The sequence below is a fragment of the Leeuwenhoekiella sp. NPDC079379 genome, assembly GCF_044542075.1.
Classification (GTDB): Bacteria; Bacteroidota; Bacteroidia; order Flavobacteriales; family Flavobacteriaceae; genus Leeuwenhoekiella.
Map to the genome: position 1 here is coordinate 230,156 of NZ_JBITTU010000004.1, position 115,343 is coordinate 345,498.

Genomic DNA, 115,343 nt, shown 5'->3' on the forward strand with positions numbered 1-115,343 from the left:
TTGTTCCAATTTTCACCTATTCGTTCAGTTCCCTCTTCTAGGAATTTACCTATCGTAAGTCTTTTATAAAACGATTGCTGCTTTCTGTCTACTAAACAAGAATATAAAAACCGTTCCTTCATACTCTCAAGGTTTGAAAGACTTTTATTGATGCGTTCTAACTGCTCAAATAAACCATCTAATTTGGCTACAATACGATCTTGTTCAGCGCGGGGAGGAATTTTAAATTTTATTGTATCTAGATTTCTACGAGAAATTCTCTTTCTAGTAGAGCCTGATGAAAGTGCATTAATTCTTCTTCTTATTTCTGGATTATTAATTTGAAAACACAGAAACTTTTCGTTTATAGAGTTTTTTGGTCGAATTATGGCAACATCAACTACTGTTGCGTATTTACCTTCCAGAGGAAATACGCAAGCTCTTCCTATAGGATCTGGCATTCGAGCAATAAGAATATCACCGCGATTCAAAAAGGAACAATTTAATTTTTTTGCGCTTTCTTCAGTTAAAAACCTTGAAGATTTATTTCTAAATTCTAATTCTCCAATATCTGCCAATTGAATTAATCTGACATTCCCATTAGGATCTTGATCCTTAGTTTCAACCCAATCTCCATCTTTGAATAAACCATTTTTTGGTATGATTTGAGATATTCTAGCTTCGGTCCAATTTTCAGGTAATTTATTTTTCATTAAGCCAGTTCTTTAAGCATTGCATTTAACTGGGCAGTAATGCTGTTTAATTCAGCTAGCGATTCTTTAGCGATGTCTATAGGATCACCCAAATCATCTGCATTGCTAATACTATCATCTGCAATAAGCCCCAGATCTAAACTGTCGTTCTTTTTTGCAATTGTTTCTCGTGTAATATAGTTCCAACGCTCGTCTTTAACGCTTTTACGTTTAGCGTCATCTAGCTTTCCATCAAACGCTTTTTCTAAGGTGTCTACTTTGATACCGCCGGTGTAGGCCTCTACAAAACCTTCAAAAGCTTTTTCGGTAAACGGCGTACGTTTTCCATAATTGGGAACATTGGTACGCATATCGTAAAACCACACGCCTTTGGTGTTTTCGGTTTCTGTAGTACCCCGGGTAAAGAACAACACGTTGGTTTTTACACCTGCAGCATAAAAAATTCCGGTAGGTAAGCGTAAAATAGTATGCAGGTTACACTTATCCATCAAATCCCGGCGTATACGCTGCCCGTCGCCATCTTCAAAGAGTACGTTATCGGGCAACACCACTGCCGCACGGGCTTTGCCGTCTTTTTTAAGACTTCGGTAAATGTGTTGTAAAAAGTTAAGTTGCTTGTTGCTGGTAGGGAAGGTAAAGTCATCCCGAGACGGGCGTTCGCCTCCTTTTTTGGTTCCAAAAGGGGGATTGGCCAGTACACCGTCGTAATTCTTTAAAGTTTTACCAAATTCAGTCAGGGTATCTGCCAGATAGATGTTGCTTTCCATCCCGTGTAAGCGCGCATTCATTAACGCCAGTCGGTGTGCATCTGTAACCAACTCAACACCACTAAAAGCTTCTTCTTTTTGAAACTTTCGATCCTTATCATTGAGTGCGAAATAGTTTTGGTATTTGTTGCGTAAATACTCATCAGCCGAAAGCATAAAACCAAAGGTTCCTGCTGCAGGATCATTCCAACGCTCACCTAACTTGGGAACTAAAAGGGCTACCATAATATTAATGAGTGGGCGTGGGGTAAAGTATTGCCCGGCACCGCTCTTTTTCTCTCCGGCATTTTTCTCGAGCAAGCTCTCATAAATATCACCCATCGTATCCCGGTCATTCTCTTCATACCAGTCCAGATCGTCAATTGCCTGAACCAGGGTATTAAAGTTTACCGGTTTGCGTAAACTGGTAGAAGCATTAGCATAAATCTCTTTGATGCTCGCGCTTGTTGTTTCATTACTAATTTCAGCCAGAAATTTACGATAGCGGTTAAAGGCTTCTATATTATCAGTCTCTTCTACAAAACTTCTCCAGCGGTATGCTGAAGGTATATGCTTCTCAAAATCTTTAACTTCGCTGAGTTTTAGAAAAAGGATATAGGTGAGTTCGTTTAAGTACTGGTGATAGGTAACTCCATCATCGCGTAATACATTACACAAGTTCCAGAGTTTGTTAGCGATTTCGTCTGCGCTCATTAGGGTTTAGTATTATTCTAATTTGTATTTAATAGTTTGTTCTCGACTGCGCTTGAACTGACATTGACTTCGACAGGTTTAAGGTAACAGTATTTGTCACATCGAGCGCAGTCGAGATGTCTTAAGCACCTTCAGAATACAGATTGTCATTCAATATTTGTATGACTTCATCAACATTATCATCAAAGATTTTATTGATACGGTTATAACCGCCTTCTTCTTTAAAAGGATCGTTATTCAAATCTTCTTTGGTTAAAATGGCTTCTGCCAGCAACTGGGCTTTAAAACGGTCTAACCAGCGTTGCTGAATTTTATTCCAGGATCGCAATGCATTTACTTTTGCAAAGGCGTTAGTGATACGTTGCTCTTGCGGAATCAAATCTACATCGAGTGCCAGCGTGCGAATGTACGCAATGATATCTGCTGCGATGTCCTCGTTTTTGGCACTCTTCCAGGCCGTGTGAAGCGTACGGGCATTAAAACCTTCTGCGTCTAATTGTAACTTCAATTCTTTTAGACTTTTACGGTCTAAGGAAGTTGGGCTGGTCACAATAGCGCCTAAAGCAGCAATCTTATTTTTATTTTCTGAAATGTATTTTTTAAAACTTTCGATGTAATCTTCTGGCTTGCCGGCTTTCCCATAATCCCGTTCAATACCTAAAAATTCATCTTTATGTTCCGAAACTAATTGCACTTTTGGCTTATAGACTTTGCGGTCTAAATAGCTCCACAAACTAGAATAGGATTGAATGATTTTTTTGACTTCACTTTGGGTGGCATTTTTTATCGTCTCAATAATTTCCTGAGGTTCTAATCCTCCGGAACGGTACACGAACTCTTCTAAATCTTCTGCTTCAATTTTTTTACGCTTCCGCTGAAGTTTAGACAATAATTGCTCTACCTGAGTTTGGGTACGTTCTTCTGTTTCAATTTCATCGAGCTCTTCTACCAGTTGTGTAAATGAGGTGGAAGGATTGCTCACTGGTTTCATCTGCGTGTAATCTTCAAGGGCTTCGTGAACCCGAACGGCATCATAAATCTCAAAATATTCTTTACCAATATCATCGCACTTACGGGTCGCACGACCTATCATTTGCTCATATAAAATACGCGAACTTACCCTGCGTAAGAACACCAGATTACAAATCGCGGGTACATCAATTCCTGTAGTAAGTAAATCTACCGTTACAGCAATATTGGGAAACTTTTCATTCTTATACCGTCGCACCAATTCGTCAGGATCGTAAGCCTGCCCGGTTATTTTCTCTATTGCTCCCTGCGGAACATCATAGCCTATGTTTTTAAATTCTTCGTGTAATTGGTCTACTATCAAATCTGCGTGTGTATCTCTAACGGCAAAAATGAGTGTCTTTTCATCACTGTTAGGATCTAAGAAATTGACCAGTTGTTTGATTACTTCGCGGTTAAAGTTTGGTGTAATAACCAGTTTGTTAAACTGTTCGATTTCCACCAGCATATCATCTTCTAATTCTGCAAGCTCCTCAATTTTATTCGTTTCCGGATTAAAGACTTTAGGCCGTTCTCCTTTTTTCCAAAGAATACCTTCCTCGCTCAACCTGGTTTTGATACGGTGTGGGGGTTCGTGATCTGCCAGAAATCCGTCTATTACCGCCTGGCGGTAGGAGTAAGAGTAGACCGGTTTACCAAAAATGGTTGTAGTATGTAAAGCCGGCGTCGCAGTTAGACCAATTATATAGGCGTTGAAGTATTCGATAACCCGTTTATATTGGCTCACATAATCATTCTGATCTTTAAAATGAAGATCTTCTTCGTCCAATTCTTTATCCAGATTGTACCCTCTATGGGCTTCATCTATAATGATACAGTCATACGTGTCAATGGGCAATTCGTCTGAGTCGTTATAAAACAAACGTTTTACTAAGCTTTGAACGGTGGCAAAATGAATACGCGTATCAGCATCAGGAATATTGGTTTTCATATCCTCGATTTGATACACTTCAGCAAAGGTATTGATCCCTTCTACCTTATTGTCTTTGTAATTACCTAGTGCTTGTTTCGCAAGTAACCTTCGGTCAGTAAGAAACAAGATACGTTTAAATCGGTTGGCTTTTATTAAGCGATACGTTAACCCGATTACTGTTCGTGTTTTTCCCGTACCGGTAGCCATTACCAAAAGGGATCTCAGGTCGCTGGTATTTTTGATGAGTTTGTTTTCAACCGCTTTTATAGCATCTATTTGATAATCTCGTAATCCTAATCCGTTTTTATCTTGAAGATACTCGTAGTCACTAACCTCTAGGCGTTCGTTCTCTGCTTCTATGTTTTTTTGATACAGATCTACTAAGCCTTGCGGCGAAAACCAACCTTTAAGTGGGGTAGGGTGATTGTGATCGTCACGTACATCCAAAAACCAAATACCGCTTTTGGTTTTAAGCTGTTCCAGATAGTCACGACCATTGGTCGAAAATAGAAAAGGCGCTTTGTAGGTATGCCATTCCCCCAAAAATTGAAAATGGTCTAATTCTTCTATACGTTCCGCATAAATCTTAGATTGTCTCAAGTCCGTAGAAATATCACTGGCGTATTTTTTTGCTTCTACAATACCATAAAGCGTAGTACCTATAAAAAGAGCATAGTCTGCCCATTTACCCTTACACGGCCATTCTGAAATGGCCATAAACCTTCCTTTTTCGGGTAATGTTTTATTTGATTTAAAATTGAGTTCATCCGTATCGCATTCCCACCCGGCAGCTTTTAACTGTGCGTCAATAAGCGTAAGGCGCGTATCTTTTTCATTTAAATCTAATTTCTTAGCTACACGTTCACTTCGCTTTTTACGCGAAGCAGTAACGGCTTTAGAACTGTTTAGACTTTCAATCTTTTCTTTGTAATCGGAAACTTGCTTCGAAAGAAATTCAACCTGATCTGATAGCTCCTCGACGGAAAGACTATTTTCTTCAGGGAGACTGTATTGGGTTTGATCTATGTAATCATTTTCATAGGTCTCATAAAACCATTTAGAAAGTTGAAAACATTTTTTTAGAATAAAGAATGCCTGTGGTTTTGAACCGATGCCGTCGTGACTGGCTTTATTACCAGAAGTTCTGATGGTGTGTAAAATACCTTTTATGATATCGGGGATACAATTGCGATAAGCCAGTTGGTTGATTCGCTCTACTTGCTTCCCCGTAAATTCATCCAGTTCTTCAAAGTCCCAAATGAGGATACTTATTTTTTCTGCGAATAGTCGTGCCTTAGCAATTGATGAACTCGGATCAACGGAGTACAGTTTTTCTGAAAGTATGCCTATCCCATAAATTTCCGGATAGACCGGTTTAAGAAAACTAAAATTTGAAGGCATTAAGATTGCGGTTAGCTAATTAATCAAATTATGCAGGGGACTTTAAAAGTATATATTATTATTAATAAAGTCAAACATAAGCAAAAATGAATTGAGTGCTTTACGGGATTCTGTAAAGACAGATAGAAAAGAAAAGTTGCTTTCGTGTTTCTTATATAAATGTAAATTTTACTAAAAATAAAATGTAAAATTTGTTCATTTTTGTTTTTACAAATAAATATTTTGATGAATAATATTAAAATTACATCTATAATCTTAATGTTCTTAGCTGTATTCTCCTCCTCTTGTAGTAAAGATGATGCATCTCTTCCACAGCAAGAAATTTTAAATTCTGAATTAAAGGGTTTACTAGGCGAAAGAGTTTTAATAACAGGTAAAAATCTGGAGCCTAATAAACTACAAGTTTTTTTTGATACTGAAAAGGCTTCCATTACATCATTTTCTAATGAAAGTATAGAGGTAATAATACCTAGATCAATCGAAAGATTCAACCCCATTATAAAGGTAGTAGACCTTATTACAAATGAAGATATCCTAAACGAAGTTTTTATTTTAAATGCTCCTCGTATCACTAGCTTTGGTAGTGGTGAAATTTCTTTTGATGAAATATTGGTTATTAACGGAGAAAATTTTGACAATCGCAAGGAAAATTTAGCAGTTTTAATTAACGACGAGAAAGCTGAAATTTTAAATGCTACACATTCTAAGTTAGAAGTATATATACCAAAAGAAATAAGAAATTCATCTCTGGAAGTAACGGTAGAAGCTCAATTTCAAACTACAAAGAGTTCGCAAAATCTTAAACTTAAGCAGCCTATAATAAACGAGGTAACAAATGAAACAGCTTGGCTTGGAGGTTATTTATATCTTGTTGGTAAATATTTTAACCCAGAATTTGAGTATGGTGAACTTTACGTCAATGGAGTTAGAGCTCATTATACCTCATCAAATACTGGTTTAACGATTAATGTTCCTACGGGTCCATATTCTGAATTTAAAATTTCAAATATAACATACAAGACAGCGGGACTTGTCAGTTCATTTGATCTGGATTTAGAAATTGGAAACATTGGTATTATGGTTGATGGTTTAAAGAATTTGTTTGGCGAAATTATCGTTTATAATAATAAAGCCTATGCAATTACGTCCGAAAACAATGGGGATTTCAATATAACTAATTATTTATATGAATTTTCTCCTGATACAGAAAAATGGAATGAAATTGAAGATTTTCGCTCCACAGGTTTTATACGAAGTTTTGTTTTTGACAATGAAAACTCGATTTATTTCTATACGGGAGTTGAAAATGAAGTAAATGAACTTACTAAACTAAGTCTTGATACGTTTATAGAAACTAAAATTCAAATTCCTTTTGATCCAAGTTTGATTAATTCTACCTTTTTAGTTCGTGATGGCGATTTGTATGTAATAAATGGTAGAGTTTATAAAAATGATCGTTATGAAATATCAAATAGAAGGTATCAATATTTCAAAGACGAGTCTATATGGAAAGAGATTACCTCTGAATTATTTACAGGTTTTGATTGGAAAAGAGGGACAATTTTTAAATATATTTATTTAGATGATGATCTATATTTCAAGTATTTTGATAGAGAAACATTCAAGTTGGATGAAAATAATCATTTAACTCAAATGACTGTTGACAATATGCTGTTCTTGTACGATGAGTCAATAATCTGTAGAAGAACTAATATCGTTAATGATGGAATGTTATTATACACTTTAGAAGATCCATACAATGGGGTTGAGTTGCAATTTGGAAGAGAAGGGAGCTCAGTAAAATGCTTTTTTACAGTTAATAATGAGATTTATTATAATATGTTATCAGCATTTTATGACGGTAATGTTCATAATGCAACGTTTAGAATTAAAAAAGATAAGTTAAATGAAATCCTATAACTATAATTTTATATTTTTTTTAATTTCTATTCTTTCATTTCAAGGATGTGGTAAGAATGATGATTTTCCGGCCATTGAAGATGTAATAGATTTGAAAATCACAAATTTTGAAACATCATATAATGAAGTGAAAATTTCTTGGGATTTAGATCGTTTTAATGATAAGGTGATTATTGAAAACGTTTTTATTTTAAGATATTCGGACGACACAGATTCAAATACATTTGGACCGAATGAAATAGCTGTTCTTCCATCGAATCAAACGTCCTATATTGATCGAAATGTCCCTTATTTAAGTGATGTTACTTATTCAATTAGAATAGATTATTTTGTTGATTATGAGAATGGAGTTGAATACGCATCAATTGAGTCTGATAAAAAATCATTTGAGCGAGATATTATTAAATTTTCTTCAATACCTCGCCATGTTATCACAGACAATAGTAATCCTGATAGTTATCATATTATGATTATTGATCAAAATTTAGCTTTATATAATTATAATACTAAAACCCTAAAAATAGATGCGAATAAAAGTTTTAGTGGAGGTTATGATTTTTATGATAAAATCGTGGTAAATCAAAATAATATATTTCTCGGTAAAAGAAATGGTGTAATTTATGAATTATCTCCTAACGATTATACTGAGAAGCGAATGTTTTCATTGCCAATTGATAATGAGTTAAGGTACTTTGGATTTAGAGAAGAGGAAATATTCTTTAGTGATGACGAACGCTTGAAATATTTCAATACAATGACCAATGATTTTGGTTACGTAATTGAAGATCTTTCGTTGAGTTACGCGTATTCTATCAATTTGGGAAACAATAGAATGTTTATGATTTGGTATCAATATCCTAATTTTGGAGGGAGGATTTTTGATGTTAGCAATTATGATCAGTTGGAAATGATACATCGCACTGATTTTCCAATTGATTTTGGAAGTAGGCTTGACAAAGGAATACTTCATTTTAATGAAGATAATTCTGAATTTGTAAGTACTAATTTAGGTAGAGTTATATCTATTGATGATTTATCCTTAAAAGTTGAATTAAAGAACATAACCGGTAAAAATTATCTGTATTTTAATTATAAAAGGGGTAAACTTTATGGGGCAGTCCAAGGCGAAAGGAAAATACATGTTTTTGATGATGAGACCTATGAACTTTTAGATACAATCGAAACTAAATTATTCCCTATATTTCCGCTAGTAAGTTCGGATGGAAAAATTCAAGTTATAGGAAGTTATAGGCAAATTTACTATTCAGATTATATTGACGGCTTTCAATATTCAGGAAATTTTGCAATTGAAAGTATGTAGTTAATTTTTAATTACTTTATCTATTCATTTTGGACTTTATTATATCATCCATGGTCATAGAACTATCTGAACCATTCCAGCCTAGTTCTATTTCTTTTCTTAAATCTTTTAGGCCCTTTTCGCGATAGATGTTGTCAAGTCTTAGATTATCTCGCATAACCTCGCTATTATTTTGATCTCCTACGGAAGCAACTTGCTTAGAGATATATTCTTCTTGCTTTTTGGTTAAACGAGGCTTCATAACAAAATAGCTATATAGTATAAATGTAATATTTTAAGTACATCAGGATATCATTTACGAGATTTAATAATTAGCTATGAGATCATATATGTTGTGCCCGTTGAACAACCTCCTGTTTAATCAAATTATGAATTAATAGCAGTTTTTAAGAATACCATACACTTAGAAAATAATAACTTACCTATTTCTCAAAATCAGTAGAGTCCTCTTTTCTTAGAAAGTTAGAGTTGTGTAATGGTTAACTATGTTGTATGTAGTACTTATTCAATTATTTCTTTATAATGTTCTATTCTTTTTTCCAATGTATTTAGCTTTCCAAACTCAAAATATTTAATCATTTCGTAATAAGATTCAGTCTCTAAAAGATTTTTGTCGTAATAATTCAAGTCCACAATTTTTAATCTTTCCGTTTTATTTATGAAGTCAGATTTTTTGTTTGGGTTTATATTTTTGCTGTAAACCCAATTTGTGGTTATCCAATTATTAGAAAGCCAACCTGCTAAAGTTAAATTGTCATAATATCCGTAATAAAGTGTTTGTGCATTAAATAAATGTCCAAATTCCCTGTCCTTATTATAAAACGTGTGTAATAGTTTTATAATCATTTTTAATTCAAAACGTAAAGTAAATTTTTCGGTTTTTTCTTTTCCGAGTATGAATTCAGACAAGTCTGTTAAATCCTGTGGATATTCCGATGTTACAATTTTACAACCTGCGTGTTTTGCAAAATACCTGTATAAATTTCTTTTCTGTTCAACCCAATTTTTCCCGTAAATATTCTCAAAATTTAATTCTGCTCTTTCAAGTAGCAAGTCGTAATTTTGATGACAATAATTGATAAATATATCGTAAGCATCGTCGTGTTTTCGTGTTAGAGTTACATTGCATTTAGTACAAATAATTTCAGGGAATTTTAAAATTCTATCCTTATAACTTTCTATTTGAACTGCACTTTCTTGAATATAATAGCAGTCAAATTTTTTTCCGTAAAAACGTTTTAAATCAGACGCTTTGAATTTGTGCTCTTTCGAGTCAGCTAAATCTCCACAAATCCAACAGTTTTCCATCCGTAGTTCGTTTTTTTTGCATTACACACAACTAGTTATATCACTATAAATGTACCCATTATACCCTAAATTTTTCCGGGATAAAAGGAACTTTTGTTCCTGTTTATCAGTTGATAGAACTAGGTTACTATATCCAAAATAAACGAGCTTACACAATTCCCTAATCTCAAAAAAAGTTTGTAGTCATTTTCAGAATTTAAATAAGACCTGTATAGTTTTATCAGGATTATACTAGAGTATTTTTTATTAAATAATCAGGAGAAACAGCAGTATAGCATTCCCCACTCAAAGCCTAGGCAAAGGCCACGATAGAGTATGAAGAGTGTATGAAATTAAAATTTCAAAAAAAGTGAATTTCATTATTAAGCATTTCAAAATCTTCTTATTCAAATACTAAACAGATCAACATAGTAGAGGTGTATGAAATATTTGATTACTAAGGATAAAAGAAATTAATATTGTTTTGACTTAATTATGACTTTTTAGATTGGGAAACATTTTTTCTACCGCTTTGAAGAAATCTGAGATATCTAAACGTTTTTCTTGACAAATTTTAAATAACGTTTCAACTGGGATACGATAATTAGACTTGCTTTTTATTTTGCGAACAGTACTTTCTAAGATATTATGATGATCTGCAAATTCAACCTGAGTTCCACCTTTGGAAAGAAAGGGATCTATCCATTCTTTTGTTATAAACTCACATATAGCTGAATTAATATCCTTACCCATACGAGCAAAGGAATTATAAACATTAAGAATTTTCTCGTTCGATCGAACGAGGTTAAGATTATTTTACTATATTTGACTCATAATTATATATTTGCGAAACTTCTTTAAGTAAAATATTAGAAGCATTCGCTTTGAATCTCGAATCTAAAACTGGTAATTTTAAACAGCGAGAGGATAAGCCGGGATGCTCACGACCCGGGCGTGGGCTCTCACTTATTGCTGTGCGGTATACCAGTACCCAGATTCGATAAGCTGAGACCTGCGCCTTTTATTTTTGGCTCAAACTTCACTTTTCAAAGTCATTGTTTCTTCATAAGAGGGCTAGCAGCTGTACCCTAATTCAAAATGTGCTCTTGGGCTGGTATAATCGTATACCTGCTTAAGGTCAGTACACCCCTAATTCAAAACTATGTAGAATAACAAAAGCGGGTAATGTTATGAAGCGATTTCAAATAGATACACATTATATGGCATTTAAAAATGGATGTCCACGGGCATTTAATACGATTTACGCGCAGTATCACAGGCGCATCTACTGGATGGGCAGAAGTATCATTAAAGATGCTTATGTGGTTGAAACCTTAGTACAGAATACCTTTTTAATACTGTGGAATAAACGCGAGCAAATCGAGTCGCCCAAACACTTGGTTGGTTTTTTATATAAGGTGATTTCAACCGAATGCAGGTGGTACTATACGCGTCCTAAAAATCAGTTTTATCGGGATTTTTATTCCTTAGATAAGTTTCCCGACTATCAGGAATATATGTTGGGTTATGATCCTACTGCGGTAGATCAGCATTTGGTAGATCAGCAAAATCGACAGAAAGATTACGAGCAAGTGGTAAATATATTGCCGCTCTTGGGAATGCAGCGCAAACGCCTTATAGAGCTCTGTTTTCAACACGGGTTTAAGTATAAAACCATCTCCGAGCAGCTAGGCATCAGCATTACCGAAGCTAGTAATACGATGAAGCAAACTATTGAACAGATTAAAACCATCATCAATCAAGCTTACCTTCTTCAAACAAATGAAACAGGTGAAGAGCAATCCAAACCTCCAGTTGAAATCACCGAACAGGAAGCCCGCATATTGGAATTACGCTGCGAACAACATTACTCGTTTGCTGCCATTGCTACAGAACTCAAACTCTCTCAAAAAGAAGTACACCGGGCTTTTACTACAGCGTATAAGTTTTTACAGGAAAACCACGAACAGCATTTAAAATCCGCCTGATATGAAAGCGAAAACACTCAGACTTACTCGTAAAATTCAGCTTCACATCGATCTGCCGGATTATGAAGAGCGCAAAGAGGCTATTGCAAAACTCTACGACTGGCAATACTGCTGCTTTAAAGCATCCAATATAATTGTAACCCATCTCTACGTTCAGGAAATGATTAAAGAGTTCTTTTATTTAACCGAAGAGATTCAATACAAATTGGCTGATGTCAAAAAACACGAAAACGGCATTATAAATCGATCCCGTCTCAATAGCACGTATCGGGTGTTATCGGATCGATTTAAAGGACAAATTCCAACCAAAATACTGACTAATTTAAATCAGAATATAGAGCGTTCGTTTATTAAAAACAGACCGAAGTATTGGAGCGGAGAACGCGCTCTTGAAAACTTTAAAAAGAATAATGGTTTCCCCTTTACCTCAGAGAGTATATCTGGGTTTAAATACGACGAGGATCGAAAAGTGTTTTGTTTTCGCTTATTTACAATTCCTTTTTGCACCTATCTGGGAAAGGATTTTACAGATAAACTCAGTTTGTTACATCGATTCATCAAAGGAGAAACCCGCTTGCGAACTTCAGAAATCAGACTTAAGGATGGGAAGATCTTTTGGTATGCAGTATTTGATGTCGAACAAGAACAGCACGCTTTAAAACCTCAGGTTATCGCTGAGGCTTCTTTATCATTAGAATACCCCATTTCGGTGAAGGTTGGCCGCAGCCGAATGAACATCGGCACCAAAGAAGAGTTTTTATACCGAAGGTTAGCGATTCAGGCTGCCCGTAAACGAGCTATAGCGGGATCGGTATATTCCCGGGGTGGTCACGGGCGTAAAAGAAAACTTAAAGCGGCAGATCCATTTAAAGAAAAAGAAAAGAATTATGTAAATCAGCGCTTACACATTTACAGTAGAAAACTCATTGATTTTTGCGTAAAGCATCAAGCCGGTACACTGATGCTGGTCGATCAAGAAGCTAAAATCGAAGCAGCAAAGGAGCAACATTTCGTTCTTAGAAACTGGTCGTATTATGAATTAACCCAGAAAATAGCATACAAAGCTGAAAAAGCTGGTATTGAACTGGTGGTGGGGTAGTTTAATATCCATCCCCAGTCCTTCTTTCAAAGGAAGAAAAACGATAAAATTTGAATATAAAAACGAGGGTGCTTGTACACCCGCAAAGTGTGGTCAGTGACACACACCAAATGCTGCAAGGCATATACAACGGTGGGACGCGCTCTCTAAAATAGTATTATTTAATATATGAGAACTGCCAATGAAAGAAAAACATCTGCAATAAGTCGCTCACTAAATTTTAAACCGGGGGCATTTAGATCAGTATAATTTTGAATCCCAAACTTTCAATTCTGAACTAATTAGGAGGATGTTCGTACAGCTGTAAAGGTGATGTTAATGGCGCGCGCTAAATGTTGCTGGGCATATACACCGGCTGAGTTCACTTGTAAATATAAATCGCCTTTATTTAAAATACCAATAGCGTACAGTCAACTTGTGTTTCATAAAACCAATCAGTAATTATTCTAACTGGCTTGCTCATCCTATTCTAGTTGAAACTCAACTTGTAAATAATAATTTGATTCAAGTTATTATAGATTGTATTAAGCTTTTTATTCTTTATGGAATAAAAACTCTTTACCTCCTTGTTTCAATATCATCAGATTTTCCGCTAAATTGAATTCTATTTTTACACCAGCTTGCTTAAAAACAAATGTGTTGTTCGAAATAGGCTCTAGTGGAAATGCTGATTGACCAGTAGCCTGAGCTAACAGTGTAAAATCTTCTCTAGTAATAGTAATTTTTGGAGGGATCTGTTCACTGGAGTAGGTTCCTAGAAAATTTTCTAATTCTTCTTCGGTTATTTTTATTGATTTAAATTCCGGTAAATCAAATTTTCCTTCATAAAAGCTACCTAAAACGGCCAGTAGTATGTCATTTTTATCATAGTTTATCCCATTTCCCGTTAAACTAATTGCGAGTTGATCATCAGGAAAAAAACTGGTAACAGATTGAAACCCATCAATCCCTCCTGTATGTCCATAGCTCCATTTATCGTTATATGGAAACTTAAACAGGCCTAGGCCGTATCCATTCTTTATGGATTTCATGAGCTCTAAATTATTTTTCGAAATAATTTTCTCGTTAAATAGCGCTGTAATGAAATTATTCAAATCCTCAGGAGTTGAAATAATAGCGCCAGCTCCTTGAGGAATAGACATATCTGTCTCAGTTTCTATATTCCACTTTCCTAGAAATGAATAAGATAGTGCTTCATTCGCTTTTGGATTTATTTTTTGACCGTATGCTGTATTTTTTAAATACACCGGTAGAATTATTTTAGTTTCAAGAAGTTTGGCGAATGATGTTTTATAGAGGTCTTCTAGGATGAAGGTCAATAACACGAAATTAGAATTGCTGTACTCACTTTTGGAATTGGGTTCAAAATCACTTTCAAAACCCGCTATTCTTTCAAGCATATTATCTTTTGATTGTTGTGTTTGATTCCAGTCTAAATAATCTTCATTTCGAGTGAAATCGTGAATACCGCTGCTGTGATTCAGTAAATTTTTGATAGTTATATTATCAGCATTTACAATCTCAGGATAGAACTGATCTAGATTATCATCAAGCGCTAATTTGTTCTCCTCCACGGCTTTTAATAGTAGTGAAGCTGTAAACATTTTAGATATTGAGCCTACTCGATATTTGGTTGAATGATTGGATTTAATGGAATCTTCGATACTTACAAATCCAATAGTTTTCTGATACAAGGTCTTTCCGTTTTGAGTTACAGAAAGACTGCCCATAAATTTATTATGGCTTTCGAGCAAATCAAAAAGGCTGTCTAATTTTTGGGTATCAAGTTCTTGAGCTAAGCAAATTGAGGTAATAAAAAGCAGGATTGATGTGATGAATGATTTTTTCATATTAGTGTTTATTGATTGATCTTTTAAACTTTAGTAATAGAGTCAGAATGAGGTAAGCAATTAATGTAATCGCAACCAGTGTAGGGATAAACCAATTCCCTAAGATTTCGGTGACGCTTGGATTTTTTATATAGTCAGAGTTGAGTTTTCCCAGAAGCATAAATGAATCATCTTTGAAATAAAGACCAACTTGATCTGGATTCTTTAGTTTGAAGTAAATAAGAATAATAAAACCGAATAGACAGATATAGAGAACACCGAATACCACATAAGAAATACCATTACCTATATTAAGCGCTATAGCTTTAAATAAATGGATAGGGTTGAACGTGCGCGTAGCTTGTTCTAGTTTTTTATCTGCGATTAAAGGTTTCAAGACTTTCTCCGGATCACCAAGTTTTTCTAAGAGGTCTAGAAGATGATCGGTTTCTCGTTTGTTAGTTTTTCTTGCAAGTCCTTCGTATATATGGCTATTAAATTCTAAGAGCACATCTTGCTGATCACTTTTAGAAAGTGATGAAAGTGTTTTTTCGATGCGCTTCATATAGCTTCTATAAATACGTTGAGAAGCAGTTTCTTTAAATTGAATTTCCTTTATTTTCATTGAGATATTTTTTTAATTGAAGAAGCCAGATCTACCCAATATGTTAGCATTGTTTTGAGAGTTTCCTTTCCGGTTTCTGTAAGTGTAAAATATTTTCTAGGTATACCAGATTTTTGCTCCACCCATTTAGAAGTCACTAAACCCTCCTTTTTTAACCTGTTCATAAGGGGGTAGAAAGTTCCTTCTGCAATTTCGATTTGGGTTAATTTTTTTACCTCTTCAATAAATTCATATCCATAAAATTCTTTATCCCTTAGAACATTGAGGACAATAAAAGTCAAGGTTCCTTTCTTGACTTGAGATTTCCATTTTTCAACAAAAATTATATTCATAAGGTAAATGTATGACAAAATACATAGTATAACAATGTATTGCGTAAAAATATATATTAAAATATTTATACGGTCTGAATCTTTTTAAAGTTGGTAAGCGATATTTAAAAATGCTGATGAAAAGAAAAAACTGAAAGCTATTTGCTAAACCTTAGATTATGACATAAAATATTCTATTTATTAAAAGCGAAATCATCATCTTACCTAAGCTCCCTTACCCATTATTTTTTCTTTCGAAAAGGCCTTCACAACGGCTAGGTTTTTTTGAAAGAAAAAATTAGTTCTACTTTTTCAATTAGCGCAGCAAAAGGTAAATAATAGTAAAAGCTTGTGAAAGAAAAAGAAATAGGACTATCACTAAGAGCCAATTCGGAATCGTTCGAGAGTGCTTAATCCGTTTTAAGATTTCTTCCTGATTTTCCTGTTGAGCAGTTTGATCAACGTGTAGGTTTCTAAGATGTTCCTCTATTAACTTTTCAATCTGAGTACTGTCTGCTTTTATAGCTGTGCTTTTAAGGCTTTTTTCAATGCGCTCTAAGCGATTGACTTCTTCCTTAAAGGAATGTAATTCTTCAACGAGAAGTTCTGAGATTAGTTCCAACTTTGTCATATTCCAATTCCTTTATCGATTACAATTTTTAGGACCTTTTTGGCTACAGCTTTCGCCAGGCTTGGTGCAATGGGTACGCTTGTTCCCGATAAAACAACACTTTTTGCACGGTTGATGGATCTGAGCAAATTACTGGCAGACATCGACCGGTTAACGGCACTACCTTTTATACTTTGCCCTTGGTACTCAAAACGAAAACCCTGCAGCTGTTTGGATTTGTTGATTATCGGTATTACATCAATTTGCTGATCTCTCATTCGGTTGATATAGGTCTGAAGATCTTTAGTTCCATGCTGACTGATGGCGTTTTGATGCGCTTTTTGTATTTCACCTCGAGTATGTGCGAGCGCTTTATTTTTTTCAAGCTGTACGTCCTGCACGGTTTGAATACCCATTTGCTTTGCGGTTCGCTCTGCAGCCCACTGACTTTGCTTTCCGATAAAGCTATCTTTGTAAGCCTTCCCGCTCAGATCAATACGGTTTACATAAAGATGTACATGGGTATGCTCCTTATCCCGATGCACATAAGCGACCGCCTGGCGTTCTTCTAATTTCATTTGCTGAATGAAGGTTTTGGTAAGTTCGCTCAGGTCTTTATTATTCATTTTGGCTCCGTCATTAACTGTTGGGCTTAGAATAAAACTTAAGGTATTGCGCTCACAGTTTTGATTCAGGTGTTGTACCGCCTCAAACTCTCTGGTGATTTCTTCTGCAGTATCTCCAACGATTAGGTGACTGTATACCTGCTCAGCTTCTTTATCTGGATTATTACCGTATCTCAAAGCTCCGAGTGTACTTGATATAGAACTTCCTTTGCCAATCATGGGATGATGCTTTTAAGATGTTTCTTGATTTCTTTAGCAACTAGATTGACTTCCTGACTGAGTTTTGGATTCCCTTTTTTATACATATTCCCGATGCGTTTAAAGTTATTGTGATACTTCACCAACATTTTATAGGTGTTGATATGCTCTTCATTCATCCGCTCTATGATCTGTTGTTCTATAAGGCTATTTCTACAAAAAGCACTTAGGCTTTTGCCTGCTGCTTTTGCTTTTATCTGCAGCAGTTTTTTCTCATATACGCTGCATCTGAATTTGATAAGTGCTCGTTTCATTGTTTGTATTTTTTTCTTTGCAACCATCGGGAGCAAAGCAAGATTGTGGCCACAGCCACACATCTTGCCCTGCTCTCCAGAAATCAGTTTTATTTCCTTTTCATCAGCCAGTCATTGAGGTCATTTTCATCAGAATAGAACTCAGATTTATCAATGCATTTTGAATTTTCATTTAAGAATAACTCCGTGGTTTTTCTTCCGGATTCATCCCGATCCAGATACAATTCAATAACTTCATAATTATCAAAATAGGGGAGAGCCCTATCCGCAAAAGCAATGGAGTTTAAAATTAGAAAATCAGCTTCCCTTTTTAAATTAGGATATAATGCAGTCAGCGATAACAGATCAAACATTCCTTCCAGAACAATTAAATTTTCAGACCGATTTTTAATCCAAGTCAGATCTTTTGGAGCGCTGGACGATTTAAAATATTTGTTTCTAAGTTCCCAGCCACCAGAATTGTTTTGGAACCCAATGGAAAAACCATAGCTATCATTAATCGTATAGTGAATCTCCCTACAGAATTCTTTGGCTACAATTAGACTAATTTTTCGTTTCTTCAGATACTGTAATAAAGCTGGATGTCGAATAGGCTTTATCTGTTTGATTTCAATTTGAGATTCCTTGTTCACTTTTTGTTGCGGTGTTGGAAGTTCATAAGTTCCAGTATTAGCTTGAGCTAAAATTGCTAATGCATCACTTACGGATACTTTTGATAGCGCACAAACTAGATCGATGCAGTTGCCGCCTTTACCTAATCCGTGGTCGTACCAGCAGTTTAATTTTTTAGAAACTTTAAAGGATGCTTGGGTTTCTGACCGCAGGGGACTCAGAAACCAAGCTTCCTTTTCCGTATTGCGAGTGGGAAGGTGTCCTAAAAATTCCAGCGCCTTCACGATGGATATTTTTCGGGCTCTTTCACACGACATTTCTTTTTTTTTCATTTGCATTCTATTTTTAGAAAAAAAATGATGATTTGATGACAAATCTTGTTAAGCCCTATAATTACTAGTCTTACCCTGTCATCAAAAATTCATCGTTTCATCATTTTTGATTTTTTAAGCTTCATTTTTGTCATCATTTATTTTTTTGATGACAGTTTGATGATAAAATAATGACAGCTTCAGCCCTTGTAAACAGTGGGATTGTCATCATCTGTCATCGTCTCATCAAAATTTCGGGTCAGAAATTCCTTTTTTACGGTAAAATAGCGGCCTTTTGCCTCTATCAAATTGATAGATCCATCGGACCAAATAATGAATTTTCGATATTGATTGGAGTTAGGTTGGTTGTTCAATTTCCAGTCTACCTTCAGTAATTTGCGTAGTTGTGTAAGATCTGTTTTGACTCGGGTTTTATTCAATGCATTTAAAGCGTCTAATGGACAAAAATCTACTTCCTCTAAATCAAACTTTTCAAAGACCCCCATAAGAATACTGGCCAATTCTTTTTCAACCCGATTTCTATTGTTTTTTACGAGTTTGGAAAGTGCAGCCGTTTTTATCTGCCCCGGGGTAAACCACATACGTGTTTGGTGGGTAGTGCTTAGCTTTCGGTTTGATAGATGGTATAAGAATGCAGGGATTTCAGCAATAAGCTGCTCCAAAAAGTTCGTTTGCTCTTTTTTAATAGAGGGTACTTTTAGCACCCAAAAGCGAGTTTCATTAGCATCTATCTTTATAAAGTTGTCCTCATTATTACTGCAGAGAATAAACTTGCCAAAGAATTCCACTTCGCGCTTATCTTTTCCTTTAGCTTCGAGCTTATTGATATTTGTAGTGCTCAGGTATTTGATCCGTTCGGTAAGCTCTTCTTTATTGAAAAGTACTTCATCAATACAAATCAGCAGTTTATTGGCCCAATCAGAATTAAACTGACTGCTGAAACTGTCGTTGGTCAGATACGTAAGGTTATTCTCAAAAATGCTTTTAAGCCACTTTAAAAAGGTGCTCTTACCGGTTGAGCGTTCTTTGGAAACCAGGCATAGAATTGGAAGGATTTGAACCGGCTTTGTGTAAAGCAACTGCAGGTAATCCAAACCCAGTTCCAGTTGATTACCAAATATGTGATTAAGAAATTTAGTAGTAGTATCAATAGCCCCTTCACGTGGCTGCTTACCAAGTGGGGAATAGATATTATAAAACCCCTTGTATTCCTGTTTAAAGTCGATGTGATTGGGAATACAGGTAAATCCATCATATTTGGGGATTTTCGTCAAATAGGCTTTTCCGTGATCTTGTTTTATGGTCTCTATATTCCAATGAACCAGAAACTCATTAAAATGACCAGTAATAGTAGGAGCGGCTACCAACTTATAATAGGTGGTGCCGACCCTTTTATAAGGTATAGCTTTCATAAGTAATTGTATTAATAGTGAAGAGAAACCCTGATTTAAATAGAATCAGGGTCTGGAGATCAGTTACCGCTTTTTCATGGTATAGTTCAAAGCTTCCTGTTTAATCTGCGAATGAGATTTCCGGTGATTTTCTAAAAGCCAGTTATTGAGTAGATCGATATCAAAATAAATAAGTTTACCACCAGGCTTACTGTGCGGAATGCCTCCTAACGAGGTTAATTTGTATAAATAGCTTCTGGAAATGCCTGTATAGTCGCAGGCTTCCTCAACCGTAAGAACCTTTTTGTTAGCTAGTAATAGCGATTCAATGCGTGCTAGCCTTTCGTCTAATTTAATCGTGTTCATCGTATTCGATTTTAAAGTGAATAGTGAACAAAGCGCTTTGTTATATTTTTTTAGAATTCTTGAAATAAAAGTAAAGCTATGATTAATTAAAGCATAGTTTTCAATTCAGGACTTATGCACAAATATTTGAAAAACAAGTGTTTGTGTTAATTGATTTCAGATGATATCAAATCATAGCAAAAAGAATTTTTGCATATTCTTGCGAATAACAAAAACCACTAAAAATTATGCGTGGAATCAGAGTTTATGCAAGTTATCAACAGGTAAAATTTTAGATTTCCAATTTAGGGATCAAATAGGCCGCTTCTTTTTTCTTTTTGTCTACAATTTTAGCGTAGATCTGAGTGGTTCGAATTTCTTTATGCCCCAGAATTTTTGAAACCGTATAAATATCAGCTCCGTGCTCTAGCAGCAGTACAGCGTGTGTATGTCTGGCACTATGAAACGTAATGTGCTTGGTTATTCCCGCACGCATACACCACCGTAGTAGTTCTGCATTAAAATGTGCGCCGTATTTCAAACCCTGGAACACACGAGCACCTTCTTGTTTTCGAGGACCTAAAATGCTCCGCGCCTGTTCAGATACGTATTGGTATTCCTGAGCAGCAGTTTTTTTCTGTTTGAATATAAGTCGGGATTCCTCTTCTTCATCCCGTACTTCAGACCAGGTAAGTTTGTTTATATCGCTCCACCGTAAACCGGTAAGACAGCTGAAAATGAACGCATTTTTTAACATTTGATGCTTACATTCACCTTTAAATAAATTTTGTAATTCTTCGTGAGTTAGATATTCACGTGTGGTTTCACCCATAGCAAACCCTTTCACGGCTGTAGCATAATTGCGGCTGGTATATCCATCGTCAAAAGACTGGCGTAAAGCAGCTTTAAATTTATTAAAGTATGTGTATTTTGAATTCTGAGATAAAAGAGTTCCAGATTTAGTCTTTGCTTTTTTGTTCAGGTATTTTTTGAAACCCACGATAAAATTTTCATCTATATCTTCAAAAGTAGTATTCTTAGTTTTGCAATAGCCTTCGATATGATTTTGAGCAGCATCCCAATTATCGTAATTACCTTTGGTCTCATAACGCTCTTCCTTGAGCTTTTCATAATAATTGAGAAATAGTAATTTGTCTTTACTACGATCTTTAATTCCGTATTTGCCTTGAGCATATTCTGCTCGGCGAATGGATAAGATTTGTTCAGCCCTCAAGAGTGTTTCTTCATTTTCTTTCTTTTCAAGAGCGTTTTTCGGATTTACATATAGATACTGCTTGAGATATTCGAATTCCCTTGAATGGACTTGTTTACCGTTGTCATCCCTAACATTACCTTTATAATATTCGATATATAGGCTGTATTTGCCAGAAGCCAGTTTTTTCTTTTTTAGCTTGATTATCATCGTCTTACCTTTTTATAAAAATAGATAAAAAAATGAAACGAGGTGTACCACGGTACACCTCGTTTATGTATTTAACATTGAGGTGTACCAGAGGTGTAACAAAAGGTCAATTATAGGTGAATTATGAGAAAATGAGAGTGAATAATTAAGGTTCGTGAAGTGTTGATTTTGTTGGGATTTGTGTTTATTTGATGTCAAATGATATCAGATTAAATTTTGAATTTATTTACCAATACAAAAATTAGCAAAAATATTACCCAGAAGTTCGTCGTTTGTTACCTGGCCGGTAATTTCCCCAAAGTGATATAAAGCTTCTCTAATGTCTATTGCCATTAAATCACTGCTTAATCCATCATTAATGCCTTGTTGTACTTTTTCAATTTCTTCAAGGGCTTTTAGGAGGGCGTCGTAGTGGCGGGAGTTGGTAACTAAAGTCTCGTTATTGCGAAGAGCGCCCATGTTTACAAATTGTAGCAATTGTTCTTTCAAGTCGTCTACACCCAAACCGGTTTTAGCAGAAATCAGAAGCACTGCAGATTTAGTATTTTCGGGTATTAATTGAGATAATTGTTCATTAATGCTGTATTGTTCCGCTTCGGTGAGGTGGTCTATTTTATTTGCGACCAGTACTAAAGGTTTATCCGGAAAACGGTTGCGTATTTTCTGAATTTCAACAATAAATAGATCGGGTTGATTTCTAAACTTATCAGCATTAATGAGGTAAAGAACCACCTGAGCCTGTGTGATTTTTTCAAAAGTTTTTTTGATTCCCAGGCCTTCTATAATATCTACAGTCTCACGTATTCCTGCAGTATCTATAAAACGAAATCCAATTCCGCCTATTGAGAGTTCGTCTTCAATGGTATCTCTGGTTGTACCTGCAATATCGCTTACAATCGCGCGCTCTTCATTTAAAAGCGCATTCAGCAAAGTTGATTTTCCCACATTGGGTTCGCCTACAATAGCAACAGGAATTCCGTTTTTAATAACATTACCGGTCGCGAAAGAATCGATAAGACGTTTTAAAACTCGGGTTATTTTTGTGATCAGATTCTGAAATTCTTCGCGATTGGCAAACTCCACATCTTCTTCTGCAAAATCAAGTTCGAGTTCGATAAGCGATGCAAAATCGAGCAATTCCTGACGTAGTTGAGCGATTTCATTAGAAAAACCACCACGCATTTGTTGCATTGCGATTTGATGCGCTCCTGCGTTATCACTGGCGATTAGATCTGCTACGGCTTCAGCCTGGCTCAAATCCATCTTTCCATTTATAAATGCGCGTAGGGTAAATTCACCGGCTTTAGCAGCCCGACAGCCTTTTCTGAATAAAAGCTGTAGAATTTCTTGCTGAATATATGAGCTTCCGTGACACGAGATCTCAACAGTAGGTTCTCCCGTATAGGATCGTTTTCCTTTAAATATGGAAACTAAAGCTTCATCAATGATTCGGTTTCCATCTATAATATTTCCTAAATGCAGGGTGTGAGATTCCTGATCGTTGAGAATCTTTCCGCTTTTGGCACTAAAAATAGAGGATACGAGGCTTAAAGCATTTTCCCCCGAAACGCGTATTACGGCTATCGCACCCGCTCCCGGTGCAGTCGCTAGTGCGGCTATTGTATCTTGAATTTGCATAGCGGTAAAATTACGAAATATTGCTGTGGCGACACTCCATAAAAAAATCCCTTACAAACGAATTTGCAAGGGATTCATCAACTAACCAACCAAAAAATCAAACTAGATCTCGCTAATCAGGCGAGTCTTACTTTTATTCAATACTAAACTTAAAAACTCTCAGTACAATTTATGATCTGCGACTGCGGTCGCCATATACTTCAATCACTTCAATTTCTTTATCTTTCTTATATTTTCCGTTATAGAAATCACCGGTTTGCTTATAAATACGGCCATTTATGTCGTAATGCATTTTTACATTACCTAGTTTATCTAAACGTCCTTGTTTATACTTTACAGGAATATCCCCAATACGCGCCACCTGGCCGTTACGTAAATAGTCTATTTCTATAGTGCCTATTTGGGTAACCATACCGTTTCTATTATACTGTACATAACCTCTTCGGTAATTTGCTCCGGTGCCATAATTAACAGCATAATTACCCGGATAATAAATCTCTTTAACATATTTACCATTTAAACGGGTAGAAGAGGGTGTTACGTTAAAATCTAAAGTTCCATCAGGATAAACCAGAAATTCTACACCACGCTCTATAAAAATCACCGGACTCATAGTCGTATGATTTAGTAAAACTTTATCGCCATTAGCATTTGTAGGTGCTAAATCTGCTGCCTGCGCAGTTGCTCCGATTACGAAACTTGCTGCTAAAAAAAGTAAAGTGCGTTTCATGTCTTTCTATATTTTAGATCAATTATTAAAAATTAATCCAGTTATACTTAAGACTTTTCAAACGCCGTGCCAAACTCAATATAAGCTCGTTATTTCGCTAAAGCGAAATGCTTAACTTTGGCTTATGTTGCTTTATATCAGCGTTTTGTGTTCGTTTTGTAAACGATTTTTTTAATAACAAATATCGAATACCGAATACCGAATAACCAATAAGGGATTAGAGCTTCTCTTTTAAATACTGAGCCGTGTACGACTTTTTGTTTTTAGCCACTTCTTCAGGAGTTCCCGAAGCGATTAAATAGCCGCCGTTCTCGCCTCCTTCAAGACCTAAGTCTATCACGTGATCTGCACATTTAATTAAATCTAGATTGTGTTCTACAACAAGAATAGAATGGCCTTTTTTAATTAATGCTTCAAACGAAGTCAATAACTTTTGAATATCGTGAAAATGTAGACCGGTGGTAGGTTCATCAAAAATAAATAGGTTTTTCTCTTTGGTGATTCCTTTTACTAAAAAAGAAGCCAATTTAATACGCTGCGCTTCGCCACCAGATAAGGTAGATGAGCTTTGCCCCAGTGTTACATAACCTAAGCCTACATCTTGTAAAGGTTTTAGTTTTCGCGTGATCTTATCCTGTTTAAATTCGGTGAAAAAGGAAATTGCATCATCTATCGTAAGATTTAAGATATCGTCTATATTCTTACCTTCAAACGTAACTTCAAGCACTTCTTTCTTAAAGCGCTTTCCTTTACAGACTTCGCATTCCAGATGCACATCTGCCATAAATTGCATTTCAATGGTAACTTCACCTTCGCCTTTACAGGTTTCGCAGCGCCCGCCATCTACATTAAAAGAAAAATGTTTTGTCTGAAAATTGCGTATTTTACTCAGTTTCTGACCTGCATACAAGGAGCGTATATCATCGTAAGCTTTAATGTAGGTTACCGGGTTTGAACGTGAAGAGCGACCTATAGGGTTTTGATCTACAAATTCGATGTGATTAATGTTATCAAACTTTCCTTCAATCCCTGTCATTTGACCGGCTTTTTCTCCAAAACCACCGGTTTCTTTGAGCATAGATGGGTATAGTAATTTTTTAACCAGCGTACTTTTGCCACTACCAGAAACACCGGTTACAGCTACAAATACACCCATAGGAAAACGGACGTCTATATTTTTTAAATTATTTTCACGAGCTCCTAAAATAGCTACATAATACTTTGAAGTACGGCGTTTTGCAGGAACTTTAATTTCCATTGTGCCGTTAAGGTATTTAGCAGTTAGAGAGTCACTTTTTAAAATGGCATCATAGGTACCTACGGCAACCAAGTCACCTCCAAAAGTTCCGGCTTCTGGGCCTATATCAATAATCTCATCTGCCGCTTTCATAATATCTTCATCGTGCTCTACCACAATTACGGTATTGCCAAGATCACGCAGGTTTTTGAGCACTTCAATAAGACGCTCTGTATCTTTAGGATGCAGGCCTATACTGGGCTCATCAAGTATGTACATAGAACCTACCAGACTACTTCCTAAAGAAGTTGCAAGGTTAATACGCTGTGATTCTCCCCCAGAAAGTGTATTTGATTTTCGATTGAGCGTAAGGTAGGTGAGTCCCACTTTCGCTAAAAACTCCAGCCGGCTTTCTATCTCGGTAAGCAGTCGTTTTGCAATTTTAGCATCGTGCTCTCCTAATTCTAGATTTTTAAAGAAATCTGCAACTTTATTTAGAGGAAGCCCTACCAAATCTGTAATTGTAGCGCCTCCTATTTTTACATAGTTGGCTTCTTTGCGCAGCCGTTTGCCACCGCAGGTTTTACATTTTGTTTTTCCGCGATAGCGCGAAAGCATTACGCGGTTTTGAATCTTGTAAGCTTTAGATTCTAAATATTCAAAAAACTGATTGATGCCTTCAAAATGACTGTTTCCATTCCATAATAAATTCTTTTGCTCTTCGGAAAGTTCGAAATACGGTTTGTGAATGGGGAAATCAAATTTATATGCTGTATTAACTAATTGGTCCCTATAGTAGCTCATACTATCACCGCGCCACGGAAATACTACGTTTTCATAAACTGAAAGTGCTGTATTGGGTATAACCAGATCTTCATCTATACCTATAACATCGCCATAACCCTCGCAGGTAGGACACGCCCCATAAGGGTTATTAAAACTGAACAAATGTACATTAGGCTCTAAAAAGGTAATGCCGTCTAGTTCAAAACTATTACTGAAGTGGCGCTGATTACCAGTTGCGAGATCTTCAATATACGCTTCTCCTTTTCCTTCAAAAAAGGCAGTTTGTACCGCATCTGCAAGTCGGTTCTCAAAATCCTCATCGTTTTTTGTGATTATTCGGTCTACAACCAGAAATAGTTTATCTGAAGATTTAATGCTTCCTGCTTCTTCAATGCGTATAACCTCGTCATTTACTTTAATACGAGCATAGCCTTGTTGTTGTAAAATATTGAGCTTTTCTTCAATCTTTCGACCTTTTTCAACAATAAAAGGAGCCAAAAGCAACAATTTACTGCGCTCTTCAAAACTCTTCACATAGTCAACAATATCTGTTACCGTATCTTTTTTGACTTCGTCGCCCGAAACTGGGGAATACGTTTTACCTATACGCGCAAAAAGGAGTTTAAGGTAATCGTAAATTTCTGTTGAGGTCCCCACCGTAGAACGTGGGTTTGTACTGTTTACCTTTTGCTCGATAGCAATGGCGGGTGCAATACCTTTTATATAATCTACTTTAGGCTTATTAAGCCTACCTAAAAACTGCCGCGCATACGACGATAAACTTTCAACATAGCGGCGTTGACCTTCTGCATAGAGCGTATCAAAGGCGAGGCTAGACTTACCAGAACCCGATAAACCGGTAATTACAACCAGTTTGTTACGAGGTATGATAACATTTATATTTTTTAGATTGTGCAGTTTTGCACCTTTAATAATGATATTTTTTTTAGGATCTGCTTTAGAAACGTCAATAATCATAGCGATGTGGCCGCAAGCGGCATTTAAAACCCCATAACAGAATTAATTTCTAATTGAAATTATTGGTATTAGTCTCTTACAGGAGGTGAATTCTTTTGATACAAAGATAATTTATAGTAGCGATAACACCTCAAAGATTTGCCCAACGTCCTGTTAATGTTAAAATTGTATCGGGGTAGTTGTTTATTTGGAATGAAAGTTGTTATATTTGGCTCACTATAAACCACTAAGCGGAAAGCCTATTCTTGAAAATTACTTTTTAAATTATTGAATTGATCCTAAGGGTCTTTAAACTACAAAAGTAATTTTATGGAAGATTTATTAAATTCTGACGCTGCTTTAGTGAGCAAATATATCAAGGGCGAAGAAAGTGCTCTTTCTGTTCTTATCTCAAGACATCAACAACGTATTTACAGTTTTATTTATTCTAAGGTCTACGACCGCGATGTTACCGAAGATATTTTTCAAGACACATTTATTAAGGTTATACGCACATTAAAACGTGGCGGTTATAATGAAGAAGGTAAATTCTTGCCTTGGGTTATGCGTATCTCACACAATCTGGTAATAGACTATTTTAGAAAGAATAAGCGTATGCCCAAGTTTGACAATACAGGCGATTTTAATATTTTTTCGGTTTTAGGAGATCCAGATTTAAATGCAGAGAAGCGTATAATTAAAGATCAGGTAGAGCAGGACGTACGTAAACTTATAGACGAGTTACCCGAAGATCAACGCGATGTTTTAGTGATGCGTATCTATAAAGACATGAGTTTTAAGGAGATTGCAGAATCTACAGATGTGAGTATAAATACAGCTTTAGGGCGTATGCGATATGCGTTAATTAATCTTCGGAAAGTAATTGAAAAGAACAATATAATTTTAACAAACTAGATTAGACTAAAACTAAGAAGTGTGCGTTATAGAAGTCAATAATCTTCTAAACCACATTTAATGGAAAACATTTACTCTAAAAAATCTCTTTTACAAAACAACAAAATGAATCCTTCGGAGGATACCGTAAACCGGATTTTAAATTATTCTAAGGCTTTAAGTGTTATGAATACCAAGATTGGGAAGGTAGATAACTTTCTCAACTAACAGAAAAGACCCGCTTTTAAGCGGGTCTTTTTTAATTTAGATTAATCGTAGTAGCTGTATTCTGAATCAACACGCTCGGGATCGCCAAATTCCTGTAAGCCGTCGCTTTTTATATTTAGCGCTTCTTCATTTGTAGGTTTAAAATCTTTAGGTAAGTAATATGATTTTTTAAGATAGCTTGTTAGACTGCCATAAGTATCGGTTTTGCGATTAGTCATAAATGACTTTCTATAGGGAAGATTATCGCCTTCATAATATTCTACAATCGCTTGTAAACCTTTTGAATCATACAACTCGTAAGAGGTAGGCAAATCAGACTCCGGCACGTCATAATTTTTAACCAGTGTAGCACTGGTATCTCTGCAAATTAAAGCCTTCTCGTTCTCGTAAAAGCAAATCCTGGTTCCCGTTATTTTTTTATCGTATTCCGGGAAGTCACTTATGGTATCTTTAGGTTCGCTTAAATGGTCTATATATAAAATCGGATTTTCTTTCCTGTCAAAGTGTATTTCTGAGTATTCTATAAGTTCTTCTTTAGCGTCTGCTAATAAGGCGTAATGTTTGTCTATACGAGTTTTTACAGGTTTTGAAGTTTGAGGCGTGGGGGAAGTATTTTTTTGTGAATTGCACGCTGTAATCAAAATAACCAGGGTTAACAGAATATATTTCATTAGGAGATTATAATTTTTATAAAGGTTTGAAAGCGCAAATAAAAGATAATGTTAGAAGATTGAGCTAGACATTAAGTATTTGATAACGCTTTTAAAACATTCATCGCTTTCTCTGCATCTTCCTGAGCTACAAAAATATGATCGTGGTAATAACCGGCAATCACGTTACAACTAATTTGCGCCCGTGCCAATGCACTTGAAAAAGCTGCTGTTAAACCTACCGCTTCTAACGAAGAATAAATTTCTAACGTGATCCAGGATGAACAATAGCTATAATTTAAATGTAGTGCGTCTGCCTTGGCCTGTTCAAGAACAACGGTAATACCTTCGGGTTTTTTAAACTCAAAGAGCGTTTCATTGCGGTTAATAGCGTTGAGATCACCCAACGAACAAAAAACAAAAGTACCGGTATTCAATTTAGGCTTCATACCCTTAATGAGTTTTTTTAAATTTTTCTCTCCTGTCATCACGCTGTTTATAAATAATTGTTTGAATTAAACGATACTCAGAATCATTTAATTTTGAGGCTTACTTCAATAAGCTACTCTAAACGACTAAGCGCTTTAGAATTTCTTAATAAAAATACATACTGAAAGTACGCAGTGGTACTCAAATCGTTTTTGGGATTTATAGATTCTCCAAATAAGCGGGATTTTATTTGTACTAAATCCTGTGAGTTATCGTAAGGCGATGCTGCGCCATCTAGTTTGAATAAAGTAATTGAGTTGGCACTGCTCACTTCTTTGAAGTCTTGTATACCTTTTACCAGCATTAACGGGCCATCTGCATTAACCCAATCAAGCTGCTCACGAGGTGGTGATGGAAAATTAGGATTCTTAGGTAAATACATGGCACTGTTGAGTGTAAAACTTACCATACTCGTAGTCTTAAATTTTGAGGCCAGCAGGTGAGTCGCAAATGTAGTTTTGCCCTGTTCTGTATTACTCTGTAAAACGTGATTAAACCCAAAAAAGCCGTAGAATTTTTTATGCTGAAGGTTTAGCGTTTGTACAGTATGTTTAAAATTAAGTACCATCGCAGAATCTCGGGGAATAGCGGAATCATAATTCTCAAAACTTGTATCTATTCCTAATACTTTAATTTTTAAAGAATCGTGTTGTTTTAAATTGTAGTCGTATAAAGTATTCCATTTTTTAAACAATTGACGGCTCGCCTGCTGCGGAATACGAGTACCTACAGCCGTTACTACATTTTTTAGTAAGCTGGTATCTTTAGGTGTTCGCGCTAAAAACGTATTTAATAAACCAGCTGTTGTACTATCCATTTCAGCAAGATAGTGGGTTACACCTAGCTTTTTATGAAGGAATAAAAAAAGCGTTTTATCTAAGGTTTGATTGTCTGCATAACCGTGTATTTCTCCCAACAAAAATACCTGCGAATTGTAAAAATCAGCATCAAATAAGTGGTCATTTAAGGTGGTATCTAGTACAGTATTATGATTCTTGAGATAGGCGATATGTTCTTTGTTTTTAGAACCTAGAAACAGGCTATTACTGATGTAGATATACAGACTTAAAAGTAGTAGAAGTGCTAATAAGCCACCTAAGAATTTCAGCAATAGCGTAAAGATTTTTTTCATAATGCGTAGTAGTGATTTAATTTAGGCACAATACTACGGTCTAAAAACTAACAGCTGTTTTTTAAATTACCCAATGGTGAATTTTTGATGCTGACGTGTATTTTTTAGGGAGTGAGCGAAATTTGTGAGTCGCTATTGCAACCGTTTTATTTTTAAACATGATTAAACTGTCGTGGGCTTAAGTAACGCATAAGGCATTTTAAAACTGAAACTTATGCTCTTACTTACTATTATAAATTTCAGGGGTTACTGAAATCTCTAAAGCAAAATCACCATTTTTATCGTAGTATTTATAGTCCATTGTGATATTATTATCTCTGAAGTCTTTCAACTCCTTGCTATTTTTAACATTATCAACAATGTTAGATCTAATGTATTTATTAATGGTGTCTAAGTTTAATTCAGCCTTTTCGGTATCTACAAGTGTGTAGTAATAAATAAAATTGGTTTTTCCTTTATGTGATGCACTGTCCAGACGTACATACTGATCAATCTGCATTGGAGTTTCCTTATTAACTTCAATTGCGGCATCTTTTAATTGTGATTCTAAATCTTTTTTAAAAAGTTGCTGTGCTCCATAATATGAAATTACAAATGCAATACTTCCTGCTACTATTCCTATTAATTTTCCTTTATTACTTTGTTTGTCTTGCGCCATAGTTAGGAAGCTATTTAATGAAAAGGTTTTTAAAATAAATATAGGTTATAGAGTCTATCTTCTACCTAAAATTTCTAAATCGTAGTGAACATCTTGCGTACCGTGATATTCTCTACCAAATTTCACCTGCATTTTGTAATCTATTTTATATAATTTAAGAACATCATCTACATCGCTTTTTCTCCTTTTGGCTAAAGCAAACTCATTTAAATGAGTATTTAGCGTACCAAAAGCTAAACCTAAAACGGGTAATCCCACAGTCATTATAAGAAGGGGCACTGTTGAAACCACTCTATTATCAAAACCGAATTTTCCCAATAGAAAACCTCCAACAATTACGCTTAAACCTATAAATAAGAAGATGACAAAATAGAGGTAGGTAAGCAATCTATTACCTTTAATTTTTATATATCTCACATTTACATCTTTGAGAATTTCTTCAAATTTGGTATTGAGCGCGATTTTTGAACAAGTCCTATTAAATTCGGGTTTGCGGTTTGTTAATTCACAGACCGTTCCTGTTTTAAAGTCTTTTAGTTGATGATCACAAAGGGCACAATGTTTAGCTAAATCAATTGAAGTAGTGTTCAACATTTTATTATTTTATCAATTTAAGCAAAAGCATATGAAAGACTCTATTTGAGATACCCTATATAAAGACCTTAAAGTATTTCTGTTTTTAGGCAGCAACAAGTAGAAATGCATCAATAAAAGTCCACACACCATTTTCTTTACGGCAGTATACAAAGCCGCCATCTCCACAAAGACCCCCGCACGCATTCCAAATTTCAAAAACTGCCTGATCTTTATTTTCAGAATAGGAAATAAGACTTAGGCTCACATAGCCCTGTGATTGTGGGTGTATTTTATAGAAATAATCCCAGAAACTCTCAAGATTTTCATAGGTATTAGTTTTAGAAAGTTCACTAATATAGGTAAGCTCAGGTTCTGTAATTAGTGTTATCATTTTATTATTAACACTAAATTTATCATCAAAAAATTTAGTCTTAAGGTTTACTTCAATTAGCTTTGTAAATAAGCTAGCTTCAAAATCGGGATATCTACTTTCTAAATTTTGTTTAACATCTTCCGTAGTCTCAGTAAAAGCACTTGCGTAATTTTCTTCACTAGACTCTTGAGATACAACTACATTGGGTGTATTATATTGCTCTAAAAATGAGCTGTAAACTTTATAATCTTCATCAGAAAATTCATCGGGTGTACTCAATTCAAATTCCGGAAAATCGTCGACGTTATCATCTTTAGAACAACCGGTATTTAAGATAATAAGTAAAAAAGGATTGTGTATTTAAAGTATTTCATTGGTTATAGATTAACTATTAGGCATTAACTAAAATTTACATTTCTAAATTAACTAAGATAACTAATAATTATAGGATAGCATTACAGATAACCTCATTTAGGCATAAAAAAAAGCAGCATACAGCTGCTTTTAAATTTTCTACTTCCTATTCTTATACCATTCATCTACCACAGATTTTCTCCCTATAGTAGCAGTAATAATATCCTTATGTAAATCCCAACCGCGAGCTGGGCTGTATTGGCGGCCGTACCAGATGATTTGCAGGTGCAGCTCGTTCCACAGGTCTTTAGGGAAGAGGCGCTTGGCATCTTTTTCAGTTTGCACCACGTTTTTACCATTAGTCAAATTCCAGCGGTACATAAGTCGGTGAATGTGCGTATCTACGGGGAAAGCAGGTATATTAAAAGCTTGAGAAACCACCACACTGGCGGTTTTATGACCTACCGCTGGCAGTTCTTCAAGAGCTTCAATGCTTTCAGGAACTCTTCCGTTATACTTGTCAATTAAGATATGCGACAGGCCGTGAATTCCTTTAGCTTTCATAGGCGATAATCCCACGGGTTTGATGATTTCCCGTATTTCTTCCACAGAAAGTTTTACCATATCATACGGGTTATCTGCGATTTCAAAAAGCAGAGGTGTGATTTGATTTACTTTTACATCTGTGCTTTGTGCACTCATCAATACAGCTATCAATAGAGTGTACGGGTCTTTGTGATCTAACGGAATGGGAATTTGGGGGTAAATACGCTTTAACGTATCTATAACAAAAGTTACCTTATCGGCTTTAGTCATTATCTGTAATTTTAAGGCTAAAATACAAAGAAGCACAGGTTTTAAGTGAACTTAAAAAGTGCTTTCTGAACTTAAAAATAAAAATTGAAAACTATGAATACATTAAAGGCAGGAGACCAGGTACCTAATTTTGCAACGACAGACCAGGATGGCAACGTGATTAACTGGAGTGATTATAGCGATAAAAAAGTGGTGGTATTCTTTTACCCAAAAGCATCTACGCCGGGCTGTACGGCAGAAGCGTGTAACTTAAGAGATAATTACACAGCGCTGCAAGAGCAGGGATATGCCATTTTAGGGGTGAGCGCAGACTCAGAAAAAAGACAGGCTAATTTTAAAACGAAGTATGAATTTCCGTTTCCATTATTGGCTGATGAAGACAAGAAGGTAATTGATTCATTTGGCGTTTGGGGGCCTAAAAAATTTATGGGTAAAGAGTATGATGGCATTCACAGAATGACCTTTCTGGTAGAAAACGGTACAGTTACGCGCGTGATAGACAAGGTAAAAACTAAAGACCACGCTGCTCAGATTTTAACTGAAGCCTAAATTGACGTTTTAATACCTACTATAAGAAGACCGCTGTTAAGCGGTCTTCTTCGTTTATAAAAATTTCATTTTCAGCACTATAATGTATGTTGAGTTTACATTTAATACGAGAATAATTCTAAATAGTAATCTTTAGGTAACATTTTTAACAGTGTGGTTAATTAAACTTAATCTAACCAATACACCGGGTTAACGCCTTAAGTCTCTTGTCTAGATAGCTTTGTCACCAGACTAAATAACTAAAACTATGACAATGATTACTCTAAAAAAATTGCTTCTTAATTGTATGATGCTTGCTTCGGTAGGCGTTTTATTTATGGCGTGTGAGGGCGAAGATGGCCTTGACGGAATCGACGGTGTTGATGGTGCAGACGGCACAGATGGTGTTGACGGAAATGATGGGGGAGACTTCACTCCAGACCCAGGTATGTTCTCAAATAAATCTAACCTCGAACCTCTAGTGGCAATGATGCCTCAATTTAATTATGTAAAGGCGTATTCTATGCTTAGCTCTTCAGATACGTTGAGTAACGAATTTAAATTAGTAGGTGCTCAGGATGGTGCAGGGTTCTTAAAAGATCCTAACAGCGACGGGTATATTTATGTGGTAAATGCAGAAGATACCTATGCAGTATCTCGTATTATGCTCGATAAAAATTTAAAGCCGTTAACGGGTGAGTGGTTATTAAACTCTAGTGTAGGAGATTATGCGCGCCAGTGCTCCGGTACGATGTGGGAAGCTGCTATTCACGGGGGTTCTCAAGATTTGTTTCTTTCTGCTTCAGAAAGCATTAACTACGATGTAAAAGGTATCGACCCATATATGACTCCAACTCCGGGAGCAGACTTTGGTTTAGATGCTTTAGGTGAATTCTCATGGGAAAATGCAGTGCCACTTCCTAAAGATGCGTATACCGGTAAAACTGTGATTTTAGGAGGTGATGATGATTCTAGTGGGTCTCAAGGTCAGGTGACTATGTATCTTTCAGAAAATGGTGACGCAGATTTAGAAAATGGTAAAATCTATGTGCTGCGTTTTAAAGAAATATCTAATGGCGCAGGCGGAAAAACTGCAGTTACAGCGGGTCAAATTTACAACGAGAGCAACCTTGATTTTCAAAAGTCATACGCGGTAGAATTTGTAGAAATCGCCGGCGGAAAAGACCTCACTAAAAACGAAATGGAAGATGCGTGTGTAGCGGTACAGGCTTCAGCATTTATGCGTGTTGAAGATGTAGATTATCAAAAAGGTTCTGATGCTAAAGGTCGCAATGTATTTTTTGCGGTTACCGGTCGTGGTCCGGGAGCAGGTACTTACAATGATTGGGGAACGGTTTATAAATTAGAATTAGATGCTGCTAACCCATTACAGGGTAATTTAACTCAAATTATTAGCGGAAATACAGATACCAATAAAGCAGATGGTAACGTAGCCTTATTACAAAGCCCAGACAACATTTGTGTTACTGAAAACTTCGTGTATTTTCAAGAAGATCCTAACTCATTTTCAAAAGGACACAGTGCATTTATCTATCAGTCAGACTTAAATGGTAACAACTCACGTCCGGTTTTAGAGCTTGTTATTCGTCAGGATTTAGTAGAAAACGGCAGTAGTGGCTTTAGTGGAGAATTTGGTGCACTAACAGATATATCTGATAAAGTAGGAGTTCCGGGAACTTTTATCTTAAACCTACAGCCTCATTACTGGACAAACACTTCCTTTAAAGGCCGTGATGGTCATAGTTTTTCAGACTTAGGTGACGAAGACGATCAGGGAGGACAAATTGTTTTATTACAAGGTTTACCCAGATAGATTCATTTAGCAATCAAAATTACAAACCTCCGTGTATTGCGGAGGTTTTTTCCATTTATAAAGCGAAACCATTTATGTATAATAAAATATCTCTGCTTCTCATCTGCTGTATGCTGTTGCTCAGTAATTCCTGTAAAAAGGAAACCACGACTGAAGCATTAGAACAACGTATAGACTGGTCTGCAGCTCACAACTTTTATCTCGATCACATAACCCTATCCCTAAACTATCTTGATAGTTTACAGTTAGTAGAATCGTCAGATATAAAAGCTAAAACCTATTTTATTAAAGCACGGGAAGCCTTTAAACAGGCAGAGCCTTTTGCGTCCTATTTAAGTCCCGAAGTGGGGCACCAGGCAAACGGTCCTGCATTACCCAGACTTACCGATGATACCCAGAAAGTATTGCAGCCCATAGGCTTTCAAAAGTTAGAAGAATCTATTTACGAAGGTGGCGTAAGTGAAGCGCAATACACAGAAGAAGTGCAGCTTACTAAAGGATTACTTTCGGTGTTAAAAGCAAGTATAGAAAAACGAGATTTAAATGCGCAGCGGTTTTTTATTGCGACACACCAGCAATTGATGCGAATTTTAAGTTTTGGGATTACCGGTTTTGATACGCCTGTAAGCGAACTGGGATTAAATGAAACGCAGATTTCTTTAAACAGTCTTGTACAAGTTTATGAATTGAGTTTGCAAAATATGGTACAAACCGTAGATGCTGAGCTCGATAAGAAGTTTAAAAATGAAGTAGCGAGTGCCGTTGCTTTTATAGAAAAGAATAAAGATTTTGCAAGTTTTGACCGATATACGTTTTTACGAGATTATTTTAATCCCATTACCCGCAGTTGGGTTGGCATACGCCAGGTTTCTGATATTTGGGAACCTGTAAAAAATAAACCCTTCAATTTTAATGCGCCCACTTTTTTTGAAAGCGACGCGTTTAATGTAGATTTTTTTAGACAGGCAACAAACAGTAATCCTACGCAGCAACAAATAGATTTAGGAGCACGGTTGTTTTTTGATAAGAAAGTTTCTAAAGGCGCGACTATGGCTTGTGCAACCTGCCACATACCCGAGAACGCGTATGCAGATGGTTTAAAGCTCAACTTTTCTAATGCAGGTGCATTTTTAAAAAGAAATACCCCCACGCTTATAAATTCAATTTTTCAGCAGGGCTTTTTCTGGGATGGTCGCGCCCCTGATATGATGTCTCAAATCTCGGGCGTGTTTACTAATGATGCTGAGTTTGATAGTGCGGTGCACGAGTTTTCAGACGCTATCTTAAAAGATTCGTCTTATGTAGACGCTTTTAAGGAAGTTTTTGGCGATCGTAAATGGACGAATGATGAGGTAATTAAATCCCTTTCAGCATACATTTCAACCTTAAATTCGTTTGATTCTAAATTTGATAAAAATATGCGTGGTGAAGAAACTACATTCACTTCCGCAGAAAAACAAGGGATGAATTTGTTTATGGGAAAAGCACTTTGTGCAACCTGCCACTTTATGCCGCTTACCGGAGGCACTGTACCACCCTTTTTTACAGAAACCGAAAAAGAAGTTATCGGAGTTCCTAAAACTGCAGCGAATAAAACTTTAGACACAGATACCGGTTTTTATTTTATGTATGAAGAACCTATGCAATTTGGTATGTTTAAAACACCCACTGTGCGCAATGCTGCCGTAACAGCACCATACATGCACAATGGTGTTTATGAAACACTCGCACAGGTAATGGATTTCTATAATAAAGGAGGAGGAGCCGGTCTTGGGTTTGACCTACCGCACCAGACTTTACCCTTTGATAATTTACAGTTAACCGAAGATGAACTGCAATCGCTGGTGGCTTTCGTAGAGACGTTAACCGCGATACCTGCACTTCAAAAAGAGTAGTTTTAACCCACTTAAAAATTCTTGAAAATTAGCAGCAACTTAACAAGTTGCTGTTTAACTTTGTACTCGTAATGAATACATTTTTGAAGGCTTTCTTTATTACCATGTTGCTGTTTTGTACAGCACAGGCGAGTTATGGGTTTTCAGGAGATGATGATTCTGCCATTACGGTACCGGCAGACAAACACCGTACTCAGCTTACAAATAACAATGATCAGGCGCTGGTTATTGAGCATATTGTTTTAGGTATTCCTGAAATTGCTTCTCGCACTCAGGAAGAGTCTTTAACCGAAAATTTTTCCTCACCCGGGTTAACTCTAGAGGTTGCAAATACAGCTTCAGAAAATGACTTTGATCGCGATTACTTAAACTACGCTATCACTATTTGTCCTGCGTTGAGCGGACTCGTGATGATATTTCCTTTTCATCTTTTTCCCTAGTATTTAACTGCTTATTAGAATTTGTGAGTGTACCTAATGGGTATGACTCCAACACCTGATGCTTTGCATCAAAAAAATCCTATAAAAACAGTTTAAATAGTAAGTATGAAAGTAGATATGATTTTAGTTTTTACCATTGTAGTTGGCCTGGTAGCAGTTCCTTATGCATTGTTTATAATTTTTGGATCAGGAAATTCAAAGAAAGTTGCCAATCAGATTAAAGAGGAAGCTAAACACCACAACCTAAATATTAACCAGCAGGAAAAATGGTCGTCTCGCCATATTGCTTTAGACAGTGTAGCTAACAAGTTACTTTTTGCAAGAACTGAAAACAAAGAGTTAATTTTTAAGCACGTAGATTTGAATAGCATTAGTCGCGTTGCGATACTTGAGCACGTAGAGTCTAAACGTATAGACGGAAAAACCCACAGTACATTAGAAAAGCTTTCTTTAGAATTTATTTCTGCAGAACACGCGCAGCCGGTTGTTTTAAATTTTTACAATTCTGAAACTGACGCAACTCAAAATTATGAGGTTGCTCGTGCTACAAAGTGGAAAACCCTAATTGAAAACCAATTAAATCTGGGCTTAAAAAAAGCCAAAGCAGCCTAATACAAAATAAGTTTGGTTAGTGAGAAAAGCCCTGAGCGTTTGAATGTTCAGGGCTTTTTTAATGTTTTTTTAAGTAGTGCGCTTATTAATCGAGTCTGTTTTTGACATATTCAATTTCAGTTTTGCCGTGAGGTTGAGCATTACCATCTTCATCAAGACCTACCATAACAATTTTGTCAATTGTGATTATAGTCTCGCGTGTCATTTTATTACGTACTTCGCATTTAAGCGTAATGGAAGCGGTACCAAATTTTACGGGTTCGAGACCTATCTCAATAATATCTCCCTCGCGGGCACTCGCTTTAAAATCTATTTCACTAATGTATTTGGTAACAGTTCTGGGATTCTCTAATTGAATAATGGCATATAAAGCAGCCTCTTCATCAATCCATTCTAAAAGCCTGCCTCCAAAAAGTGAGCGATTGGGGTTTAAATCCTGGGGTTTGATCCATTTTCGGGTGTGAAAATTCATAAATTTTACATTTCAGATTCGTTGATAAAGCTAATAAAAATCAAGCTTTTAATGCTAACGTAAGTTTTGAATCATTTATAGTATCATAATCAATTTAGATGCAATGTTACGTGCAAGTCAAATTTTAAACAACCGTTAGTGTACTGTAACCTTGTCCGTTTTGAGTGAGTTGTATTTGTGTAGCGATACGTTCTTTTAAACTGTCAACGTGACTAATGACGCCAATCATCTTAGACGATTCTGCCTGTAGCACTTCGAGTGTATCTAAAGTCTGGTCTAAAGTCTCGGGATCGAGTGTGCCAAAACCTTCATCAATAAACAAACTATTGATTTCTATATTCCGCGAAGCGAGATCAGATAAAGCTAACGCTAGCGCAAGACTTAGAATAAAAGTCTCTCCGCCACTTAGCGTTTTAATAGACCTGCGTTGCCCGCCCATATGCTCGTCTATCGCTACCAGACTGTCGTCTTCATCGCCTGTGGGTTGATCTATACGATAACGATCTGTAAGCTGTAGCAGGCGTTTGTTTGCTAAGGTTAATAATTGCTGTAAGGTAAGATCCTGTGCAAAATTATTAAACTTATTCCCGGTAGCATCCCCGATGAGGTCAAACAGTACCTGCCAATGTTTTGATCGTTCCAGCTCATTTTCTATCTGATTGCGCAATTGGGCGATGAACTCCAGGTTTTGTTTTTGATTTTTAAGAATTCGGGAGAGTTCATTCCCGGTGTTTTCATTGATCGTTAGGGCTTCGTTTTTTTGAGCTTGCTCCTCCTGAAGTTTTTCTAAAGAAACGGCGCCGGTAGTTTCTTTTAAAATTTTGATTTCATCGGAGAGTTTACGTTGCAGGGTTTTAAGACGTACCAGACTACTTTGCAACTGTTGCAATTCGCTCGTCCAGGTTTGTGCTACCGAAGCGTTCAAACGCTGCTCTAGGGCATCCTCTATAGAAGCATATCCTTTTTGCTGCAGATTGCTGAGTAGGGAAGTGGTAAGGGTTTTTAGACGCTCTGTAATTTCTGCAGAAGTTTGTTTCGCAATTTTCAAGAGCTGCTGCTGCTGGCTTATGCTTTGTTCATTAAGATTCCAGGTGGTTTCAATAATACTGATTTGACTTTCGAAATTCGGGATTTCACCAGAATAGAGCTGTTGTATTGCAGCCGTATTCTTTTTACCCTGATCAATAAGTGTATTCAGAGTTTCAATTTGTTTTTTTAAAGTTTGAAGCAGGGTCAGCTCATCTTGTAGTTTTTTGGCAAGAGCCAAATCGTCTACCTGCTTTTCTAAACGCGTCTCCTGGGATGAAAACGAATAGTTTTCTACCACATCGTACATTCCTTTGAAACGTGTATCAAATTCACGTTGGGCGGTTTCCAATTGGGTGTTTAATTCTTCAATTTGCCGATTCAAAACCGAAGTTTGCTGGGTAAACTGCTTTAGTTCTGCTTGTTTTTCAATGTGTTCTTTTTGCAGGTTTTTAAGCTCTTGCTCAAGCTGTTCTACAGCAGATTTCAGTCCGTTTTCCTGCTCCGGAAGGTGTGTAGCAAATGGATGTTTTAAAGAGCCACACAAGGGACATGGAACATCAGGCTTGAGTTCATTGCGGTAATCGTCGAGCTGTTTTTGAAGGTTCTCAACTTCCAGCGTTTTTTGCCTGGCAAGCAGTTGAACTTCCTTGAGCTCTAGTTGCTGTGTAATTTTTTCAATCGTTTCCGGTAATCCTTTTTGTTGGCCGGTGATAGTTTCTAGTTCTGCCGTTTTTTTAGTGCATTCGGTTTTTAGATTGCTAAGCAGAATGTTTGCTTTTTCTGCAAGTCGCAGTTGGCGTAGTTGTTCCTGAGTTGCCGTTTGCAGGGTTTCTATAGAATGCTTTTGAAAATCAAATTGCTGGGCTACGTTTTTGTAGTGTGTATTTTTAAGCGCTTGCTTCTCGTTGAGTTCGCTCTGAAAGGCTTCAGTTTTAGAAGCTTTTGCAATGAAATTTAAAGGGACGGCGACGCTGTCGATGTGCTTTACACTGTTAGTATATGTAGCACCAATGGTACTGCGTTCTGCGATGAGTTGACGCACTTCACGTTTATAATTCTCCAGCTTTTGAGCGAAATTGGCTGGTGAAACTTCTAACCTAAAACTTGTAGCAATTTCTTGCTTTAGTGTTTCGCGTTGGGTAGTTGCTTGCTGTATGGCTTCGGTTGCAGCAGTGATTTCTTTAGCTTTTTCTGCTGCTTTTTCGCGAAGCGTTAACCAGCGGTTTAATTCTTCAGCAAACAGTTGTAGTTCCTGATGGCTTCTAAGCTTACTGCCTTTTTCCTCTTCAAATTTTTGATGCTGTTCTTCCGCTTCGCGTAATTGTTTTTGGGTTTTAATGTGTTCGTTTTCCTGTTTTTTCAGTTCGGTTTTTAACTTGATTTCGTTGCTTAGGGCATCAAGCTCTTTCTTTAATTTTGTCCGTTCTGACGCTATTTTTTCAGCTTCCTGTTGCTTTTCAGCATAAACAGTTTCTTCAAGTAGTTGTTCTTTGTAGATTTCTATTTTGGCCCGTTTTAAGTCTAATTCTTTGGCCCGCTCTTTATGTTTTAGATATACTTCCATACCTATTCTTCGGTAGATTTCGGTACCGGTTATTTTTTCTAAAAGAGCGCCACGTTCTTTTTTCGGCACCTGTAAAAATTTGGCAAATTCGCCCTGTGCCAATACCACACTTTTGATAAACTGATCGTAATTCAAACCGATTAATTCTTCATTTTTTGCCGGAACATCAGACTTTTTCAAATCGAGAATAGCTTCAGTTTCCACACTAGAAATCTCCATATGGTAGTCTCGTAAATTGCCGTTACGGTTTGTTGATATAGACCAGGTAGAAGCAAACACTCCTTCTTTACACCGGTAGGTAATTTGTGCATAAGCTTCGGTCTGGTTGCGGGTTAAAATCGCTCCTTTTTTAAGAATTTCGCCCGTACTCATCTTGCCAAGTCTTGGCACATGATTAAATAACGCCAGAGAAATCACATCAAGAATCGTTGTTTTTCCGCTACCGGTAGGACCGGTAATCGCAAATAAACTGTTCTGTAAAAAAGGTTCTTTAGTGAAATCGATATGATGCTCACCGCGTAGCGAGTTGATATTTTGAAAGTCTATTTTTAATATTTTCATCAATTAAAAATTGAAAGTGACCTGAGGTCAATAGTATTTTTGTTTGAATGGCAAAGTGCTCTTATGCGTGATCTAACATATGTATTTGCTCTACAATCTCCTGAAAGGCCTGCGTTACTTGTGCTTTAGTTTCTGCATCATAACTGTGTTGCTCCAGCATTTTTTCAAAAACCTCCTGAGGTTTTAAATCTTCGAGATGTTGATGCGTGGCAAAAAGTTGCCCCGTTTCTTTTAGTCGGTTTTTAAAGGTAGCACGGTGTTTTACAATCTCGAGTTGAGGTTCTTCAAACGAAGTCACCAGATCATCCAGTTGGTTGATGAGGTTTGCATCAAAATTCTCTTCCAGGAGTTCGACTTCTATAAGATTTATTAAATCGCCTTCAGCAGTTAAGTTGCTAAGTTTGGCTTTGATTTCGTCTAAAGATCCGCTTACTTTATTCAGTTTCCGAAACGCAGGAATGCCAATACTTGTGGGTTCAAAACCGGTTGCGGTATCTAAAACCAATACACGTTTTTCATCTTTGCGCTCGCTAAAGGAAAGCGGAAGTGGAGACCCGCTGTAAAAAGTAGGAATCGCTGCTGTCACGCGCTGTGGTTTGTGAATGTGACCCAAGGCGACGTAATTGAAATAATCCCCAAACTGACTTGCCTGAAATGCCGCTTGATTACCGATCTGTATATCGCGTTCGCTGTCTGAACTCTCAATACCTGCAGCATACAAATGTCCCATTGCTACCGCGGGTAGACCAGGAAAATTTTGTTTACAAAGTACTTCTGCCTGTGTAAATGTAGCTTCAATACCTTTGCGAATAGCCTCAATACGATTATCATACACCACACCTTCTTCAGCAGAACGAATGTCACTTTCTCGTAAAAATGGAATTGCCGCCACTACGAGTTCGAGTTCACCTTGCTTATTGTTAACCGGAATCAAACAGTCTGATAGTTCCTGAGGCATCCCGCCTATAATGTACACATTAAGTGCTTCCAGAATTTCACGAGGTGCATCGAGCATACTGGGCGAATCGTGATTGCCGCCGGTGATGATGATTTTACAGTTAAGCTGACTTAGTTTTTTAAGCGCCAGATAATACTGCCGGCGCGCCTCTGCTGAAGGGTTTGCCAAATCAAACACATCGCCTGAAATCAACAACAGTTCTATTTTTTCATCACGCATAATACCTGTGAGCCAGTTTATAAACAGCTCAAAATCTGCGTGTAAATAGTGCTTGTGTAGTTTTTTACCGATATGCCAATCGGCAGTATGCAAAATTTTCATGATTCTGATTTTTGTAACGTAGGAGGAAAGTCGAAGTTACGAAAATTAGAAAGTAGATCGGGTTGAAGTTAGAATGTGAAAGTTAAAAAGTTAATGTTAGAACGTATTCGTCACCCTGAACTTTTTTCAGGGTCACATTAGCTTTATAAAGGTGAATTAGCGTGAGATAACTGAAAGTAATATTTTGATAATTTTTATTTAAAAGAGTCAACTACAGAAGAACTTAAAATGTATTTTTATTGCTTGCCCTGCGGTCTCAAATAGTTATCAAAAATTAGTTAGTCCTATAAAATATGAAGGTTTTCTCATTATTTTTTTTCTTTTTCGTAACAATAATCTCTTTTGCACAGTGTCCTACAGTAAACATTTCTTTAGGCTCGCAAGAAGATATCGATGCATTTAAAATAAATTTTCCTGATTGTACAAGCCTAAGTTACGATTTAGAAATTATTGATTATAATAGTAACATTGTCAATTTAGATGGTTTGCTTTCTCTTATTAACATTCAAGGCAGTCTTACTATTAGAGGACTTAATGACAACGTTAATTTTGATGGTCTTAAGAATTTAAATGTTATTGCTGGCAATTTTACACTTAGCAGTAATTCAATTAAAAGTCTTATTGGTTTGTCTAATTTAAATTCTGTAGGAGGTGATTTTAATTTTACGAATAATGTTTTAGAAAGTTTTAAAGGATTAGAAAATTTAAATTTGATTCAAGGAAATTTTGATTTTTCAAGAAATTCATTTGAACAATTTGAGGGATTAAATAAGCTTACTACTGTGAATGGAAATTTTATAGCACAGTATACAGGTAATTTAAATTATTTAGATAGGCTTAGTAATTTAAAACTAATAGGAGGCAATTTAATACTATCTTATAATGGAGTTGAGACAATTACAGGGTTTCCGGTATTAGAAGTAATTAAAGGAGGGTTATTTTTTGAACAGAATTTGAGTACACATATTACTGGATTTGAAAAACTATTAAGCGTTGGTAATGGAATTTTAATTGAGCGCAATACTAAATTGATTGATATAAATGGATTTAGCCTTTTAAGTTCTGTAGTAGGAGATTTCTATATTGTAGAAAATGAAAGTTTGGTTAATTTAAACGGTTTTCCAAACCTTGAGCTTATTGACGGGTCGATTCAGGTGATTAGAAATCAAAAAATTGAGTCTTTTTCTGCTTTTGATAAACTTGAATCTATAAATAAAAATTTAAGGTTTTTAAGTAATCGAATACCTCTAATATCAGGTTTCGAAAACTTAAAAAGTATATCTGGTAATTTAGAATTTAAAGATAATGGAGAAGCGGTTTTAGGTTTCAATAGTTTGACATCTTTAGGTGGTTTTTTATCGTTTGATGAGAATAGAATTTTAAAGTCTGTTGATGGGTTTCGTGCATTAGAAACTATTGGGGATTCATTTTCTTTTTATAAAAACGAAGAGCTCGTATCTATATTAGGTTTTGACAATTTAAAAAATGTAATGGTAGTTTTAGAATCACGTATAATTCTAAGCTAAAAACTTTAAGTCAATTTCAAAGACTAGAAAGTTTAAATGGCGAATTTTTTCTTTTTATACATTCCTTAAAAAGTTTAAATGGGTTTAACTCTTTAAAAAATGGTGTTTCCGATTTTGCAGTTAGGAGTGGGGATGAACTCGAAATGATTGAAGGCTTTAATTCTCTGGAGAATATTGCCGGCGAGTTGAAAATTTGGGATAACAATATGTTAAAAGAAATTTCAGGATTTAATGAAATAAAACAAATTATAGGAAGGGCAGATATAGACAATAATGCAATCCTCAAAAAAATTAGTGGCTTTAAAAAACTTGAGGTTATTGAAACGGGAATTCACTTTAACGCAAATGCTCTAGTTGACTTTGGCGGATTTGATAATTTAAAAGAGATAGGATATTTCGCGCTCAGCAATAATTCAGAAATATGCGTTCTGGATGGTTTTAATAAACTGGAAGGTACGATGATTGATTTTAGTACCTACAATGTATCCATATCAGATTTAAGTGGGTTTAATAATCTTTCCACTGTTGGATGGATAAGGCTAAATAATACTTCTATTCAAAATTTATCAGGATTTACAAATGTGAAGAATATTGAAATTAGTTTAGCAATAAGTTCTTGTCACTTGGAGACATTTGCAGGTTTTGATAATTTATTGGACATAGGTGAGGAATTATATATTAATATTAATGATGGTTTTAATGAAATAGCAGGTTTAAAAAAACTCAAATCTGTAGGTAAGAGTATTACTTTGCAATACAATGATGATTTAAATAATATAGAAGCTTTAGATACAATTGATGAAGTTGGTGAGTACATTCTTATTAATGGAAATCCCCAGTTGAGTATTTGTAATATAAACATAGTTTGTAAATTTTTGGAAGAAGGTAAAACCGTTATAGGTTACAATAAGGAAGGTTGTAATAGTAATTCCGAAGTTTTACAACAATGTAGGGGTGGATTAAGTATAGATGAAAATGAAAAATTAGTGTTTAGTATTTATCCAAATCCTACTCAGGATATATTGAATATTGAATATGAATCAGAACTACCGGAAAAACTTGAATTATTAGATTTGAATGGTAGACTGGTTTTAGAAGCTAAGCCAAATAAATCTATAAATTTGAAAAATCTCAATTCAGGAATTTATTTAGTCAGATTTACTTTTGAAGATGCTGTTTACCTTAAGAAAATTATTAAATATTGAAAATGATTTTGAGGTTATACTACTGATAATTTAAAATACTATTTCTATGAATAAAACCTCAGTATTCCTAATCCTTATATCTCTATTCACCATCCATCAACAGGCAAATAGCCAAACTAAAAAGGACGTTTCGTATTTACAGCAAGTTGGCGCAATAGACAGTCTGTATTCTCAAACGCTGCAGGAAAGCCTTAATTTTTATGTAGAACTTCCGGAAGGGTATACTCCAGATTCGGGGAAGAAGTATCCGGTTGCGTATATCTTGGACGGCGAACTGTTGTTGCCGGCATTAGCAACCGTTCTTAATTTTTACAGCGGTGGTTTTTTACCAGATATGGTGCTGGTAGGTGTTTCAAATGAGACGCACCGTACTCGCGATTTAACTACATCGGCAATGCCGGGTCCTGGTGGGGAACTCAATTCTGAGCAGGGCGGGGCAGAAGCCTTTTATAATTTTCTGGCAGACGAGCTGATTCCCTATGTGGAGGCACATTATCCGGTGACGGGTTACCGCACGTTGATCGGGCATTCCTACGGCGGGTTGTTTACCGTGAACACACTACTAAACCATCCCGAAATGTTCGCCAATTATCTGGCGATCGATCCCAGTCTTGATTGGGACAATCGTAAACTCCTTAACGAAGCCTCTCAAAAATTGGAGACTACAAACTATGGGGATAAGACGCTTTTTGTATCGCTAAGCGGACAAATGCATCTGCAGAAACCCGAAATGACCCTGGCGGAAGCAAGGCTTGATACCACTGATTTTACCGGCTTTTCGAGAGCCAACCTCACTTTTAATGATTTGCTGAATGCGAACCCACAAAACGCACCGCAATTTGAATGGAAATTTTATCCCAACGATTTACACGGGACGGTGCCGTTACCGTCTATTATGGATGGGATGATTTCGCTTTTTGAATGGTATCAGATGGAGGACATTCATAAATTCAATATTCCGGAAACAACTGTAGCAGAACTGGACCGCATTCTAACGCAGCAAGCTAAAAAGCTCGAAGATCATTTTGGCTACGCCGAACCTCCACTACCGGATTTCTTATTGAATATGAGCGGCTATATGAGCATGGATATGGACCAACCGAAAAAGGCAAAATTCTACTTTGAGCAGGGTATTAAGTACTATCCCAATAGTGCCAACGCCTACGATTCTCTAGCTGATTATTACGAGCGCACCGGCGATAAAGCGGCTGCTTTACAAGCAATCACTAAAGCTTATGAACTCAATCCTGATGCGTATTACAAAGAACGGATGGAGTCATTAAAAGAGAATTAAATACTTCGGAAACAGGTCCTACAAACAGAAAGGTTTTGGTATTTTGCATAGAATGAATAAATTATAAACGATCAACTATAAAGTTTATGAATAAATCACAGATTAGAGGAATTGCAATACTGTGTCTTGCACTAATAGCCAGTTTTTTAATAGACAACAATTTTATTCAAACCCTTACAGGCGCGCTTTGTGCCATTGGTTTAGGGTTTATTTTCAAATGGATTCCGTTTAAAAAACGTATTAATTAATAATTTAAGATCTGAACAGTTTGCAAGTGTAAATAGGTATATACGTATTGCTAAATATTCAGTTTAAAAAAATAGAGTATCGTTTGATTATGAACTCGTTTAAAGCGTTTTACCTAATTAATTTTGAGTTTTACTTTTTAAAATATTTTGTACTTAAGTTTAGGTATAGATTGATTTCTTTTGGTACAATCATAAAAAAAGCGAACGTAAAACGTTCGCTTTTTTCTAAAGTTTAAAAATTAGGCTTACCTCACAATCACTTTAACTGCCTGTGTTTCGGTATCACTTTCTATGTGTACCACATACACACCTGTTTTGTAAAAGCCCAGATTAGTAGTTGCAGTATTTGAGAAATTACCAGAAGTTAAAAATTGACCATTTATTGTAAATACGCTATAGGCTGTGTTTTTTGTGCCTGTATAATCGCAATATAAGGTGTGCTCCCTGGTGTAAAACAAATGATCTGCAGGATTGTTTTTCTTGGGCCCTATTGCACTTAAAAAGCCGGTGTCTATAAGGTTTTTAATAGCATCTTGAGTTAACCCATAATTGAAGATGGTAAACTCATCTACTAAAGCTTCAGTTACAGGGTCGCTGTATTGAGATTTACCCAGATAATTGGCTGTAGTTATGCCTAAATCTGAGGGATTTAAAGTGAAGCTGCTGCTGCCTACTTCGTTTCCGTTTACATAGAGTTTTACAGCATCAGCTTGTTGTACTACTGCAACGTGTACCCATTCATTTACAGGTAAAACATATTCTGTTGTCACGCGGTTACGGGTGCCGCCGTGTTCCATTTCATATTGAAACTTTCCACTTCCGTTTGCAGCTTCCAACGCCATCCAGTTTGTTGTGCCACTTCCGAAGTCAAAAATACGGTTCCAGTTTGCTAAGTTGTCAAGCTTAATCCATGTCGTAATACTAAAATCAGATAATGTATTCATAAGTCCGTCATTAAGTTGCACAAACGAGTTGCCACTACCCAAATGAATTCCCATTCCCCGATGACCGGCTTCCCGCACGTATGCACCACTGGCAACACCATCTAGTAAACTCCAATGATCCAATATAGCATCGCCTTCATCTTCTTCAAAACCGTAATACGCATGCCGCCCTTCTTTAGGAGCACCCATTAAAGACGCTGAAGGATTGCTTTCACCGGCATCATTTGCGGCAAGTATTTGATAGTAGCGTTTGGTGTTATTTTTTGTTTCCCTATCAATATATGGTGCACCAGTAACCGTAGCAATAGTCTCAAAATTTCCGTTTTCTGAAGCAGCTCGTTTTATAAGGTACTGCTCATCAAGGCGAACATCCCAATCTAAAAACACCTGATCGTCTGAAGAGCCTACGCGCATACCCGTAATCGCTTCGGGTATAGTAAGTGCGGGCGTTGTAATGGTTACAAGATCTGTATATACACTTATACCTCCTGTATTTGTTGCGGCAAGACGGTAATAATAAACAGTCTGAGGAGTTAAGCCGGTATCCTGAAATGTGAGTTCTGTATAATTTGTAGCTATATCTATAAACGTTCCGGTAGGCGTGCCGGCTCTTTGTAAAGTATAGGAGTTAGCATCTGTAGAAGCATCCCAACTCAAATTGATACGTAACGCCGAGATGGCTTCTCCCTGCAACCCCTGCGGAACTTCTGGCACTTCTTCCTGTTCAAAAAGAACTAGGTTAGACCAGGGCGAGGCGGTACCGTCTTTGCCAATTACCTGTATGCGGTACGTTGCAGAGCTGTGAATTTCGTCGTTTTTAGTAAGTACCGTATAATCGTCACTTTCAAAGAATACTGAAAATTCGGTTTCTCCTTCAAGCTTGCGTTCAACCACATATTTTGTGATCAAATCAAAATTTGTGTTAGTCCAGTTGAGGTCAATAGAAGTATAATCTTCAGCAACTTTATAACTCAATTCTGGTGCCAGTGGTTTCCAGCTTCTTAAAAACTCAAAATCTGCATCATAAGCTTTATTTGAGGTATTTGTAGCATAGTATTCTCCTGCAGGCGTAAGAACCACATTAGAAACCCCTGTATCACCTTCAACAGTGCGCACGATGGTAGCTGTTTTCAACCATTCATAAGATTCCCAGTTAGGGTTGCGGGTTTTAAAGTTATCATCTATAGTTACAAACATCGCACGCGCATCTTGCACCCAGTTGTAAATCGAATAGCGTTCTACATAATCTGCGTTGTCTAAAACATTTAAAACCGCGATTAGATCATTTTTATGTTTGGTTGCATTCGCATCCGTTAGGAGTGTAGGGCCATCGGGAAAGGAGTGACCCGTCCAGTTGGCTCCTATATTCCATTCGGTTATCCAGATAGGTCTTTTATACTTGTCATAGATGTATTTGAGATCATTTGCCCATTGTGTGGCAGATTTATACCAGTAACAATGTAGGGCCATATAATCTACGCGGTAATTACGCGCTTCTGCTTTAGTCATAAAGTCAGCCATCCACGGGTTAAAGGGATCTGAAGTTGCAGGTGAACCCAGTCGTAATCCAGACTGCATCAATTGTGGCCAGGCGCCTATAGCAGCATCTACAGACATATTTGCCTGGTCAGGACGGTCTGGTTCATTATAGCCTAAAAGATGCGTGTACCCTGCCTTAGTGTTTGCGGCATCAAGAGACGGCCAATATTGAGTTTGGCGTATGGGAACATATTCAATGTCTGGCGTACTCTCACGACCGGTGTTCCAGTTGTAATACCAGGTAATATCCAGAGAAACATGTTCTGCATTTGTTCCTGATGCAAGCCCTTTTTTAGTAACCTCGTGCCACGGCATTGTACGTATAAAAGAAACCGTCTGGTTGAGGTAAGGTTCTAAAACAGTAATCTCAAGATCTTCATCTTCGGCAATAAAAACCTTACTGTAACCGGTACCGTTTGCATTTGATGCCAGGGTTGCCATATAGCCTTTTTTCAGCTTAATAGACCGGATCGCATTGTCAAAATCTCCCAAATCTTTATAGGGAATCACCGTCTGCATTTGTTGCGAATTACCGCTAAAGTTTTCTTCGGAATATACCGTTAGGGGCCTATAATCTGCGGAATGCGGTAAAATGACACTACCAGTCCCCGAACTGCTTACTACGATATTGCTGCCATTAATTGCAGGACTTCCTGAAACGTTAATATATTGCAATTGAGAAGCGATTACGGTTGAAGGGCGCATCCCGTCAAAAAATAATTGCGCATCAGCACTTGTGAGGTTAATTGTGGTATTGATTAAGGGGTGTATAGGATTGCTTAAATGCAAAACCGCATCGGTATCTAATGTTAGCAAGGTTTTAGAATAGGTCAGTGTAGAAATCGTCTGTGCTGATAAAATCTGTGACTGCGTTGCTGCTGCAGGAAGTGGAGTAGGGGCAAACATCCCTTCGTCAAATGTCACTGAAGTAACCTCGACATCAATAGCACCATCTTCATAATCTTTACCAATTACCAGTTGTGCCTGTTCTTTTTTGAGTACTGAAAGATTGGCCAATCCAATTGTGCCGTTGGCTGCTGTAAATTTTAAATAATAGGTAGCATCAGCTTCTGGTGTAACTAGAAGTGAGGCTTGTTGTAAAGTATTTGAAGTCGTAATTGTTTCAGAAACCAGTGTCGTGCTACCCTCTGGGGTGGTTGCCAGTGCAAACTGCAAATCAGCAATACCACCGTCAACCTGATCAATTAAGCCTGAAAATTGATAAGTAACACCTGCTTTTAAAGTTACCGGAAGTGAAAAAATACGGTTTGTACCTGAATTGAAATCGAGATTAAGCAGACGACCATTAAATGTGCTGTTGTCTTCCGCGAGTGTATGACCGGTGGTCACATCTTGATAAGCTACACCCGCTGCTGTATTCGCTGGCGCCCAATTTACCGTATTGTCTGAACTTGCCCAGCCGTACTGATTAGGTGCGCCGTTATTGTCTGCATAAAGGCCATCCCAGTTATTGATAAGATTTGATGATTTTAATTGAAGATTTCCAATGCCAAAAAGACCCCAATCTCCGGAAATGCTGAGGTAATAGGTTCCGGTATATTGTGATAAAAATGATAAATCTCCTGTGCGCAAGCGAAATGCATTGCCTGAAGTAAAGGTTTTAGAAACCAAATTGTTTGTGCCCTCACGATCTGTAGAAACCGCAACGGTTATTTTTGAACCCGGACCTGCATTAGCTATCAACTCATATAACCACGAGAAGGTATAATGCGTACCTGTATGTAATTGTATCGGATAACTGTAAACCGAGCTGTTGTAACTATTGCCATCCCAGCGTATATACATAAGTCTACCGTTAAATGTGGAGCCGTCTGACTCGATGAGGTGTCCCGAAGATAAATCCATATAACGAACGCCAGAACCCCCATTTGCGGTATTGAAAATAGTACTGATCTTATTATTTTCCCAACCATAATCTGTAGGTTTTCCGGCATTATTGTTGGGAAAGCCTGCCCAGGCTCCCAGAAGATTATCAGAACCGTAGGTAAGATCATCATCATTTGAAGTTGCTTCAACTATTTGTTCTAAAGGTAGTGACGTGAGAAAGTAACCATCAAGATACACATATACCTCGCTGCCGGTTACGACATACCTGTAGGTTTGTTCCTGAGCATTATTTACAGAAGTACTTAAGTTTTTAGGAGTGGTAAGCAACGTGGTTGCATTGAAGGTTGTTTGGTCTAAACTCGTACGAAAACCAGTACCCAATTTACTTTTGTAAAAAACATCTAAACCGCGATTTGAAGCTGCATTTACTTTTGCTTTCAACTCAAGACTAAACGTTTCTGTACTGCGAAGTGGTATATGTAGGGTATCTACGGCTGTAGGGTTTTTAAACTGTAAGCCCGTGTGAAGGGTCTGATCTAAAGTGGTTTTTTTAGGGAGTTGCGGCACTTGCGCTAAGAGCGAGCAGTAAAATAACTGAAAAAGTATGCATACAATAAGATAGTTCTGCTTCATAAGAAATGGTTTGAATTACGAAATCGATATAGTTAAAAGAACGTGCCTATATAAATAAATTAATGTATTTAATACATTTATAATAGACATTACAATATTCCTAAAACTGAAGCCAATAGTTAGGGGGTATAGTGGTAAAAATAGGGGTGTAAATCGTTCAGTTCGGGTTAAATGACTGAATATGAATAGTTGGCGGCTGTATTCTAGTTTAGTAGAAATTGATTCAATTGAAGTATAACAGAACACCAGGCTTTGTATTGAGAAGAACTTTGTATAATTAACTTTTAGATCAAAGTCAGATTTTGGCATTTCATTTTTAGGTTCTGTATCACAAGAAACAGAAGTGAAAAGTAGAATTAATATTTTAAATATCTTTTTCAAATTGCCTTTAGCTAGCTACATTTTTTTATCATTAAATTCTGATTATAAGATAAATAGTGGTCTGATTCGGTGATATTTTTTTAAATAACCTGAGATTTTTGTTATGGTTACCAGTGTGTGTACACCCTTATAAAGAGACTTCATTCTGCTAATTTACAAACGATATAAAACTAGAAAACCGCTTAAAATCGGTTTAAATAAGTGATATTTTCTAAGAATTAAAGGCTTGTGCAACGGTTACCGTTGTTATCTCTTGTTTTTATTTATTCGTTTTTTTCTTTCACGCTTATATTTCCGCCATTCCTTTTTTGTTGGTGGTTTGGTAATCGAATACGCTACTCCAGAATACGTATAGGTTATAAATGGAACACTATTTGAAAAATCATCTCCATATTGTTTTAAATTTCCAATTTCTCTAATCCTTTTATTGAATTCAATAATAAATTCTGCTTCTTTAAGTCCATTTTGGGATTTTGGTGTCCAAAAGTTTTTAAAAGAATAAAGATTGTTTTCTTTCATTTCGTAAATGTGAGTTATTCCGTCAAATCCGTGTTTCCACTCCTCAATATATTCATCACTCGGTATCTTTTGAATTCCGCTTTTGGAAACGTATTTGTAGAGTTCGGTTGCAGTTGAGTCAGGAAGATAATATTCTTTGACAAAAGTATCAGCTTTATAATCATTCTCCCAAACCTCGTAAACGAAGTAAATTATTTTGGCTTTTACAGAATCTTGATTTTTACTTATTTCCAACAGGCTTCCTGGGTTCCAACTGCGAAAAACAAATTCAGATTCGGTGTTTAAATTAGGTAACTTAAAATTTGCTAAGTCTTTTATTCTGTAACCTTTCCAAAAGGTTGTATCGCTATCTTTAGTCAATTGCAATTCAGTTTTTTGGGATTGGCCATAAATCGATATGGTTACTAAAAAGAAGAGAATGGCTAATACTTGTTTCATTTCCGATTATTTTCTGTCAAATTTATTTCGATTGCGGAAGCAGAATTTTTCAATTTACTACTAAGTTTTATGCGGGCTACAACCCTTGATATTATTACTTAACCGGCTATTATTTTTATACATTGTTATGCCCTTTTATTCTTCTTTTTGATGCTTTTTTATTTCAATTTCTATTATTTTAAGGAATTCTGCAGTACGTTTTTTTACTAATGAAAAACTCTCACTTTTCTTAAATTCAATCTTATTACCTTCATTGTATATTTTCCATTCGTCTTGGCTTTTACTTTGTTTCGATTTAATCTCTAAATACTTTTTATAAGTGTCATTCTCATATTTATCAATGTCAATCGTATTTCTATGAATTGAAGAATTTCTTACATATGCAATTTTTTGAATGTCATAATTTAAGGGGGTAGGTTTTTTCTTTAAAACCTTACTATTTGTAATTTTATCAAATACTTCTTTTTCTTCTATTAAAAATTCTTGGGCAAATTTTGCCCATTTCGTACTGTATGGGATTTCAGAAACCCTTCCTTTTGCTTTTTCATTTGGGTCATTGCCAAACGTGAAGTATTTGGTTAACTCTTCTTTTGAGTTAAATCTTATTGTATAATAATAATTGAGTAAATTTTCAATTTGGAAAAAACTGTAATGGCAATATTCATTAAAATTTGAGGCAGGAGTTTGCATCATTTTCAAAAAATCCAACTCCAATTGTCTTCTTACAACTTCATCTGTAATAAAGTTGTAATGTTTGATATTAGCATCTAAATCTGGAAAATTATAGTCCATTATTCTAAAAACAATCTTTTTAAGATTGTCTAATTCATTTTTTAAACCTTCATACGATTGTTCCATATCTTTAAGTTTTATTAAGTTCATTAAATTTTGCTTCAAATCTCTTGAAACAACTATCTTCTTTACCTCTTACCATTCCAAGAAATAGAATTTTACCGTGTAATACGTTTTCAAATGGTGGCGTTACTTTATTGCGAATAAATCCTTTTTCTTTTGGGTATTGTTCTATCAGTTTTGCTTGACAAAAGTCTAACCCTTTATTTTCCCAATTATAAAGCATTGCTCGTACTTTTTTCACATAATCTCTTTTAAGGTTAGATTTGCTGTTTACGACAATTCCTGTAACTTCTTGTCTTTGAGTGTGCTTTTGCAAACGTGTTTTCTTTTCGTTTACTTTAAAACCTTGGTTTGCAATTATAGTATTCAACTCTGTCAAGAATTTTTCTTTTACAAAAAGGTTTTTGTTAGATGAAAAAGTAATATCATCTGCATAGCGAGAATAAAAGCATCTATAATGCTTTGCAAGTTTCACAAGATGATAGTCTAATGATTGGCAGACAATATTTGTTAGAATTGGAGACAAAGGTGAGCCTTGTGGCAAAACACCTTTATAACAAGAAAAATGAGCAATTAAATGAGCGATTTCAGGTGAGGCATTAAAAGGCGGAATTTGCATAACTGCTTTTATTCTTCCGTAATGTATTGTAGGGAAAAAGTCTTTTAAATCAATATTGTAAACATATTTTCTACCAATATGGCTTTTTGCATTTGACACAATACTTCTGCCAGTTACAAAACCATTTGCAGATGGTTTTGGTGTATATAATGTTTCTAAAACAAATGCAATTCTTCTTTGAACTTTTTTTAAAAACCTATCTGGTGATGAAATATTCCGAACTCCTCCTGATTTTTTAGGGATTTCAAAATCAATGTATTTATCATCCCTTTTAGATAAGTAATAACCAATTTTCTTGCTGGAAACTATTTTATATGTAGTTTTAAGTTGTTCATTTTGCAAATGAATAACAAAGTTTATTAGGGAAACCAAATCATCTTTTGATTTCCCATTTTGCAATAATTGCTTAATATCCGATATGTTAGATTCTGTCAAATTCATATTAAAAAAGGTGCTCTGCGGGGACATTCAAATCATAAACTCATAAACAATAATATCTATGAATAATTAAATAAATCATTAACTTATAATTCCTAATAATTAAATAAATAATTAAGAAATATTAATAATTATCAAAATACATTTCTAACATAATTTAATAACATTAATAGTTAATAATTCAAGAAATAAAGTTAATACACTAACTATGTACTAACCTTTGAAAGAACATTGCGTAACACAATGCGAATTAAATCCTAATACCGCAGAGTCACCGTTTACAAAAGTAATATTTTTATTCGTTTAATAAATCATTTTTCAATTTCAGTACACAAAGAATGTACTTTAAGCCGCATAAGAGTAAACTTCTTTTTTTGCTCTTGTAATTGCGGTGTATGTCCATTTTAAATCTTTACCTATTGTCCAAGGATGTATCAAAACATTATCCCATTCACCACCTTGTGCTTTGTGGCAAGTTGTTGCATATCCGTGTTTAAGTCTAATTGCTCCAAGGTATTTATCATCTGCATTGTTTTGAGAAGTTCTGAACTGTGGATTGTGTTTCATTACTTCTGCAAACAATTGCTTTTCTTTTTCCTCATCAAGAATTCCATATCTTGTGTTAAGTGAATCAAGTAGTACTTTGGTTGATATTATTTTCGACTCACCATTTGATGTTGCATATTCAATTTTCGCATCAGCAAAATTTAGATTTGCATACTTTTCAATGCTTGTATCTAATTCAATAATTTTCCCATATTCGCCTTTATATACCCAATCTCCGCTATTGTTTAACCAAGTGTTTTGAGTGACAATAATATCATCATTAGCCAATATGCTTGATGAAAGACCCAATTGTTGTCTTATCCAGATATTCCAGTAATTTACGTCTCTATTTGAATGGCAGATAGCAATTACTTTATTAATATCGTTCACGTCAAATTCTGTTAAATATCTGTTCAAGGCATTTGACGGATACTTCTCTCTGTCAATTGAAATCGGAGAATTTGAAATACCTCTTTCCAATAAATCACGGATAAACGTCGCTGTTCTTAGAATACCAGACCCCTCATCCTGTCTCATTACTTGTGTTAATTCATACTCCACACTTTTAAGTTCAAAATGCTTACTAAGGAATTTAGGACTTAGTGCAGGTGAAAATGTTTCATTTACAGGGGGCAACTGAAATTTGTCACCTATGAAAATGATTTTGTTATCCTTATTGCCTTGTTTCACATAATCAATATAATCTTCAAGCAAAGGTTTAGATACAAAAAAGTTTTCACTTTTAGTTAGAATATTGCTTACCATTGATGCTTCATCTACTAAAAATATAGTCATTGCTTTTTCTTGGTTTGTTTTTCTAATTAATCGAACACCTCCACCGTTTTTTATTTTTTCAGGTGTGTAAATTTGACTATGCATAGTTTTTGAACTTTGTCCAGTTTTGCTACCAATTATCATTGCAGCACGACCAGTGGGTGCAGCAATTCTTTGATTAATATCACTATTCGTCAGATGAGTTGTTATTGCTTTAACAATAGATGTTTTTCCTGTACCTGCTGAACCTTTTAGTATAAAGACATCATTATCAGATTTGATAAAATCTGTAATCTGTTGCAGTGCAACTTTTTGTTGTGCATTTGGTTCGAAGTCGAGTAAGGAAAATACATTATTCATAAGCATCTATCTTTTGATTACAGTGCAAATATGAAACTCTTTTGTACACTCTTTGTGTATTGTAAAAAATAGTATCTTTGAATCTCATTTTGCACTACAAATATTTGGAGTTGCAGTTCATTCAAAGTGTATTTATGCCTATAAATAAGAATGCATATATTAGATACCAAGTTTTAGACCGTTGCTTTAGTAATAGTGGCAGGAAATTTTACTGGCAAGATTTGTTAGAAGAAGTTAATAAAGCACTAATTGATATTAATGGAGAAGGAAAGGGGATTGGTAGAACTCAACTGTTCAAGGATATTAGTTTTATGGAGAGTGAGGCTGGTTTTTCAATCTTGTTAGAAAGGGAAAAAGATGGTAAAAAAGTTTTTTATAGATATGAAGATAGAAACTTCTCAATTAAGAACAGTCCTTTAAGTACAAATGAATCGGACAGTATAAAATCTTCTTTATTAGTTTTATCTCGTTTCAAAGGATTGCCACAATTTGAATGGGTTAATGAATTAATTCCAATTTTAAATGATAAATTAGGATTTGCAAATGAATCAAAGCAAGTAATTTATTTTGATTCCAATATTGATTATGAAGGCATTTCGTTTATTGAACCAATTTTTAATGCAATTTCTAATAGTCGAGTTTTAGAAATAGAATATCAGGACTTTAAGAATCCATTATCTTATAAGATTGTTTTGCATCCATATGTCTTGAAACAATACAATAACAGGTGGTTTGTTTTTGGGTTAAATGAAGAAAATAACATTTCTTTTTGGAATATGGCTTTGGATAGAATTCAATCCATTAATGAATTAGATAAAGATTACAAGACTGCTGATATTGATTGGGAAGATGATTACTTCTATGATATTATTGGTGTAACAAGAATTCAAAATGCTGATGTACAAGAAATAGTTTTGCAATTTTTATCTGAATTAGCACCTTATATACAAACAAAACCTATCCACCCGACCCAAACCAGACCAAAGTTTTTGGAAAGTGGTGAAATGGTAATTTCAATTAAGGTTATTCCTAATTACGAGTTAGAACGTTTGATTCTTTCGTATGGTGAAAAAGTAAAAGTCATTTCTCCGAAGTCTATTCGAGATAAAATTCAGTTCAGAATTCAAAAAATGTTAATTCAATATGATGAATGATTTTATTTCTTCTAATTGGGCATAACGTTGATGTATAAGATTAGTGGCGTGTTTAAGCACCTAATTTAGTAAACAGATACTTGCCAGAGAAAATTCCGCAGGAATTTTCCAAATAGGCTAAAACTAGCCATTAATTTTATACGGTGTTGCCACCAGTTTTTATTTCGATTTGCTGTATTCAATTAGTTTCTCAATTTCATTTTCTGTTATTAATTTTCCAAATGCTTTTCTATGATAATTAATTCCCCATTTTGTTGTGTCGGTTTTAACCAAATTTGTTGAATCAAGAATCCATTTTTTAAATTCCACCGCATCGATTGAAGCAAATGCTGGTCCAATCATATTTTTATTTTTCTGATGACAAGCAGCACAGTTTGTGTAAAATAAGCTCCTACCAGAATAAGCTGTTATTTTATTAGAAAACTCAATGTTCTTTGAATTTACTGCTGTGTCGCTATCTTTAAATTTAAGCGATTTGAAAATGTAGAATATTTGGTTTTCGTCAGCGATGTTTTGTCCAATTAGATTAAATCTATTTTCCTTATACGCTTTTTCAATATAAATTCCGATTGTTCCATTTCCAACCTCTTTTGGTTTGGTTAATAATGCGATTTTTCCATTTATTGTGTCCGTTGCAAAGAGTTGGTTTTCTCCATCTTCGTCGCTAAAATCGTACGAGTACCAGCCATAATCGAAAGTCAAAGAGTCAGTTCCATTTGTTATTCCACCGACATAGCTGTCAATTCCTTTATATTTTATTTTTTCCCAATCGTGCGGAATAATCATACTAAAAACTCCAAAATCAATTTTTTTATTTGCAGATATAATTCCAAATCCATTTGCAAATAAATAAACTCCAGTAGCCATTAATACTGAAATAAAAACTAAAAATATTAATGTTTTATCGATTTTCATAAATTGGTGGCAACGATTTTGGCTATGGTTTCGTTACGGAATGGTTCGGCAGAACTATTCCGCCGTAAACCAAAGATAGCAAACACACAGGGAATTTCCGATAGGAAATTCCGCCGTAATGAACTATAGCCGTTGTTAGCTACAGTTTTTTATATTTTAATTTTTCAGAGTCCATCATTTTTTCCACTTTTTTATTCAGACTGCTGATAGTAAATTCAGAAAACAGTTCGATAATCAGAATATATAAAAGCCCAAATAGCGGTAACATTAGCATTCCAAATCCAATTTCATTTCCAATTATAATTTGGTATGAAGCTATAATCAGAGTTAAGGCTACAAAGAAAATCATAAACCAAAACTGCATTTTATAAGTCGCGCCATTCACACGATTTAAAGTCAACTTACTTTCAGTCCCGTTTTCGTTTGTATTCGCACAATTCAAATTCAGTTTTACTAATGGACCAAGATTTGGTTTAAAAACTGCAAAGGAAATAGTTGGGAAAATATCAATTCCGCCATAATCTGGGTAATCTCCAGATAGATTGTATTTCTTTCCGAATGTTTTTCGATTCAGTTCAGTTCGGACTATTTTATTATAGTTTTCTGCTGATTCAATAATTTCATATTCGGCTATTTTCTTTTTCAATAAGCAGTTTGGTTAAATTGTAGCTAACTGGTTATATCAATCCTAAATATACTGTTATTACGCAATATTTCTTAAAATAATAATATTTAATCTGTGCGCAAAATACCGTTACGATCTCACACTATTTTATAGAATTCTGTATTCAGCGAAAAATTAACACCTAAAAAAAGCGACCCTTTTAAAGATCGCTTTCGTGGTTATATTAGTTTTTCATCTCTTTTTCAAAGAAATAAAATAATGTATTCATATTAGTCTGTTTGCATAAATAGAGATTTTTTAGTCTAAAACTATCGTGTCTGATTTAGTATCTCCAAGGTTAAAGGATATAGCTTTAACTTTTATTTTATTAGTGCCATTTAACGAATAATGTGCAGAAAATCTAAATGTTTGAGAGTAGTTATTTAATTCACTAAAATTTATAACTGTTGTTAAATTACTAAATACCGCTATTCCATCATTATCAGATGCAGCTTGAAAATCGGCAAATTGAGGATCATCTCCAATTACACTCCAGGTTGTTTCGTTATAAGCATAGATAACAATTCCTGAAACAGCTTCCCCATTAGAATCTGTTAAGGTAATTGCTGCAGTAGTAATTTTGTTCTCTGAAGCATTATCATCAGATGAACAGCTTGATAGTAAACTGATTGTGACTAATACAAGTAATAGTTTTTTCATTTTTGCAATATTTACTTTACAATTATTGAAGTAGTACGACTTTGTCCAGACTTAACTAAGAAAGTGGGATGCGTTATGCTTTCTAAACTAAAGCCATTAGAGGTTTTTAGAAATGCCTCAAAAAAGTAGGGGCCATTACCATTTTTTGCAATATAATCTTCTAAATCAAAACTTACATTACCCTCAGAATTGCTTGTTTTTTGAAATAGAATTTCCGGTAATTGTTGGTTTTCTTTTACTTCCCGATTAAACATCATAACGATATATCCACTTTGTGAAGCACTAGAACTGTTAATTACATTGAGATTTACGGTGGCTGTTGTACTACCAGAGGTAGATTCGTTAGTTGTAATTTCTGTTTCAGAGTCTTCTGTAGTACATGAGATTAAAGTTCCTGTGAATAGGAAAAGCATAAGCATTTTTTTCATTGTCTAAATTTTAAGCTTCAGTTTATAGTTACGGATTTTTTAAAAATTTTTAATCCGTGCGCAAAATACCGTTACGACCTCACACTATCTTACAGAAATCTGTATTCGGCGAAAAATAAACACAAAAAAAAGCGACCCTTTTAAAGATCGCTTTTGGCGTGAAATTAATTTTATCTCTTGTGCCGGGCTTTACAACTTATTGATAGTAATACGTTTTTTAGGCAATAACTTAATTCCAGATTTCATTAGATTTGGTTAAAATTATAGGCAGATTATCTGTAACAAGAATGGTATGCTCGTGCTGCGTTACATAGCCACCTTTATTACCTACGAGAGTCCAACCGTCATTTAGCTCGACAGCAACAGTAGATTTTGTCGAAATAAACGTTTCTATGGCTACTGTGGTATTTTTTTTAAAGCGCTCACGGTTACTTTTAACCCTGTAATTTAAAATGTTCTCAGGGGCTTCGTGTAAACTTCTACCCACACCGTGACCGGCGAGATTTTTAATTACTTTATATCCAGATTTTTTGGCTTCTGTTTCTATTAAATAACCAATTTCGGAAATTTTAACTCCGCCTTTAATGCTGCTTATTGCTTTGCTTAAAATAGTTTTAGAAGCATCTACAAGCGGTTGGTGCTTATGAATGTCTTTTCCGAGTATAAATGAACCTCCATTGTCAGACCAGAAGCCATCAAGTTCTGCAGAGACATCAATATTAATTAAATCTCCTTCTTTTAGTATTTTTTTTTCAGATGGGATACCGTGTGCTGCTTCTTTATTTACGCTAATACAGGTAAAACCCGGAAATCCATAGGTTTCAAAGGGTGCAGATTTTGCGCCATAACTTTGTAAAATACCACCTCCGTAGTTATCTAATTCTTTTGTAGACATACCTACTTTAGCGTATGCTCTCATTAGTTTTAGTGTAGAACCCACAACTTCACTAATTTTTTGCATTCCCCGTAATTCTGATTCTGTTGTTATTGACATAGGGTTTATTTATTTAGGATCAATACTAGCGCTAATAAATGAAATATTTTAATTTTTTAGGAAGCTGTTGCGAATTATTTGAGTTTTAAGTAAAGTAAAACTTGAAAAGGGAGGATTGTAAAATATTGAGAATGAGTATTAATTAAACGAATTACGGTATTCTAAAGGCGATAAATCTGTTTTATTTTTGAAAAGTCTATTAAATGATTGTGAGTGTTCAAAACCAAGTTGAAAAGCAATTTCGCTAATAGATTTAGATGTGGTCGCCAACTCTTCTTTTGCAGTTGAGATTAATTTAGAGTGAATATGTTGTTGTGTATTCTGTCCGGTGATGGTTCTCAACATATCACTCAAATAATTTGAAGAAACGTTCAACTCAAGTGCGATACTTTTAACTGTAGGTAGTTTTCCTTGTGTTTTCGTATCAAAATAGCTCGCTAGTTTAGTTTCAAAATTGGCAAGCAAATCATTACTTGCCATTTTTCGAGTTATAAACTGTCTACTGTAAAAACGATTGCAGTAATTGAGTAGTAGCTCAATATTTGAAATTATAACATCCTGACTATACAAATCAATTGTGGAGCTATACTCATCTCTAATATTCTGTACTAAATTTTCAATTATGCCTTCTTCTTTTTCAGATAGGTGTAAAGCCTCATTAACACTGTAAGAAAAGAAGCCATAACTTTTAATAGACTTTGATAAAGCCGTGTTTGCTAATAAATCTGGGTGAAACAGTAAAGACCAGCCGTTAGTATTTTGATCGCCTTTTTCATCAATTGTTAATACCTGGTTAGGCGCAAGAAATGATAGTGTTCCCTCGTCAAAATCATAATTACTTTTACCATATTTTAGTTGCCCTTGAAAACTTCGTTTAATCGTAATATTGTAGAAATTCAATACCATTTTCTGGTTATCTACATCGTTTAGTTCTCGTTCTTGAGAATGATCAATTAGTGTGATTAAGGTATTGGTGGGTTTAGGTAAACCTAAAACCCGATGCAGTTCGGTAATTGAATTTATGATTTTAGGACTGTTCTTTTGTTCCATAGCTATTAAATTACAACAAAAAATCACGACCGTTACTTCTGTCTGCGGTCATCACTTCAACCACATTTTTAGGATATTCAATGGGTAACGCACTTACTTCATCTAACATATTTAATTCATCTGTAGTAAAATCTACGGTTATCGCTTTTAGATTGTCTTGAAGTTGTGACATTTTTGTCGCACCTATAATACTACTTGTAACTACCGGTTGCTGTAGTAACCAGCCTAAAGCTAATTGAGCAACTGTAAAACCTTTTTGTTTTGCCATAGGAATAAGTACATCTATAACGTCAAATGCTCTTTCTTTATGAAAAGGTTCAAATGGGAAGTCGTTTAATCTACCTTTTTCATTGCTGCCATCTCTCTTGTATTTTCCTGTGAGAAGGCCGCCACTTAAAGGACTCCACACTAACAATCCAACTTTTTGATCCTGCAATAAAGGTATCATTTCGCGTTCTAAATCTCTGTTGTCTAGCGAATAGTTGGCTTGTAAAGAAGCAAATTTCTCTAAATTATTATGAGTGGAATGCCCTAAGGCTTTCATTAAATGCCAGGCCATAAAATTACTAGCACCTATATAACGCACCTTACCGCTACGTACTAAATCATCTAAGGCTCTTAAGGTTTCTTCAATAGGCGTTAATGGGTCTGATGTATGTAATTGATATAAATCTATATAATCTGTATTTAGTCTTTTGAGACTTTCATCTACCTGCTGAATAATATGTTTTCTAGATAAGCCTCTGTCGTTTTCTCCTGTTCCCATACTGCCTCTAACTTTGGTTGCAATAACAAGATCGTCCCGTTTGATAGAAAGATTTTTTATTGCTTTTCCAATCATTAGTTCTGAAAGTCCTTCAGAATAAATATTAGCAGTATCTATAAAATTTACTCCCGCATCAATTACAGTTTTTATCTGCTCATCTACTTCTTGCTGTCCTAAATCTCCCATATAGTTAAAAAAACCCTTTCCGCCATAATTCATTGTTCCTAGACAAAGCGTTGAGACTTTTAATCCTGTATTTCCTAAAATTTTGTAATTCATTAGTTCTAATTTTTGTTCTAGGCAAAGTTGACTAACGATCAGAAATCTAATGTAACCAGATTGGGGTTTGTTGTAACCAAAATGAAGAGTAGCGTTTAAGCTTTATGATGCGGAGGTGAGTTACTCACATTCCTGTTAAAATATCTTATAGTAGGAATGTGATTTTTATACAATTCAGGTACGTTTTCAATAAACGTGCTTTGAGTAGCATTATCTACTCTCTTTTTTCTTAAGATCTCGCATCGTAACTAACATAGCCATAATTAAAAAGAAATTTGAAAGTATACCGGCGAAAGATTTAATATCACTATTTTCAAAATCAAGCTCATAAATAGTGTAGATTATAAAAATGATATTTACTGCGATTATTAGGTATATAAAATAAAGTTTTTTCATTTTTAGTTTTGAATTTGGGATGTTTTTTACCTCAGTTTTTTGTTAACAACCTATTTCTCTTATTTCAATATTTTTTTCTAAATATAGCTATTTCTTGAAAAAAAACCTTTATGTCTTTTGCCAACAAGTCTGGCTGTTCCATTCCAGCAAAATGGCCACCAACCGGCATTTCGGTCCAATGCGTGATATTGAAACCTTTTTCGATATAGGAGCGTGGTGGCGTAGGCAGTTCTTTGGGGAATTTTGCGAATCCAACAGGAACATTTATAAAATCGTTTTCATCAAATTTTAAGGGATGTTTACTGTTTTCATTATACATTCTGATTGATGAATGAATAGTTTGAGTAATCCAATAGAGGGTTACGTTTGCGAGTAATTCATCTTTTGTAAACACAGAATAGATTTCTCCATTATTATCACTCCAAGAATTAAATTTTTCAATAATCCAGGCGCATAAACCTATAGGAGAATCATTTAATGCAAAAGCTATTGTTATGGGTTTTGTACTTTGTATGTAAGAATATGCAGCTTCTTTAGAAGCCCAATCTGATGCGTATTTCTGAAAAGCTACCACTTTATCTGTCAACTGCTCACCATCTTCTAAAAATGGTGTATAAGAGCCAGAAATGTAATTGAGGTGTAAACCAATTAGGTTTAGAGGATATTTTAAAGCGAGCCAGGAGCTAACTCCAGAACCAATATCTCCACCTTGTGCCCCATAGCGTTCATATCCTAATTCTAGCATTAACTTATGCCATAAATGAGCAACGAATTCTGAATTACAGCCTTCAACCAGACTTTTCCCGGAATATCCAAATCCAGTAATGGAAGGAATCACTAAATCAAAAGAAATTTCAGCTTCATTAGTCAGCAAAGGTATAAGCTTAAGCATTTCGATAAAGGAACCCGGCCAACCGTGAGTGATGATTAAGGGTATGTTTTTTTTTCCTTTTCCCTTAACGTGTATAAAGTGGATATCATAGCCATCTATGTTTGCAATGAAATTTGGGAAATAATTTATTTCAGCTTCTACTTTTCTCCAGTCGAATTTGTACAGCCAATAATTGGATAATTCTTTCATAAAAGAAAGGTTAGTTCCGTACATCCAGTTTGAGTCAGATATTTCGTCTGGCCAACGTGTATTTTTAATTCTATTCTTTAAATCGTCAAGAATTTCTTCGGAAATATTTGCTGAAAATGGTTTTATCATTATAGTTTTTTTGGCCAATCTAAATGAAAGTTAGCTGCGGTGTCGGCTACGCGTATTGGCGTTGTTTAATAACCTAAATTAGCAAATAAATCATAGATGAAAAGTCTTTAATGACTTTTGTAAATTGGCGAAACCAGCAATTAATTTTACACGATTTTGACAAAACCTCAATTAATTTAGGTTTTGTCTTTTACAACCAGAAATCCTTTGTTCTAGAGTTAGTGTCCAAACATTAATTGCTTTTCTATCAAGTTTGTTACTAGAATCAGGTTCTACTAATTCAATTTCAATGATACTTTCAGAGGCAATTTTGTAATCAGAATGTTCTATTAAATAACCATTTACAAAAATTGCGTTATTTTTTTCAATTCCGAAAAATTCGTTCAATTCAGATTGTTTTTTAAAAGGAGTTTTTTTCTTTAAACTCACAAAATAAATCCCGTTTGCAGTCAGGTTGAAAAACTTATGCTCTTTTCGATTTGGTTTGTCTTTCAAAAAGCTTATTTCTGCAATTAATTCTTTTGCTAGTTCTATAACACGTTCATTCGCAATAATGTCTTTTTCAATAATCACTGTAGGGCAATTACTTTCACTCACTGGTAATTTTACATAGCTATCCTGAGCATAGCTATTCAATAAAAAGAAACTGAAAATTATAGTTGTAATTATTCTTTTCATATGTGTCTTGTTATTGTTTACTAACGGTTCTGTATAAAAAAAGTAGGCGTGGGAAGCAAGAAACTTACAGTTAAGCATGAAGTTTAAAACAGCTATATGCCATTGCTAAATCTGGATTGTACTACGCTGAAAAATTATGTCTCTCTTCGTACTAAAGCCTAGGTCAAAAAGTTATAAATTAAACAGTTAAAATTTGTAGTTACAGATTTTTATAAAGCAAATTTAATATAGAAAAGAGTTTTTTTTTTACCTCAGTTCTTTGTTAGCAGCTAACTTTACTATCCATATAATATCAATTCCGCACAATTAATTCCTTTTGGTGAAATATGAACATTCCCATTTGATTTATTAAACTCAATCATTTTATCTTTATGAAGTTTCATAATCACCTTTTTAAACATAGATGTACTGCTATATTCGGTCCATTCTAATAATTCTTGAATTGTCGCAGAATTATCAATTTCATTATATAATAGGATTATAACTTTTTGCGAATAATTTAAGCCCTCTCTAATTACTCTACGACTACCATTCACATTCCAAATGTCTGGTAATATTTTCATATTTAAAGAGTCAATTATTAACTGGGCCTCTTCAATTGACAGATTGTGATACAATCTTATTAACTCGCAGACAATCCAATCAATTGATTTCATTATTGTACTAATATCAGTAGAGTTAGCCACAATATCGCCACCAATGTGACCAATTCCTCTTTTGTTTCTTAAGGTATAAATAAAAACTAAAGCTCTGGGAATAATTACTCTTATTGATTCATTTGCTTTAGAAGCAGGTTCTTGAGATAATTTGTTTATGGCAGTTGGGAAATTTGATATGTGTTTGTCAAAAGAAGTATACTTACCATTTATTTCGTTTTCTAAAAACCTGAAAATAATTTCACAAAACTTACCAGAAGATAGGCCGACAGCATCGAATTCTTGATTATAAAAAGATTTTACGTATCTTTTTTTTAATTCAATATATGTATCTATAATTTTATCCCTAAAATCGGAATTGATTCCAGAAAGAGCACTTTCAATTTTTTCTTGATTAAACGAAATATTCATAGTTGCCTGATTCGCCTTTTTCGCGTTTTAAAGTTTTATTACTAACTAGTTTCCCCATATGACCAGAAATGTCAGTGGTTTTGAAAGTAATAGCTTTTGTGTCTTTTATGTGAGTTACAATATCGCTTAAAGTACGATGTTGTTTAAAATAGCTTTCTTGTACTAAAGTCAACAAATATTCTTTTGAGCCTTTAGTAGATTTTTTTGATTCAGATGAATTATCAGAAGATTTTCGTCTTGTAGATTTTTGTTTACTTATTTTCACTAAGCCTTTTTCAATAGATGGGTTGACAACTTCTTTTAAAACTTCGATGGCAGTAGTTAAACCATTTGGTGTTAAAAAAATTAGTCCACCTGATTTTTGACCGATTTCTTCCGATTTTCCTATCCAGTTTCTAAAACTACCTGAATTCAGTTTGAATTGCTTCAATATATCTGTCAATGTTCCTCTTTTGATTTCTTCTGCTTTATGTAGGTATTTGTATCCTAGAAGTGTCAATAATGAGATTCTTTTTTCTTTGTCTAGATTGCTTATACTTTTAAAAGTCGAAGTTTGTACAATCAAGGATTCTCCATCAATTTTAAAAACACGTTTTAAGGCTTCATCAAATTCCGAATCTTCTATAAACTCTACATCTACAATATCTTCATCTTGATTAGAATTAAGATTTAAGTCCAAAATCGATGGTTTTTTAGTATTAGAAATAAATTTTCCTTTGTTTACATTTACTCCAACCATTCCACCAAAAGTTGCTACCAATTCTTGTCCTACATTATCTGAAAATGAAGCTTTAAATTTTTTGGTGTCTCCTTTTTGCTCAAATTCTATATGGTTTAGCTCTTTATTTTCGTTGGAAACATTTGTTATAGGTGTGCCACAAGCTATACAACCAATAGAATTTTCCTCAAGTGTTTCATTACAACTCTTGCATTTGACTTGAGTTAAACATTTAGGGCAAAAGAAAGCCTTTTCATTGATTGGCATTTCATTCTTGCAATTGTAACATTTTATCATATTGTTGTTTTTTAATTTGCTGCTAACGTTCTCGGATAAGTATTTGCATGGGTTTGTACTTAACTTTGCAGTACATACCAAGCTGAAAATCCGTGAGGATTTTCAGAAGGAGGCGAGAACAAGCAATTACTTATAGCCATTTTTGGGCACAGTTTTTTATTCTTCTATTTTAATAATCTTGGCGAATATTCTAATATTTTTTTACCAAACTCAATACTTATATCGATAGCCAATTCTTTTAATGTATCAGATGAAAATTCCTTATAATACTTTGCACTCGTTTTAAAATCAGAATCGTCCACACTAAATAATTCAAAAGCTTTGTTGTCATTTGTTTTTATGAATAAGTAGTAACCAATTTTCCATAAGTCTTGACTCTTTTTATGATTCAAGTGTAAATCATAAAACTGAAATGCTAACTCAGAATTTTCGTCACTTTCAGCATCATCAAAACAACCTGTTCCGCCTAAAGAATCAAAATCAGTTCTATATTCTTCAAACGAATCTAAATTCTCCTTTGAAGCCAATTCAGCAAGTCGCGGATATAAAGGTTCCAAAACTTCCTCGGTAAAATCTCCGTAATAATCATTTCTTAATTCAAAATGTCTATAATTTTTATGGAAACTCATTAAAAGGAAACCAATATCATCTAAGTCTAATTTTGAAGTATCTATATTATTAGAAATTTCTTTTATTAATTCATAACTCGGCTCTATTCTATGTCTTAACCAATGATTTTTTATTTCAAGAAAAAGACGTTCAAATCTATCGGCAGCAAAAAAGCGCTCAATTAAATCAGGAAATTGAACCAATCTTCCTTTTAATTCTTCTCCTTCTATTACAATGATTTTATATTGTTTAGTCAGCTTTATACTTTCAAGCCAAGTTCTAGAAGCAGTAGTAATGTAGGATGATACAAGTATTACTAAATAAGATGGTTGTTCTGCATCTGCCCAAGCCATTTTTGAATTTAAATGCTCTGGTGGCACACCACCACTTGTGTAATGTTTACATTCAAAAAACCATTTGGTTCGTTGACTAGCTATTGGATTATTGAAATCAAAATACCCTTCAATATCTCGTCCATTATCAGCTCCACCTTGACGCCATATGATTTGACTAAACCCGTATTTTAATAATAGCTCAAAACATAATCTCTCAAACTCATTTGGTGAGATTTTACTGAAGTCTATGTCGTCAGTTGAATATTTCATTTTTTAAATTGTGCCCAATTAGTTATATCAATCCTAAATATACTGTTATTACGCAATATTTCTTAAAATAATATTTTTTATTCCGTGTTCAAGATATTGCAATGATCCTAAAAGGTTTTACAGAATTCTGTACTCGCTAAAAAAACACACAAAAAAAGCGACCCTTTTTAAGGATCGCTTTTAAGGTTTTAGACAACCAGTGCTCTTCAGTCGTTCTCCACCAGATTATTTTGATTGCGAAAAACGAGTTCGTCATCAAAGGCATCCAGTAAAATAATACTGTCTGTGGTAATCTTGCCGCTTAAGATCTCTTTAGATAGTTTGTTAAGCACTTCTTTTTGAATCGTACGTTTAACCGGTCGCGCACCAAACTCGGGCTGAAAACCTTTAGTTGCCAGGTGTGCGATTGCTTCAGTCGTAGCATCTAAAGTAATACCCTGTTTGTTGAGCATTTTAGTGACTCCTTTAAGCTGTAAACTCACAACTTTCTCGATATCTTTTCGCGTAAGCGGGGCAAACATCACAATGTCGTCTATACGGTTTATAAACTCTGGGCGTATGGTTTGTTTGAGTAAGCCCAACACTTCAACTTTTGCACCTTCCATCGCGGTCTCGGCATCTTTTATGGCTTCAAATTTTTCCTGTATAATATGACTTCCCATATTTGAGGTCATAATGATAATGGTATTTTTAAAGTCTGCAAGACGCCCTTTATTATCGGTTAAGCGCCCTTCATCAAGCACCTGTAATAAAATATTAAACGTATCTGGGTGTGCTTTTTCAATCTCGTCTAGTAAAATCACACTATAGGGTTTGCGACGTACGGCTTCGGTTAACTGCCCGCCTTCATCATAACCCACGTATCCCGGAGGTGCACCCACAAGCCGACTCACACTGTGACGCTCCTGATATTCACTCATATCTATGCGGGTGAGGTTATTCTCATCGTCAAACAGATACTCAGCCAGTGCTTTTGCAAGTTCGGTTTTACCTACACCGGTAGTCCCCAGAAATAAAAACGAACCTATAGGGCGTTTTTGATCTTGCAGCCCGGCCCGGCTTCTGCGTACCGCATCACTTACCGCAATTATTGCTTCCTGTTGTCCCACCACACGTTTGTGCAGTTCGCCTTCAAGATGCAGCAATTTCTCGCGCTCACTTTGCAGCATTTTAGTCACGGGTATACCGGTCCATTTTGCAACCACCTCGGCGATATCTTCGCTGGTAACCTCTTCTTTAATCAGCGTGTTTTCTCCCTGGTTTGCCAGTGCTACCTGTAATTTCTCAAGCTCTTCCTGAGCTTCTTTTATCTTTCCGTAGCGCAATTCTGCAACAAGACCATAGTTACCTTCTCGTTCTGCGCGTTCTGCTTCCAGCTTAAAGTTTTCAATATCCTGCTTTGCATTCTGAATATTGTCAACCACTTCTTTTTCGCTTTTCCACTTGGCATTAACCTCGTTGCGCTCTTCTTTAATATTTGCTAAATCTGCATGCAGGGATTTTAATTTACTCTCGTCTTTCTCGCGTTTAATGGCCTCAATTTCGATCTCGAGTTGCATTATTTTACGATCCAGAACATCAAGCTCTTCGGGTTTGGAGTTGATTTCCATACGCATTTTTGAAGCCGCTTCATCCATAAGGTCAATCGCCTTATCGGGTAAAAAACGGTTTGTGATATAGCGTTGTGAAAGCTCTACAGCTGCGATAATTGCATTATCTTTTATACGCACTTTGTGGTGCGTCTCGTACTTTTCTTTAATTCCACGAAGGATTGAAATTGCAGATTCGGTATCGGGTTCAAATACATTTACCTTCTGAAAACGTCGCTCTAGGGCTTTGTCTTTTTCAAAATACTTCTGATACTCATCTAAGGTTGTTGCGCCTATTGCACGCAGTTCGCCACGTGCAAGAGCAGGCTTTAAAATGTTTGCAGCATCCATCGCTCCCTGACCGCCACCGGCGCCCACGAGGGTGTGAATCTCATCTATAAAGAGGACGATATCGCCAGCACTTTCAGTTACTTCTTTGATAACCGCTTTAAGGCGTTCTTCAAACTCACCTTTGTATTTTGCACCGGCAATTAAAGCACCCATATCTAGCGCCCAGATTTGCTTTTCCTGAAGATTTTCGGGTACATCACCGTCTATAATACGATGGGCAAGACCTTCTGCAATTGCGGTTTTACCCGTACCGGGTTCTCCTACCAGAATCGGGTTGTTCTTCGTTCTACGCGATAGAATTTGTAAAATTCTACGAATTTCTTCATCACGACCTATCACGGGATCGAGCTTGCCATCACGGGCAAGTTGGTTTAAGTTTTTGGCGTATTTGCTCAGCGAGTTATAAGTTTCTTCTGCACTTTGTGAAGTAACACGCTCTCCTTTGCGCAATTCTTCAATAGCAGCTTTCAGGTGTTTTTCGGTAACGCCCTGGTCTTTTAAAATCTGACCTATTTTACTGCTCGATTTAAAAATGGCGAGTATAAGATGTTCTAGAGAAACATACTCATCGGTCATTTTTTTAGCGATGTTTCCGGCTTCAGTTACAGTTTTAGCAGCCTCACGTGAAAGCATAAGCTCGCCGCCACTTACTTTAGGAAAACTGTTAAGCGTACTTTCTAAAATTTGTTTAAGCAGATTAATATTTACATCTAATTTTTGAAGTAAAAAGGGAGTAACATTCTCATCAACTTCAAGAATCGCTTTAAAAATATGCTCGTTCTCAATTTGCTGATGCCCATAGCCTTGAGCAAGCGCCTGGGCTTGCTGTACAGCTTCCTGAGATTTTGTTGTAAAATTATTAAAGTTCATTTCTTCTATTTTTTAGGCCCATTAAATGGGATTTGATGTTTGTTTCAATGCACCTTATAGATTTTAAGATTTGATCAGATTCTTAAATTTTAAGTGCTTTTGTAGATGCTATGGCAATTTATATACCAGTTATAAAACCAGTCATAATGGCAGTTAAGCCTTGTTTTTACGCTGTCTTTTTGTCGGTTTGGTTGTTTGGTTTTCCTTAATAGAAAATACCGGTATCTTTCCTTAAATTTACGCCACGCTATGGAAAGCAGGCGTTAATAAAATTAAAAGATAAACGACGATGGGTTTTTTTGATAAGTTTAAAAGTGCGAGCGATATCGCAAAAGAAGAAATAAAAGAGGTGAAGTGGATACAGCTAGAGCGTCTTGAACAACTTGACGAGATTGTAGAGATTTCTAAAGCGGTGCCGGTTTTAATTTTTAAACACAGTACTACTTGTGGTATTAGCCGTATGGCATTACGCGGATTTGAGAAGAACTACGATTACGATAAAAAAGAGATTGAACCTTATTTTTTAGACCTTAAGCAATACCGTGATATCAGCGCAGCAATTGCTACAAAATTCAACGTACGTCATGAGAGTCCGCAAGTGTTATTGATTAAAAACGGAGCAGCGGTTTATAATACCTCACACAGCGATATAGATGCTTCAGTATTGAAGCAAAAGATTTAATTGTACTTCGATTACAAGCAAAAACCCGAAGCAGCGCTCCGGGTTTTTTTATACCTATTTGTTTTAAAATGGCTGTATTGTTTAAAGAAGGCTAATTCAAATAAACAAAAAACAGATTATTTCTTTAAATAGGTAAGTACTATTAAAGTAAGTACGCATGTTTTTTAGAACATGCCGCCGCCTTCAACTTCATTGTTTTCTCTGTTTTTTCGGCGTTTTGCGCGGTATTTACTATCGCCAAAACGGTAGTTAAAGCCTGCGTAAACCGTGTTGCTTTCCCAGTTAAATTGCCCTTGTATGAGGTAGGGGTTAGTCCCGGTAAATCGCGCTTTCATCGTATTAAATATGTCATTATAGTTTAAACTAATCGTGCCTTTACCCTCAAAAATGGAATAACGAGCACCTATATTAGTCATAAACATCGATTTGTTTTCAAACTGAATTCCTTTATTAGGGCCTCTAAACATCGCAAAAGCGGTGAACGTTAGTTTTTTTGTCGCTGTAAAGTTGTTGATCACTCGTGCGTTGTACACCGTATTTTCAACTTCAATACGGGTTTGGGTAATATCAGATGCCGTAGGATTTTCAATAGCCGGGTCTAGCGACTCGGTAATACCGGTTTGTGTTTGATTGAATAAATCGAAACTCGCATTAATGCTCCACCAGTCTAGCGGTTTGTAGTTGCTGCTCAATTCAAAACCATAGGCAGTAGTGGAGTCAAAATTATCGTTGGTCAACACGATACGATCCAGATTAAAGCGATCTACAAATACAGCTTGATTGATCTCATCTTCAATAATGCGGTAAAAAACTCCGGCTGTAATACTTCCTTTCTCAAGGGTTCGTGTGTAGTTGGTTTCTAACGAATTTGTAAACTGCGGTCTCAGATCTACATTCCCAAATTGGGTTATTAAGGGCGAACTCCATTCGCGTATGGGATTAACCTGACCTACGCCCGGACGATCTATACGACGGCTGTAACTTACCTGATACTGGTTTTTTTCTGAAGGATTAAAGGTTACGTAAGCTGATGGGTATAGTTCAAAATAATCGTTTGTAAACGCACGTACCGCATTAGTGTCTGCAGCGACATGCACCTGCTCAGCACGTAAACCAGCCTGATACGACCATTTTTCATATTTTTTTCCGTAGGTCACGTAAGCTGAATAAATATCCCGACTGTAATCAAATTGCGTATCTGGTGTGGGAATCAGATTGCCACTTGCATTAAACGACTGCCCGGTACTGCTGTAGGCAATATCTGTATTAAATAAAATAGCCTGAACACCCAACTCTAGCTTTTCACTTTCAGAAAGCGGATTCACATAATCTAAATTCAAAGTAGTACGGTCTCTTTTTGTAGCTACAAAATCTTCATAGTCGGCAAGGGGAGTGGTTCCTGTAAAGTCAAAAAACGTATCCTCATCTGCATCAAAGGTGTTGTAATCTGCTTCAAACTCTATATTATGACCTTCTTTTTCAAAATCAAGTTTATAATCGAGGTTGTATTGCTGCGAGTAGTTGCTCATATCTGCGCCAAAATCCTGCATCAGGTTGCGTGTCGTATCATTTGCGTAGATGATATCTATGTTACCGCCGGGCATTCCGTTAAAGCTGTTTTGAGAGGTAAAAACAGAGAGGGTATTTTTATCATTTAAATACACATCTAAGCCCAATTTAAGCAGGTGTGATTTTTGGTCATTAAGCATATCAAAATACTGGGTAGAGTTATCGCCTTCGCGAAAAATCGTCCCATAATTAGCATTCTTAGAAAGGTTATTACTGTAGTTTGAATACAGATTGAATTTGCCGTTGCGGTAATTGAGATTTAAACCACTGTTAAATTGGGCATTTTTCTCATAGGAAAGTCCTGCACTTACATCCCCGTTAAATCCTATGTTTACATTTTTGTGCAGTACGATATTGATGATTCCGCTCATTCCGTCAGGATTGTATTTTGCTGAAGGATTTGTGATTAATTCAATCTTCTTGATAGAGCTCGACGGAAGCTGTTTAAGCAATTGATCTGCCGGAATGTTAGAAAGCTTACCATCTACCATTACCTGTACGTTGCTGTTTCCGCGTAGCGTAAGTGCACCAGATTGCTGATCAAGATTTACAGACGGAATATTATTCATTATATCTGCCGCGCTTGCTCCTGCAGTGGTCAAATCTTTACCCACATTGATGACTTTTCGGTCTATTTGCTGCTCTATAGTGGTGCGCTCTGCAACGATGTTTACCGCATCGAGTTCTGCAGGGACAGCACTCAGTTTAATTGTGCCAAAATCACTCTGGCGGTGCTCACGGTCTATTACCAGATCGCGCTGGGTGCTTTCATACCCTATAAACTGAATTTTAAGCGTGTAGATACCTTCAGGGATTTTTGAAATTTCAAAAGCACCGTCGTCATTTGTAATACCGCCGGTAACCACATCGCCGGCATTTCTACTTATTACAACGGTTGCGTAGGGTATGGGTTGATTGAGGTCTGCGTCTAGTACCACACCACGCACGCTACCGGTAATTACCTCAGGAGGTTTAGGTTGCGCAAAAGAGAAAGTGGTAAAACTTGATAATAGTAGGCATAGTAGCCAATAGCTAGGTTTCATAGTGTTCGATTTTGATTGATGTTTTAAATAATACTTTGCATAACATACTAGTTAAAACAAAGTACTCCGTGATTAGCGGATATATAATAGACGAACGTGTTTAAAATCTGTTACACTTAAAATCAATTTATTTTAAAAAAAGAAAACCCGGGATCGCTAAATCCCGGGTTTTCAAGTTTGAATGTTAGAAACTAACACTAACCATCAAAATAATTAATAAGCATTCAAACTTAGAAGTCGACTTCTATATCTATAGACCGTTAGAGATAAGTATTGTTACAGAAGAAGTAATCATTTAACTTTGATTTATGATAACAAAAAAAACACTAGTACTGGGAGCATCACTTAAACCCATACGATATTCATTTATGGCAATTAACCGTCTGGTGCAGAAAAAGCATCCTGTAGTAGCTTTGGGCTTACGTGCAGGTGAGGTTGCCGGTGTATCTGTAGATACGGGGTTTCCTGATTACGATGCTGTAGATACGGTGACTTTATATCTTAATGCTATAAATCAAAAGCCGTATTATGAGTATCTCATCAACTTAAAACCAAGGCGTATCATTTTTAATCCCGGCACCGAAAATCCGGAATTTTACAGTCTTTTAGAACAGGCAAATATTGAGATCGACAATGCGTGTACTTTAGTTCTTTTGAGTACGAATACTTACTAAACCTATAAAGGTTAATAGTCCGTTGAGGATAAGTATAAAGAAGCCAAATTCAAAATCAAGATACTTCAGCGTTAGTTCGCTAATTATATAAGCGAGAATAGGAGCAGCAATGCAAACTACGGGCACAATCTTATCTTTTACATTCCATTTTGTAAATAATCCGAAAGCATACAAACCCAGTAAAGGGCCATAAGTGTAGCCTGCAAAAACAAAGAGTTTAGCAATCACACTCTCATCTGCGATAATATATTTAAAACCTATAATCACCAGGATTATTAATAGGGAAGCAGCAATATGTATTTTTTTACGAATGGCGACTTGCTTCGCGGCTGTGTATTTTTTTTCAATCTCTAGAATATCTATACTAAAGGAAGTCGTAAGTGCTGTTAAAGCACTGTCTGCACTGGAGTAAGCAGCAGCGATAAGTCCTAAAATAAAGCAAATCGCGATACCAAAACCTAATCCAGACTGGGTTGCGATAAACGGAAATAAATCATCTTTAGAAGCTTCAATCCCGTTATTTCGAGCATAAATAGTAAGTAAAACACCCAAAGCCAAAAAGATGAGATTTACAATCGTAAGTACGATGGTAAACCAAAACATATTTTTTTGAGCATCTTTTAGGGTTCTGCAGGTGAGGTTTTTTTGCATCATATCCTGGTCAAGACCGGTCATTACAATAGCGATAAACGCACCACTTATAAATTGTTTAAAGAAAAAGTCTTTACTCTTCCAATCCTCAAAAAAGAACATTTTAGACATATCACTTTCTGCGATAAAATTGAAAAAAGACCCCGGAGTCAACCCTAAATCTGAAGATAAGAAATATATGGCAACACCTAGTGCGGTTAGCATAAAGAGGGTTTGCAGCGTATCTGTCCACACAATAGTTTTTATCCCACTTTTAAAGGTGTACAGCCAGATTAGTAAAATAGTAATGGTAACGGTCACCCAAAAGGGTACATTCATACTGTCAAAAACCAGCAGTTGTAAAACATTTGCTACCAGATATAATCTAAAACTAGCGCCTACAACGCGGCTTAATAAAAAGAAAGAAGCACCTGTTTTATAGGAGTTGATTCCAAATCTTCCCCCTAAATAGGCATAAATGGAGGTGAGGTTGAGTTTATAGTACAGCGGCAGCAATACTAAACCTATTACGGCATAACCTAAGGTGTAGCCTAAAACTACCTGAAAGTAGCTAAACTGTGAGGCTTCTACCCAGCCCGGAACCGATATAAACGTAACGCCAGATAGCGAAGCGCCTATCATCCCAAAGGCTACTAAATACCACGGAGACTGCTTGCTGGCTTTAAAAAAATCTTCGTTAGAACCTCCTTTTCCTGTAAAATAGGAAACCAGCATAAGCGTAATAAAATAGCCTGCAATAAGTAGAAGTATGGTGGTGGGTTGCATAAATTGGATGTAAAAATTGGAGCTGTAAATTTGCAAAACGAATATAAGGTATAAAACTTCAATTGGCATAATCTGAAAAATTTACAAAGTAAACTTACCTTTGCGCAAAATAAGGACATTCCTGAGCCTGATTTTTCTCAATTAAATACAAATTCAGGTATCTAAATACGCTGCGTTTTATTGCGGATTTATTGAAAAATAACACATTAATTTTATGGAACTTCCCAAGTTTATACTAGGTGATAACACAGATTATCCCGATTCAATTTTTGTCATTCACACAGACTTCCCACGTTTTGTCATAGACTTAAAAACAGACGATGTAGAATGGTTTGAAGATTTCGACGAGAATGATGAAGATGAACTTTCTTCTGAAGCCGAAGGATTAATTCTTAAAGCGACCGAGTTTTACGACAGAGAGGTAGCGCGTTACGAAGAAGATTAAATGAACGAATTACAGCAACTGGATCACGAGGTTTATATTTTTCTCAACAATTTGGGAACAGAGACGTGGGATCCTTTCTGGCTTTTTATTACCAATAAATGGTATAGCATACCGCTTTACGTATTTCTACTGGTACTGATTTATAAGAAATTTGGTATTAAAGGGACGCTGTATACTCTGGTCACCGTTGCGCTTTTAATTACTGCTACAGACCAACTGGCAAATGTATTTAAACACGGTTTTGAGCGTTTGCGACCTTGCCGGCAGGAAGGAGTAATGGAGCAGGCACGTTTTATAGCAGTTAGATGCGGGAGTTTTGGATATTTTTCTGCACATGCAGCAAGCTCAATGGGTCTGGCGGTATTTGTGGGACTTTTACTTAAAACACACTATAAATGGGTGTTTCCCGTATTATTTACCTGGGCGTTACTAGTAGGCTATAGCCGTATTTATGTAGGCGTTCATTATCCCGGAGATGTTTTAACCGGGATGTTAATAGGTGGTGTGATAGGTTTAATTATGTTCTATCTCCACCGTTTTGGCTTTGCCAAAATTTTTAAAGATAATTAGTATGAAAGCATTAGTAACCGGTGCAGCCGGTTTTATAGGTTCGCATTGTGCAGAGCGTTTAAAAGCGATGGATTTTGATGTGGTAGGAATAGATAATTTCTCACCTTATTACAGCCCCGATCTAAAAAATAGGAATGCAAAAAGCCTTAAGAATGCAGGTATTCCTATTGAAATAGTGGATTTAAGAAAACCTGAAGATTTTAAAAAATTAAAGGCAGATTTTAATTATATCTTTCATTTTGCTGCTCAACCCGGTATTGCTGCGACTTCAACTTTTGAAGATTATCTGATGAACAATCTGGTGGCGACAAAAAATCTAATGGATTTTGCTCTAACATGTAAAGACTTAAAACTTTTTACTAATATTTCTACATCTTCAATATACGGTCTTAGAGCAACCTTAACCGAAGATGCAGCACCAGAACCTGCTTCCTTATATGGCGTTACAAAACTAGCGGCAGAACAACTGGTTTTGTCAAAGGCCAGAGAAAATCAAATTAAGTCATGTTCTTTACGGTTGTTTTCGGTTTATGGTCCTCGAGAGCGTCCTGAGAAATTATACACAAAGCTAATAGGTTGTGGTTTCTTTCATCAGGAATTTCCACTTTTTGAAGGTAGCGAGACTCACGTACGCAGTTTTACTTTTGTAGATGATATTATTGACGGCGTGGTAAGCGTTATTGGTAAAGAAGCGGTCGTAGATGGCGAAGTAATTAATCTGGGAACCGAGCAGGAGCACACCACTGGCGAGGGAATGGCAATCGTAGAAGAATTATTAGATACGCAGATACGTAAAGATATTGTAGGCAAACGTGGCGGAGATCAAATGTTCACCAAAGCAAATATTGATAAAGCCAGACGCTTGTTAGATTACAACCCTACCACGACTTTAAAAGATGGTTTAGCTAAGCAAATAGACTGGTATCGAAAAGAATTTGTAGAGTAAAAACTATGATGCTAACCGAAAAAGACAAAGCCTTTGTCAAAATGTGGCGCGAAAAAAGAACGGCAAAATTTCAATTTTTTAGTGGAATCGTGCTGCAGATTGTTCTAATTGCCGTTACGTATAAGTTGGTTGTTAATTATTTTTCCGGCGGAATATTTGATATTGAAGTATTTCTCAAATACGGTCTTTTTGGGTTGATACTGGGAATTGTCGTGGCGTTCTTTAAATTTAGAACTAATGAAAAGCGCTATAAAAAGCTGAAGCCTGGAAGTTAAAATCGCAAAAAGGTAAAAATAAAACCACTGACTAAACGTGTACTCGAGTTACTACATTTAGTCAGTGGTTTTTTTAATTATTCTAGCATAGAAAAGTCTGCGATACCGCGTATTTCGGTAGATAGTTCACCTAAGGCACCTGCATTAACCTGAGCTCCCGTGTAAATACGTATAAAGTCAATACCTCTTAAATTAACAGAATTTCCGTCTGCATCTATGGCTTGATCTATATCAAGAAGGTTTCCTTTATAAGTGGCATAATCTGCATCGTAATTATCTACATAACCCCATTCTAGCGCAGCAATATTTGTAAATCCGCTGTTGGATACTACAGGAAAGACACGAGTTCCTGTGTACGATACTTCTTCAAGTTCGGTGATAAAAAGCGGATAAAAGTTTTGGGGGTGATATGAGTTCACCGCAACACTTCCTGCAGTATTGGAGCTGTCTAACCACGGCACGTCTGCGTGCATTCCCGGGTTAGTATACGTTGTCGTGTAATTTGTAAGTGTTGCTGCATCGGCGTGAGCACTTCCGCGTAGCTCATAAAAGGTATCATCGGCGAGTCCGTTTCCATTAGCATCAAAAGAAACTTGTACAATACCGGGTTCAGAAAGGCCATTAAATGCGTTACCATAAACCAGAAAATCTTTAGCGTCTGCCACATTCTCTATTGTATGATCAAAACCTACTAAAATAGAACCTCCCCAGGCACCTAGTGAAATTGTATTTGTAGTGCTCCCGATTAGTTTTTGGGCATCCTCGGGAGTACCAAATGAACTATTAATAAATTGACCTGGAGCCGGGTTATATGCAAGTAATTGAGAGATTAACGGGCTACTTTCAGAAGATTTGGGTCTGTAATACACATCATAAGGATCGTTCACTTTAATCTGATAGGTACGGGAAATAGAATCAAGATCGCTTAAAGCTTTAAACGTGAGTTCAAATGTTTTGGCCTGCTTAGGAGTGTATTCTAAGTTTTGTAATTTGCTTAGGACAGTATCTTCAGTAGTCCATTTAAATTGCACGTTTTCGGGAAGATTTAAAATTTCCTGATTCAGTTTAAGCGTGTCTCCTAAAAGGAGTTCAAGGTTGGTTTCATAGGTTGGTGTTGTAAATTCCATAGGGGTGAAAGCCGTGTCATCATCATTAGCACAGGATGCTGATAGCATAATGATTCCTGCCAGAAAAAGTAGTTTGATTGTGTTTTTGTGTTGCATAATACTAGATATACTAATTAATAAAAGGTTACTTTTTTAGTAAATCGTACAACGGGAAATAGATATAGATAGAAGAAGCACACCTTAAAATTAAGGCGCACAGAACAATCTACCCAAAGCAATAACTCCCGAAAGCTTTGATTTATAATAGATTGTGGCAGGTCTTCTGACTCATCCCTCGTTTTAACCCTTCCCATCATTGCGACAGTGGTTATGTTAAACGATTATCCTGTAATACAGAATAGGATTTACAGCAGCGGGAACTGTTCAGGATTTACACCTGATTCCCTTTTAATACAGCATAAGAATGCTATAACCAAAAATCTATACAACGTTAGTATATTTTAATAAGCTAACTCAATGTTTCTAGAATAAAAACAAATTATTTTAACTTAAATGTATATATTACATTTAAGTTAGTATGTATAGGTTCGTAATTATGAAGAAAAGGCTATTGTTAAGTTCTGCTATGTTATTAGTGGTTTTAAGCAGCTGTAAGCAGACAGATAAAGCAAAACAAACCAGTAATCAGGATAAATCTGAAGATTTAATAACAAATCCTATTGCTGAGGGCTATTACGCAGATCCTTCTATTGTTCAGGAAGAGGGTACATTTTATATTTATGCAACCAAAGACCCGTGGGGTAAACAAGACCTTGCCGTTTTAGAGTCGACCGATTTTAAAAACTGGGAACAGAAAACTTTAAACTGGCCTACAAAAGAGGCGTGCACGAGCCCCACTTCAAACGGAAGTATGGTTTGGGCACCTTCCGTAATTAAAGCTAAAAACGGTAAGTTTTATATGTATGTGTCTGTAGGAAGTGAGGTTTGGGCAGGTGTTGCTGAATCTCCTTTAGGACCGTGGAAAAATGCCAAAGAAGATGAAAGTCCTTTAATAAAAGGAAATCTATTCCCTGAGTATCATATGATAGATGCGGAAGCTTTTATAGATGATGATGGGCAGGCTTATTTATATTGGGGTTCTGGGTTGAACTGGGTTAACGGGCATTGTTTTGTTGTAAAACTGGGTGCAGATATGATCACCTTTGAAGGTGAAATTAAAGATGTAACGCCAGCCAATTATTTTGAAGCTCCTGTAATGGTTAAAAGAGATGGTGTGTATTACTTAATGTATTCAGACGGAAAGGTAATAGAAGACACCTACAAAGTGCGTTATGCTATAGGAGACAATCCGTATGGGCCGTTTACTGAAGCTGAAAACAGTCCTATACTTTCTACAGAAACCGATTCTACAACCTATAGCCCCGGGCATCATACTGTTTTTAATAGCAGTGGACAGGATTATATTTTGTATCACAGACATTCTGCAAACTCGCCAAACTCTGAAGATTTGCTTCGGGAATTGTGTGTAGACAGTTTAAACTTTACAAAAGATGGTTTAATAGAAAAAGTTAGACCTTCCGGGATTGCAGCTTTTAAAAGTAAAGCCCTGGAAAATTAGAAATTAGAAAAGAGGTTAATTTTTGTATTAGATTCAGAAAATAGAAATCAGAACTTTTTCAATAACTCCTGTGCAGCCTGAAACGGAGTAGTTTTTCCTTCGTTTAGAGCTTCAAGAAGTAGCGGTAGTTTTGCTTTTATTTTAGGGTCTGAGTAAAAGTTATCTTTAAGGGTATTTTCTATAGTGTTTTTTAACCAGTAGGTGTTTTGCTTTTTACGGTTGGTTTCAAAATAACCATTTTCATTTACAAGTTTTATATAATTAGAAATTGTTTCCCAGATTTCTTCTATACCTTCATTTTGTAGTGCGCTGCAACGTTTCACTTCTGGAGACCATTCACTTTCTTTAGCGGGATAAAGGTGTAGGGCTTTTGCAAATGCACTGGCAGCAAGTTTGGCTGCATTTTTATTGTCGCCATCGGCTTTATTAATAACCAGCAAATCTGCCATTTCCATTATTCCGCGTTTGATGCCTTGGAGTTCGTCACCGGCTCCTGCTAATTTTAGTAACAGGAAAAAATCGGTCATCGCGTGAACAGCGGTTTCACTTTGTCCCACGCCCACCGTTTCAATAAGAATAACCTCATATCCGGCAGCTTCACAAAGTATTATAGCTTCGCGGGTTTTGCGGGCAACTCCTCCCAGAGAATCTCCTGCTGCAGATGGTCTTATAAATGCACGTTCATTTACAGATAAGGTTTCCATTCGGGTTTTGTCACCCAAAATACTTCCGTGGCTAATGCTGCTACTAGGGTCAATTGCCAGAACGGCAATCTTTTTACCCTGTTGCGTTAGATGGTGACCTAAGGCTTCTATAAACGTACTTTTTCCTACGCCGGGAACTCCGGTTATACCTATACGTATAGATTTATTAGCGTGTGGTAGACAGCCAGTTAATACTTCTTGAGCGATTGCTTGATGACGTGCTGCAGTACTTTCAGCCAGGGTAATACTTCGGCTAAGTGCGGTTGTATTTCCTGAGCAAATTTGCGCGATAAGTTGCTGCGTATCGGGTAAATTTCGGCGTTTAGCAATTATAGTATTTGCTGAAGTAGAATCGATATGATTCGTTTTTTTAGACATTTTTTAAGCAATTTTCAAAATGGAATAAAGGTAAGGGAAATGATTAAAGTAGAAATACGAAATACGAAATACGAAATGATTTCATTAAATGAAAGCGCATAAATACGGAGTTTAATTTGATCTCCTATTAATAAGCGTTTTTTCAAATACAATTTGAAATTAGACTCAATTTACTTTTTGTGAAATCTTTAGTAAGCTGAAGTTGATTTCTGTTTTTTGTATTGGTATCTTGAACCCTTAATCATTGAAAAATTCTAGATATGAAAGCTTTATATAAAGCAAAAGCGACTGCAACGGGTGGTCGTGACGGCAGTGTTTCAACAGATGACGGAACTTTAGATTTTAAATTATCTGTACCAAAGGGTCTTGGTGGTGCAGGAGGAGAAGGTACAAACCCAGAGCAACTTTTTGCTGCAGGATATTCTGCTTGTTTTGGTAGTGCTTTGGCTCATGTGGCCCGAGAGAAAAAAGTAGATCTTGGTGATTATACGGTTACTGCAACGGTAAAAATCGGCAAAAACGAAGAAGAAATGTTTCAGCTGGCTGTAGTGCTTGACTGCTACCTACCAACTGTAGATGTAGAACAAGGTGAAGAGCTGGTAAACGAGGCTCACGAAGTATGCCCGTATTCTCGCGCTACGATGGATAATATTGACGTGACTTTAAACTTACTTTTAGACGAATAAGTTTAGGCATATCATAAAGAACTAAAAAACCCGCAGTACGCGGGTTTTTTTATGCTTTTTAGTTTTTTGGGAAAGGAGGTGGGGGCGGTGGAGGAATATGAGTCGTGTCAATTTCTAAATAATAAGAAATTTGTAAATCATACTTTTCCTGAATTTCAGTCATCGTTTTTGTAATAAAAAGTAAGGTGTTTTTTAAATTTTCAACAGGCGTATTTCGTCTCTCGTGAGAGTAATGAACACTAATTAAGACCCTTCTTAATTTCTCTTTATTAAAATAGGGTGATCTGAGTTGCTTATCTAAAGAGACTTGAACTTTTTCGTCAAAGAATTTTGGTGAGATTTTAGAATTGTAAGTCTTTAGTAGAGAATCGTTTTGAAAATCAAAAAAATCAACCCTTCTATAACAGGCAACACCTCTACTTTGAGAGCATTCCTTAAAAACTGCAATTTTAAAATGGGTATTGTTATGCTTAAAACTTAAAACATTTGTTTTATTGTCGCAGGAATTTTTATCCATTGCTGCGACTAGTTCTTCGTACGTTTTATAATCATCGAGATTGACGTTACTATTCTCTAGATCAATTGCATTAAATCGTTCTTTATTCGGAAAATAAAACGTTTCAACATCTTGAAATTCTTCTGCAATTTCTGGCGGATTTTCACAAGAATACAGCCCTGAAAGAACTACCATAATCAAAATATAGAGGTGTCTCATAAAAGCCTGTTTTCAGTTTTAAAATCAAATAACATGCCATTATTCCTAGTTCTAAATTATTTAATTACAATTTTGCAACGTAGGCGAAATAGATTCGTCTTTAGAAAAGGAATTAGCAACTAACCAAACCATCATTTTGCAAATTACCGAAATACTTGAACGATGTAAACAAAACGACAGGCGGGCGCAGATGCAACTGTATAATAAATACAGCCAGGGTATGTACTACGTAGCGTTTAGGTTTTTGAAAAACTCTTTTGAAGCTGAAGAAGCGATGCAGGAGGGTTTTGTAAAAGCGTTTACAAAAATGCATCAATACAATGGAGAGGTGACATTTGGTGCCTGGCTCAAGCGTATTGTGATCAATAAGAGCATAGATATGCTTAAGGCTAAAAAGCTTGAGCTGGTTGCGATAAATGAGCAGGTTTTAGGTACTGTAGACGATGACAATGACTGGGAGGTAGAAGATGGTATCACAGTAGACCAGATTAAGGAAGCTATTGAAGAACTTCCAGAACGGTACCGGTATGCTGTTATGCTCTTCTTAATTGAAGGTTATGACCACCAGGAAATATCTGAAATATTAGAAATTACTGAAGTCGCATCACGTACACTGGTGCACAGAGGTAAAAAGAAATTACAAGAAAAATTAAAAACAAAATATCATGGCACAGGATATTAGAGAGCTTCTTAAAAATGATTTGAGTGTCCCTACTGAAGGGTTAAAGCCTAATCATGAAGCTCGATTTAATGCAAGACTTGACGCTAATTATGGCGCTCAGGCTAAGGCAAAAGCAGAGGGTTACCTCTGGATGAAAATTGCTGCTGTACTGGTTGTACTAATCGCCGTTACCGGGTTACTGTTAAATAATCCGTTTAGTGCCTCTATTCAGCAACAACAGCCTACAGAAGCTAACTCTGTAGCGAGTGCAGAAACCACAAAGGTTCAATTAAGTGATTTCTCACCAGAGTATAAGCAAATAGAAGATCGCTATCTGGCAAGCATACATATGGAGCTTGCTCAGCTAAATGTAAATGATGATAATAAAGCAGTTGTAGATGCTTTTATGGGACAGCTAGAAGAGCTTAACCAGGAGTATGACCGTCTTAATAGTGATCTGGTTGAAACCGGGGTTAACGATCAAAACATACAATCACTTATAGATAATTTACAGTTTAGGCTAGACCTTTTATTAAAGTTAAAAGAAAAACTGAATGAATTACAAGAATCTCAATTTGATGAGATTAAAACCAACACCGTATAATATAATGAGACTATTTGTTCATTTATGTGCGCTTACCCTCTTAGTGAATCTTACTTCACAAGTACACGCACAAACCACAAACACTAAATTTAACGAGCGTTTTTCAACGCGTGCAGATGTTAGCATTAATGCAGATACACAGTATGCAGATGTGGTTATTGAAAATTGGAATAAAAATGAAGTTGCTGTAGAAGCAGTTATAGAATCTGATGATCTTTCTAAAGAAGAAATTAAAGAGCTACTTAAAGGTTGGCAGGTACAAGTACAAGGTAATAGTAATGCTGTGCAAATACTAAGCAGAGGAGCTCCTGCTGCAGTAAATATCGCTTTAAGTGATGTACAAATGCGGGGAGCTAATGATCTAATCGCATCGTCTATGCAGATGATGCAGCCTATGATGAAGAATATGCTGAGCCCTATGCTTGAGCAGTTTTCAGGAATGAAATTACCTGCGGAATATTATAAGGGAATGAAAAATATTTCATTTGATTACAATGCATACAAGCGGGATGGGGAGAAGTATTTAGAGCAGTATAAAAAGAAGATCGAAGCTAATTTTGGTGAAGACTTTGATGCGGTGATGAAAAAATGGGAACGCAACAATCAAAAGAAAGTTGCTGCAGGACAAGGACTAGCCGGAAGTAGTCTATTAGGAATGCCAAAATCGCCATTCTCAAAGCAAATGAATTTTGATGCGGATGCCTATAAAAGAGATAAAAAAGGCTATGTATCTGCGATGAATAAAAAATATGGTACGAGTGTAAGTGTGTCACAGACCGATAAGTGGCGCGCAGATATGGAAGCCTGGGGAGCAGATTTTAATAAAGATATGAAAGCCTGGGGTGAGCGTTTTGGGAAACAGTTTGGTGGTTCTACCGAAGCTTTAGGGGCTAATTTCAGTAGAGCTTTAGAAAGCGATATGGCGGCTTTAGGACAAAATATAGGTAAAGCTATGGAAGGCTGGAGCGATAGTTTTGCTAAGAAGCTTGAGCAAATGGCAGAACAACAGGGAGGTAATCTTCAGAAAACGGTTACCCGTGATGCTAATGGTAATGTGAGCACGCAAATGACTTATAGTTTTACGGGATCTAATGTTCCTAACGTAGCTAAACCTAAAGGATCATACAAACGTAAGATTGTGGTGCGTATGCCTAATGATGCTAAACTAGATCTTAATGTACGTCACGGTAATATAAAAATTGCTGAGGCTACTAATGCTAAAGTAAATTTGTCGCACGGTGATTTTATTGCCAACACCATTTCGGGAGATAAAACATTTATAAACGTAGCATATAGTCCTGTTGATGTGGCAACCTGGGATTATGGTACACTGCAGGCGAGTTATACAAAATCCTGTGTGATAGATAAGGCTAAAAGCATCAATATAAATTCAAGAGCAAGCAGTATTGTTATAAATGAATTACAAGATGCAGCGGTTATTACTGGTAGTTTTGGTGAGTTGTCAATACCTAAGTTGGGTAAAAATTTCAAGACTTTAAATATAAGCGTAGAGAATAGTGATGTGGTACTTAATCTGCCAGATACACCTTTCCATTTTAATTTTAACGGTGTACGTAGTCGTTTAAATTATCCAAAAAGTTTAGATGCAAAAGTGATGGAAGGTTATAACAGCAGTATGGTAAATGGTTTTTACAAATCGAGAAATACAGATAGTATTATTGCCATCTCTTCAAAATTTAGTGATATAGTTTTAAATTAGTTTTAAGTTAATTGGTAAAAAGTCCGTTCCTGCCAGAACGGACTTTTTTGTGCTTAATAATTTCAATAGAATTGTATTTTTGAGCGTATGCAAACACGAGATTTTTCAGCAGAATTAAGCAAATTAACTTCCGGTTTTACGCCGATAATTGACACCACTTATAAAGCGGAAGATTATAAATTTCTTGATCTTTCGGTAACCAACCCGATTTTAAAAGAAGTAGATACAAGCTCTGCGGGAGTAATACAACTTTACATAAATACTTATTTGTCTAAAGTAGATGGAACTATCGCTTATGGTGGGTATTTAGAAAAGCGTAGTATTTACGACCGAAGCCTTTATTTTAGTAATACAGATGCAGTGCTAAAGCGTAATATACATTTGGGTCTTGACATCTGGTGTCCTCAAGGTACAGCGGTTTTAGTACCTGTAAAAGGTATCGTACATAGCTTTAAAGATAACCGCAATCACGGCGATTACGGGCCGTGTATCGTTTTAGAACATCGTTTTGAAAATCTTACATTTTACACACTTTACGGCCATTTAACTCGATCTTCTTTATCTAATTTAAGCATAGGACAAATGTTTGAGGCTGGTGAAATCCTGGCCCATCTTGGCGTACCCGAAGAAAATGGCGATTATGCTCCGCATTTACACTTTCAGATTATTCGAGATATACAAGATAATAGGGGTGATTATCCGGGAGTGTCTACGCTTCAGAATCTAGATTTTTACAAGAAAAATTGTCCCGATCCGCAACTACTACTTAAATTTAATACGCTGTAGATTTAGATAAAATCAATTTCAGTTTCCGCAACTTCTTCAATATAAAATGACATAATAGTTTCAAAAAACTACTATTTCTTAAGGATTACTATTGTTAAAAAATTAAGATGAAAGTAGGTAACTAACCGTAAATGATGTTATTTAAGTAAAATACTGTTAAGATAGTATTAGGTTAAGCTAAGATAAAGTTAAAAAAGGATTTAGATCCCTGCTAATTTTATTCCGCAGTTAATGATTCCCTAAGGGGTTATTAATTCTCACGAAGCAACTAACCTAAACTGTCTAACAAATGAGTCAAAAATTAAATCAATTAGTAGTAGCTAAGCGTAAGGCTTATAAAAACAATGGACATCTTCTCTTTGGTCTATTTTTACTGTGTTCTTTTATTACCCATTCACAACGTACACTTACAGGAACGGTAAAAGATGATAATGGAGTTTTACTCCCTGGTGTTAACGTAAAGGAGAAAGGTGTTTCAAACGGTTATATCACAGATTTTGATGGTAATTTTCAGTTAACCACCCAAAATGAGGCTGCAGTTTTAATATTCTCGTATGTAGGATTTGAAACTTTAGAAGTATCAACACAAGGTAAAACAGAATTTAATATCACATTAAAAGAAAACCTTGAGGCTCTTTCTGAAGTCGTGGTTATAGGTTATGGTACACAAAAGCGCGCCGATGTAACCAGTGCAGTGGCTAGTGTAAAGTCTGAAGACTTTATAGAAGGTAACGTGCGTGACGCAGCCCAACTTGTACAGGGTAAAGTAGCCGGTCTTTCGGTTTCTGCACCTTCTGGAGATCCTACAGCGGGTACGCAAATACAATTAAGAGGTATTGCATCACTTAATGGCAGCAGCGCTCCTTTAATTCTTGTAGATGGTGTTCCCGGAAGTTTACAAACTGTTGCTCCCGAAGATATTGCTTCTATAGACGTTCTTAAAGATGGGTCTGCGACTGCTATTTATGGTACTCGGGGTACAAACGGTGTGATCATTATTACTACCAAAGGGGCAAATAATGATATGCAAAATACAATCGAATATACAGGAAATGTGTCCTTTCAATCTATTAGTAACAATCTCGACTTCTTAAATGCTTCAGAACTTAGAGAGAAGTATGCTGAGGGTTATACGTTTACCGGAGCTAATTTTGAAGATTTTGGTTCAGATACAGACTGGTTAGATGAGATTACTCAAAATGCTGTAAGTACTGTGCACAATGTACTTTTTAGGGGCGGAAACAAAACAACAAACCTGAGTGCTTCGGTTAATTACAGAAACCTGGAAGGAATTTTTATAAATACCAATAACAAACGCTATACCGGTCGTATAGATGTCAACCACGCGATGTTTGACAATAAATTGAAAGCCAATTTTAATGTTGTTCTCAGTGAACAGGAATTTTATACCGGTGGCGATGGTTACAGTTTTAACCCGTATGTGTATCGCCAGGCGCTAATACATAATCCTACTGAGCCCGTGCGTAACGAAGATGGGAGCTGGTTTGAAAGAGATGTGTATTTATACGACAACCCGGTCGCTTACCTAAAAGAGACAGACGGTCAAAACCGTTACCGCAATACGCGATTTACAGGAAGTTTAGCTTATTCTCCAATAGAAGATTTAACCATTCAAGGTTTATATACGCGTAAAGGAAATTCAAATATACGAGGCTATTACGAGAGTAAGAATCACGTTTCTACTACAAAAAATGGTGTTGAAGGCTATGCTTCAAGAGGTACCGATGATTATGTGGGAGATTATGGGCAGATTACCTTAGACTACAAGAAAAATTTTGGTCTTCATAAAATCACAGCGCTTGCGGGTTATAACTATGAGAAAAATGTAAACGAAGGTTTTTATGCAAATAACCGCAACTTCCCATCAGATGCATATACTTATAACAATCTTGGTATTGGGCAAGGACTTCCGTTAGGTGAAGCAGGTATGGGAAGTTATAAAAACTCAGACAAGCTCATCGCATTTTTTGGACGGTTAACGTACAACTACGATGATAAATATCTGTTTATGGCAAGTTTACGTCATGAAGGTTCGTCTCGTTTTGGCGCAGATAACAAATGGGGAAGTTTTCCGGGAGTATCTGCAGGATGGCGTATTAATGAGGAAGAATTTATGAAAGATGCCAAGTGGGTAAACAACCTTAAATTAAGAGGAGGTTTTGGTATCACAGGTATTAATGCAGGAAGTTCGTATCAATCTCTAAGTAGCTTAAATTATAGTAACTATTTTTATTACAACGGCAGGTGGTTACGCGAATTAATTCCGTCAAGAAATCCAAATCCGGATCTTAAATGGGAGAAAAAAGAAGAATTTAATATAGGTCTTGATTTCGACCTATTTGATGGTCGCTTAAGCGGTGCATTAGATTATTACAACCGTCACACTAAAGATGCACTCTATAATTACGATGTACCCACACCTCCCTATTTGTACAGCAGTATAACGGCTAACGTTGCTGAGGTAAGTAATGTAGGTTTTGAAGCCTTACTTACTATTTTACCGGTACAGACCGAAAACTTCAACTGGAATTCAACATTTACCTATTCTACAAATAAAAATGAGTTAGTGTCTTTATCTAATGATCAGTTTCAGACAACAAATGATTTTTTCTACACCGGTTACACGGGTGAGCCCATTCAACTTTCTACGCACATCGTACAGGTAGGAGAGAGCATCGGTAATTTCTACGGATTAAAAAGTGTAGATATTTCAGATGAGGGAATCTGGTTAGTAGAGAATGCTGACGTGGAGATTATACCTGCTACAGAATCTTCTACTGCAGACCGCCAGGTTTTAGGAAACGGGTTACCTAAACATTATTTAAGCTGGAATAATACCTTCAATTATAAAAACTGGGATTTAAATGTGAATATGCGTGGAGCTTTTGGGTTTCAGATATTAAACTTTTCAAGAATGTTTTATGAGAATCCTACCATAGGTTACAATGTTCTGGATACTGCTTTTGATGAGGTATATGGTAAAGCTGTGCTCTCTGATGTTCAGCGATTTGTGAGTTACTATGTTGAAGATGGTGATTACTGGAAAATAGATAACGTGACTTTAGGATATACCGTTAATACAGATAAAAGTGACATCATTAAGCGCTTGCGGTTATTTGCGTCTGGTTTAAATCTTGTAACACTTACTGGCTACAAAGGTATTGACCCTGAGGTTAACAGATCTGGCTTATCTCCGGGTAATGATGAGCGGGATAAATATCCTACCACACGCACATTTAGTTTAGGAGTGAACGTAACGTTTTAATAAAAAGACTATGAAAACTATATTTAAGCATATCGTATTAAAAAGATCATTTACAATGCCGGTTTTGGGGTTGTTTGTTTCCCTATCATTTTTAGCCTGTACAAATCTTGAAGAAGAGGTATTTTCAGAAATCACCGAAGATTCATTTGTCCCTGCAGATGAGGATATTGTAGCATTAACGGCTTCTGCCTATACGCCTTTACGCTATATTATGAGCTGGCAGGGGTTGTTTGATGTGCAGGAAGAGTCTGGTGATACCTTTATAACCCCTACGCGACCTAACGGTTGGGATGACGGTGGTACGTACAAAAGAATGCATTTTCACACGTGGGATGAGACGCAATATCAACCAAGAAATACGTGGCTCACTTGCTTTAGAGGTGTAAATAATATCAACAGGGTGATTTCACAGCTAGAGTCTGGCTCCCTTCCTGTAACCCCAGAACAGGCCGCAACAGTAATTTCAGAATTGAGAGCGTTACGAGGATTGTATTATTCAATATTATTAGATACCCACGGGAATGTGCCAATACTCAAAGATTTTAGTGATGAAATTCCGCAACAAAGCACGCGGCAGCAAGTGTATGATTTTGTAGTTTCAGAACTTACTGAAGTTATTCCTGATCTTTCTGAAACCGTAGATGCTACTACCTATGGCAGATTAACGAAGTACGCCGCTATGCAAATTTTAGCTCGGGTATATTTAAATGCTGAGGTGTACACAGGTACTGCAAAATGGGCAGAATGTTTAGCGCTTTGTAATCAAATTATAGATTCTGGGGCTTATAAATTAGATATTGACTACGGTGCGATTTTTACTACTGAAAATCAAAACTCTCCGGAAATTGTTTTTGCTATTCCATACGATCAAATCTATGCAGGAGAGTGGAATCAACACATGAAAATGTTACTGCCCAGTCACCGCGATGTTTTTAAGATGCAATCACAGCCCTGGGGAGGGAGCAGTGCAAATCCGCAAATTATTAATAGTTATGAAAATGGTGATAAACGTCTTGACGAAACCTGGCTTAAGGGAGATCAAAAAAATGCAGATACCGGTGAGACTTTATTTACGCTGGTAAATTTTATGCCCAGTATTTATTTCTGTGAATTTGAAGAAGGTTTACGTTGTCATAAATATGACATTGCCCCGGGATCTAACAGTAGATTAAGTAATGATTTTCCCATGTTTAGATATACAGATGTTTTAATGATGAAGGCTGAAACGCTATTGCGTACAAACCGTGCAGATGAGGCAGCTTTAATTGTAAGTAATATACGGAGCAGAGCTTTTGATAATGCTGAAGATGCAATAGTTACTGGTGCAGAGTTAATTGGTGATACAACGGTAGAATATGGTGTTTTAGGTGAGGACGGTAGTGTTACTGATGCCGGAGACACGACACCGGTTATCTACGGCAGGTTTTTAGATGAACTAGCCTGGGAGTTTACAGCTGAAGCGCGACGTAGAACAGATATGATTCGTTTTGGAGTATACCAGACAAAAAGCTGGTACAACCACACTCCTAAAGGTAATCATACCACACTTTTCCCAATAGGATTAGAAGAGTTAAATACAAATCCTAACCTAAAACAAAATATAGGATACTAAATTTTTTATTTATCTGAATAGCTGAAGAGGCGAACAATTTTAAAATTGTTCGCTTTTTCTATTTGAAAATTTTGAGTTCAGTTACATACTTAAACGAAACTGCGTAGGTGTCATTGCTTTAATCTCTTTAAATTTTCTGTTGAAATTAGCTATATTCTGAAAACCGCAACGCTCAGAGACTTCAGCAATAGGTAGTTCTTTCTCCTTATAAAGCAGCTTACAGGCATACTCAATACGCAACTCAATTAAAAACTGAAGAAAGGTTTTATTAGTACGTTTTTTAAAATATCTGCAGAATGCATTCTTACTCATATTTGCTTTTTCAGCAATTGTCTCTAATGTGATAGGTTCTTGAAAATGATCTAGAGTGTATTGAAAAACATCACTCATACGTTTACCTTCAACTTCTGTATATTTTTTGTGATAGACAAAGGATGATAGCGGCTTTTTATCTGCTCTTAAAATAATCTCAAGTATTTGCAACAAATTTGCAATACGCTCAATACGGTTTTGATATTTTAATTTATTAAATTTTTTAAGCAGTTTATTTTTACAGGAAGTTATTTTAATTCCATACTCAGACTCATCAAAAAAGCTGTCGATTTCAGATAAATCAGTAAGCTTAAAGAACTCTTTTCCGAAAGAATGTTTAGTGAAAAATAGCGTGTACATAACTGATAAATCATTAGTGTTATTATCACTTCTGAACACGTGTGGAATATGCTCTCCTATTATTAGTATGTCATTTTCCTGGTATTCATTTATTGTATCTCCCAAGATTAAACTTCCAGATCCTTTAACAATATAACTTATCTGTATTTCTTCATGTTCATGAAGTTTATCATAAAAAAAATGCTCCCGATCTTCTTGATAAACAAGAGCTTCTTTACCGGGTTTTGGGATTTTAAAAGGAAGAACTTTCATAAGTAGGGGAATTATTAATAAGTATATTGTAGAAATTACACTTATTTATAATGCAAGTCAATACATGAGATAATTTAGTATCAATATCGGTTACTTATGGCGCTATTTTTAGGTCTTTTAAGACTCGATTCTAAAAATCATTAGAGGCATAATTTTAAATGTTTCCGATACATTGATATCACATTGGCGATTTTAGTAGAAGAGATCATAATTTCAGGGTAATATACTATGCGCATCAGCTAACATCAGCACAAATAAAATCTGTAGGAATCTTTTATTTTAGGGGGGTGTTTAGAATTAATAGACATCTCATTTAAAGAAATTTCTATTTACACAACCGTAAAGCTCAATAAATCAATTTAAGAATGACGTATAAAAAAATACTACTCTCTGTTCTGCTAATTACAATTACAACCTTACATAATGTTCAGGCTCAGAACTATTGGGATAAGATCAAAGAAAAAGAATCTACTCTAGGTTTAGAAAATGGTTTTGAAAATTATGAGACCGCACATTTTATTTTAAAACTGGTAAAGTCATCTCAAACTGTAGCTTCCTTATCTCCAAAATCAAATCCCGATTTTGACTTTACGCCCGGTGAGCGTTTAGAATTGCGCTCTAAGGATGGTTTGTATCAACTAGGTGATATTAATTTTAGATTACGCAATTCAGATTCTGTTAAGTGGCGCTCGTATTCTACAGCTGCAAAACGTAAGGTAGTGACACCTGTTAATAAAGAAGGTACATTATCAGCAGCCAATCTTTCTCCAACGCTGGCAGACGATTTACCACTTGATGTAATACGCTATTACGCTCTTGATAATGAAGATTTGATTTTGGGTTTTGAGTTTAAAAACACCACAAATTCTAATTATGAGCTAGGTGCTTTAGGTGTGCCTATGATATTTAATAATATTCTCGAAGGGCATTCTCTTGAAGAAGCTCACGCAAGAAACGTATTTTTTGATCCGTACATAGGGGAAGACGCGGGCTATCTTGAGGTTAAAAAGCTAGATGGGAATGATGAGGTGCTCTTAGTATTACCCGAAGAAAATATGCCTTTTGAAGCGTACAGACCTTTACTAGATGATGCGACACCGCGTAGTATTGTTTTTGAAGGCTTTCACGAGTGGATGTCGTTAAGCAAGGCATATGCAGATAAAGAATGGCTTGGTGTTTCACAATGGAATTCCCCTACTTCCGTTGTGATTAAACCGGGCGAGACTAAAACTTTTTCCTTAAAGTTTACACTTTCACCTTCAGTTAAAGAGGTTCAGCAAACGCTTATAGAAAATGAAATGCCGGTTGCGGTAGGAATCCCGGGATATGTGATTCCACAGAATGTAAATGCAAAACTATTTTTAAATTATACTGCCGCGGTAACTGCTTTAGATGTTGCCCCTAAAGGATCACTTTCCATAGAAAAGAAGGAATCCACAGCTAACGGTTATGCCACGTATGCCGTTAAAGGAGAACAGTGGGGAAGGAGCAGACTTACCATTACTTATGCAGATGGTAAACAGCAAACCGTAAATTATAAGGTTATAAAAGCGGAAGATGAGCTGGTAACTGATTTTGGTAATTTTTTATTTGATAAACAGTGGTACACGAATAAAGAAGACCTGTTCAACAGGGCTCCTTCTCTAATTTCTTACGATTATGAAACAAAGCGACAGGTTACTGAAGATTCTCGTGCGTGGATTTCCGGATTGAGTGATGAAGGTGGAGCCGGTAGTTGGCTGGGAGGGATTATGAAGCAGCTCATAAAACCAGATCAGCAACAGATAGCAAAGCTTGAGGATTTTATAAATCAAACCATCTGGGGCAGATTGCAATATGACACAGGCGAAAACAAATATGGTGTGCGCAAAAGCTTATATTACTATGAACCCGAGCAAATGCCAGCAGGAACGTATAGTGATACCATTAATTACAAAACCTGGGCAGCTTGGAGTAAAGAAGGTGCAGATGATCCAGGGAGATCCTACAACTATCCGCATGTGGTGGCTGCCTACTGGACGATGTACCGCCTGGCGCGATACCACGACGGTTTAGTAACTCAGCAAAGTTGGCAATGGTATTTAGACCAGGCATATGAGACTATTTTAGCAATGAATCGTCTCGCACCGTATTATGCACAATTTGGACAAATGGAGGGCTCTGTTTTTGTTAAAGTCTTAGACGATTTAAAACGCGAGAAACTTACTGAAAAAGCAAATATGCTTGAGTTAGAAATGAAAAAAAGAGCAGATCATTGGGAATCTCTTTCGTACCCTTTTGGTAGTGAAATGCCGTGGGATTCTACCGGTCAGGAAGAGGTTTATATGTGGTCAGATTATTTTGGATATGATGCTAAAGCAGCAGTTACTTTGAACGCTATTTTAGCATATATGCCCACGATGCCACACTGGGCATATAATGGTAATGCCCGCAGGTATTGGGATTTTCTGTATGGTGGAAAACTAACACGTGTAGAGCGTCAGATTCATCACTACGGGTCGGGTATGAATGCTATACCTGTATTAGATGCCTACCGCAAAAGTCCTGAAGATTTACACTTGCTTAAGGTAGGTTATGGTGGCTTGCTGGGTTCTGTCTCTAATATTACAGAAGATGGTTTTGGACCGGCAGCTTTTCACAGTTATCCCTCAACGTTAGAAATTGATTATTTATCTGGTGATTACGGTTCAAACTTTTTTGGATATGCCATAAACACTTCATCCTATTTAGTTAAAGACCCGGATTTTGGGTGGTTAGCCTTCGGCGGAAACATTACCGAAACGACTGATACCACTCGTCTAGAATTAACTACTGCGGCTAAAAATGCGGTGTTTATTCAGCCTTTAAGTTTGTGGATAACGCTTGATGCAGGGCAAGTAGAAGCGGTGACTTATTTTAAGAAAACACAGACTGTAAAATTGCAATTAGCAGCAAAAGATAAATTTACACCTAAAGCTTATATACATCTTCCCGAAGGATTTACCCTAAACTATCCTAAAGAACGGGAGGCTTATGTTATACCATTAGAAAATAAACCAATGTCTATTTTCATCAAAAAATAGGAATCAGGTGGAGTAAAGAAGACTATTAATTTCTATGACTTATCGGACTCAAAACACCAGCTTTAATTTCGGTTTTTAAATCGTTATTCTCTGGTGGTATGGGACAGGAATAGTTGGGACTGTAGGCACAAAACGGATTGTAGGCTTTATTAAAATCGATGATGATGGTATCTCCCTCAGGAATTCTCAAATCGATATATCTGCCGGCACCATAGGTTTCTAAACCGCTGGTATAATCGGTGATGGGCAAGAAGAGATAATCTTTATATTCAGGAATTTCGCGTAAAGACTGTGATTGATAAACTGTTAATTGGTAAGGTTTTCCAAATAATTCAAATTTTGCAAGCGCATAGGTGTCGTATTTTTTTACCACGCCAGAAGAGGTTTGAAAATCTATAGTTATAGGATTTGCAATACGCTCAAATGAGGCCTTTACACGGTAGTTTTCATCAATAGGATAAAAAGTGTGCGTGGTGAATTGCTCAATTTCTTCTAAGGTAAGTGGCGATTCTTCGGGGTTTTTATATTCAGCATTTAAATCGCTTTGAAAGGTCAAAATTTCTTTTTCATAATCGGTTTGTGCGTTTAGATTTCCGCAGTAAATAATTAAGAGTGAAGTATAAAGTGCTGTTTTAATCATTGTAAATGTTTTAATGCGCATATAGGTTTTTAAACGATAAGGGGGTTTGATTAGTTTTCGCTTTAAAAATACGCGAGAAATAGGCATAATCTTCAAAGCCCAGAATTTCAGAGATTTCATTTAGTGAATTTGAAGTATGCACCATAAGACGCTTTGCTTCTAGTAAGGTACGTTCACTTATTAAATCTGTTGTGGTTTTGTCAAGAATAGTTTTGATAATGCGATTGAGATGTTTTGTGGTGATATTGAGTTTCTCAGCATAAAATGAAGCCGACTTTTCTTGTCTAAAGTGAATGTCTAATAATTTTTCAAACTCTTTCAATATTTGCACATAATGAGCAGAAACTGTAGTGTTTTCTTCAGGTTCTTTAGCAATATAAAGCTGTGCCAAATCTATATAGGTAAGATTTATAAGGCTTAGTATTTTTTCAGTTTTGAAAATAGCTGTTTCTTGATATGCTGTATAAATTTCTTTTAAGCGATTAACCATTTGCAGAAGTTGGTTATGACTAAGAGTGATGGTGGGTGTATTATTTATAGAATAATAAAACGGGAAATGCTCAAGACGCTGCTGCGGAAAGGCCATCTCAAAGACGGCTAGAGTATGAAAAAAAATATAGCCTTGTGGTTGCGATGTAAATTTCCAGAAATGTGTTTGCCCGGGATTTAGAAAAAACACAGAACCCGGTTCAATGGCATATTTCGTAAAATCAATTTCGTGCGTACCCGTACCTTCGGTAAAAATTACGCACAAGTAAAAATTATGCGTATGTGGTTTGTGTACCAGTTTTTCATTGACTCGTATATGCTTTGCAAAATCGTTAGCATATAATTCTGAAGCATTAAAATTGTGGTCAAATGCTTCAATTTGTAAAACCGGAATTCGTTTCATACAACTAGTTATGTCCTAAAAGTACAAAAAAGGAGGACATCGGTATAAGTCCTGATGTGGTTTGTAAGTCTAATTTTGCTTTACAAATTAACCACTTCTGTTATGAGTTTACTAGATATCCTTAAGTTTAAATGTCCTAATTGTAAAGAGGGAGCTACTTTTGAATCTAACCAACAGTTGTTTGCTTTGCATATTCCAAAAATGCATACGCGTTGCAAAACTTGTAATCGCAAATTTGAAATAGAATCAGGCTTTTTTATAGGTGCGATGTATGTAAGTTATGGGTTAACAGTAGCAGAATTTCTGGCTGTTTTTATTCTTTCTTATTTTGTATTTCAGACTTCATTAATAACCGCTTTTCTAATTGTTGTGGGTGTAATTTTACTTACCAGTACGCTAAATTTTAAACTCGCACGCACGCTATGGATTTATATGTTCTATTCTAAGTAGTGACTTTACCGTATAGTTGAAGCAGAAAAAAAAAATCCTGATCGTTAGATCAGGATTTTAAAGCTAAACGTGAGTATAATTTAGTTTTTCGTTTTTATAGGATAGGGTGGAGTAGTCAAACCTTGTGGTGGATTCTCTTTCAGCTGCTTTAAAATAATCTCAATGGCTTTTTCAAGTTGAGGATCTTTCCCGGCAATCACTTCTTTTGGCGTTTGTTCTACTTCTACGTCTGGTGGTGTACCTACATTTTCAATACCAAAACCTTCTTCATTATAAAAAGCTACGTTAGGAGCTGTTACAATACCACCATCTATAAATTCAGGATAGCCCAATACCCCTACAAGACCACCCCAGGTGCGTTTACCTACTAAGGTTCCCAGATTATTTCTACGGAATAAATAAGGCAAATAATCTCCACCAGAACCCGCAGTTTCATCAATAAGCATCACTTTAGGACCTTGTATAGAAGCGCTTGGTGCTTTCATATCACTACCGTATCTAAAGTTCCAGTAGCTCTGCATGGGTTTGTTAAGTAAGTCAATTACATAATCTGCTAATTGCCCGCCACCATTAAAACGCTCATCAATAATAATCGCTTTTTTATCTGCTTGTGGATAGAAATACCGCTTAAAATACTCGTGACCTCCGGTAGCTGTATTGGGTACATACACATAGGCAACCTGGCCATTTGTCGCCTCATTTACTTTCTTAATATTGCCTTCTACCCAGTCGCGGTTACGCAGGCTCATTTCAGAATCTATTGCGGTAACCTGCTCCTCGTGTGCGTTACTTCCGTTGGAATTTACTGATAAGGTAAGTGTTACAATTTGCCCGGCTTTATTTTCAAAAAAGCTATAGAAATTATCTGAAGAAGTAACTTCTTGACCATCTACTTTAATTACATACTCGCCAGTTTTAGCAGAAACCCCGGGTTCGGTAAGAGGAGCGCGCAAATCTGGATTCCAGTTGAGGCCGCCATATATTTTTGAAATTTGATATCTTCCGTTTTTCACAACATAATCTGCTCCCAGAAGGCCACCGCTAATTTCTTCTTTTTCAATACGGTTATCGCCGCGGTAATCAAAACGGTGATGTCCTACCGAAAGCTCTGCGAACATCCAGCCCATTATGCGATACAAATCGCTTTTTGTAGTGACATCTGGTAAAAAGATTTCGTATTGTTTTTTCATCGCTTCCCAGTCAACACCATGCATAGCAGGATCGTAAAAATAATCGCGGTTTACACGCCAGGCCTCGTTAAAGATATTTGCCCATTCTTGTTTAGGATTTATTTTAATCTGTATGGCTTCTAAATCTAGCGGTGGGTTATCAGCTTTTTTACCAGTCTCTGAAACAAACCAGCTACCGCCATTATAATACATCATTTTTTTACCGCCTGAGCTAATCTCATAGGAGTTGGTTTCTACGATCTCTTCATCCTCCTGTTCTGCTAAATCGTATTTGTGTAGCATTACGGCGTCATCGTGAGCGGGATAAGACAGGTAAAATAAAACACCTTCTTCTGGTACCGAAAGTGAGCCGTAATAACCACTGCCCAGAGGAACGGCAACCATTCTGTTTAAAATACCATCCCAGTCAATTTTTAAGGTAGGAACAGCCTTTTCTTTTTTATTAGCTTCGAAAGCTTTTTCTTCTTTTTCGGCTTCTGCTTTAGCAATCACTTCAACATCATTTTCTTTTGCAAAAGGTGATTTTACATCATTCTGAAGTGTTATTAAATACAAAGAGTTTGAAGCTTCCATATCCTGATTAGACTGGTCAAACCAGTTCACTACCGGCCCAGCATCTGTAGAGGCGGTTAGGTATAAATACTTTCCGCTAGGGTCAAATGTAGGATTTGCAACATTTGAAAGTCCGTCTGAAATAGGATACGATTTATTTTCGCTTTGCGAAAAAAGATAGGCCTGTTCAAAATTAGTGTTGGTAATTAAGGTGTAGGCTAGCCAATTAGAATCTGCAGACCAACTCCCAAACAAATCCCGGTAAACTCCCGGCTGATACAATATATCCTGAGCTATTTTTTGTGTTTTTCCGGTAGCGACCGTGGTGATGTATAAATTTCTACCATTATCTACAAATGCTACTTTTCTACTATCTGGAGACCAGTGGATATACGCATAAAAACCAGAGCCATCTAGCTGAATACTTTTTGCGGCTGCGGTACTATTTTGATCTTTAACGTGTAAAGCATACTCACCGCTAGCATCAGAAAAGTAAGCGATAGACTTGCCATCTGGTGACCACTTGGGGTAGTTTTCGTGTACTCCGGGAGTTTGTGTAAGATTTGCAACGTCTCCTTTTTCTGCTGGGACAGTTACAATCTCTCCTCTAAAATCTACTACAACTCGTGCACCTGATGGAGAAATACCACCGCTACGCACATAATCACTGCCACTAACAAAACGCTCACGAAGCTCTAGCAAATCTGTTGCGATGCCTATAGTGAGTTTATTTAAAGATTTTGTAGTTGTGTTATAACTGTGTAAATATCCTGCCTGCTCGAGAATAAGAGTTCCTGCCTTATTTACATCGAGATCTTGTAAACCAAATTTTTTAAAGTCTGTATGGCGATTTACTTGTTGTGAGGCCAGATCGTAGCTGTAAAGATTAAATTCGCCGTCGCGGTCACTTCTAAAATAAACCGAATTTCCTGAAAATACCGGTTGCGCATCGTTACTGCCTTCTGTAGGTTTAGGGATTTCAACAACCTCTTTAGTAGCTGTGTCAAAAATATAAATACGTGATTGGGTACCGCCGCGATAATGTTTCCACTGGTTAAAACGATCTGGAATGGGCGTGTAGGCAATGTATTTGCCATCATCTGAATAACTGGCCCAGTAGGCATTGGGGATTTCTAGTTGTGTCGTATGCCCTCCTTCCACAGGAACAGTAAATAGTTGTGCATATCGATTTGTAAATAAAGACCGTTGCGAGGCAAAAAGCAAGTGTTTACCATCTGGCGTAAAATCGCGTACCCAGTCTGAATACGGATGGTATGTAAGTCGTTCAGGCACTCCACCGGTAGTCGCTACTGTAAAAACATCTGTATTGCCATCGTATTCTGCACTAAAAGCAATTGTATTACCATCTGGAGAAAAAACCGGATTAGACTCTATACCTTCATCAATAGTTAATCTTCGAGGCTCAGAGCCATCTATATTAGCTACCCATAAATCTTCAGCATAAATGAAAGCGATATGATTTATACTTATAGCAGGCTCGTGCATAAGCCGCGTATCTATGGTGTTAACCTCCTGTGCAAATCCCGCAATACCTAAGGAAATTGCCAGGATACTTAAAATTTGACTTTTAAAATTCATGTGTTGATTTTGATTGATTTTGAGTTTGTAGTTTAATATCTTAAATGAATGTTTTAGACTTGCTTAAGTTACTAAAAAACCAAATTCTAATTTGTGAGTCCGCAAGACTGAAGTATAAATTAAAAGTCCGTTGAAGATTCTCAACGGACTTTTTTATTTTAGATGATTGATTTGTAAAGCGGGAATATGTTCAATAAACTAATGTTCTTCAGTTTTTTTAAGAGATTCTTGTTCTACTTCAATCATTTTTAATTCAGTTTTGATTTGTGTTAAACGAGCAGCGATATCTGTGTTGTTAGCTTCCATCTCCACTAATTGTGCCTCCATTTGCTCTACTGAAATGCTGTCTGACATAAAGTAAGATTTTACGTCTGCGTGGCTTTCAATCAGTTTTTTTAATTTAGAAAGCGAAGTTGCCTGCTCTTTTAATAAAACCTGATGCTTAGCTAAATCTGCAATTGCAATAGAATCTGTTTCCTCTACATCTTTTAATTTTTGCGCAAGTGTACGGGTATCAGTTTTAAGCGCATCGTGATGAACCGTCATCGCATCGTGTACCACATCAAGACTATCTGTATGCATAACATACTCTAGATATTGCTCGTGTAAAACTTTACGTGTATCATCGCAACTCACAAAAAGGGTAGCAGCAAACGCGCTAAGTATTATAAATTTTCTCATAATAAGTCTAATCGTTAATGACGGAATAAATATAAAAAAGAAACTGAACCCAAAGCTTTACTCTGGCTATAAATGCTGTTAAATTATAGTTAGAAATTTTAAATGTTGCATCACACTGGTATTTACCTACTTTGCGATTTAAAATTGCTGAAATTGCAAATTAAAGAATAACGTTGTTAGTCGCTATTACTGCTTCTGATAATACCAAATAGGACTTAATGATCAAATTATAGCTCTTAAGATAATAAGCAAAACTAAAAAATCCGCTGTAGTTGCCTACAGCGGATTTTTTAGTTGTCAAAACCAGTTCTTAATTGGATTCCGGTTTGCTGTTAAAACGTTTTTTAGGGTTTCCCGCTGTACGTTTTACAGGGCCGCTATTTCTGCGATCATCGTTGTTTTTTGAACGACCAGAACTATTACGGGAACTGTTGCTGTTACGTGAGTTATTACGTGTGTTGTTGCGTGGTGGTCGAGCATCAGGTTCATCTGAAGGATCGTCAGGACCGTCAATTAAGAACGGGTGTTCTGCAATCACATCTATCTTCTGCTTAATTAGTTTTTCGATATCTCTAAGATAAGCACGCTCTTCTTTATCACAAAAAGCTAGCGCAACGCCACTGGCTTTTGCTCTACCGGTACGACCTATACGGTGTACATAGGTTTCAGAAACGTTAGGTAAATCATACTGAATTACCATTTCTAATTCAGAAACATCGATACCCCTTGCAGCGATATCAGTGGCTACTAAAACCTGAGTTTGACCATCTTTAAAAGCGCTTAGGGCTTTTTGACGAGCAGCCTGTGATTTGTTACCGTGTATAGCTGCAGCATTAATTCCTGCTTTATCTAAGATTTTTACAATCTTATTAGCACCGTGCTTAGTACGTGAAAAAACCAAAACGGTAGCGGGATTTTCAGTCTCAATAAGATGCTTTAATAATTTTGGCTTACTTTTTTTGCTTACAAAGTAAATCCCCTGATCTACACGTTCTGCAGTAGGTTTCTCAGGCTCTATACTTACTTTTTCAAAATCACCAAGTATGAGTTTAGAAAGATCTACAATCGCCTTTGGCATCGTAGCCGAAAAGAATAAAGATTGTCTATCGTGCGGTACTAGTTTTAGTACTTTCTTAATATCGTGAATAAAACCCATATCGAGCATCTGGTCTGCTTCATCAAGCACCAGATATTCAATATCTTTTAAACTAATAAACCCTTGTTTAACTAAATCTAAAAGACGTCCCGGAGTAGCAGTTAATACATCAACTCCTTTGCGCATTGCAGAAACCTGCGAAGCTTGTTTAACACCACCAAAAATCACAGTATTTTTAATACCGGTATATTTGCTGTATTCGGTTACATTATCGTCTATTTGTATAGCAAGTTCTCGCGTAGGGGTAATAATCAAAGCTTTAAGCTTGCGTGTGCCTTTGCCAGAACCTATGTTGTTATAAATTTGTTGAAGTATCGGGATGGTAAACGCCGCTGTTTTACCGGTTCCTGTTTGTGCAGAACCTAATAAATCTTGTCCTCTTAATAATACCGGTATTGCTTGCTGTTGAATAGGGGTAGGGTGGGTGTATCCTTTATCAGCTAAAGCTTTAAGGATAGGGTCTATAAGACCTAATTCTTTAAATGTCATAAAATATAATAAGCGGCAAAGATAAGCTTATTATTGATGCTTGTAGCTCATTTAACAGAAAACGTTGGTTTGTAAGGTGTTGAGCGAGATATGTCAATTATTAATACTTAAGGCTTAAAAGTTAATTCCCAATTAATTAGAAAATTAATTTATTTAAATCACTTGATAAAAGGTGTTTTTTCTGTTGGAAGATTAAGCTCTGAAAGTGTTTTAACCAAAGAAGTAAGCGACTGATTTTCAATAAACGAGGTATTTATTTTTAATTTCGTATCATTTGATTTTAAGGTGTAATCTCCTGCAAACTTTTCGACCCTATCAATATCTTTAAGATTCATTTTTTTACGAAAACCATAAAGACTATTTTTCTTAATTACACCATCTTCAATTTCTAAGTACTGGTGCTTGAGATCGTAAACATAATGAGCCAGGTAGAAAACACCAATACCAAAATAGATGTAATCTGACCAATTCAACCCCTCATCTTTTAGTAGACTTAATGGTGCAATTATAACCCATATTATGCCCAATACTAAATTGGCGTATAATCTCTTCTTTTTGAACTTAATTTTCATCTACTAAATATAAATAAAGATTACGTAATATTTAATACTACAATTTCATTTGCGTCAGTTAACTTGGTAAGCTATTGTGTACAGCTTTAATCCCTTCAATATGTCCTTTTGTACTTGACGCTGTCTGCCGATTAATCAGGTAATCACCCGTGTAATACATCAATTAAAGGTCTAAATGAAAATATTTAAACTCATATTTTTACTACTTTCTACATTACAAAGTTGATACGTGTAATTCTTTTTTTTGATTTTTAAGTGTTTTATTTACAGGTATTTGTTTATTTATTGCTTATCAACAACTGTTCATTATATTTTACTCAATCTGTATTATAAAGACAAATTTTTAGTTGCTTTTATTTTATTTTGCAATTTCTTAACACTTACTAAACTCAAATTCAAAATGAAGCTTATGAAAAGACAGCAACTTCTTTTTTTTATCAGCCTTTTTATGTTGGTTCTTACCGCCTCAGCACAGGTAACAACTGCAGAAATCAGTGGTATTGTATATGATGACCAAAGCTCAATTCTACCCGGAGCCAATGTAACTGCAACGCATACGCCTACGGGTACGGTTTACGGTGCAATTACAAATTTTGACGGAAGATTCTCGCTGCTTAATGTACGTGTGGGAGGGCCGTATACCATTTCAATTAGCTATGTAGGTTTTAAAACATATGTGCTAGACAACATCAATTTATCACTGGGACAGTCTTTTAACGTAAAAGCAGTTTTAGCTAGCGATGCAACAGAGCTTGATGCTGTTGTGGTTTCTTCTTCAAAAAATAATGTAATTAATAGCGATCGAACCGGAGCAGAAACCAGTATAGGCAGACGCGAACTTAAAAGTTTACCTACGATCTCAAGATCTGCTGCAGATTTTTACAGGTTAGAGCCTACTGCCTCTAGTAATGGTTCTTTTGGAGGAAGAAATGACCAATTCAATAACTTTAGTTTAGACGGTTCAATTTTTAATAATCCTTTTGGACTTGATGCAGCAACACCGGGTGGGCAGACTAATGCACAGCCTATTTCGCTTGATGCAATAGACCAGATACAGGTTTCAACAGCACCCTATGATGTGACTCAAGCAGGTTTTACGGGAGCTTCGGTTAACGCTGTTACCAAGAGTGGTACTAATACGTGGGCAGGAACAGTTTATGGTTTTTACCGTAATCAGGATATGACGGGCAGTAAGGTAGGTGACGATAAAATAATTGTTCCTGAGCTTAATCAAAAGCAATACGGGGTTAGTGTAGGTGGACCTTTAATCGAAAATAAATTGTTTGTTTTTGCAAACTTTGAAAAAGATGACCGCGCAGATGCAGGTTCAAACTTTTTGGCAGCGCGTCCGGGCATTACAGGGCAAAATGTATCTCGTGTTTCTGCCGAAGATCTTGATTATGTTTCTCAACAATTATCTAGTTTAGGTTACGAGACAGGACCTTATGAAAATTTTACACATAAGACGGAATCTACAAAAGGTATATTTAAGCTAGACTGGAATATAAATAACAATCACCGTGTTGCTGTTATTTACAACTTTTTAAATGCCTCTCGAGATTTGCCGGCAAATCCCGAAGCGATAGGAAGAAGAGGACCAGACCAGACAACTCTTCAGTTTAGAAATGCAGGATACCGTATTAATAATAAGATTGACTCCTGGTTAGTTGAATTAAACTCCAACTTTGGCGGAAACGTGACTAATAAACTTCAGGCGGGTTATACCTTCTTTGATGATAGCAGAGATCCTTTTTCTGCACCGGCACCAGCGATTAGTATTCAGCAAGATGGGGTACGTGCTATTATTGCAGGTCACGAGCCTTTTTCAATAAACAATAAATTAACGCAGAAAGTTTTTCAAATCACAGATAACTTTAATGTTGTAACCGGAAATCACACAATTACCTTAGGTGGAAGTTTTGAGAAATTTATGTTTGATAACAGCTTTAACCTGGGTGCGTACAGCTACTTTAATGCAAATGGCGGAGTTGGTGTTTTTGCACCAGATTTTACAAGCGTACGTGCAAATCCTAATGTTGCAGGATTAAGTTTTGAAGAAGCAGTAAACAACGGTTTATTAGCTGAAGCGCTGGCGAGTGCTCAAACTACTTTTGACAACAATACAGCTAATGATAGTTGGGCTTTAGCCGAAACTAATGTAGGTCAACTTGCTTTCTATGCACAGGATAAATGGAAGGCTACCGAAAATTTCACTTTGACCGTAGGATTACGTATAGACAAGCCACTTTTTTTTAATACACAAGATAAAATACGTGAAAATATTTTACGTGCAGCCGGCGGTACGTTCCCTGACGGAAACTACCAACCCGGAATCACCTACTTTGATGAAAATGGAAACCCTACAAATCTAAATAGTTTAGATCTTCCTTCTAAGAAAATTTTATTCTCACCACGAGTAGGATTTAACTACGATGTTTTAGGAGATAATACGTTCCAAATACGAGGAGGTACGGGTGTATTTACCGGTCGTTTACCTTTTGTATGGATAGGAAATCAAGTAGCAAACCCAAACTTCTTTTTCTACACGACTTCTGCACCAGACTTTAAGTTTCCGCAGGTATGGCGTAATAGTTTAGGTCTTGATTATCGTTTTGAAAATGGAATTACCGCTTCAACAGACTTTATTTATACCCGTGATTTAAATTCACAAATGGTGCGTAATTACGGTCTGGCAAATCCTTCAGGAACCCTTGCAGGTCCAGACGGCAGACCTATTTATTTAGATAGTGATCGCGCAAAAGACGAGTTTGGCGGTAATACAAATGCCTATGTATTCTCAAATACAGATGTAGGATTTTCATTCAACTGGTCAACAAAATTTCAGAAGACATTTAGCAACGGTATTTTTGCGAGCATAGCATATAACTATTTAAAAGCAGAGGATGCGAGTTCGTTAGATGCAGAAATATCTAGTGATGCATATGATCGTAATCCGGCTTTTGGCAATGTAAACAGAGCGGTAAGTACCACCTCACGTTATGGAGATAAACACCGTATCGTAGGTCAGCTTAACAAAGCATTTACCTATGGAGCAAACAAGCAATGGCGTACTTCATTAGGTGCTTTTTATGAGTATGCGCAGGGCGGAAGATTCGCTTATACCTATAGCGGTGATATTAATAATGATGGTTCTGTACTTAATGATTTGATATATATACCTACAAGTCAGGAGTTAGAGACGTATGCGTTTTCAGGTGATGCAGCGGCACAGGCTGCACAGCGTACCGCTTATGAAAATTATATAGCTCAGGATGACTATTTAAGTGATCGTAGAGGTGCATACGCCGAAAAATATGGTGCACTGAGCCCGTGGAGAGGTCGTTGGGATTTAAAAATCTTACAGGACTATGATTTTAAAGTTTCAGAAAATAAAACAAATACCATCCAGTTTAGTATAGATATTTTAAACCTGGGAAATCTTATTAGTTCAGACTGGGGTGTTATTGAAGTGCCGGTAAACGATCAACCTTTAGGAGTTGATGTTTCTAGCGGAAGCCCGGTTTACACGTTTAATACTTCACAAACAAAAACTTTTACTAACGATTTTAGTTTAGACAGCAGATGGCAGGCGCAAGTAGGATTGCGTTATATTTTCTAATCGATTTAATCCTGCTCTAAAATTAAAATCCCCGCATTTTACGATGCGGGGATTTTTTATGGTATTACTTACAGTTTATAAAACCAAAGAAAGTGTTTGTAATTCCAGGATTCCTGACTGCTGGAAATAGATACAATTTCAATCTTTTCTGAGTTGGCATTTACAAATTCAACAAGCTCTTGCTTCTTAGTAAACTCGATGACTTTAAATTCTTTTTGAGACATAAATAGTTTAAAGATTAGTTTGTAAAAGAGCTAGACAGATTTGAATACCCTGACGCATATTACCTATGCGTATATTTTCATTAGGGCTGTGCTGGTTATTATCCATATTAACCATTGGGATAATTAATGTTGGAATATTAAGCGCATTTATTACCGGTACAATAGGAACGGTACCACCCATCATCCTGATTTTTATAGGCTCTTCTTTAAATGCTTTAGAAAGACTGTTTGAAATGGTTTTTCCAAAGGGGCTGTCGAGGTCTGTTCTAAAAGCATTAATTCCTTCATTTGCTATAAACTTCGCTATTTTAGGATGCGTAGCGCGTTCTTCAGCTGTAGGATCGTGATCAATTACATAATATCCTTGTTTAACAATATGAGTTCTAATTTTTTCAAGTTGAATTTGTGCTTCGGTCTCAGAAACGAGGCGTACATCAAGATCTGCTTTTGCAAATTCAGGTACCACAGTTTTTAAATTCTCTCCAGACCACGAGGTACCTATCTGGCGAATATTCAACGAGGGGTACTGCAGCGCTTCCTGATAATTATTTCCTATTTTTTCTGAAGTGAAAATGCCTAGTTGGCTATTGAGCGCTACTGAGTCATAGGGAATAGATTTTAAAATATCAGTTATTTCCGGACTTAAATTGATGCCTTTGTAATAGTCTTTAATGAGCACATAACCCTTATCATCCTTCATTGTACTCAATAATTTTGCAAGGCTAAAAATCGGGTTGGGGACATAGTTGCCATAATGGCCGCTGTGTTGAGGTAACGAGGCGCCATACGTGGTTATAGAGCAGGTAACAATACCTCTGCAACCAAATGTTACGGTAGGTTTATTAGAATCGTGAGCCGGCCCGTCCATTACGATAAAATAATCTGAAGCATAGCGTTCTTTATTTATGGGCAGCGTAGATAATAATGCCGATGAACCATATTCTTCTTCGGGATCAAAAATTACTTTTATATTAAAGTTGGGTTTTTTATTCTGAGCATCTAACTGTTCTAAAGCAGCCAGAAACATAATTATAGGCGCTTTATCATCTGCTGCTGCACGAGCAAATATGCGCCACTCATCATCTATTTTTGAGTCGAGAGCGTGCCAATCTAAATTTTGCCAGTTTCCTGCGGAATCTTGTTTTTTTAAAACTGGAGTAAAAGGATTTTCCTGATCCCAATTCGCTTTATTTGCAGGCTGCCCATCTATATGAAAATAAAACAAAACAGTTTTAAACTTGGGATTGAAGACTTTTTCAGCCAATAAAAGTGGAAGCGTACTTGATGGAAGCAATGTTGTTTTAAAGTCTAATTTTTGATAATAATCAGCAACCCAGTTGATATTTTTAAGCATTGATGCTTCATCTTCGGGCAAATTAGGAATACTCACTAGTTCTTTATGTAATAATAATGTCTTTCTTAATGCATCGTCAACATCTTGAGATTGTGCACTGGTAGGTAAAGCTATACCACAAAAGAGTGCGAAGTAGAAAAGCTTCATTGGGTTGAATATCATAGAACTATTTTTAAAGTCGTTTTTAAACATATAGCATAGAGGTATCGACTTAAAAATACAAAATTAAGAGTGCGGTAAAACTGTAAATTTTTAGAAGGTGTCTATTTGATTTTTTAAGTTAAAATTCTCGACAGCGCTCTACCCGAGTTGCGTATAACACAAAAAATAACCCTGAAAGAATACATATCTTTCAGGGTTATTTTTTAAATGAGTTATGCTTTTTAACTAGCAATCCATTTGAATTTGTGATCGAGTTTAGGAACTACAATACGTTGTGAAATACGTTCTAAACGATCAGGTAGGTTTAATAAATAATCACGAGCACGCTCGCCTTTATCATTAAGTCCTTTGATATCTTCAATTTTCCAGTCTGCAACCAGAGATTTTAAAATGGTGATATAATCCTGTGTGGTATAAACCATAGAGCGCTGCGCAGCATCTGAGAAATGTTCCCAAAGCTGACCAATATGCTGCCCAGATTCTCTTAAGAACATAGCCGGCATCACAATTTTGTTACGCATCATTGCTTCAAAAGCCATCATCATTTCACTAGGGTCCAAATCAAAAATACGACGTACAAACTCCATATAAGCAGAAGCATGACGCGCTTCATCTTTAGCAATCATATTACATATTTTTGCCAATTGCTTATTTCCAGATTTACGTGAAAATGAAGCTACACGTCTGTGTGATACGTTTGTCGCCAATTCCTGAAAACTAGTATATACAAAGTTTTTATAAGGATCCATACCGGTACCTATATCAAAACCATCGCTTATGAGGTATTGTGTACTTACTTCCATCTCGCGCATGTTTACGCGACCAGAAAGGTATAAGTATTTATTAAGTAAATCCCCGTGACGATTTTCTTCGGCAGTCCATGAGCGTACCCATTTAGACCAGCCATTACCATTAACTTGATCTACACCTTGAACTCCCATTAACCAGGATTCGTAAGTAGGTAGAGCTTCTTCAGTAATCGTGTCACCTACTAAAACAGTAAATAAATCATAATCCATCTCGCGACATAACTCCTGAATCTCTTTGACTTCGTCAATAAATTCTGGGTTGGTAGGATCGGGAAGCATGTCTGTAGGCTGCCAATTTTCATCAATTGACTTCAGGTAGGTCCCAATAAGTTCATCCATAGACTTTCCTATGGTTTGCATTACTTCGAGACGTATATTATTTAATATCATATTTCTCTAACAAATTTTATGTAAATGTAGCAGTTTTGGGTCGTTTAGAAGTGTTTTCTTATCAATTCTTACTATGCGTGCATAGCAAAACTTTTCCGATTAAATCGTATTAATCACTTTAAATTAATGCAATTCTAATCGTACAAAATCTTATATCAAATCTGCATTTAGAATTTTTCGGTCTTATTTAAATATACGAAAAATTAAAGAAAGTAGTTTTGTAGTTGGCCCTGTGTTAAATAAACAGTCTCAGGAATCTATATAAGATTGCTGAGACTGTAAATTAATTTCTATTAATTAAAAGAAGATTTACTTTTTAATTTCTTCAGTCTTTTTAATTTCATTTACATCGCGGTTTTTTACATATTTTTCGAGCCATTGATCTTGTTCCCACAGCATATGTAAAATAGATTCTTTTGCAGCGTAACCATGACTTTCTTTAGGCAACATTACTAAACGAGCTGTCGCACCTAATCCTTTTAAAGCATTAAAATAGCGCTCACTTTGTAGTGGATATGTACCGCTATTGTTATCTGCTACACCGTGAATCAAGAGTAACGGAGTTTTCATTTTATCGGCATGCATAAAAGGGCTCATCGCGTTGTAAACTTCTGGAGCCTCCCAGTAATTACGCTCTTCAGACTGAAAACCAAATGGAGTCAACGTACGGTTATAGGCACCGCTACGCGCAATTCCGGCAGCAAATAAATCTGAATGTGATAATAAGTTTGCGGTCATAAAAGCACCGTAAGAGTGACCACCTACTGCGACTTTATTTCGGTCTATATAGCCTAAAGCATCAACGGCGTCAATAGCCGCCTTACTATTAGCAACAAGTTGCTTTCTAAACGAGTCATTAGGTTCTGTGTCGCCTTCACCCACGATAGGAAAGGATGCATCATCAAGTACTACATAACCTCGCGTAACCCAATATACCATAGAACCATAATACGGGTAGGTAAATTCATTAGGGTTTGAGGTGGTTTGACTTGCACTGTTTTTGTCTTTAAATTCAGTAGGATAAGCCCAGAGAAGCATTGGTTTTTTCTCTTTCTTTTTCATATCATAACCTACCGGTAGGTATAAAGTACCCGAAAGTTCTAAACCATCTTCACGTGTGTATTTAATGACCTCTTTATGTACATCCTGAATACTTTTAAACGGATTTTCAAAACGAGTAATCTGGTCTAAACTTTTATCGTCAAGATCTCGTATGTAATAGTTGGGATATTCAGTAGGCGCTTCAATACGCACGAGCACTTTACCTTCTTTAATATCTAATACTTTCTGTAGATTTTCAAGCTTATCTGTGTATTCCGACTCATAAATACGCTGAGTTTCCTGTGTTTCAAGATTCAATTTATCTATAAATGGAAACTGACCTTTTTCACTAAAGCCATCTCCTATTAAATAAGCATTCCCGTCAACCAATGTAAGCACGGGTTTTCCGTAGCTGTTATCCTGAGTTACAAAGCTACCGGGATCGCTGTAGGTATCTTGATAGTTTCGGTCTGCTATCACTTTACCTTCGTTGCTTTTGTCTGAAGGGTTAAATACATATGTTTTTGTATTACGCGTGTTCCACCAGTAATCGTAAGCTATTGCTGTGTTTTCTGAACCCCAGGTAATTCCTCTAAAACGGTTAATAGTTTTTAAAACTTTTGTAGGAGCCTCAGTAAAGGGTGCTTTTTGCATATATACCTGATCTCTAAAAGGTACTTCAACTTCTGGATCTCCCTGGTCTAAAGCTTCAGCCCAATATAAGGTTGCAGGATGATCTGCTCTCCAGTACATATTGCGCTTTCCAGTCTGCGTTGCCATAAAGCCCTGCGGAAGCTCCTCAATTAACGGAGTTTCATTTACTACTTTTACAAGAGTACCATCTTGCTTATATACACTTACTTTCTCAGGAAATCTACTATAGGGTACGATATATGAAAATGGTTTGTGTATGGTAGTTGTCATAATATATTCCCCATCTGGAGAAAATGATACACCTGTGTACATAGCTGCCTCGCCCCAGGTTGTGCTGGTACCATCTAAATTTTGTTTGACTAGTACTGAAGTTGCCAATTGCTCAAAATTGAATATATCATTCGGGTTTTGAAGTAAATCCTGATAGGTTCGGTTTTGAGCCTTAGAGCCGTCACTGGTAGAAATTGTGGGTCCGGTAGGTATAGCCTCTGCGGTATTAAT

General features: G+C 36.1%; 96 protein-coding genes and 1 riboswitch (2 of these 97 running past the window's edge). Of the genes, 32 read left to right on the forward strand and 64 right to left on the reverse strand.

Annotated features, from left to right (window positions below):
• The 3 genes from ACIGAM_RS09365 to hsdR all read right to left on the reverse strand — a co-directional run.
• Positions 1-692: the 5' portion of a restriction endonuclease subunit S gene (locus ACIGAM_RS09365; RefSeq protein ID WP_396511193.1), read on the reverse strand. 541 nt of this gene lie to the left of the window's left edge; the window shows 692 of its 1,233 coding nt (coding positions 1-692); the start codon lies at positions 690-692; the stop codon falls past the left edge of the window.
• On the reverse strand, positions 692-2,152 hold the full coding sequence (locus tag ACIGAM_RS09370) for an N-6 DNA methylase (protein WP_396511194.1): 1,461 nt from the start codon (positions 2,150-2,152) through the stop codon (positions 692-694). Before ACIGAM_RS09370 ends, ACIGAM_RS09365 begins: the two co-directional genes overlap by 1 nt.
• A 121-nt stretch (positions 2,153-2,273) precedes the next feature.
• Complete coding sequence (gene hsdR, locus ACIGAM_RS09375; protein ID WP_396511195.1) at positions 2,274-5,495, reverse strand: type I restriction-modification system endonuclease; 3,222 nt, start codon at positions 5,493-5,495, stop codon at positions 2,274-2,276.
• A gap of 225 nt (positions 5,496-5,720) precedes the next feature.
• On the opposite strand from hsdR, the gene ACIGAM_RS09380 reads away from it, so the two are divergent.
• Both ACIGAM_RS09380 and ACIGAM_RS09385 read left to right on the forward strand, forming a co-directional pair.
• Positions 5,721-7,415, forward strand: coding sequence for an IPT/TIG domain-containing protein (locus tag ACIGAM_RS09380; RefSeq protein WP_396511196.1), 1,695 nt, complete (start codon positions 5,721-5,723; stop codon positions 7,413-7,415).
• Entirely contained in the window at positions 7,402-8,736 is a 1,335-nt protein-coding gene (locus tag ACIGAM_RS09385; RefSeq protein ID WP_396511197.1) for a hypothetical protein, read from the forward strand. The genes ACIGAM_RS09380 and ACIGAM_RS09385 overlap by 14 nt, the downstream gene beginning before the upstream one ends.
• 16 nt (positions 8,737-8,752) lie before the next feature.
• Here the strand turns inward: ACIGAM_RS09385 and ACIGAM_RS09390 are convergent, their stop codons facing one another.
• From ACIGAM_RS09390 to ACIGAM_RS09400, 3 genes are all read right to left on the reverse strand, one after another.
• On the reverse strand, positions 8,753-8,977 hold the full coding sequence (locus ACIGAM_RS09390) for a type II toxin-antitoxin system ParD family antitoxin (RefSeq protein WP_396511198.1): 225 nt from the start codon (positions 8,975-8,977) through the stop codon (positions 8,753-8,755).
• A gap of 260 nt (positions 8,978-9,237) precedes the next feature.
• A complete protein-coding gene (locus tag ACIGAM_RS09395) occupies positions 9,238-10,044 on the reverse strand; it encodes a hypothetical protein (RefSeq protein ID WP_396511199.1) in 807 nt (268 codons plus the stop codon).
• Positions 10,045-10,512: 468 nt separating this feature from the next.
• Positions 10,513-10,776: a transcriptional regulator gene (locus ACIGAM_RS09400; protein WP_396511200.1), complete on the reverse strand. Its 264-nt coding sequence runs from the start codon at positions 10,774-10,776 to the stop codon at positions 10,513-10,515.
• A gap of 437 nt (positions 10,777-11,213) precedes the next feature.
• Between ACIGAM_RS09400 and ACIGAM_RS09405 the strand changes: the two genes are divergently transcribed.
• The gene (locus tag ACIGAM_RS09405) at positions 11,214-12,011 is read left to right on the forward strand and encodes an RNA polymerase sigma factor (RefSeq protein ID WP_396511201.1); all 798 of its coding nucleotides are present in this window, start codon (positions 11,214-11,216) and stop codon (positions 12,009-12,011) included.
• A gap of 1 nt (position 12,012) precedes the next feature.
• Positions 12,013-13,110 (forward strand): hypothetical protein, encoded by a 1,098-nt coding sequence (locus ACIGAM_RS09410; RefSeq protein WP_396511202.1) that lies wholly within the window; start codon positions 12,013-12,015, stop codon positions 13,108-13,110.
• A gap of 533 nt (positions 13,111-13,643) precedes the next feature.
• On the opposite strand, the gene ACIGAM_RS09415 is transcribed toward ACIGAM_RS09410, so the two are convergent.
• The 13 genes from ACIGAM_RS09415 to uvrA form a co-directional block, all read right to left on the reverse strand.
• Positions 13,644-14,960, reverse strand: a complete 1,317-nt coding sequence (locus ACIGAM_RS09415; RefSeq protein ID WP_396511203.1) for a serine hydrolase domain-containing protein — start codon at positions 14,958-14,960, stop codon at positions 13,644-13,646.
• A gap of 1 nt (position 14,961) precedes the next feature.
• Positions 14,962-15,564 carry an HAAS signaling domain-containing protein gene (locus tag ACIGAM_RS09420; protein ID WP_396511204.1) on the reverse strand — a complete coding sequence of 201 codons (603 nt, stop codon included), beginning with the start codon at positions 15,562-15,564 and terminating at the stop codon, positions 14,962-14,964.
• On the reverse strand, positions 15,561-15,896 hold the full coding sequence (locus ACIGAM_RS09425) for a PadR family transcriptional regulator (protein WP_396511205.1): 336 nt from the start codon (positions 15,894-15,896) through the stop codon (positions 15,561-15,563). The genes ACIGAM_RS09420 and ACIGAM_RS09425 overlap by 4 nt, the downstream gene beginning before the upstream one ends.
• A gap of 295 nt (positions 15,897-16,191) precedes the next feature.
• Complete coding sequence (locus ACIGAM_RS09430) at positions 16,192-16,506, reverse strand: DUF6730 family protein (RefSeq protein WP_396511206.1); 315 nt, start codon at positions 16,504-16,506, stop codon at positions 16,192-16,194.
• Positions 16,503-17,330, reverse strand: a complete 828-nt coding sequence (locus tag ACIGAM_RS09435; protein ID WP_396511207.1) for a relaxase/mobilization nuclease domain-containing protein — start codon at positions 17,328-17,330, stop codon at positions 16,503-16,505. Before ACIGAM_RS09435 ends, ACIGAM_RS09430 begins: the two co-directional genes overlap by 4 nt.
• Positions 17,327-17,623: a mobilization protein MbpA gene (mbpA, locus tag ACIGAM_RS09440; protein ID WP_396511208.1), complete on the reverse strand. Its 297-nt coding sequence runs from the start codon at positions 17,621-17,623 to the stop codon at positions 17,327-17,329. The genes ACIGAM_RS09435 and mbpA overlap by 4 nt, the downstream gene beginning before the upstream one ends.
• 89 nt (positions 17,624-17,712) lie before the next feature.
• Complete coding sequence (locus ACIGAM_RS09445) at positions 17,713-18,567, reverse strand: toprim domain-containing protein (protein WP_396511209.1); 855 nt, start codon at positions 18,565-18,567, stop codon at positions 17,713-17,715.
• A 179-nt stretch (positions 18,568-18,746) separates the two neighbouring features.
• The gene (locus ACIGAM_RS09450; RefSeq protein ID WP_396511210.1) at positions 18,747-19,979 is read right to left on the reverse strand and encodes a primase-helicase family protein; all 1,233 of its coding nucleotides are present in this window, start codon (positions 19,977-19,979) and stop codon (positions 18,747-18,749) included.
• 63 nt (positions 19,980-20,042) lie between these two features.
• Positions 20,043-20,324: a helix-turn-helix transcriptional regulator gene (locus tag ACIGAM_RS09455; RefSeq protein WP_396511211.1), complete on the reverse strand. Its 282-nt coding sequence runs from the start codon at positions 20,322-20,324 to the stop codon at positions 20,043-20,045.
• A gap of 271 nt (positions 20,325-20,595) precedes the next feature.
• Entirely contained in the window at positions 20,596-21,726 is a 1,131-nt protein-coding gene (locus ACIGAM_RS09460) for a site-specific integrase (RefSeq protein WP_396511212.1), read from the reverse strand.
• 222 nt (positions 21,727-21,948) lie between these two features.
• Complete coding sequence (mnmE, locus tag ACIGAM_RS09465) at positions 21,949-23,364, reverse strand: tRNA uridine-5-carboxymethylaminomethyl(34) synthesis GTPase MnmE (protein WP_396511213.1); 1,416 nt, start codon at positions 23,362-23,364, stop codon at positions 21,949-21,951.
• Positions 23,365-23,533: 169 nt separating this feature from the next.
• Positions 23,534-24,094, reverse strand: a complete 561-nt coding sequence (locus tag ACIGAM_RS09470; protein WP_396511214.1) for a hypothetical protein — start codon at positions 24,092-24,094, stop codon at positions 23,534-23,536.
• Between the two features lie 217 nt (positions 24,095-24,311).
• A complete protein-coding gene (gene uvrA, locus ACIGAM_RS09475) occupies positions 24,312-27,095 on the reverse strand; it encodes an excinuclease ABC subunit UvrA (protein ID WP_396511215.1) in 2,784 nt (927 codons plus the stop codon).
• A 309-nt stretch (positions 27,096-27,404) separates the two neighbouring features.
• Here uvrA and ACIGAM_RS09480 point away from each other — a divergent pair, with 309 nt between their 5' ends.
• Positions 27,405-27,989 (forward strand): RNA polymerase sigma factor, encoded by a 585-nt coding sequence (locus ACIGAM_RS09480; RefSeq protein ID WP_028374679.1) that lies wholly within the window; start codon positions 27,405-27,407, stop codon positions 27,987-27,989.
• Positions 27,990-28,237: 248 nt separating this feature from the next.
• Here the strand turns inward: ACIGAM_RS09480 and ACIGAM_RS09485 are convergent, their stop codons facing one another.
• From ACIGAM_RS09485 to nth, 7 genes are all read right to left on the reverse strand, one after another.
• Positions 28,238-28,867: a hypothetical protein gene (locus tag ACIGAM_RS09485; protein WP_396511216.1), complete on the reverse strand. Its 630-nt coding sequence runs from the start codon at positions 28,865-28,867 to the stop codon at positions 28,238-28,240.
• A 71-nt stretch (positions 28,868-28,938) separates the two neighbouring features.
• On the reverse strand, positions 28,939-29,334 hold the full coding sequence (locus ACIGAM_RS09490; protein WP_396511217.1) for an ACT domain-containing protein: 396 nt from the start codon (positions 29,332-29,334) through the stop codon (positions 28,939-28,941).
• A 74-nt stretch (positions 29,335-29,408) separates the two neighbouring features.
• Entirely contained in the window at positions 29,409-30,467 is a 1,059-nt protein-coding gene (locus tag ACIGAM_RS09495) for a hypothetical protein (RefSeq protein ID WP_396511218.1), read from the reverse strand.
• Between the two features lie 220 nt (positions 30,468-30,687).
• Positions 30,688-31,125, reverse strand: coding sequence for a hypothetical protein (locus ACIGAM_RS09500; protein ID WP_396511219.1), 438 nt, complete (start codon positions 31,123-31,125; stop codon positions 30,688-30,690).
• A gap of 54 nt (positions 31,126-31,179) precedes the next feature.
• Positions 31,180-31,719, reverse strand: coding sequence for a hypothetical protein (locus ACIGAM_RS09505; protein ID WP_396511220.1), 540 nt, complete (start codon positions 31,717-31,719; stop codon positions 31,180-31,182).
• Between the two features lie 85 nt (positions 31,720-31,804).
• Positions 31,805-32,353 carry a hypothetical protein gene (locus tag ACIGAM_RS09510; RefSeq protein WP_396511221.1) on the reverse strand — a complete coding sequence of 183 codons (549 nt, stop codon included), beginning with the start codon at positions 32,351-32,353 and terminating at the stop codon, positions 31,805-31,807.
• 234 nt (positions 32,354-32,587) lie between these two features.
• Complete coding sequence (gene nth, locus ACIGAM_RS09515; protein WP_396511222.1) at positions 32,588-33,244, reverse strand: endonuclease III domain-containing protein; 657 nt, start codon at positions 33,242-33,244, stop codon at positions 32,588-32,590.
• A 93-nt stretch (positions 33,245-33,337) separates the two neighbouring features.
• Between nth and bcp the strand changes: the two genes are divergently transcribed.
• From bcp to ACIGAM_RS09540, 5 genes are all read left to right on the forward strand, one after another.
• On the forward strand, positions 33,338-33,793 hold the full coding sequence (gene bcp / locus ACIGAM_RS09520) for a thioredoxin-dependent thiol peroxidase (RefSeq protein WP_396511223.1): 456 nt from the start codon (positions 33,338-33,340) through the stop codon (positions 33,791-33,793).
• A 253-nt stretch (positions 33,794-34,046) separates the two neighbouring features.
• Positions 34,047-35,606 carry a hypothetical protein gene (locus ACIGAM_RS09525; protein ID WP_396511224.1) on the forward strand — a complete coding sequence of 520 codons (1,560 nt, stop codon included), beginning with the start codon at positions 34,047-34,049 and terminating at the stop codon, positions 35,604-35,606.
• A 74-nt stretch (positions 35,607-35,680) separates the two neighbouring features.
• Positions 35,681-37,501, forward strand: a complete 1,821-nt coding sequence (locus ACIGAM_RS09530) for a cytochrome c peroxidase (protein ID WP_396511225.1) — start codon at positions 35,681-35,683, stop codon at positions 37,499-37,501.
• 71 nt (positions 37,502-37,572) lie between these two features.
• Positions 37,573-37,941 carry a hypothetical protein gene (locus ACIGAM_RS09535; RefSeq protein WP_396511226.1) on the forward strand — a complete coding sequence of 123 codons (369 nt, stop codon included), beginning with the start codon at positions 37,573-37,575 and terminating at the stop codon, positions 37,939-37,941.
• Between the two features lie 105 nt (positions 37,942-38,046).
• Entirely contained in the window at positions 38,047-38,553 is a 507-nt protein-coding gene (locus ACIGAM_RS09540) for a hypothetical protein (RefSeq protein WP_396511227.1), read from the forward strand.
• Between the two features lie 85 nt (positions 38,554-38,638).
• Here the strand turns inward: ACIGAM_RS09540 and ACIGAM_RS09545 are convergent, their stop codons facing one another.
• The 3 genes from ACIGAM_RS09545 to ACIGAM_RS09555 all read right to left on the reverse strand — a co-directional run bounded on the left by ACIGAM_RS09545 (position 38,639) and on the right by ACIGAM_RS09555 (position 43,458).
• Positions 38,639-39,025: an acyl-CoA thioesterase gene (locus tag ACIGAM_RS09545; protein WP_396511228.1), complete on the reverse strand. Its 387-nt coding sequence runs from the start codon at positions 39,023-39,025 to the stop codon at positions 38,639-38,641.
• Between the two features lie 124 nt (positions 39,026-39,149).
• Positions 39,150-42,179, reverse strand: coding sequence for an AAA family ATPase (locus tag ACIGAM_RS09550; protein WP_396511229.1), 3,030 nt, complete (start codon positions 42,177-42,179; stop codon positions 39,150-39,152).
• Between the two features lie 61 nt (positions 42,180-42,240).
• Positions 42,241-43,458, reverse strand: coding sequence for an exonuclease SbcCD subunit D C-terminal domain-containing protein (locus ACIGAM_RS09555; RefSeq protein ID WP_396511230.1), 1,218 nt, complete (start codon positions 43,456-43,458; stop codon positions 42,241-42,243).
• Positions 43,459-43,751: 293 nt separating this feature from the next.
• Here ACIGAM_RS09555 and ACIGAM_RS09560 point away from each other — a divergent pair, with 293 nt between their 5' ends.
• The 4 genes from ACIGAM_RS09560 to ACIGAM_RS09575 all read left to right on the forward strand — a co-directional run bounded on the left by ACIGAM_RS09560 (position 43,752) and on the right by ACIGAM_RS09575 (position 47,731).
• Positions 43,752-44,984 (forward strand): hypothetical protein, encoded by a 1,233-nt coding sequence (locus ACIGAM_RS09560; RefSeq protein ID WP_396511231.1) that lies wholly within the window; start codon positions 43,752-43,754, stop codon positions 44,982-44,984.
• A gap of 143 nt (positions 44,985-45,127) precedes the next feature.
• The gene (locus ACIGAM_RS09565) at positions 45,128-46,189 is read left to right on the forward strand and encodes a T9SS type A sorting domain-containing protein (RefSeq protein ID WP_396511232.1); all 1,062 of its coding nucleotides are present in this window, start codon (positions 45,128-45,130) and stop codon (positions 46,187-46,189) included.
• 46 nt (positions 46,190-46,235) lie between these two features.
• Positions 46,236-47,483 carry an alpha/beta hydrolase-fold protein gene (locus ACIGAM_RS09570; protein ID WP_396511233.1) on the forward strand — a complete coding sequence of 416 codons (1,248 nt, stop codon included), beginning with the start codon at positions 46,236-46,238 and terminating at the stop codon, positions 47,481-47,483.
• A gap of 86 nt (positions 47,484-47,569) precedes the next feature.
• Positions 47,570-47,731, forward strand: coding sequence for a hypothetical protein (locus tag ACIGAM_RS09575; RefSeq protein WP_396511234.1), 162 nt, complete (start codon positions 47,570-47,572; stop codon positions 47,729-47,731).
• A gap of 245 nt (positions 47,732-47,976) precedes the next feature.
• Here ACIGAM_RS09575 and ACIGAM_RS09580 read toward each other — a convergent pair whose 3' ends face one another.
• From ACIGAM_RS09580 to ACIGAM_RS09600, 5 genes are all read right to left on the reverse strand, one after another.
• Positions 47,977-52,695, reverse strand: coding sequence for a glycosyl hydrolase (locus ACIGAM_RS09580; RefSeq protein ID WP_396511235.1), 4,719 nt, complete (start codon positions 52,693-52,695; stop codon positions 47,977-47,979).
• A gap of 627 nt (positions 52,696-53,322) precedes the next feature.
• Positions 53,323-54,033, reverse strand: coding sequence for a hypothetical protein (locus ACIGAM_RS09585; RefSeq protein ID WP_396511236.1), 711 nt, complete (start codon positions 54,031-54,033; stop codon positions 53,323-53,325).
• A gap of 135 nt (positions 54,034-54,168) precedes the next feature.
• Positions 54,169-54,891, reverse strand: a complete 723-nt coding sequence (locus ACIGAM_RS09590; protein ID WP_396511237.1) for a hypothetical protein — start codon at positions 54,889-54,891, stop codon at positions 54,169-54,171.
• Positions 54,892-54,895: 4 nt separating this feature from the next.
• Positions 54,896-55,948 carry a reverse transcriptase domain-containing protein gene (locus ACIGAM_RS09595; RefSeq protein WP_396511238.1) on the reverse strand — a complete coding sequence of 351 codons (1,053 nt, stop codon included), beginning with the start codon at positions 55,946-55,948 and terminating at the stop codon, positions 54,896-54,898.
• A gap of 342 nt (positions 55,949-56,290) precedes the next feature.
• A complete protein-coding gene (locus ACIGAM_RS09600) occupies positions 56,291-57,625 on the reverse strand; it encodes an ATP-dependent RecD-like DNA helicase (protein ID WP_396511239.1) in 1,335 nt (444 codons plus the stop codon).
• Positions 57,626-57,702: 77 nt separating this feature from the next.
• Here ACIGAM_RS09600 and ACIGAM_RS09605 point away from each other — a divergent pair, with 77 nt between their 5' ends.
• Positions 57,703-58,779, forward strand: coding sequence for a helix-turn-helix transcriptional regulator (locus tag ACIGAM_RS09605; RefSeq protein WP_396511240.1), 1,077 nt, complete (start codon positions 57,703-57,705; stop codon positions 58,777-58,779).
• Between the two features lie 159 nt (positions 58,780-58,938).
• Here ACIGAM_RS09605 and ACIGAM_RS09610 read toward each other — a convergent pair whose 3' ends face one another.
• The 14 genes from ACIGAM_RS09610 to clpB all read right to left on the reverse strand — a co-directional run bounded on the left by ACIGAM_RS09610 (position 58,939) and on the right by clpB (position 72,925).
• Positions 58,939-59,694 carry a c-type cytochrome gene (locus tag ACIGAM_RS09610; RefSeq protein WP_396511241.1) on the reverse strand — a complete coding sequence of 252 codons (756 nt, stop codon included), beginning with the start codon at positions 59,692-59,694 and terminating at the stop codon, positions 58,939-58,941.
• A 139-nt stretch (positions 59,695-59,833) separates the two neighbouring features.
• Positions 59,834-60,340, reverse strand: coding sequence for a hypothetical protein (locus ACIGAM_RS09615; protein WP_396511242.1), 507 nt, complete (start codon positions 60,338-60,340; stop codon positions 59,834-59,836).
• A gap of 276 nt (positions 60,341-60,616) precedes the next feature.
• Positions 60,617-61,018, reverse strand: coding sequence for a hypothetical protein (locus tag ACIGAM_RS09620; protein WP_396511243.1), 402 nt, complete (start codon positions 61,016-61,018; stop codon positions 60,617-60,619).
• 11 nt (positions 61,019-61,029) lie between these two features.
• Complete coding sequence (locus ACIGAM_RS09625; RefSeq protein ID WP_396511244.1) at positions 61,030-61,446, reverse strand: hypothetical protein; 417 nt, start codon at positions 61,444-61,446, stop codon at positions 61,030-61,032.
• Positions 61,447-61,675: 229 nt separating this feature from the next.
• Entirely contained in the window at positions 61,676-62,440 is a 765-nt protein-coding gene (gene map, locus ACIGAM_RS09630) for a type I methionyl aminopeptidase (protein WP_396511245.1), read from the reverse strand.
• Positions 62,441-62,578: 138 nt separating this feature from the next.
• Positions 62,579-63,490: a helix-turn-helix domain-containing protein gene (locus ACIGAM_RS09635; protein ID WP_396511246.1), complete on the reverse strand. Its 912-nt coding sequence runs from the start codon at positions 63,488-63,490 to the stop codon at positions 62,579-62,581.
• A gap of 10 nt (positions 63,491-63,500) precedes the next feature.
• A complete protein-coding gene (locus tag ACIGAM_RS09640; RefSeq protein WP_396511247.1) occupies positions 63,501-64,535 on the reverse strand; it encodes an aldo/keto reductase in 1,035 nt (344 codons plus the stop codon).
• Between the two features lie 210 nt (positions 64,536-64,745).
• A complete protein-coding gene (locus ACIGAM_RS09645) occupies positions 64,746-64,931 on the reverse strand; it encodes a hypothetical protein (protein ID WP_396511248.1) in 186 nt (61 codons plus the stop codon).
• Between the two features lie 64 nt (positions 64,932-64,995).
• Complete coding sequence (locus ACIGAM_RS09650; RefSeq protein WP_396511249.1) at positions 64,996-66,141, reverse strand: epoxide hydrolase family protein; 1,146 nt, start codon at positions 66,139-66,141, stop codon at positions 64,996-64,998.
• A gap of 171 nt (positions 66,142-66,312) precedes the next feature.
• Positions 66,313-66,819 carry a hypothetical protein gene (locus tag ACIGAM_RS09655; RefSeq protein WP_396511250.1) on the reverse strand — a complete coding sequence of 169 codons (507 nt, stop codon included), beginning with the start codon at positions 66,817-66,819 and terminating at the stop codon, positions 66,313-66,315.
• A gap of 278 nt (positions 66,820-67,097) precedes the next feature.
• Positions 67,098-67,886: a hypothetical protein gene (locus tag ACIGAM_RS09660; RefSeq protein WP_396511251.1), complete on the reverse strand. Its 789-nt coding sequence runs from the start codon at positions 67,884-67,886 to the stop codon at positions 67,098-67,100.
• The gene (locus ACIGAM_RS09665; protein WP_396511252.1) at positions 67,870-68,871 is read right to left on the reverse strand and encodes a hypothetical protein; all 1,002 of its coding nucleotides are present in this window, start codon (positions 68,869-68,871) and stop codon (positions 67,870-67,872) included. Before ACIGAM_RS09665 ends, ACIGAM_RS09660 begins: the two co-directional genes overlap by 17 nt.
• Positions 68,872-69,065: 194 nt before the next feature.
• Positions 69,066-70,115: a restriction endonuclease gene (locus ACIGAM_RS09670; protein WP_396511253.1), complete on the reverse strand. Its 1,050-nt coding sequence runs from the start codon at positions 70,113-70,115 to the stop codon at positions 69,066-69,068.
• 206 nt (positions 70,116-70,321) lie between these two features.
• Positions 70,322-72,925 (reverse strand): ATP-dependent chaperone ClpB, encoded by a 2,604-nt coding sequence (gene clpB / locus ACIGAM_RS09675; RefSeq protein WP_396511254.1) that lies wholly within the window; start codon positions 72,923-72,925, stop codon positions 70,322-70,324.
• A gap of 289 nt (positions 72,926-73,214) precedes the next feature.
• Between clpB and ytxJ the strand changes: the two genes are divergently transcribed.
• Complete coding sequence (gene ytxJ / locus ACIGAM_RS09680; RefSeq protein ID WP_396511255.1) at positions 73,215-73,607, forward strand: bacillithiol system redox-active protein YtxJ; 393 nt, start codon at positions 73,215-73,217, stop codon at positions 73,605-73,607.
• A gap of 164 nt (positions 73,608-73,771) precedes the next feature.
• Here ytxJ and ACIGAM_RS09685 read toward each other — a convergent pair whose 3' ends face one another.
• On the reverse strand, positions 73,772-76,219 hold the full coding sequence (locus ACIGAM_RS09685; RefSeq protein WP_396511256.1) for a TonB-dependent receptor domain-containing protein: 2,448 nt from the start codon (positions 76,217-76,219) through the stop codon (positions 73,772-73,774).
• Between the two features lie 308 nt (positions 76,220-76,527).
• Here ACIGAM_RS09685 and ACIGAM_RS09690 point away from each other — a divergent pair, with 308 nt between their 5' ends.
• Complete coding sequence (locus ACIGAM_RS09690; protein WP_396511257.1) at positions 76,528-76,893, forward strand: CoA-binding protein; 366 nt, start codon at positions 76,528-76,530, stop codon at positions 76,891-76,893.
• Here ACIGAM_RS09690 and ACIGAM_RS09695 read toward each other — a convergent pair.
• Positions 76,864-78,309 (reverse strand): sodium:solute symporter, encoded by a 1,446-nt coding sequence (locus ACIGAM_RS09695; protein WP_396511258.1) that lies wholly within the window; start codon positions 78,307-78,309, stop codon positions 76,864-76,866. The genes ACIGAM_RS09690 and ACIGAM_RS09695 overlap by 30 nt on opposite strands.
• Before the next feature lie 214 nt (positions 78,310-78,523).
• On the opposite strand from ACIGAM_RS09695, the gene ACIGAM_RS09700 reads away from it, so the two are divergent.
• From ACIGAM_RS09700 to ACIGAM_RS09715, 4 genes are read left to right on the forward strand one after another with little or no spacing between them, the layout of a single operon-like run.
• The gene (locus tag ACIGAM_RS09700; protein WP_396511259.1) at positions 78,524-78,754 is read left to right on the forward strand and encodes a hypothetical protein; all 231 of its coding nucleotides are present in this window, start codon (positions 78,524-78,526) and stop codon (positions 78,752-78,754) included.
• Complete coding sequence (locus ACIGAM_RS09705; protein WP_396511260.1) at positions 78,755-79,324, forward strand: phosphatase PAP2 family protein; 570 nt, start codon at positions 78,755-78,757, stop codon at positions 79,322-79,324.
• 1 nt (position 79,325) lies between these two features.
• Positions 79,326-80,270 (forward strand): NAD-dependent epimerase/dehydratase family protein, encoded by a 945-nt coding sequence (locus ACIGAM_RS09710; RefSeq protein ID WP_396511261.1) that lies wholly within the window; start codon positions 79,326-79,328, stop codon positions 80,268-80,270.
• A gap of 5 nt (positions 80,271-80,275) precedes the next feature.
• A complete protein-coding gene (locus ACIGAM_RS09715; protein ID WP_396511262.1) occupies positions 80,276-80,545 on the forward strand; it encodes a hypothetical protein in 270 nt (89 codons plus the stop codon).
• Between the two features lie 77 nt (positions 80,546-80,622).
• On the opposite strand, the gene ACIGAM_RS09720 is transcribed toward ACIGAM_RS09715, so the two are convergent.
• Positions 80,623-81,768 carry a hypothetical protein gene (locus ACIGAM_RS09720; RefSeq protein WP_396511263.1) on the reverse strand — a complete coding sequence of 382 codons (1,146 nt, stop codon included), beginning with the start codon at positions 81,766-81,768 and terminating at the stop codon, positions 80,623-80,625.
• A 138-nt stretch (positions 81,769-81,906) separates the two neighbouring features.
• Positions 81,907-82,104, reverse strand: a riboswitch (cobalamin riboswitch).
• Positions 82,105-82,207: 103 nt separating this feature from the next.
• Between ACIGAM_RS09720 and ACIGAM_RS09725 the strand changes: the two genes are divergently transcribed.
• Positions 82,208-83,230 carry a family 43 glycosylhydrolase gene (locus ACIGAM_RS09725; protein ID WP_396511264.1) on the forward strand — a complete coding sequence of 341 codons (1,023 nt, stop codon included), beginning with the start codon at positions 82,208-82,210 and terminating at the stop codon, positions 83,228-83,230.
• Between the two features lie 47 nt (positions 83,231-83,277).
• Here ACIGAM_RS09725 and meaB read toward each other — a convergent pair whose 3' ends face one another.
• Positions 83,278-84,312, reverse strand: coding sequence for a methylmalonyl Co-A mutase-associated GTPase MeaB (meaB, locus tag ACIGAM_RS09730; protein WP_396511265.1), 1,035 nt, complete (start codon positions 84,310-84,312; stop codon positions 83,278-83,280).
• Between the two features lie 260 nt (positions 84,313-84,572).
• Between meaB and ACIGAM_RS09735 the strand changes: the two genes are divergently transcribed.
• Entirely contained in the window at positions 84,573-84,998 is a 426-nt protein-coding gene (locus ACIGAM_RS09735; protein WP_396511266.1) for an organic hydroperoxide resistance protein, read from the forward strand.
• Between the two features lie 58 nt (positions 84,999-85,056).
• Here the strand turns inward: ACIGAM_RS09735 and ACIGAM_RS09740 are convergent, their stop codons facing one another.
• The gene (locus ACIGAM_RS09740; protein ID WP_396511267.1) at positions 85,057-85,713 is read right to left on the reverse strand and encodes a hypothetical protein; all 657 of its coding nucleotides are present in this window, start codon (positions 85,711-85,713) and stop codon (positions 85,057-85,059) included.
• Between the two features lie 190 nt (positions 85,714-85,903).
• Between ACIGAM_RS09740 and ACIGAM_RS09745 the strand changes: the two genes are divergently transcribed.
• The 6 genes from ACIGAM_RS09745 (at position 85,904) to ACIGAM_RS09770 (ending at position 94,382) form a co-directional block, all read left to right on the forward strand.
• Positions 85,904-86,395, forward strand: a complete 492-nt coding sequence (locus ACIGAM_RS09745) for an RNA polymerase sigma factor (protein ID WP_396511352.1) — start codon at positions 85,904-85,906, stop codon at positions 86,393-86,395.
• Positions 86,379-86,978 (forward strand): hypothetical protein, encoded by a 600-nt coding sequence (locus ACIGAM_RS09750; RefSeq protein ID WP_396511268.1) that lies wholly within the window; start codon positions 86,379-86,381, stop codon positions 86,976-86,978. The genes ACIGAM_RS09745 and ACIGAM_RS09750 overlap by 17 nt, the downstream gene beginning before the upstream one ends.
• 4 nt (positions 86,979-86,982) lie before the next feature.
• Positions 86,983-88,698 carry a hypothetical protein gene (locus ACIGAM_RS09755; RefSeq protein ID WP_396511269.1) on the forward strand — a complete coding sequence of 572 codons (1,716 nt, stop codon included), beginning with the start codon at positions 86,983-86,985 and terminating at the stop codon, positions 88,696-88,698.
• An 87-nt stretch (positions 88,699-88,785) separates the two neighbouring features.
• Complete coding sequence (locus ACIGAM_RS09760) at positions 88,786-89,484, forward strand: peptidoglycan DD-metalloendopeptidase family protein (RefSeq protein WP_396511270.1); 699 nt, start codon at positions 88,786-88,788, stop codon at positions 89,482-89,484.
• A gap of 289 nt (positions 89,485-89,773) precedes the next feature.
• Positions 89,774-92,770: a SusC/RagA family TonB-linked outer membrane protein gene (locus ACIGAM_RS09765; protein WP_396511271.1), complete on the forward strand. Its 2,997-nt coding sequence runs from the start codon at positions 89,774-89,776 to the stop codon at positions 92,768-92,770.
• 10 nt (positions 92,771-92,780) lie between these two features.
• Entirely contained in the window at positions 92,781-94,382 is a 1,602-nt protein-coding gene (locus tag ACIGAM_RS09770; protein ID WP_396511272.1) for a RagB/SusD family nutrient uptake outer membrane protein, read from the forward strand.
• Between the two features lie 81 nt (positions 94,383-94,463).
• On the opposite strand, the gene ACIGAM_RS09775 is transcribed toward ACIGAM_RS09770, so the two are convergent.
• Positions 94,464-95,306: an AraC family transcriptional regulator gene (locus ACIGAM_RS09775; RefSeq protein ID WP_396511273.1), complete on the reverse strand. Its 843-nt coding sequence runs from the start codon at positions 95,304-95,306 to the stop codon at positions 94,464-94,466.
• Positions 95,307-95,671: 365 nt separating this feature from the next.
• On the opposite strand from ACIGAM_RS09775, the gene ACIGAM_RS09780 reads away from it, so the two are divergent.
• Entirely contained in the window at positions 95,672-98,368 is a 2,697-nt protein-coding gene (locus tag ACIGAM_RS09780) for a DUF5695 domain-containing protein (RefSeq protein ID WP_396511274.1), read from the forward strand.
• Positions 98,369-98,393: 25 nt separating this feature from the next.
• Here the strand turns inward: ACIGAM_RS09780 and ACIGAM_RS09785 are convergent, their stop codons facing one another.
• On the reverse strand, positions 98,394-99,008 hold the full coding sequence (locus tag ACIGAM_RS09785; RefSeq protein ID WP_396511275.1) for a DUF1684 domain-containing protein: 615 nt from the start codon (positions 99,006-99,008) through the stop codon (positions 98,394-98,396).
• 10 nt (positions 99,009-99,018) lie between these two features.
• Entirely contained in the window at positions 99,019-99,900 is an 882-nt protein-coding gene (locus ACIGAM_RS09790) for an AraC family transcriptional regulator (protein ID WP_396511276.1), read from the reverse strand.
• Between the two features lie 102 nt (positions 99,901-100,002).
• On the opposite strand from ACIGAM_RS09790, the gene ACIGAM_RS09795 reads away from it, so the two are divergent.
• Positions 100,003-100,350, forward strand: a complete 348-nt coding sequence (locus ACIGAM_RS09795; RefSeq protein WP_396511277.1) for a DUF983 domain-containing protein — start codon at positions 100,003-100,005, stop codon at positions 100,348-100,350.
• An 80-nt stretch (positions 100,351-100,430) separates the two neighbouring features.
• Here ACIGAM_RS09795 and ACIGAM_RS09800 read toward each other — a convergent pair whose 3' ends face one another.
• The 4 genes from ACIGAM_RS09800 to ACIGAM_RS09815 form a co-directional block, all read right to left on the reverse strand.
• Positions 100,431-103,691, reverse strand: coding sequence for a PDZ domain-containing protein (locus ACIGAM_RS09800; RefSeq protein WP_396511278.1), 3,261 nt, complete (start codon positions 103,689-103,691; stop codon positions 100,431-100,433).
• A 198-nt stretch (positions 103,692-103,889) separates the two neighbouring features.
• A complete protein-coding gene (locus ACIGAM_RS09805) occupies positions 103,890-104,372 on the reverse strand; it encodes a hypothetical protein (RefSeq protein ID WP_396511279.1) in 483 nt (160 codons plus the stop codon).
• Between the two features lie 310 nt (positions 104,373-104,682).
• The gene (locus ACIGAM_RS09810) at positions 104,683-106,017 is read right to left on the reverse strand and encodes a DEAD/DEAH box helicase (RefSeq protein ID WP_028374739.1); all 1,335 of its coding nucleotides are present in this window, start codon (positions 106,015-106,017) and stop codon (positions 104,683-104,685) included.
• A gap of 158 nt (positions 106,018-106,175) precedes the next feature.
• A complete protein-coding gene (locus ACIGAM_RS09815) occupies positions 106,176-106,589 on the reverse strand; it encodes a hypothetical protein (protein ID WP_396511280.1) in 414 nt (137 codons plus the stop codon).
• A 409-nt stretch (positions 106,590-106,998) separates the two neighbouring features.
• Between ACIGAM_RS09815 and ACIGAM_RS09820 the strand changes: the two genes are divergently transcribed.
• Positions 106,999-110,208 (forward strand): carboxypeptidase regulatory-like domain-containing protein, encoded by a 3,210-nt coding sequence (locus tag ACIGAM_RS09820; RefSeq protein WP_396511281.1) that lies wholly within the window; start codon positions 106,999-107,001, stop codon positions 110,206-110,208.
• 68 nt (positions 110,209-110,276) lie between these two features.
• On the opposite strand, the gene ACIGAM_RS09825 is transcribed toward ACIGAM_RS09820, so the two are convergent.
• From ACIGAM_RS09825 to ACIGAM_RS09840, 4 genes are all read right to left on the reverse strand, one after another.
• Positions 110,277-110,432 carry a hypothetical protein gene (locus ACIGAM_RS09825; protein ID WP_396511282.1) on the reverse strand — a complete coding sequence of 52 codons (156 nt, stop codon included), beginning with the start codon at positions 110,430-110,432 and terminating at the stop codon, positions 110,277-110,279.
• A gap of 7 nt (positions 110,433-110,439) precedes the next feature.
• Positions 110,440-111,948 carry a M20/M25/M40 family metallo-hydrolase gene (locus ACIGAM_RS09830; protein WP_396511283.1) on the reverse strand — a complete coding sequence of 503 codons (1,509 nt, stop codon included), beginning with the start codon at positions 111,946-111,948 and terminating at the stop codon, positions 110,440-110,442.
• A 221-nt stretch (positions 111,949-112,169) separates the two neighbouring features.
• Complete coding sequence (locus ACIGAM_RS09835) at positions 112,170-113,147, reverse strand: acyl-ACP desaturase (RefSeq protein WP_396511284.1); 978 nt, start codon at positions 113,145-113,147, stop codon at positions 112,170-112,172.
• A 309-nt stretch (positions 113,148-113,456) separates the two neighbouring features.
• Positions 113,457-115,343, reverse strand: partial view of a prolyl oligopeptidase family serine peptidase gene (locus ACIGAM_RS09840; RefSeq protein WP_396511285.1) — the 3' portion only. It continues 564 nt past the right edge of the window; 1,887 of the gene's 2,451 nt are visible here — the last part of the coding sequence; the start codon falls outside the window, past its right edge; it ends in the stop codon at positions 113,457-113,459.

Bases quoted from the DNA above. Each gene is read 5' to 3' on its own strand.
- ACIGAM_RS09370 (WP_396511194.1), bottom strand. From the start codon at position 2,152: ATGAGCGCAGACGAAATCGCTAACAAACTCTGGAACTTGTGTAATGTA.
- hsdR (WP_396511195.1), bottom strand. From the start codon at position 5,495: ATGCCTTCAAATTTTAGTTTTCTTAAACCGGTCTATCCGGAAATTTAT.
- ACIGAM_RS09380 (WP_396511196.1), top strand. From the start codon at position 5,721: ATGAATAATATTAAAATTACATCTATAATCTTAATGTTCTTAGCTGTA.
- ACIGAM_RS09385 (WP_396511197.1), top strand. From the start codon at position 7,402: ATGAAATCCTATAACTATAATTTTATATTTTTTTTAATTTCTATTCTT.
- ACIGAM_RS09390 (WP_396511198.1), bottom strand. From the start codon at position 8,977: ATGAAGCCTCGTTTAACCAAAAAGCAAGAAGAATATATCTCTAAGCAA.
- ACIGAM_RS09395 (WP_396511199.1), bottom strand. From the start codon at position 10,044: ATGGAAAACTGTTGGATTTGTGGAGATTTAGCTGACTCGAAAGAGCAC.
- ACIGAM_RS09400 (WP_396511200.1), bottom strand. From the start codon at position 10,776: ATGGGTAAGGATATTAATTCAGCTATATGTGAGTTTATAACAAAAGAA.
- ACIGAM_RS09405 (WP_396511201.1), top strand. From the start codon at position 11,214: ATGAAGCGATTTCAAATAGATACACATTATATGGCATTTAAAAATGGA.
- ACIGAM_RS09410 (WP_396511202.1), top strand. From the start codon at position 12,013: ATGAAAGCGAAAACACTCAGACTTACTCGTAAAATTCAGCTTCACATC.
- ACIGAM_RS09415 (WP_396511203.1), bottom strand. From the start codon at position 14,960: ATGAAAAAATCATTCATCACATCAATCCTGCTTTTTATTACCTCAATT.
- ACIGAM_RS09420 (WP_396511204.1), bottom strand. From the start codon at position 15,564: ATGAAAATAAAGGAAATTCAATTTAAAGAAACTGCTTCTCAACGTATT.
- ACIGAM_RS09425 (WP_396511205.1), bottom strand. From the start codon at position 15,896: ATGAATATAATTTTTGTTGAAAAATGGAAATCTCAAGTCAAGAAAGGA.
- ACIGAM_RS09430 (WP_396511206.1), bottom strand. From the start codon at position 16,506: ATGACAAAGTTGGAACTAATCTCAGAACTTCTCGTTGAAGAATTACAT.
- ACIGAM_RS09435 (WP_396511207.1), bottom strand. From the start codon at position 17,330: ATGATTGGCAAAGGAAGTTCTATATCAAGTACACTCGGAGCTTTGAGA.
- mbpA (WP_396511208.1), bottom strand. From the start codon at position 17,623: ATGAAACGAGCACTTATCAAATTCAGATGCAGCGTATATGAGAAAAAA.
- ACIGAM_RS09445 (WP_396511209.1), bottom strand. From the start codon at position 18,567: ATGAAAAAAAAAGAAATGTCGTGTGAAAGAGCCCGAAAAATATCCATC.
- ACIGAM_RS09450 (WP_396511210.1), bottom strand. From the start codon at position 19,979: ATGAAAGCTATACCTTATAAAAGGGTCGGCACCACCTATTATAAGTTG.
- ACIGAM_RS09455 (WP_396511211.1), bottom strand. From the start codon at position 20,324: ATGAACACGATTAAATTAGACGAAAGGCTAGCACGCATTGAATCGCTA.
- ACIGAM_RS09460 (WP_396511212.1), bottom strand. From the start codon at position 21,726: ATGATAATCAAGCTAAAAAAGAAAAAACTGGCTTCTGGCAAATACAGC.
- mnmE (WP_396511213.1), bottom strand. From the start codon at position 23,364: ATGCAAATTCAAGATACAATAGCCGCACTAGCGACTGCACCGGGAGCG.
- ACIGAM_RS09470 (WP_396511214.1), bottom strand. From the start codon at position 24,094: ATGAAACGCACTTTACTTTTTTTAGCAGCAAGTTTCGTAATCGGAGCA.
- uvrA (WP_396511215.1), bottom strand. From the start codon at position 27,095: ATGATTATTGACGTTTCTAAAGCAGATCCTAAAAAAAATATCATTATT.
- ACIGAM_RS09480 (WP_028374679.1), top strand. From the start codon at position 27,405: ATGGAAGATTTATTAAATTCTGACGCTGCTTTAGTGAGCAAATATATC.
- ACIGAM_RS09485 (WP_396511216.1), bottom strand. From the start codon at position 28,867: ATGAAATATATTCTGTTAACCCTGGTTATTTTGATTACAGCGTGCAAT.
- ACIGAM_RS09490 (WP_396511217.1), bottom strand. From the start codon at position 29,334: ATGACAGGAGAGAAAAATTTAAAAAAACTCATTAAGGGTATGAAGCCT.
- ACIGAM_RS09495 (WP_396511218.1), bottom strand. From the start codon at position 30,467: ATGAAAAAAATCTTTACGCTATTGCTGAAATTCTTAGGTGGCTTATTA.
- ACIGAM_RS09500 (WP_396511219.1), bottom strand. From the start codon at position 31,125: ATGGCGCAAGACAAACAAAGTAATAAAGGAAAATTAATAGGAATAGTA.
- ACIGAM_RS09505 (WP_396511220.1), bottom strand. From the start codon at position 31,719: ATGTTGAACACTACTTCAATTGATTTAGCTAAACATTGTGCCCTTTGT.
- nth (WP_396511222.1), bottom strand. From the start codon at position 33,244: ATGACTAAAGCCGATAAGGTAACTTTTGTTATAGATACGTTAAAGCGT.
- bcp (WP_396511223.1), top strand. From the start codon at position 33,338: ATGAATACATTAAAGGCAGGAGACCAGGTACCTAATTTTGCAACGACA.
- ACIGAM_RS09525 (WP_396511224.1), top strand. From the start codon at position 34,047: ATGATTACTCTAAAAAAATTGCTTCTTAATTGTATGATGCTTGCTTCG.
- ACIGAM_RS09530 (WP_396511225.1), top strand. From the start codon at position 35,681: ATGTATAATAAAATATCTCTGCTTCTCATCTGCTGTATGCTGTTGCTC.
- ACIGAM_RS09535 (WP_396511226.1), top strand. From the start codon at position 37,573: ATGAATACATTTTTGAAGGCTTTCTTTATTACCATGTTGCTGTTTTGT.
- ACIGAM_RS09540 (WP_396511227.1), top strand. From the start codon at position 38,047: ATGAAAGTAGATATGATTTTAGTTTTTACCATTGTAGTTGGCCTGGTA.
- ACIGAM_RS09545 (WP_396511228.1), bottom strand. From the start codon at position 39,025: ATGAATTTTCACACCCGAAAATGGATCAAACCCCAGGATTTAAACCCC.
- ACIGAM_RS09550 (WP_396511229.1), bottom strand. From the start codon at position 42,179: ATGAAAATATTAAAAATAGACTTTCAAAATATCAACTCGCTACGCGGT.
- ACIGAM_RS09555 (WP_396511230.1), bottom strand. From the start codon at position 43,458: ATGAAAATTTTGCATACTGCCGATTGGCATATCGGTAAAAAACTACAC.
- ACIGAM_RS09560 (WP_396511231.1), top strand. From the start codon at position 43,752: ATGAAGGTTTTCTCATTATTTTTTTTCTTTTTCGTAACAATAATCTCT.
- ACIGAM_RS09565 (WP_396511232.1), top strand. From the start codon at position 45,128: ATGATTGAAGGCTTTAATTCTCTGGAGAATATTGCCGGCGAGTTGAAA.
- ACIGAM_RS09570 (WP_396511233.1), top strand. From the start codon at position 46,236: ATGAATAAAACCTCAGTATTCCTAATCCTTATATCTCTATTCACCATC.
- ACIGAM_RS09575 (WP_396511234.1), top strand. From the start codon at position 47,570: ATGAATAAATCACAGATTAGAGGAATTGCAATACTGTGTCTTGCACTA.
- ACIGAM_RS09580 (WP_396511235.1), bottom strand. From the start codon at position 52,695: ATGAAGCAGAACTATCTTATTGTATGCATACTTTTTCAGTTATTTTAC.
- ACIGAM_RS09585 (WP_396511236.1), bottom strand. From the start codon at position 54,033: ATGAAACAAGTATTAGCCATTCTCTTCTTTTTAGTAACCATATCGATT.
- ACIGAM_RS09590 (WP_396511237.1), bottom strand. From the start codon at position 54,891: ATGGAACAATCGTATGAAGGTTTAAAAAATGAATTAGACAATCTTAAA.
- ACIGAM_RS09595 (WP_396511238.1), bottom strand. From the start codon at position 55,948: ATGAATTTGACAGAATCTAACATATCGGATATTAAGCAATTATTGCAA.
- ACIGAM_RS09600 (WP_396511239.1), bottom strand. From the start codon at position 57,625: ATGAATAATGTATTTTCCTTACTCGACTTCGAACCAAATGCACAACAA.
- ACIGAM_RS09610 (WP_396511241.1), bottom strand. From the start codon at position 59,694: ATGAAAATCGATAAAACATTAATATTTTTAGTTTTTATTTCAGTATTA.
- ACIGAM_RS09620 (WP_396511243.1), bottom strand. From the start codon at position 61,018: ATGAAAAAACTATTACTTGTATTAGTCACAATCAGTTTACTATCAAGC.
- ACIGAM_RS09625 (WP_396511244.1), bottom strand. From the start codon at position 61,446: ATGAAAAAAATGCTTATGCTTTTCCTATTCACAGGAACTTTAATCTCA.
- map (WP_396511245.1), bottom strand. From the start codon at position 62,440: ATGTCAATAACAACAGAATCAGAATTACGGGGAATGCAAAAAATTAGT.
- ACIGAM_RS09635 (WP_396511246.1), bottom strand. From the start codon at position 63,490: ATGGAACAAAAGAACAGTCCTAAAATCATAAATTCAATTACCGAACTG.
- ACIGAM_RS09640 (WP_396511247.1), bottom strand. From the start codon at position 64,535: ATGAATTACAAAATTTTAGGAAATACAGGATTAAAAGTCTCAACGCTT.
- ACIGAM_RS09645 (WP_396511248.1), bottom strand. From the start codon at position 64,931: ATGAAAAAACTTTATTTTATATACCTAATAATCGCAGTAAATATCATT.
- ACIGAM_RS09650 (WP_396511249.1), bottom strand. From the start codon at position 66,141: ATGATAAAACCATTTTCAGCAAATATTTCCGAAGAAATTCTTGACGAT.
- ACIGAM_RS09655 (WP_396511250.1), bottom strand. From the start codon at position 66,819: ATGAAAAGAATAATTACAACTATAATTTTCAGTTTCTTTTTATTGAAT.
- ACIGAM_RS09660 (WP_396511251.1), bottom strand. From the start codon at position 67,886: ATGAATATTTCGTTTAATCAAGAAAAAATTGAAAGTGCTCTTTCTGGA.
- ACIGAM_RS09665 (WP_396511252.1), bottom strand. From the start codon at position 68,871: ATGCCAATCAATGAAAAGGCTTTCTTTTGCCCTAAATGTTTAACTCAA.
- ACIGAM_RS09670 (WP_396511253.1), bottom strand. From the start codon at position 70,115: ATGAAATATTCAACTGACGACATAGACTTCAGTAAAATCTCACCAAAT.
- clpB (WP_396511254.1), bottom strand. From the start codon at position 72,925: ATGAACTTTAATAATTTTACAACAAAATCTCAGGAAGCTGTACAGCAA.
- ytxJ (WP_396511255.1), top strand. From the start codon at position 73,215: ATGGGTTTTTTTGATAAGTTTAAAAGTGCGAGCGATATCGCAAAAGAA.
- ACIGAM_RS09685 (WP_396511256.1), bottom strand. From the start codon at position 76,219: ATGAAACCTAGCTATTGGCTACTATGCCTACTATTATCAAGTTTTACC.
- ACIGAM_RS09690 (WP_396511257.1), top strand. From the start codon at position 76,528: ATGATAACAAAAAAAACACTAGTACTGGGAGCATCACTTAAACCCATA.
- ACIGAM_RS09695 (WP_396511258.1), bottom strand. From the start codon at position 78,309: ATGCAACCCACCACCATACTTCTACTTATTGCAGGCTATTTTATTACG.
- ACIGAM_RS09700 (WP_396511259.1), top strand. From the start codon at position 78,524: ATGGAACTTCCCAAGTTTATACTAGGTGATAACACAGATTATCCCGAT.
- ACIGAM_RS09705 (WP_396511260.1), top strand. From the start codon at position 78,755: ATGAACGAATTACAGCAACTGGATCACGAGGTTTATATTTTTCTCAAC.
- ACIGAM_RS09710 (WP_396511261.1), top strand. From the start codon at position 79,326: ATGAAAGCATTAGTAACCGGTGCAGCCGGTTTTATAGGTTCGCATTGT.
- ACIGAM_RS09715 (WP_396511262.1), top strand. From the start codon at position 80,276: ATGATGCTAACCGAAAAAGACAAAGCCTTTGTCAAAATGTGGCGCGAA.
- ACIGAM_RS09720 (WP_396511263.1), bottom strand. From the start codon at position 81,768: ATGCAACACAAAAACACAATCAAACTACTTTTTCTGGCAGGAATCATT.
- ACIGAM_RS09725 (WP_396511264.1), top strand. From the start codon at position 82,208: ATGAAGAAAAGGCTATTGTTAAGTTCTGCTATGTTATTAGTGGTTTTA.
- meaB (WP_396511265.1), bottom strand. From the start codon at position 84,312: ATGTCTAAAAAAACGAATCATATCGATTCTACTTCAGCAAATACTATA.
- ACIGAM_RS09735 (WP_396511266.1), top strand. From the start codon at position 84,573: ATGAAAGCTTTATATAAAGCAAAAGCGACTGCAACGGGTGGTCGTGAC.
- ACIGAM_RS09740 (WP_396511267.1), bottom strand. From the start codon at position 85,713: ATGAGACACCTCTATATTTTGATTATGGTAGTTCTTTCAGGGCTGTAT.
- ACIGAM_RS09745 (WP_396511352.1), top strand. From the start codon at position 85,904: ATGCAACTGTATAATAAATACAGCCAGGGTATGTACTACGTAGCGTTT.
- ACIGAM_RS09750 (WP_396511268.1), top strand. From the start codon at position 86,379: ATGGCACAGGATATTAGAGAGCTTCTTAAAAATGATTTGAGTGTCCCT.
- ACIGAM_RS09755 (WP_396511269.1), top strand. From the start codon at position 86,983: ATGAGACTATTTGTTCATTTATGTGCGCTTACCCTCTTAGTGAATCTT.
- ACIGAM_RS09760 (WP_396511270.1), top strand. From the start codon at position 88,786: ATGCAAACACGAGATTTTTCAGCAGAATTAAGCAAATTAACTTCCGGT.
- ACIGAM_RS09765 (WP_396511271.1), top strand. From the start codon at position 89,774: ATGAGTCAAAAATTAAATCAATTAGTAGTAGCTAAGCGTAAGGCTTAT.
- ACIGAM_RS09770 (WP_396511272.1), top strand. From the start codon at position 92,781: ATGAAAACTATATTTAAGCATATCGTATTAAAAAGATCATTTACAATG.
- ACIGAM_RS09775 (WP_396511273.1), bottom strand. From the start codon at position 95,306: ATGAAAGTTCTTCCTTTTAAAATCCCAAAACCCGGTAAAGAAGCTCTT.
- ACIGAM_RS09780 (WP_396511274.1), top strand. From the start codon at position 95,672: ATGACGTATAAAAAAATACTACTCTCTGTTCTGCTAATTACAATTACA.
- ACIGAM_RS09785 (WP_396511275.1), bottom strand. From the start codon at position 99,008: ATGATTAAAACAGCACTTTATACTTCACTCTTAATTATTTACTGCGGA.
- ACIGAM_RS09790 (WP_396511276.1), bottom strand. From the start codon at position 99,900: ATGAAACGAATTCCGGTTTTACAAATTGAAGCATTTGACCACAATTTT.
- ACIGAM_RS09795 (WP_396511277.1), top strand. From the start codon at position 100,003: ATGAGTTTACTAGATATCCTTAAGTTTAAATGTCCTAATTGTAAAGAG.
- ACIGAM_RS09800 (WP_396511278.1), bottom strand. From the start codon at position 103,691: ATGAATTTTAAAAGTCAAATTTTAAGTATCCTGGCAATTTCCTTAGGT.
- ACIGAM_RS09805 (WP_396511279.1), bottom strand. From the start codon at position 104,372: ATGAGAAAATTTATAATACTTAGCGCGTTTGCTGCTACCCTTTTTGTG.
- ACIGAM_RS09810 (WP_028374739.1), bottom strand. From the start codon at position 106,017: ATGACATTTAAAGAATTAGGTCTTATAGACCCTATCCTTAAAGCTTTA.
- ACIGAM_RS09815 (WP_396511280.1), bottom strand. From the start codon at position 106,589: ATGAAAATTAAGTTCAAAAAGAAGAGATTATACGCCAATTTAGTATTG.
- ACIGAM_RS09820 (WP_396511281.1), top strand. From the start codon at position 106,999: ATGAAAAGACAGCAACTTCTTTTTTTTATCAGCCTTTTTATGTTGGTT.
- ACIGAM_RS09825 (WP_396511282.1), bottom strand. From the start codon at position 110,432: ATGTCTCAAAAAGAATTTAAAGTCATCGAGTTTACTAAGAAGCAAGAG.
- ACIGAM_RS09830 (WP_396511283.1), bottom strand. From the start codon at position 111,948: ATGATATTCAACCCAATGAAGCTTTTCTACTTCGCACTCTTTTGTGGT.
- ACIGAM_RS09835 (WP_396511284.1), bottom strand. From the start codon at position 113,147: ATGATATTAAATAATATACGTCTCGAAGTAATGCAAACCATAGGAAAG.